We start from the raw sequence: 82,115 nt of genomic DNA, 5'->3' as shown, positions 1-82,115 counted from the left end.
AAATAGTGTAGTGTCCTATTTGCGTGTTCAAATATAATAATGGTATAGAAAAAGGAGTTGAAAGGCAAACTGCCTATCAACTCCAAATATCGTAGCACCTTAAAAGTCAGTTTAGCCATTGATTTGGTCGTTAACTTCATCTTCGAAGTTCTTCTTTTCAACTTCGATACCTTCGCCAACTTCGTAACGGACAAAGCTCTTCAGCTTGCCGCCCTTTGAAGCAACGTATTGGCTAACGGTTTGGTCAGAATCCATGACAAATTCTTGGTCAGCAAGACTAATCTCTGACAAGAATTTACGCAGACGGCCTTCGACCATCTTTTCAACGATCTTTTCAGGCTTGCCTTCGTTTAAGGCTTCCTTCTTCAAAACTTCGCGTTCGTGATCCAAACGAGCTGCAGGAATGTCATCACGAGAAACGAATTCTGGGTTAACGGCTGCAACGTGCATAGCAACGTTCTTGGCAACACTAGCATCGGCACCTTCAAGAACGACTAAAGAAGCAATTTGACCACCGTTATGAAGGTAAGCACCAAAGACTTCGTTATCATTCTTTTCAACAACTTGGAAACGACGAAGTGACGTGTGTTCTGAAGTGACTTGCGTCTGTTCGATAATCATTTCGTTGATGGTTTGACCAGCATCGTTCTTCAATGCTAAGGCAGCATCCATATCAGCTGGCTTGTTAGCAGCAATCAGATCAGTGATGGTCTTAACCAAGTTCTTGAACCGGTCGTTAGAAGCCACGAAATCAGTTTCAGAGTTAATTTCGGTAATGGCAGCCACGTTGCCGTTTTCAACGATGTCAGCTAAACCGTTAGCAGCCACGTTGCTGCTCTTCTTTTCAGCTTTAGCAATTCCCTTTTCACGCAGGAAATCAACTGCCTTATCTGTGTCGCCATCAGTAGCAACGAGAGCTTTCTTAGCGTCCATCATACCAACGCTAGTCTTGTCACGAAGTTCCTTAACCATTTTTGCAGTAATTTTTGCCATGTTATGGCCTCCTTAATGAATTAAAAATAAGTCGCATCACACCAACACAAAAGGCTGGCCTGAAAATAATCAGGCCTCGCGGGTCCACATTTTCAAGCCAGCCTAAGCACTGATGGTTTTTAACAAATGTTATAAACTATTTAGCAGCGTTTTCTGAAGCGTCTTTGCTGTCAGCAGCATCTTTGTCAGCATCTGCTTGAGCAGCTTCGTCTTCACCTTGACGGCCTTCGATAACGGCATCGGCCATCTTGCTTGTGATCAAGCGGACGGCACGAATAGCATCATCGTTAGAAGGAATGATGACGTCGATATCGTCTGGGTCGGTGTTAGTATCAACCATAGCAACGATTGGGATGTTCAGCTTTTGAGCTTCCTTAACGGCAATCTGTTCCTTACGAGGGTCAACAACAAACATGACGTCAGGGATCTTAGGCATATCTTCGATACCGCCTAAGAACCGTTCCAACTTGTCAGTTGACTTCTTCAGTAAAGAAACTTCCTTCTTTGGCAGACGATCAAAAGTACCATCGGTTGCCATCTTCTTAAGATCCTTCAAACGCTTGATACGAGTTTGAATGGTTTCCCAGTTAGTCAAAGTCCCACCTAACCAACGGTGGTTAACGTAGTATTGACCGGCACGGGTAGCTTCTTCTTCAATCGAATCTTGAGCTTGCTTCTTAGTACCAACGAAAAGTACGACCGCACCCTTAGATGCTTCATCCTTAACGAAGTTGTAGGCAACGTCGATCAACTTAACCGTCTTTTGTAAGTCAATAATGTAGATCCCGTTACGTTCAGTGAAGATGTAATTCTTCATTTTAGGGTTCCAGCGACGAGTTTGGTGACCAAAGTGGACACCTGCTTCAAGTAATTGTTTCATTGTAATAACAGCCATGAAATAGCCTCCATCAAAGTTTTTTTCCTCCCCTGAGGTCATCTATACTAAGAACTCTTACGAGCACTGCTTAGTATATTACTCAGAGTGTGAATTGTGGTAATCAGCCGAAAGTTAGTATACTCGTTTTATACGTTCATAGCAACCCTTAGCCACACTTTAAATAAAAAATATTTGAAATAAATGTTACATTCGTGTTACACTACACTTCGCAGAACTTCGAGGAGGAAACGACTATGCTTAAAGCCATCGTTTTTGATCTTGACGATACACTCTATGATCAACAACGACCGTTTCAGCAAGCACTACTTTCAGTCTGGAACGACCCAGCGGTTTCCGGTCACGTGCTGACCGACCTTTTTAAGGTCTTTAAGCACATGAATGATCGCGTCGCAAACTTAGAAACATTGACGATGAACCGTGTTTTCGACCGTCTAAATGACGTGTTATCACAGCATGAACTGCCAACTTTAGCCAACTCAGTTTGGCTGGCCTTTTGCGATCATTATCACGCAGAAGCCCAAAAAATTACTTTATTTTCAGATATTCAGGCGCAATTGCCACTTTTGAAAGATCACTATGAGTTGGGCGTGATCACTAACGGTGAAAGTGCCACTCAGTCCGAAAAGGTCGCCCATCTGGACTTGCAACGCTGGATCAAAAAGGAAAACGTTGTGATTTCAGACGAGGTTGGCTTACGCAAACCGGATCCGCGAATCTTCACCCACTTTAACCGGCTTATGAATTTACAAGCTAATGAAGTTGTTTACATCGGTGATAATTTTAAACGAGACATGGTTGGTGCAAAAAAAGCCGGCTGGCACGCTTTTTGGTTTAACCATCGGCATTTAGAGATGCCTAAATCAGAGTTTATTCCTGATCAAACGGTTGAATCACCCACTGAACTGGCTGAATTATTACAAGCCATGACCGTGACGAATTACTAGTCAGTAGATTAGCTGCGTTTGATGTGATAATCAAAATAGCTCACAAAATCTTAATTGATTTTGTGAGCTATTTTTTTGCTGACCCCACTTATTTTCGATAAACTGCGAACAACGATCCGATTGAGTCCAATAACATGATGATGGCCATCATCCACATGGCAGCCATATTATTCATACTGATCAGGAAACCAATTAAGATGATATTTAAAACTAGCAATAGCCACAAAAAGCCTTTAGACATCATACTCATCTCCTCTTCCCTCTTTCTACTGTTATATTATAGTATAAATTGTTTAGGCGTTCCTTAAAAATATTATATTTTACACAATTGCGGTATAATAGAGGCAAATATGAGAGGAGAATCGCAATGAGTAAAGAAATCTATCATAACTATTTTTTTGACGAACCTGCATTTAACACTCATGACGGGGGTTACGTACCGCTTGAAGTCGCTGATGCGCCTGAAAAGCCACTGGCAATCCCAGCTCTACTAAAACCCGATAAAGAAACGGATACCGATATCTGGTACACCGTGACGGCTCAAGCCGGTGAAACCCAGATTTTGCCGGGTCAAAAGACCAAGACTTGGGGCTACAATGCAACCATCCTGGGTCAGACAATTATCTATCCCGTTGGTAAACACATTCACGTTGCTTTGGAAAACCACCTGTCAGAATTAACCACTTTTCACTGGCACGGCCTGATTGTTTCTGGTCCGTACGTTGACGGTGGCTGCCACGCACCCGTCTATCCGGGTGAGACCAAGCACATTGATTTCACCTTGGATCAACCCGCTGCGACAACTTGGCTGCACGCTCATCCGTGCCCATCGACTGCTGAACAGGTCTGGCATGGTCTGGCAACCATGGTACTGGTCAAAGACGATCACATTAACAGTCTGCCTTTACCGCATAATTACGGTGTGGACGATATTCCACTGGTCCTTCAAGACCGTCGTTTCCACGAAAATAATCAACTGGATTACCATGCTGATTACGACCCAGATGGTGTTCAAGGTCCAACTGCCATGATCAACGGCACCGTCAACCCTGTTTTTGACGTAACCACACAAAAGATTCGGCTGCGGATTCTCGATGGTGCTAACCGTCGCGAATGGCGCCTGCATTTTTCCGACGACCTTAAGTTTGCCCAAATTGGCGGTGACTCAAGTCTCTTGCCTGAACCAGTCTACCTCGACCATTTGATGCTCACCTGCGCTGAACGGGCAGAGATCGTAGTTGATTTTGCCGGCTATCATGATGGTCAGACCGTCACGTTGTTCACCGATGATACCCCAATCGTGAAATTCAAGATTCATCAATTTGCACCTGACAACACCACTTTGCCAGATCACTTATTGACCATTAATAAACCAAAAGTTGATTCTAAAACGCCAATCCGTAAGATCGTGATGAGTGGCATGGACGAAAGCGTCATGATGGACAACAAGAAGTTTAGTATGCAGCGCATCGATGCCACTCAGCCCGTTGGTCAAGCCCAATACTGGGACATTACTAATTCCAACTCACCTGAATCCGGTATGGTCCACCCCTTCCACGTTCACGGGACTGAGTTCTTAGTTATTTCCCGGAACGGTCAGGCGCCGTATCCAAATGAACACGGATTCAAGGATACCGTTGGTGTCAATCCAGGTGAAACTGTTCGGATCCTCGTGCGTTTTGATCTGCCCGGTGTTTATATGTATCACTGCCACATCATTGAACATGAAGACGGCGGCATGATGGCGCAGATTCAAACCTACTATCCTGATAAACCAATGCCAAAATATAAGCTCATGGATATGGATACGTTAATGAATGCCTTTGCCAAAGAACGGGGAATCGATCCTAAAGACCTCTGGATGGCCGGTATGGATTCTTACCGTAAAATGGGCATGAAAATGTAGTTAACCACTGTCCCGCTAAAAATATATGCTTGTAGATAGCAAAAAGCTCTCGATTATTAAAAATCGAGGGCTTTTTACATTCTCAAATCAGTTAATTTTTGACCAATCAATTTCACGGTTATGGGTGTAATACTTGTGATCTTTATCCGTAATCTTGCGCAGAATATGGCACGGATTACCCACTGCAACAACGTTAGCTGGAACGTCTTTGGTCACGATGCTCCCTGCCCCGATCACGCTGTTGTCACCAATGGTGATACCAGGCAAGACGATGACGCCAGCGCCAAACCAGCAGTTACGGCCAATTTTAATGGGTAGATTATATTGATAAGCTTTTTTCCGCAGTTCCGGCAACACTGGATGGGCGGCGGAAGCTAAAGTCACGTTGGGTCCAAACATCGTGTAATCACCAACGTAAATATAAGTATCATCAACTGCTGTTAAATTATAGTTAGCATAAATATGGTCACCAAAATTAAGATGACTGCCACCCCAATTAGAATTTAACGGTGGTTCAATATAACAATCGTCACCGATCTTAGCAAACATTTTTTTGAGCAGTTGCTGCCGCTTTTCGTGTTCGCCAGGCCGTGTTCGGTTGTAGTCGTAGAGTAGTTCCTGAGCAGCTTCCTGCCGCTTTAGAATAGCCTCATCATCTGGTAAGTAAAGATTACCATTGTGCATATCTTCTGTCATGCTTATCCTCCTCATATTGTTATACTAATTATAACAAATTATAAAGCGGTTTCATTGGCTAATTTACGGGAAATAGTGAAAAATGGTGTTCTTCACTGTTATCTAGCCTAATCGGGCTCCAGAAAGGCAACAATCTGCACATAACAAGCTCCCACCAAAACCCAAGTTTGGGGTGCTCGCCACTGTTATCTAGCCTAATCGGGCTCCAAGAAAGGCAACGACCTGCACACAACAGGCGCTTACCCAAAGCCCAAGTTCGGGGTGCTCGCCACTGTTACCTAGCCTAATCGGGCTCCAGAAAGGCAACGACCTGCACACAACAAGCTCCACCCAAAACCCAAGTTCGGGGTTTTCGGTGGAGCTTGTTGTGCTACGGTCGTTAAACGCCTTTCTTGCGCACCTTAACCAATTGACCCTTCCATCTCAAAACTAATCAGACGGTTCAGTTCAACGGCATATTCCATTGGTAGCTGCTTCGTAAATGGTTCCACGAAGCCCATGATGATCATTTCAGTCGCCTTTGACTCCGAGATCCCTCTCGACATCAGATAGTACAGCTGTTCTTCTGAAATCTTTGACACCTTAGCTTCATGTTCCATCGCAACCTTACCATTATAGATTTCGTTATACGGAATCGTATTTGATGACGATTCATCATCCATAATAATCGTGTCACACTCAACGTGAGCCTTAGAACCATCCGACTTAGGCGTGAAACGCACCGTCCCACGGTAATCAGTTGAACCACCAGTCTTGGCAATTGATTTCGACACAATTGAGCTCGACGTATTCGGCGCATTATGGATCATCCGGGCACCTGAGTCTTGGTGAATCCCATTAGAAGCAACGGCAATCGACAGCATCGTCCCACGAGCACCTTCACCATCGAGATAAACGCTTGGGTACTTCATTGTCACCTTAGACCCCAGGTTACCATCGACCCATTCCATCGTGGCATTCTCTTGGGCACAGGCCCGCTTCGTTTCCAGACTGTAAACGTTGTTGGACCAGTTTTGAATGGTCGTGTAACGGCAGTAAGCGTCTTTAGCAACGTTAACTTCAACCACCGCGGCATGCAAACTATCTGAAGAATAGTTAGGCGCGGTACAGCCTTCAACGTAATCAATTTTAGCCCCTTCATCAACAATGATCAGAGTACGTTCAAATTGACCAGAATTTTCAGCATTCAATCGGAAGTAAGCCTGAATTGGGGTCTTAGTTTGAACACCCTTTGGAACGTAGATGAATGAACCGCCTGACCAAACAGCCCCGTTTAAAGCCGCGAATTTATTATCAGTTGGTTTGACTAACTTGCCAAACCACTTCTTAAACAGTTCTGGATATTCCCGCAATGCGGTATCCGTATCGGTGAAAATGATTCCCAGTTTGGCGAAATCGTTACGCATATTATGATAAACCACTTCGGACTCGTACTGAGCCGATGATCCAGCCAAGTATTTCCGTTCCGCTTCTGGTACACCTAACCGGTCGAAGGTCTTCTTTAAATCATCCGGCACATCTTTCCAGTCCCGGTATTTTTTATCGGTCATTTTTTGATAATACAGCATATTCTTTAAATCAAGTTCGCTCAAATCGGGACCATAATCTGGCATTGGTAATTTCTTGTAAGCCTCGTAAGACTTCAAGCGGTAATCCAGCATCCATTTTGGTTCCTTTTTTTCAGCAGAAATTTTACGAACCGTTTCCTCTGTCAGTCCACGGCCAGTTGAGTACGCTGGTTTAACATCATCGTGGAATCCATATTCATAATCTTGGTCTTTGGCAACAATGTCTGGGACATCTTCTGCAGTTTTTCCTTTTGCCATACGTTATTCCCCCTTATCAGAATCATCAGAATCGACACTACCATCCGGCTGCTTCAACAGTGCCCGTTGCAGTGCCCACCACGACAACGTGGCACACTTGATCCGTGCTGGGAACGTCATGACGTTGCTCAAAATAGCAGCGTCCTGCAGTTCATCTAAATCAGCTTGCGGGTGCTTCTTACCCATGACCATGTCTGAAAAAGTCTTGGCCATGTGCAGTGCCTGTTCTTTGGACTTGCCCATCACAGCGTCCGTCATCATGCTGGCACTGGATTGGCTGATCGTACAGCCGTCACCGGTAAACCCAATATCCTTGATCTTATCGTGGTCGTCCAGATCAATATCCAGATTGATCACATCGCCGCAGGTCGGGTTTTTTAACGTGATCTTATGCGTTGCGTCTGGTAACGCGTGCTTGTGATGCGGATGATCCGAATGATCCAAAATGACTTCGCGATATAAACTATTTAGTCTTTCTAGACCCATGATTGAAGAACTCCTTTGTCTCTTGAATTGCCACCAGCAAGCGATCAGCATCCGCTTGGGTGTTATATAGATAGAAACTTGCACGGGCAGTCGCCGTTAAACCTAAATACGTCATTAGCGGCTGTGCACAATGGTGACCCGCTCGAACGGCGACCCCTTCCATGTCTAAGGCCGTGGCCACATCATGCGGATGTAAATTTTCGAGGTTAAAGGCAATGACCCCAGTATGCTTAGCCGGATCTTGTGGTCCGTAAACTTGAACACCGTCAATCGCTTCCATTTTTGGTAAGAGGTAATTGACTAATTGCTGTTCGTGTTCATGTACGGCATCCATACCGATGCCAGTCAAATAATCAACGGCAGCGCCTAAGCCCACCGCACCGGCGATGTTTTGCGTTCCGGCTTCAAACTTATAGGGTAACTCGGCCCAAGTACTATCCTGTTCATGCACGAAACCAATCATTTCACCGCCGTACTGATAAGGTGGCATTGCTTCCAATAATTGACGCTTGCCGTATAAAATACCGATCCCGGTAGGCCCCATCATTTTATGCCCGGAAAACGCGTAGAAGTCAACGTCGAGATCTTGCACGTCAACGGCCATGTGGGGTACCGCCTGAGCACCGTCACCAACGAAGATGGCACCGTGCTGATGGGCCAATTTAGCCAGTTGCTTGATTGGATTGACCGTACCCATGACGTTTGAGGCATGCGCCACGGCCACGATCTTGGTTTTATCGGTAATCAGCTGAGCGGCTTCGTCCAAATCAAGTTCACCATCAGCCGTTAAATGAATGTACTTTAACGTGGCGCCCTTGCGATTAGCCAATTGCTGCCAGGGAATCAGATTACTGTGATGTTCCATAATGGAGATCACGATCTCATCGCCGGCCGAGATATTGGCTTCACCGTAAGTGCTGGCAACAAGGTTCAACCCGTCGGTACAGCCCTTCGTGAAGATCACTTCTTCAGGTTCCGGTGCGTTAATGAATTTTTGCACTTTGCGACGAGCGGCTTCATAATCAGCAGTTGCCCGTTCAGCTAAGGTATGCACACCCCGATGGACGTTGGCATTATCAGTTTGATAAAAATGGGTCAACGCTTTGATCACTTGATTAGGTCGTTGTGCAGTAGCGGCGTTATCGAGATACACCAACCGTTCATCGTTGACCTTTTGATTCAGAATTGGAAAATCATTCATTACTTTGTTTAAAGTGCTGTCCATCCTCGATCTTCCTTTCAATCACATCAATCATTTCTTGACGAACTTCCGGCAACGGAATCTCTTCTAGTACGGGGCCTAAGAATCCCCGAATAACTAATCGCTGAGCCAGTTCCTTATCGATCCCACGGCTCATCAAGTAGTACATCTGGTTTTCATCAACTTGCCCAACACTAGCAGCGTGACCGGCAATCACATCGTTTTCATCAATTAACAAGATTGGGTTAGCGTCACCGTGTGCCTGGTCTGACATCATCAAGACCCGGTTTTCTTGTTCCGCGTTGGCACCGGAAGCGCCATGAATAATGTTACCGATCCCGTTAAAGATCAGTTCGGATTTTTCCAGTAGGACCCCGCGTTGTGAGATGTTAGCGGTAGTATGTTTACCAATATTAACTACCCGATTATTGATCCCATTAGATTGCTTGCCAGTAGTAACGGCAATGACTTTCGATTCTGAATGGGACCCTTCACCGACTAGTTCACTGGTGATATCACCTAATGTATTTTGCTCATTAACGATACCAACAGCCCAGTCAAACCGCGCGTTTTCACTGAGGTGTGCCCGCCGATGCAGAAATGAATAAGTATTTTTACCTAATTCATCCACACTGGAGAAGTGCACGTGGCTGTCAGGCTGACTCATCACTTCAACCATGCAGTGCGCCGCGTTATCAACGTCACCCTTAGTGTTCAAATGCTGAATAAAAGAGAACTGACTGCCTTCATCGGCAATGATCAACACGTGCGAGACCATGGCCTGCTTTACCGTACTGTCTTGAATCAAATAAACTTCGATTGGCTGTTTGATTTCAACACCCTTAGGAACGTATAAAAACACTCCTGAATTTAAAAAGGCTTGCTGGTAAGCAGTTAATTTATTTTCGTTAAATTTAGTGACCTTAGTCATAAAATACTTCTGCGTTAATTCTGGATAATCCCTAAATGCACTGAAAATATCCGTTAAAATAACACCCTGTTTGGATAATTCAGTTGGGACATTCACCGCCACGGTCGTCTGGCCAACTTGAACAAACCGGATTTGACCTTTAGATCGCGGTAGATCATTAGCTAGTGAAGTATCTGACTTTCTAAAGTTCAGATCCGTGTTATCCATTAACGGCCAGCGGTGAAAGTCATAGCGTTTCACTTCTGGCAACGCAAGCTCTTGCATGGCATCAACCGCGTCGAGACGGCGTTGCACGAACCAGTCTGGCTCGCCGTGCGCGTCAGCAGCAGTTTTGACTGCAGTTTTTATTGCTTCATAATCCTGAACGGCACTTATCAAAACGATCCCTCCTTAACGGTTATCATCAACCAAATTAACGTGTAACCCTAATTCGTCACGTAGACCAGCATAACCTTCTTTTTCAAGTTTCTTGGCAAGGTCAGCATCACCGGATTTAACGATCTGGCCATCCATCATCACGTGGACAACATCTGGCACGATGTAGTTCAAAAGCCGTTGGTAGTGGGTAATGATCAATGAACCGAAGTCATCGCCACGCATTGAGTTAACACCCTTAGAAACCACTTGTAACGCATCAATATCCAAGCCGGAATCAATTTCATCCAGTAAGGCAAAAGATGGCTTGATCATTAATAATTGTAAAATCTCGTTACGTTTCTTTTCACCGCCAGAGAAGCCTTCGTTTAAGTAGCGTTCCGTCATTTCTTTACTCATATCGAGTAATTCCAAGTTTTTATCCAATTCCTTTAAGAAGGCCATGACTGAAATTTGATCATCTTCTGGTCGCCGGGCGTTAATCGCTGCCCGCAAAAATTCGGCGTTGGTTACACCCTTGATCTCAGCTGGATACTGCATCCCTAAGAACAAGCCCTTACGCGCCCGTTCATCGACTGGCATGCCTAAAATACTGTCACCGTTTAATAAGATGTCGCCCTGAGTAACGTGATAGGCGCTATTACCCATGATAGTCTGTGCCAGCGTTGATTTACCGGTTCCGTTCGGTCCCATAATGGCGTGAATTTCACCAGTTTTCATTGTCAGATTTACACCCTTCAAAATTTCTCGGGTCTGATCCTTCTCTTCTTTAACTTCAACGTGCAGATCCTTCACTTCAAGTGTCGCCATATCAATCATCCTCCACGAAATTATTATCGCCGGAATATTGCCTTGATCAATACTACAATTATTCCTATGCGAATATTGTTCATTACACTTATAAAGTATAGTTGTTTTCCCACCCGATTCAAACTGGTAAAGACCCTTAAATCAAAAAAGATACCTAAAAATTTCATATTATGTGCTACTATAGGGGAAAAGATATTCTTTTATGAATACGCTTACTTAAGTGATATTAGAATATTACTCGGTACACCTTGAAAGGGAGGTCGGTGATCATGAATCACTTCATGATTAAACAATTCAATGGTCTTGACGATGCCACCACGCAACGGCTGCATAGTCTAGGACTGCAGGTGGGCAGTGACGTTACCGCTGTTCGCTTCTACCCGTTTCATGGTCCGGTCATTATTCAAGTTGATCAGCAAAAGATCGGTATTCGCTACCGGGTATTTAAACAGCTCACGGGAGGTGACCTCTCTTGACGACCGTCGCCCTGCTTGGCAATCCCAATACTGGGAAAACCACTCTGTTCAATGAATTAACTGACAAATACGCCTACGTGGGTAATTGGACCGGCGTCACCGTGGAAAAAAAGGTTGGCCAGATTCGCCATTCCAATACCGAAGTGATCGATCTGCCCGGCGTTTATTCTTTGAGTCCCATTACTAAGGATGAATCAGTTGTCACTAATTATTTGCTGCGAGACTCACCTGACCTAATTTTAAACGTCACTAACGCCAGTCAGCTAAAACGTAATCTCTTACTTTCAGTTGAGGTGTTGGAATTGGGTGTTCCCGTTATTATCACCCTTAACATGATTGATGATTTAAAGCGCAGCGGACACTACTATGATTTAAAAACCTTATCAACTGAATTAGGCTGTCCTGTCCGAACGAGTAACGCACGAAATAAGGAGGGCCTACCGCAATTAAAAGCGGATTTAGTCCAAAATCAGGCTGATATTCAGCCCAATTCACCATTACAATTAAATTACCCGATCATGGTCAGCCAAGCGATCCGGCAAGCGGCTAAAGCATTAACCACCGATTATCAGATCGACGCTAAGTTTGCTCACTGGCTGGCAATTCAATACATTAATGATAATAAAGTCGTTCGCAAATATGCCGTGAAGAACCACTTAAAGCCGCTATTATCCCAGCAAGCTTACTATGACGCGCAAAAGTTTGCCGACCAGATCTTTGAAACGCGGCTTTCCTTTATTGAAACCACACTGGCCAATGCGACTGAACAGCTGCATTCCACTAAACACGTGGCCATGACGTCTAAGATCGATAAGGTCGTGACCAACCCAATCCTGGGTTTACCAATTTTTGTGGGCATCTTTTTCCTGATGTTTAAATTCTCGTTTGACTGGGTCGGTACCCCCTTATCGCACCAATTAGACAAGTTATTATCCGGACCAATTTCAACTTGGGCCAATCAGTTTTTGACTCAGGTCGGTGCCTTGCCGATGCTGCGATCCCTGATCGTCAACGGCTTAATCGCTGGTGTTGGTGGCGTTTTGACTTTCATTCCACAAATTTTCGCACTGTTCGCCTGTATTTCCATTCTGGAAGATTCCGGCTACATGGCCCGTGCTGCGCTGGTCACCGACCGCATTATGGAAATGATCGGCTTAAACGGCAAAGCCTTCATTCCATTGATCATCGGCTTTGGCTGCAACGTTACGGGGATCATGGCGGCCCGCACCATTGAACAGCCGAAAGAACGCCTCATTACCACGCTGATCACGCCGTTTATGAGCTGCTCGGCCCGGCTGCCCATCTATAGTTTATTCGTGGCCGCCCTCTTTCCGCGACATCAAGCCGTAATCGTGTTGTCGCTTTACTTTTTAGGTATCGTGGTCGCTTTGTTAATGGCCAAGTTTTACCACGTGATCTTCAGAGCCAAGGAAAATTCCGTTTTCATCGTGGAATTACCGCAATATCACATTCCAAAACTAAGCATTGTTTGGCACGGTACTTGGGACAAGGGTAAGGGCTTCATTAAAAAAGCCGGCACGATTATTTTCGCCGGTACCGTATTGATCTGGCTACTGTCAAACTTTAACGCTCACGGCTATGTTACCCAGATCGACCACAGTTTTGCGGCTAGTCTGGGGCAGATCCTGTTACCGATCTTTAGACCCATTGGGATTACCACTTGGCAGCCGATCAGTGCTTTGCTGACCGGTGTGCTGGCAAAAGAAGTTATCAGCTCCAGCATGATGGTGCTGTTCCACACCGCCAACCAAGGGGCGCTGATCGGCATGATCGGTGGCAGCTTTACCGCTCTATCAGCATATGCACTATTAGTTTTTGTTCTGCTATACATTCCCTGCTTCGCCACGATTGGGACGATCAAATCCGAAACTGGTTCGGCTAAGTGGGCTGCTTATTCCGTAGTTTCAAGTTTAGTTATCAGTTACGGACTTGCCTTTCTCATCTTTCAAATTGGTTCATTATTCACTTGAAAAGAGGTCATCATTCATGGGATTATTCATTAATATCATTATTATTGCTGCTATCATTGGTCTAGCCGGTTATCAAATTTACCGAGCCGTTAAGCGTTCCAAACAAGGTGAATGTGCTGCCTGCGACTATGACTGTGAAGCTAAAAAGCTGTTAAATAAATCAAAGAAACGGGCACTTTAAGTTAAGTTGCCTAAATCACCAAATTAAAAGGCCTGCCAAAGAATGGATTCTGAAATTCTTTGGCAGGCCTTATTTTTGTATCATGCAATAATCAATAGATCAGTCTAATTGCCATTCCCAATTACTGCACGTCATACTGTTTTAAATAAGCACTTAACGGCTGCAAGTTTTGTGCGTAATAGCGTTTTTTAAAAGTCGCGATCGTTTCAGCATCAAACTGATCCGGATCCAGCGTTAATTTTTCAACTGGAATCGGCCGTTCATTAGTCATTCGAATATCGATCAATACCGGTTTGCCGGACTGCGAAAGTTTTAGGGCTTGATCAAAGGCATCGGCAACCTCACTGATCTTAGTCACCGTGATACCAGTCATGCCTTGCGCTTCCGCAACCTTGGCAAAATCAGTCTGTGGCAGACTGATACCAAACCACTCCTGACCGTCATCTTCCTGCTCATCTTCAATGTAGCCTAACGCCAGATTAGTGAAAACAACGTTAATGATCGGTAAGCCATACGTAACTTCGGTAGCCAGATCCTGCATCACCATGGCTGCCGCCCCATCACCAACTAGGTTAAAGACTTGGCGCTGAGGGTAATTCAGCTGTGCAGCAATCGCACCTGGCAGACCGACACCCATCGTCGCAAATAGACCAGAAGTGATCCAGGGTTGCTGCCCGTTGACCTTTAACAGCCGAACCGCATTTTGCGTTACATCCCCAACGTCAATGGAAAAAATGGCGTCATCCGTGGCAATTCGGTTGATCTGCTTAAACGCCGGCTCGAACCGGAGATTGCCCTCCGCACGGTTCATCATTTCATCATTATATTGGTGCCAGTTGGCGACATTCATCACATTGGCTGCGTACCACGGCGAAACCGGTGCCTTCTCGCCAAGGTCTAACAAGCGTTGCAACGTTTGTTTCGCGTCAGCCAAAATAGCCACATCCGTATGGTGCCGTTTGCCCAAAATCTGTGGGTTCGTATCCACTTGAACAAACTTGATGTTCGGCTTGAACATCGCTTCAGCAAACGGATAGTTGGAACCAACAAATAACAAGAGATCCGTTTCCTTTAGCGCTTCATTTGCTGGTTTGGAAGCTACTCTCGCAGCTGAGCCCAATAAAGCCTCAAAGTTATAAGGAATGATCTCCTTTCCTAACGCGGTGGTGATAATGGGTACCTGAAACTTTTGCGCAAATGCCATCACTTCATCCGCAGCGCCAATGGTCCCTTGACCGACATAGATCAACGGTTTCTTCGCCTGTTTCAGTAACGCTAAAATCTGCTCAATTTGGTCATCGGCTGGCGGTGCCAACTGTGGCCGCGCAAAGTTCGCCGCGGAACTGTAGTAGCCAGCCGCTGGAATCGGCTTGTTCGCTAAATCGTTAGGAATCGTCACAAAGGCTGGTCCGTGTTGAGCAAACGCCCGCCGAATCGCTTCATCAATGACGTGGGGCAAACTTTCTGCCGTGGTCACCGTCCGCGCGTACACCCCTGGATCGTTGAACCAAGGGTCTTCATCAAACTCCTGGAAGAAGTCTTGGTTCATGAGTGCTTGGGGATTTTGACCGATCAAAAATAAGACGGGTACCTTATCCGCCATAGCATCATAGGCGCCCTGATATAAGTGGGTTGCCCCGGGTCCCGCTGAACCAAACGCCACCCCGATATGCCCCGTTAACTTCGTATCCGCCACAGCCGCCAAGGCCCCCACCTCTTCATGGCGAACGTGGATGTACTTAATGCGTTCCTGCTCCTGGTCTAAGGCGTACATCAAATTATTGATCGTACCACCGGGAATCCCATAGATATGATCAACGTGCCAGCTTTCCAACGTCTTGAGGGCTGCTATGCCCGAATTAATGGTCTCTGCCATCGTAATTTCCTCCTCCAAAAAAAGAATAGTAAGATTAATTTTGGCTTAATATTTTAAGCGTCATTATCATAGAACGACCCCAATTTAATAGCAATTAACTTGACTTGGTAAACTGAATTAGTCTGCAATAATCAAATAGGGGCTATAATTGAAGTACTAAAATTAACAGAATAAGGTGATCAGCATGACTAAAATCGACAAACGAACGTTAAAGACTAGGACTAAGATTGAAACCGCCATGGTCACACTGTGTCAAAACCAGGTCAGTTTTGCCGCAGTAACCGCCCCTAAAGTTGCCGCCACTGCTGGCATTTCCCGCCAAACGTTCTACCGCTACTATCTAACTCCTAAACAGGTGATCACCAACTTGATTGAACGGCATTTGAACGAGTTTTTAAAAACCTTTCGGCTGCAAAACCTCACCGCGCGAAAAATGGTCCTTCAATTAATGACGATCTGGCAGGGCCGCACGACCGTTTTAGAATTAGTCGAATGGTCGGATTCCCGTTATGAATTTATTCGTGCGCTAGCCCAGTTCAACCAGCAAATTGCCACCCAAAACCAGGTTAACTTGATCAACGAACAAACGGTCTGCAACGTTTACGCCGCCGCAACCTATATGCTGTTACGGGATTACGTTTTAAAAAACCGGTGGACCCAAGAACAGGCCACCGATTTACTACTGCATTTAACTAATAACATGGATCAAATCTTCTAACTTCTGCGACAATCTGTGACAATCGGTCCATAACTTCCTGCATTTAACAGCTAAACTAGGCTTATTCAATATAAGAGGTGCTTAAATATGAAATTAATTACAACTGAAGAACACATCAGTACTGATTTTGCCCACAAAGCAATCAACGATTACTTAAAGACTGTCCCTGCTGACCCCAAGGAAATGCAGAAATTTGGCAAATCATTTGCAGAAGGCTTGGTTGCCTATGCCGTAGATCCAGCAGTCATGAGTGACATTGACGACAAACGGCTCAAGTACATGGATGATAATGGCATTGATATGCAGATCCTGTCTTACGGTGATGCCAGCACCAACCCTGATATGCTGCCGTCAGATCAGTCAATTGCACTGAGCCAAAAGATCAACGATACGATTGCCAATGCGGTTAAACGTCACCCAGACCGTTACTTGGGCTTTGCCACCCTCCCCGTTTCTGATCCAAAAGCTGCCGCTAAGGAACTCCAGCGGGCCGTTGAAGAATTGGATTTAAAGGGCGCTTTGATCTTAGGCACTGCCAAAAATAACGAGTTCCTGGATGCACCTAAGTTCATGCCAATCTTTGAAATGGCTGCTAAATTAGATGTGCCGCTCTACATTCACCCTTCAATGCCGTCAAAGACCATCCGTGATAACTATTACAGTGGCATGAACCCCATCGGCTTTAACGCCATCATGTCCACACCAGGTTGGGGCTGGCACATGGAAGCTGGCCTGCACGTGACGCGTCTGATCTTGTCTGGCCTGTTCGATAAATTACCTAATTTGAAGTTGATCTCTGGCCACTGGGGCGAATTTGTCCCTTACTTCCTCGAACGGTTAGATGAAGCAACTACCCCAGTCATTGGCAATCCCTTAAAACACCCTGTATCTTACTACTACAAGAAAAACGTTTACGTTACCCCAAGCGGGATGTTTACGTGGCCTCAAATGCAATTGGTCCTCACTGAAATGGGTGCCGATCACGTCATCTGGGCACAAGATTATCCTTACGTCACGGGTAACGCTGCGAACTTCTTGAGTGATACGCCAATTAGTGAAACGGATAAGGAAAAGATTGCCCATGGCAACATTGAAAAGCTGCTCAAATTAAACAAGTAATGATTAAAGAAAGCCAGCTGCGAAATAATCCGCAACTGGCTTTTTAGAGTATGACACAAAAAACGACCCTCACAGGTCGTTTTTGTTAGTACTGATAATATTAGAATTTAACTTGGCTATCGTCAGAACCCTTTTCGATTAAGTTTACGTTGCTGTTCAAAGCATATTGAACCATGTTCTTAACAGCAGTTTCAGTGTAGAAAGCAACATGAGGTGTAACCAGAACGTTTTCACGCTTGATCAAGTTCTTCAAACGTTCGTCTGGAATAGCATCAAAGCTACCAAAATCGGTGTTGAAGATACCAACTTCGTCTTCGTAAACATCAAGGGCAGCACCGGCAACTTTACCTGAATCCAGGGCACGGATCAAAGCATCAGTATCAACTAAAACCCCACGAGCAGCATTGATGATGAAAACACCATCTTTCATCTTGCCAAAGGCTGCATCGTTAAGCATATGTTCGTTTTCCTTTGTAGCTGGTGAGTGGACTGTAATGACATCGGCTTTGGCGTAGAGTTCATCCAAAGTATCAACGTAAATACCGTCTTTTTCCAATTCAGGATTATGATAAACATCATAACCAATGATCTTAGCGCCGAAGCCGCGGCAAATATTAATCACTTTACGACCAATCCGACCAGTAGCAATCACACCAACAGTCATCTGATCTAATTCCTTAGCAATGGTTGGCGCCCAACGAAGATCACCATGAGCGATTTTACGGTCAAAAGTGTTCGTCTGGCGAAGCAAACGCATTAATTGGGTAACAGCCAATTCGGCGATTGCGCTTGGTGAATATGCGGGTACGTTAGTAACTTTGATGTCATTACGCTTGATAGCGTCTGCATCAACGTTATCAACACCAACGTTACGTAGTGAAAGTGACTTGATACCGAAGCTAGCCAATTTGTCCAAAACAGAAGCGGTGTATGGCTTTTGTTGGTAAACAACAGCACCATCATACCCCTTAGCTTGATCGACAGTTGAATCATCTAATAAAGCGGCAACGGCTTTAACTTCGATGCCCTTTTCCTTTGACCATTCTTTAAGATAAGGCATTTCATCGTCACGAATACCATATGCAATAATTTTCACAATTGTTTCCTCCATTCACTGATATAGCTTTATTTTATCATTTTTTAATCAGCTTGATAAGGACTTCAGCGAATTATGAAAGAAAAGGCAATTAATTGTTTCATTTTATAAATTGAATTGAAAATAAGTGCTAGCTTTCAAACGTGAACCCCATGGGCCAGCAAATAAGCCACTTTGGCAGCTCTCGGCTGATGTTTAAACGCGTATTCCGCTTTCAAGGCAGCTGATTTAGTTGCAAAGGTCTCAAAATAAATCAGTTTTAACGGATGGCGGCTCTTCACTCGCGTATACTTGGCACCCTTACCCGCCTGGTGGGCAGCTAACCGTGCGTAGACGTCGGTGGAGTAACCACCGTACAGACTGTTATCAGCACAGAGCAGCACGTAAAAATAATACTGATCAGGTTGTTTAGTCACCGTAAAGCATCTTCTTTACTGGTGCCGAATACTCGCCAGATTCATCATAAGTCATGAGTGATGGCAGGACCTTTAAGCCACTAGTACCCCCATCCTTAATGGCCTCAACTAGCATGATATTAGCGTCTTTACCTACTTTCGGGTAAACGAACTGCAGGCGTTTAACGGCTAACCGGTATTTTTGCATCATTGATATCAGCTCAGGTAACCGGTCCGGCCGGTGGACAAAGTAAGCTTTACCATTGGTTTTCAATAACCCGCTAGTAACTGAAATAACGGTTTCCAAGGTCGTAGCAATTTCATGGCGGGCAATGGCCAGGTACTGATTCGGATTCTTCTTGCTATCCGGCAAATCGGCAAAATACGGTGGATTGCAGACCACGGCATCGACCGAGTCCTTATGAATCTGGTCAAAGATCGTTGCGAGGTCTTGCTGGTACACCGTAATCTGCTGTTCAAGCTGATTTAGCGCCACTGAGCGGCGTGCCATGTCCGCTAACCGCGGCTGAATCTCCACCATAGCAATCTTACCCTTTACCCGCGGGGCCATAAATAAGCTCACAGCCCCGTTTCCTGCACACAGGTCCACTAAAGTGCTCGCTTGTTTCATTGGCGGTTTCGCAAAATTAGCCAAGAGAACCGCATCTAATGAAAAGGAAAAGACTTGCGGACTTTGAATAATTTGAATGTCTTCACTATAAAGCTGGTCAATACGTTCACCAGGCAGTAATTCTGGAGTTGTCAAATAATCACCCATTTCGTTGATGTTTCAGCTATTTATCCTTATAATAGCCATTATTGTAAGTTAAGCCACATCTGTGTATAAGTCGTTAGGTCAATGCCTTACTATCTTACTATTTTTTACGAACATATCAAGCCCCTAAAAGACAGTTAAATGCCGTTGTCATTGCCATCCAAGACTTTTAGCGCTAACTGGTTTATAATAAATTATTAGACAATCTGACATAGGAGAGGTTACATCATGTTTTATTCTTTTATTCGCGTGATCGTGCGCATCATCGTTTACATCATTAACGGTAAACCGCGGTTTGAACACACTGAAAGATTACCCAAAGGCAACTATATTCTGGTTGGCCCGCACCGGACCTGGTTTGATCCCATCTACTACGCACTGGCCGGCAGTCCGAAAAAATTTAGCTTTATGGCAAAAATCGAGTTATTTAAAAACCCGATCCTGCGTTGGATCTTAAATCATGCCAACGCGTTTCCAGTTGACCGGAAAAATCCCGGTCCATCAGCTATTAAGACTCCGGTACGGCTGTTAAAAAACAGCAATTTATCGCTGATCATGTTTCCTTCCGGTACTCGGCATTCCCAAGATTTAAAGGGTGGCGTGGCCGTGATCGCCAAGCTTTCTAAGGTACCCATCGTCCCCACCGTTTATCAAGGACCACTCACTTTCAAGCAGCTCTTCAGTCGCCAGAAAATCACCGTTTCATTTGGCGAACCCTTTAGCGTTGATCCGAAAATGAAATTAAACGCTGACGGCTTTAAAGTCATTGAAACTAAGATGCAGGCTGGCTTTGATCAGCTTGATCACGATATCGATCCGAATTTTCACTATGTGGATCCGAAGGCTAAGTCAAAAGCATAGACTATCAAAAAGCAATCCAACTTCAGCAGTTAATCGAAGTTGGATTGCTTTTTTGTTTAATCCAAATGAGCCGTATTCTGCAGCTGGATCATGTCGTAGTAGGCACCCCTTTTCGCCATTAATTCATCGTTAGTACCGCGCTCAATAATCTGTCCTTGATGCAGCACTAAGATCAAATCGGCGTTTTGAATGGTCGACAGCCGGTGAGCAATCGCAATCGTCGTTCGACCAGACTGTAACTTGGCCAAACTCTTTTGAATCTCTTCTTCGGTTTCCGTATCCACGTTAGCGGTCGCTTCATCTAAAATTAAGACTTTCGGATCAGTAACCACCGTTCGTGCAAACGAAATCAGCTGTTTTTGACCGCTGGAATAACCGTTACCACGCTCGATCACCCGGGAGTCATACCCTCGGGGCAAGGATTCAATCATGTCATCCGCGTTGACAAACTGCGCGGCTGCTCGCACCTGCCGATCAGAAATTGACTGGTTAAACATTCTGATATTGGACGCCACCGTACCGTAAAACAGGAATGGTTCCTGTAAAACGAGACCCATCTTAGCGCGCAATGTGGCGTAATCATACTCCCGAATATCGTGCCCATCGATCAATACCTGGCCAGACTGAAATTCGTAAAAGCGCATCAGTACGTTGATGATCGACGACTTGCCACTCCCTGTTTCACCAACTAACGCCACCGTTTGACCGGGGTTAGCAACGAATGAAATATCATCCAAAATCGGTTTTTCGCCATCATAGGAAAAGCTCACGTGTTTAAATTCAATCTTCCCCTGCGTAATGTCTCTGCCGGCAACTGGCTTTTGAGTTGGCACAGCGGTTTTATCCGCCATTAGCTTCATCACCCGCGAACCCGAAACGATCCCCTCTTGGAAATCACTCAGATTATCCATCATGCTGGTCATGGGGTTAAAAAGGTTATCCAAATAAGTGACAAACGCGTAAATCATCCCAGCTGGGACGATACCGTTCAGACCACGAACACCCAGTAAAGTCAGCACGAATACGACACCTAAAGCATAAAAGAGGTCGATCAGCGGACTGAGCAAGAGTGAGTTGATGCGGATCATGGCTTGCCGTGATTTAAAATAAGCACTGTTGACATCATCGAACTCATGGTTCATCCGTCGTTCCTGCCGAAACTGCTGAATAATGCTGATCCCAGTAATTGCTTCTGACAACCGTGAATTTAATTCACTAAGCCGTTCACGCATCCGCCGGTAAACTTTAGAACTGTAACGCTGGTAATACCAAATTGTGACGCCTAATAGTGGCAGCAGGATCAGTAACCAGACAGCCACCTTCGCGTTTAACAGAAACATCGCGATGACTGAAGAAATCACCGAAAATAGCGCCACAATGAGACTGCTAAACAGCTGCCAAAAGGTGCTAAACGACATGGTATCATTGGTTAGCCGCGATAGGATCGAGCCACTGGGGACCTGATCAAAAAAGCGCATCCCCAGATGGTGGAGTTTATCGAACAACTGCCGCCGCACACTTTCCAGCATATATTCGGCCCCCATGCTGTAGAGGTAAGCCTGACCAAATTGCATGAACGCCCGCACGACCATGGCAAAGAAATACAGGCCGGCAAACAGCCACATGACCTTGAGATCGGCACGGCCCACTTTGAGGTAGTTATCCATGTAATCCTTTAAAATCATAGGCAGCATAATGTTAACCACGCTAATTAGAGCGGCTAACACAATGGCAACAATAAAGTGGCGCCAGTAAGGCTTAGCGTAACCGATCAATCGTGCGACGATCCCCATTTGTTCTTTGATTGGGATACTCTTGGCCCAAGCAGATTGCTGTTTATTATTCTTCACCATTAGCCCCCCCCTTACTCGCATTTCCAGTTCTTGGCGCTCAAACATCTGGTGATACCAGCCGTCCTGTGCCATCAACTGATCATGATTACCGCGTTCAGTCACCGTACCATGATCCATCACAATAATTTCGTCCGCCTGCATGACTGAACTCAGGCGGTGCGCAGCGATAATGGTCGTTTTACCGGCCCGTTCGTCGTGCAGATTGGTTAAGATCTTACTTTCAGTTTCCGCGTCCACCGCTGATAAGGCATCGTCTAAGATCAGCAGTTCCGGTTTAATGAGCAGGGCTCTGGCAATTGCCAAACGCTGCCGCTGTCCTCCTGATAGTGAGACACCTTCTTCACCAACTAAGGTATCAAAGCCGTTTTCAAACTGGTCAATTTGGTCAGCGAAATCGGCCTCTTTGACCACCGCATCGATTTCAGCATCGGTCGCTTCCGGTTTAGCAAACGCAATATTGTCGCGTACCGATTCCGAAAATAAAAAGCTATCCTGTGGCACGTAACCCAGCGCTGGCAGATAACTATCTAACTGATAGTCCAAAATATCAGTGTCGCCATAGCTGATGTGACCCTGATACTGCTCAAATTGACGCAGCAAAAGTCGCATGATCGTGGTCTTCCCTGCACCGACCCGGCCCACGATACCCAGCGTTTTACCGGCTGAAATCGTGAATGACACCTTGCTTAGTGCCGTTTGCGGATCGTCTGGATAATTGAATTTGGCCACGTTAAAGGTGAGATCACCGGCTGGGCGCTCGCTTTTACCATTCGTTTGGTCAATCACTTGTGAGCGTTCATTGATCAGGTTCATGACCCGATCATAACTGGCATTCCCACGTTCCATGGTGTTAAACAGCATTCCTACCGCGAAAATTGGCCAGATCATCATGGAAAGATAGGTAATAAATGAAACCAAATTACCGATCGTGATCACGTGGCTGACAACTAAGGAGCCGCCCATGACGATCGTCGCCACGTAGGCTAACCCAATGATCAAAGTGGTAATGGGATCAAATAACGCATCGAGGCGATTGACCCGCCGATTGACTTTAATAGTCTGGTCAACCTGCTGATCAAAATCCGTGATGTCTTCTTGTTCCTGACCGAGGCTCTTGATCACCTTAACGCCACTGATACTTTCCTGGGCTTTATTATTCAGCCGTGAAAACGCTGCTTGGGAATCACGAAAGGCAATGTTGATCTTTTGTCCGAGATAAAATGCCATCACCGCTAACAGCGGAAACGGTAAGACTGCAATCAAGGTCAGCCGCCAGTTGATCAGCGTCATCATAGCAATCAACGTGGTTCCACCAGTGATAATGGAATCCGCGAATTGAAGGATACCGCCACCGGCCACCCGTTGAATCGCTTGCAGGTCGTTCGTGGCCCGGGCCATGAGATCACCGGTTCGGTATTTCTGATAAAAGCTTTGATCCATCGTCATATAATGGCCAAATAAACGCTGCCGCAACGTTTTTTCCAACTTCGCAGCTGCACCCCAAATCGCCGTTCGCCACATATAGCGTGACCCATACTGACCAATGGCAGCTGCTAACAAGATCAGCAGATCAATGGCTAACAGTCGTCCGGTCAACTGATGGCTATGAATTGAATCGACAATCACCCCGATCATCCGCGGGGGAATAATGGCTAATAAAGCTGTGATCAACAGCCCTAATAGACCGAACAGATAAGTCCTCCATTCAGCCTTAAAATACCAGCCCAGTTTTTTAAAGATACTCATAAGTGGTCGCCTCCTTCATTAATAGTCTTGAATAGTCTTGCATAAGTATTTTTTTACTGACAAAATTAAAAAAGACTCGGGATTCCCCAAGCCTTCATTCACGAATGCGATTTAACGCTTTTCTGATTGCTGCTGTTTCATGCTGTTCATCATCTGATGCAACTTCTTTTCGGATGGACGTTGGCCCATCTGCATCATCATTGTACGCATTTGATCTTCGCTGATCGGCGGATTTTCACGAATGTACTTCTCCATGTACCGACGAGCTCCGAAGAAACCAAGTGCCAGACCGGCTAATAAAGCAACGATCACAATTAGAATCCAAATTCCAGTGCTCAAGTGGCTGTGCCTCCTTTACAGTAACTTCCAATTAACCATATTACACAAGTTTGGGTTAATTTAAAAGGGCTTCTGCAGGAAAGGGTCAACCGATTTACCGTAACCCCTTCTTTTTTTGAATCTCCTGAACCTTTTTAGGTGTAACTTCCTTGCCAGACTTATCAAAGACCCGTAACATTTCAATATCGTTTTTAAAACCCGCACGAAACTTCTTCAAGTACTTTTGCCGAAGGTCTTTGCGTTCAACCTTTTCAAGCTCAGTTAAACCTTCTGACTTAGCTTTTTTGGCTAATTCATTAATACGGGCGATTAAATCTTTCATTTCAGTTTCTGCCATTATATTTCACTCCCTTGTACAAACACACTTTGATATAATACATCGAAACCCTTACTGGTTCAAGGAAGAAAGCTTATATCTGGTGAGAAAATTACCGCGTAAATACAATTCAGGAATTTCCATAATTCCAAATCCAGACCAAATGCGAACACTTGTTTGAAATAAAGGGCTAACTATGCTATTATAACGGTAATTCAAACCGAATGTTAGAGGTGAAACCATGACAAAATCTTCAGATTCAAAACAACTCGCAATTTTGCGATTTATTTATGAACAGACCCAGTCCCACGGTTATCCGCCGACCGTTCGTGAAATCGGTGAAAAAGTAGGTCTCAGTTCAACTTCCACTGTGCATGGCCACATTGCCAGGCTTTCTAAAAAAGGCCTTTTAATTAAGGATGCCACTAAGCCACGGGCACTGGAAGTCACTGATCAAGGCATCGAAGCGCTAGGCATCGTCACTAAGCCAACCAAGATCCCAGTCTTAGGCACTGTAGCGGCTGGCGAACCCATTTTAGCCGTCCAGGAAGCCACGGATTACTTCCCAGTGCCAGACAACTTAGAAGACGAAGCCAGTGAGCTCTTCATGCTGCAGATTCGTGGTGAAAGTATGATCAACGCCGGTATCTTGAATGGTGATAAGGTCATCGTCAAGAAACAGCATTCAGCCGAAAACGGTGAAATTGTGATTGCCATGACTGAAGAAAACGAAGCCACTTGCAAGCGGTTCTATAAGGAAGACCACTACTACCGCCTGCAGCCGGAAAACGATACGATGGCCCCCATTATCCTCAATCAAGTAACCATTTTGGGTAAGGTCGTCGGTCTCTATCGTGATGAAATTTTCTAAATCAAATGATGAATAATAATGAGGTTGATTCCCTAAACTAGGAGAATCAACCTCATTTTTTATCCCTATTCTAATCAGTTACCCCGGTCGACGTACTGCCGCTGATCATGCTTGATTCCGCTTAAAACAAACCGGGCGTCATCATGACTCAGGTCAAGCAAGACATCATGATCAGGCAGTTTTTGCGAGAAGACGCGTTCGTACTGCGCCATAGTCAATTGCTGGCGACTACCGAAGAAGTCCGTAAACCACTGCCGTGAAGCCTGAGTGTCAAATTGGTCGCCGATCGTGCCACTGAAGAACTCGCCCTCTGCACCAGACCCATAGCTGAACAAGCCGATGCGTTGCCCTGGCTTTAACGTGGCGTTGTCAAATAGTGAACGGAGGCTTAAGTACAGTGACCCGGTATACAGGTTCCCCACTTGGCGATTGTAAACACGACTGGCTTCAAAGTTAGCCATTAACTGTTTTTGCTGCGTCTCATCAGCTTCTGGTAAAATCGCCCGCAAGGCTTTGAGACCCATTTTAGTAAACGGTAAGTGAAAAGCAAAGGCGGTAAAATCTGCAATAGCGCGGCCCGTCTGCTGCTGATAATCCTGCCAAACGGCCTTAAAGAAGTCAATGTAGACGTTCTCTGAAAACCGGCCGTCCACCAGTGCCTCCGTTCGATAAAGGGGCCGCCAAAAATCCATAATGTCTTCAGACTTAAAGGCAGTCTCGTTATCTAGATTCAGTAACCGCGGTTCAGCACTAATGGTCATGGCAACTGCCCCGCCGCCTTGAGTCACTTCACCGGGAGTGTTTAACCCATAACGGGCAATATCCGCCCCAATGACTAGCACTTGCTTATCGGGATGCAGGCGCACGTAATCGTGAGCAAACTGCACCCCCGCCGTTGCGCCATAACAGGCCTGCTTGAGTTCAATGGTCCGAATATTGCCTGGCAAGTGCAACAGTCGCTGCAGATAAACCGCCGCTGACTTAGAATTATCAATACCAGATTCGGTGCCAAATAGCACCATGGCAATTTGGTCACGGTTAGTTGTATTCACAATTTTAACGGCTGCGTTGGCCGCCAAAGTCACCGCGTCTTGGGTGACCGGAATAACGGCCTGTTGAGACTGACCGATACCGATTCGATATTTATCCGGCTCCTGATTACGAGTATGTGCCAGATCAACCAGATCTAAATAAGTTTTCGGCGTGTAAAACGCCAGTTGATCGATTCCAATTTGCATAACTGTACCTCATTCATTTTAAAATTCATTGCCCTAAATAATGGTAATTATAATCCATACCGTCCCTGTATAGCTGATAAGAAGCTTCCGTTTCATCCGCGAAGATGAACGAAATGGCCGGCGTACCCCATGATGAATAGCCCCAAAAGACCGTATCATCGTAGTCATAGTGATCATTGGGCCGGCGGTAAAAACCGCGGGTGCGATCCCAGATGGTCCCGTGAGTGCGCACCCAGTCCTCCGCGATACCGGCTTTAACTTCATCCAGCCGTTCACTATTATCTAAGATCAGCTGCCGTAACCGTTCCCAGTCCAGCTGCCAATCATGCTGTTTCGGTCGGGGTTTATCAGCTCGATAGACGGTTGAAGCTTCAATCGTGTTCAATTCAATTGGTACTAAATCCTGAAAACGCATCATAACCCCCTCTTTAATTAAATTCCATTAATAGTTGCATCTGCTTTTGCTTTATTCACATACCATGCTATCATAGTAATAACCGCTGACCAAGCGGTGTTCTTCGAGTGCATTCATCTTTTACACTGAACCACAGGATTATTCGAAACAGATCATAATTTTATCTAAAATGAGGTGTTGAGATTGGTAAGTACTACTGTTAAAGTCATTTCATCAGAAGGATTAACAGGCGACGTTGTTAACCAGTTAACCAACGAATTAGCCAAATACGATTTTGATATTACACTGGCTTATAATGGGACCAAAACAACTGCTAACAGTTCGCTGGGCGTTATGAGCCTGGGTGTTCCCAGCGGCGCCAAAATTGACCTAAGTGTTGATGGCACCACGGAGCAGTTGAAGTCAGTTGTTTCGAGCCTAGTTGATCAGCAACTAGTAACCAGAATTTAATACTTGTCAATTAACCGACTACTATTATGGCAGTCGGTTAATTTGACGGTTATTAAACCGATCAGGATTACCTAGCAACTATAACAAAAATGATTGAGGGGAATCAATTTCATGCAATTATCTAAACAATTATTAACCACTCTCGCCGTTGCGGGAAGTGTTCTCTTGGTTGGCGGTCATTCCGCCCACGCGCTGAGCCCGAATAGTTCACAGCCGCGAACGGACATGGTCGACCTGTCTAGCTGGCAGTCCACTCTAGGATCCAGTGATTATCAAAAGCTTCACGATGCCGGTGTTAAAGCCGTTGCCATCAAAGCTTCTGAAGGAACTTCTTATACGAGTCCCGTCCTGCAGCAACAGGTACAAGCCGCGCAAAATGCTGGTTTGGCTGTTAACTACTACCACTTCGCCCACTTTACTTCAGTAGCGAGCGCACAAGCAGAAGCCCAGAACTTTATTAATGCCGTTCAATCAGTAACCAGCTCCAAGAACATGGTCCTGGTCGTTGATTTTGAAGCCAGTGAATTAGGCCGGCAATCAAAAGCAACTAACGATGCTGATCTAGCAGCGTTTGACAGTACTTTAAACGCCGCTGGCTACAATAAGACCGACTTATACACCATGGCCAGCTGGCTAGGTAGCCGGATCGATACCAATGCCAGCAACAAAGGCTGGATCGCCCAGTGGCCATCTAACCCAACCGGGACAGAATATCCGTCAGCTAACGCCTGGCAATGGGCCTCTGATTACCGCTTTAATGGCGAGTCACAGAATCTCGATGTTAGTCAGTTGAATAACGATTTCTACGTCAACGGTGACGCCAGCACTGCGGTTCACACGAGTCCTAGCAGTTCAACGCCGAAGACCACTCTGGTCAAGGTTCCAGCACCAGCACCGAAGTCATCAACAACGACGCCAACACCGACACCTTCGAGTTCATCATCTAGCTACTCGGCTGCCCGTTCAAATTCAGTGAAGCTTATCTGGCGCGCATCAATGAAACGCCACGCTTACTGGACCCTTTCCGGTGCCCGTTATTCTAAACATCTGGGAATTAAATACGCCAATATGAAGAACTTACCGCACACAACTTGGTACACTGACGGTCATGAAAAATTATACCGGAAGTCATCCCATAGCTACGCGATCTACTATCACGTCAGAAGCGGTAACGGTCAGCATTCCGGTTGGATCTGGCGTGGCTATCTGCACGCTGGTCTGAACCCTAACCGTTAATTAAACTAAATATTTAATGAAATGGCTGCTAAAACCAATGTTGGTTTTAACAGCCATTTTGCATTGGATTCACCAGCGTCATTGACGTCATTTAACATCAATAATGCTATACTGAAACTGTAAAAAAGGAGCGATTAATATGCCTGATAAACCTGAAAAACCCGCGACCACTTTTAAAAAGATCCGTCGTGGGATGCTTGGCAGCTGTCCACAATGTCACCACGAAATGACTATTTACTATGGAATGAACCATTGCCCCGCTTGTGGGTACTTATTTAAATCCAACTTTATCGTTAAATAATCCTCAAGGAGGGATGCGATATTGCAGAACTATATTGAATATTGGTCAAAATTAACGGTTTTCAACGCCACCGCAACTCGTAAGCAGTATTGGACTGCTTATATCATTAACGCTATCGTAATTTGGCTTTACGGCGTACTGACTCATCAATCACAGTACATGGTCAATGGTCATTACGAAATCGCCGCCAATACGAATTCGGTCATTTTTGGTCTGATTTTAGCCTTAGTATGGCTGGCTAACTTCACCATTCGTGCCCGTCGCCTGCACGACTCTAACCACAGTAATTGGTGGCTAGTCATTTCTGTCATTCCAGTGATCGGTACGATTTGGCTGTTTGTTTTATTATTAATGCCAACCGTCGACAATCAACGGTGGCCGTTAAACCAGTCGCAAATTCAGTAAGGACTGTTATCAAAAAAACATCAGCCATTTCTCCCCTATCCAGAGAGACTGACTGATGTTTTCTTGTGATTTATTCAACTTTTTCTTCAGCGTTAACTACTAATACTTGAACGTTGGCGCGACGAACCACGTACGCAGTGGTTGAACCGATCAGTAACCGGTCGAACGCATCCGCACCGGACTTACCCATGACGATCAGATCAAAGTCCTGCTTGTTAGCCGTTTCAGTGATCACACTCTTGGGCGGACCGGATTCAATCTTCGTTTTGGCGTCGATACCAGCTGCGTCGGTCAGGCTTTGGCCTGCTTTAAGGACGCTGATTGCACGCTTCCTTAAATCATCCTGAATATCCATCGGGATGTTACCGGCAGCTAAGGTCACCCGACTCTGATCAATAACGGCCATCAACGTAATCTTGGAACCAAAATAGCGACTAATCTTGATGGCAACTTTTAGTGCAGACTGCGAATTTTCACTACCATCAAGCGGCACTAAAATATGTGAAAACATGGTCATCACTCCTTTGGCGAGCTCAAAAATGAGCCGCATCGACAAAGTTAACTTCCAACTAATTCAATTATGAACGCTAATTTTGATCAAATCAATTAATATGCCCTGCTTGTTACAGCTTATACAAAGTGCGGCTGATCAGAGGTCGAAACACCGCCACTGAAAGTAACATTCTTATGGTGACTATAAACATGAACTGAGTAATTTCCTGGTTTAGCTTTAATCGCACGGGTTGTATGACCGTTGGTAAATGAAATTGTGCGAACGCTTTTACCATTCCGGAAAAGTTGGTAAGAATACTTGTGATGGCTGATGTTTTGATTTTTATCGTAAGCCGTAACGACTACGTGTAATTGATGAGTGGGTGTTAAAGCGACTCGCCGTGTTGATGCTGAAGTACGGTCTGCCTGCTTTAATGCGGAAGTTTTACGATTCAATGCAGCGCTTGCCTGATTTTGACCAAATAGTAATACGGTGACGATACAGGCCAAAACGACGAGTCCCATTGATAATTTAAACGGTTTATTCATGTTTGCCTCCTCCAAGTTCTAATAACTTGTTACAAGGATAAAGGAAGTGGATTAATACACGATAACGAGAATGTCACGTTTTTGTGACGAAATATTTCAAAAATTGAGTTAATTGAAATCTTTTGCTGGTAATTAGCAATAACTTAGGTTAATCTGGTAAAAGTGATTTTAAGTAAGGGAGTCGATATGATGAAATTAAAAAAAGCAACGTTAGCAGACTTAGATACGATTATTGATATTTTAAAGGACGGCAGTAACCAACTGGCAGAAAGTGGTGTTGATCAATGGCAAGGTGATTATCCTTCTCGTGACCAGATCACTTCTGACATCAACAACGGCTTTGCCTATCTGGCACAGTCCGATGACAACGAAACGGTCGGCGCCATTGCCGTCGTTACCCCACCTGACCCATCGTATGACACCATGAATGGCACTTGGCTAAACAACGGCGACGACTACATTGTGATTCACCGTGTGGCCATCCACTCACAGCACGCTGGTCACGGCTACGCTACTCGCCTGTTCAACGCAGTGATCGACCACGTTGTTTCTGATCATCCAGAAATTAAATCGATTCGGATCGATACTCATGCTGACAACAAGCCAATGCAGCATCTAATCGCTAAAATGGGCTTCACTAAAGTCGGCGAGATCAAAGGTGTTTACCACCCTGCCGATCTGAGCTACGTTTACGAAAAGCTGCCTCATGAAGACGCTGCTTCAAAACACCAAGCAAGTTAATTCTTGATATTAAAGCGATATTAGGTTCCATTTCTTTTGAAATGGAACTTTTTTTGTATGATCATGTTTAGCTGCAAAAGTTAACTCTACTTAATCTGTCTAAGCTAGTACCCGTTCTGAAACTAACTAATCGTGGAACTACTGTTATTAAGCATACTAATACTTTCTCACTGTGCAAAAAGGAATCAGATATTTTACTCAGGAAACAGTTTTTGAGTAAAATATCCGATCTCCTTTTTAATAAAACTGATTGCATTAACTTACTCAGCTTTTGATTTATTGTATGAAAACCGCACATTAATATCTTGTGGGTAATCACCAAACTTTCGACCAAATAAGTTAAGGCCACCCTGGTTACGGGCATTAGCCGTACTTAGTTTAAAATCAAGCACCTTTGCCGGCTGCTCTAAAACATCCGTTAAAGTGGTGGTGCTAGTCACGTTACCATTGATAGATGTTCCCTGCTCATTAATAGTGATTGTCATCTGATGGCCATATTCAGTACCTAGGTTCCACCATAAAGGCGTCAATAACCCTTTACGATCCCCATAGTCACCTAATAAAGTGGTCTGCCCCAACGAGTGGCCACTTAATTCAAAACTGATATCCGAAGGAAAATGCATCTTGTAACCAGGATATTCAGCACATAATTCTAGGGAAATCTCAATACTAGCTAACCGTTTAATTTCAATATCATAAAGTGGAATATGGTAGGCTAAATAACCAGTTGTAAACCAGATAAGTTCAATATCATCCTTCTTTTCGTAATAAAACGTCCCAGGATCATCTACGAAACCAATTATTTTATCAGCAGTTGTCAATCCACATGGTGACGTCACGTCAAAATCATAAAAAGCACCAATCGGTAATGACTTTGTGATGGAATCACGGATAAAACCATCCTTAAATGGATTAAAAATCAAGACCACGTCGTTTTTCTTTAACATACAAATTTTTAACTGGCCGTGAATTCCCTTCGCCATTTTTGATTCCACAATACCTACTTTTTCTAGAATTGAGATATGTTTCGTAATCATTGCTGAAGAAATGCCCAACCGATGACTGAGCTCTTGAATGGATAAATCATCCCTTTGCAGCAATTCAATGATACCGATTCGAGTTTTAGAAGATAATGCCTGAAAATAAGCTAACGAATCTGTGTTAACACTTCGATATTTTCTTTCTGGGTACATAATCAACAACATCCTTTTTTTCTAGCATCACACTGTATTAATTGAATTATAGCATAGCCCTACTTATCACTCATTGACTGAAAAATCAAATTAGTAAGCCACCTTGACATCAAAATAATCCATGTTACTATTTAGTTAATCAATTCATGAATTGAACAACTATAAAGTTAATTAAAGGAGTAAAGCATATGAATCGTCTTGATTATCCTAATCCACAAAAGATTAGAACGAACTGGTTTGATTTAAATGGTGAATGGGACTTTTTTTTAGATAAAAATGAAAGCGCTTCAAAAGAACCGCTGTCTCTTAAAACATTTGATCAAAAAATAACTGTTCCGTATAGTTATACCTTTGGCAAATCTGGATTAACTATTGACGACTACTATCCAGTTGTTTGGTACCATCGTAATTTTAAGCTGGATAAGCAAGCTGGTAAACGTTATTTGCTGCATTTTGAAGCCGTTGATTACCAATGTGATATTTGGTTAAATGATCGATTAGTCTTCCATCATGAAGGTGGCCATACGCCATTTGAAATTGACATCACCAAGTGGGTTAAGACTAACAACGATTTAACATTAAAGGTCGTTGACCATAATGATCCTACTCAACCCATTGGCAAACAATCTTGGCACGATGATAACTTTCTGTGTTGGTACACCAGAACAATTGGTATTTGGCAAAGCACTTGGCTAGAAGAAACGGGGACAACTTACCTCACTAACTTCATTTTAAAACCAGACACAGATAACGCATCATTGAATATCGATGCTTACGTCAATAACCACGATGTAGCTAAGCTCACCGCTACCATTAGTTATCAGGGTCGCGAAATCGTTGAAGGAAGCGCCAGTTTCAAAAATGGTCGGGCACGTATCTCTGTAGACGTCAGTGATGAACAAGCTGCCTTTCGCTTGCACTACTGGACGATTGGTGATCCGCAGCTTTATGATGTTGATCTCAAGGTCACTCATGATGATACCGTGAGCGATACCGTTTCCAGTTATTTTGGGATGCGCAACATTGAGGCTGCTAATCGAAAACTCTACTTAAACCGTGAAGAATTATATCTGAAATTGGTACTCAACCAAGGTTATTACCCGAACGCTGGTCTCACTGGAACAGTAGCCGACTTTAAGGGTGATATTGAAAAAATGCAGGCCATGGGCTTTAACGGCAACCGAATTCATGAAAAAGTTGAATCCAATAAAATGCTTTATCTCTGCGACAAAATGGGCTTTGTTTGCTCAGCCGAGTTGCCAAGCACTTTTGAATTCAGTCAAAAGTCTATGAACAGTATTGACACTGAGGTAAACGCATTTGTTCAAAAACATATCAATCATCCAGCGGTCTTGGCCTATGTCATCATGAACGAGTCTTGGGGTGTTAACGAGATTTCGAATAATCAAGACGAGCAAACCTATGTTAATGGTTTGTACTACCGCATTAAAGCCATGGACAATACCCGCTTGATCAGCAGTAATGACGGCTGGGAGCAGGTTAAAACCGATATCTGTACGGCACATGACTACGATACTGATACCGAAATCATTAAATCTCGTTATAACAGTTTGGAAGCGGTTACACAAGGCAGCCCTTCCCTTTCAAACGGCCGACGTTTGTTCTGCAAAGGTTATGAGAATCAGGAAGTTCCTTTTGTACTTAGTGAATTTGGTGGCATTGCTTATGAGGAACAACACCGCGCTGACTCTTGGGGCTACGGTGATCGCTTAGCCTCAAAGGAAGACGTTTTAAATACCATGTCGGGTCTCATCAAACAAGTGATGGCCATCGATTCTTGCAGTGGTTTCTGTTACACCCAAGTCAGTGATGTTGAACAAGAAGTTAATGGTCTGCTCGACCATAATCACAACTATAAATTTGATCCAAAAAAGATTCGTGCCATTGTCACATCAAATAGACAATACGGTTTACAGGTAAATTAAGGGGAGAGTTTGAGATGAAAGATAAAGTCAATTCAATCGCTGAAAAAGTCGCACCAAGTGAGTTTGTGGCTTACTTTCTATACGGCTTTGGTCAATGTTTTAGTTACGGTATTGTTGGTAGTTTTATTTTAATTTACTACACAGATGTCGTCGGGATCTCTTCCATTATTGCCAGTGCAATCTTCTTACTAGCACGTGTATGGGATGCGGTCTTCGATCCAATCGTCTCTGGTTTCATGGATAAAGGACGTAATACCCACGGTAAATTTAGAAAATATATGCGGATTGCTCCCATCTTTATTGTGGTTTCAACAATTGCGTGCTTCTTTACACCGACTGTTAGCATGACTGGGAAAATTGCCTATGCTGCCGCTTCATATATTTTATGGGGGACAACTTATGCCTTTTCTGATATTCCATTCTGGTCAATGTCAACTGTCATGACAAAAGACAGTCGTAAGCGGACTAACCTGGTCACCACTGCTAGTTTAGGTGTCTCTGCTGGTGGCGGGATGATTGCAATTATTCTGCCATTTATGCTGGCCTACTTTAAAAATAACGCGACTCCTGCAACCAGTTACCTCATCAGTATTACAATTTTAATGCTCATCGGTTTTGTATTTATGCAAATTGGCTACCGGTTTACCAAAGAACGGGTAAAGCCATCTGCATCTGCCGAAAAAGTTACGACCCACGATATTATTACAGCCGTCAAGACCAACAAGTATATGCTTAAACTACTGGTTACCATGCTACTGAAAATTTTCATGGAAATGGTCAATGTCATCATCATTTACTTCTTCACGTATGATATGTCCAATTCTAAGTTAATGAGTGTTTTCGGAGTTATCGGAACGCTCAGTGCAATCACTTATCTCCTGATTCCCTTCCTGACAAAGTACTTCAAGAAAATTAAAATCCTCAGATTCTTATTGGTTACTGATATCATTTTCCGGGTCATTTTCTTTGCTGTTGGTTACAAGAATGTCACCCTAGTCTTTATCCTATTAGCAATCACTCAATGTCTGTATGGCATGACGGGACCTATTTCATCCGCAATGCTGGCTGAAACCGTTGAATATACGGAAGTTAAAACTGGCAAACGTTGTGAAGCCATTGTCTTTGGCGGCCAAACCTTTGCCAGCAAATTAGCCATTGCCTTCGCTGGTGCAACCACCGGTTTGATCCTATCGTTTATCGGCTATCAACCAAACACTGCTCAATCCTCTGGCACCATGACTGGTCTATTTATTATTATTTCTATTTTGCCAGCTCTAGGTTCACTCCTTCGGTTATGGGTTCTGAAGGGTTACGATTATACCGAAGATGAATTTAAAAATTGTCGTAAAATTTTGGATAAACGTGCAACCAAGCTCGAAGCTGAAAGTGCTGGCACTAATACTTCATCCGTAACCCCTACTGGACTACAAACAGAGGCCACAAAAGCTACTGGTGATGCTTCATAAATTTGCTTTTAATATTCCTTAAAAACAAAATTTCAAGTTAACACAAACACAGGTTGATCAGATAAATTTGATTAACCTGTGTTTTTTATTGATCTTAATTTTTAGAATGTCGCTCCGTATGCCCATAAGGATGCGGTTCGCCCTTTATTTCATGAGCAACGTGTCCCAGCATGGCGTCCACCATTTCTAAAATGTGGGGATCATCCAGACAATAATAGACGTGGGTGCTCTTCTTATTCTTCGTCACCAGCTGGTAGCGGTATAAGATTGCCAGTTGATGGGACACCATGGGCTGTGGCAGATCAACTTGAGCCACAATACTGGACACATCCGCCTCGTTGTTTTCCAAAAAATAAAGGATCTTAATCCGGTTAATATTACTCAAAACTTTATAGATTTTAACGGCTTCTTCTAAAAGTGCATTGCTCACTTTCAAACCGATCACCTCAACTTTACTTCTATTCAGTACCTCTATTATGGTACAACTGTTAGAAGAAAGCTATGATGTGACTGATCAAGCCGCTGTCCCAGAACACCCACAGACCGATTAGAATATAGCAGACCTTCATCAATTTTTCGCCGTATTTTCCCATAATAGTGGTGATCACTGGTACATCCGCAATCAGCTTGATCACAAAGACCACCAAGATGGTCAATGCACCAATAAACACTAATGTCATCAAAAAATGAGTCAGGCTTTCCCCAACGAGGACTGGTAAGAAAATCGACAAGTTACAGCCGGCACAGACTGATAAGTACGTCAGCGTCACACTGAGAATCTGTGAGCGATGGTGCTTGTCACCATCTTCATCGTCATCATCATGGAACGCCAAGTAGATCGGCAGAAACCCTAATACTCCTAATAACCATTCTGGTAAAAACACCAGCAGCGCCTTACCCACAATATAACTTAAAATAAGTAAGATCATGTTCCCTAACAAGTAGCCAATCATCACTTTAACGACCTGATACTTTTTTAATAGGAAAATCAGCATGAAGAAGAAATCCAGGTTCACACTTAAAAACGTTAACGCTAATACCCAATAATTCAAAAATTGCTCCTCCTCTTTTACTGCAAATATATTATATGTCACATATAGCATATTAAAAAGGAATGATGACTTTTATTTCTAAAAGTTGTATTTTGACATCAAACGATAACATAAATGAAATAACAGCTATAAATACTGATACAGCCACTCTCAGCACGATACCATCAATTTAGTGCCCTTGCTATTACCCTTGAAAGCACGTATGTTAGAACTCGTTGAAAAAATTACTTTTACTCATCGCTTACGATTAGGAGTGCTAACTTTGAAAAAATGGACTAAATATCTGCTTCTCCTCATATTACCTTTAATGACTTTGGTGACTTTAGGTGGCACAGCCGCACACGCCAAAGCAACCGCTATTCCTGACATTTCCGAATGGCAAGGTAAATTGACCGATAAACAGGTGGCTAGCTTAAAATCTCAGGTCGCCTTTGTCATTAACCGGCGACAGTATGGTATTGGCCACGTTGACCGTTATGCATCACACAACACTGCCCTTTACACAAAGTATGGCATTCCGTTTGGTGAATATGATTTTGCCACTTTCAGCAGTCCGGCTCGGGCTAAAGCAGAAGCCAAGGCTTTCTACCAAAGAGCTAACCCTAACGCTCAGTTCTTTGTGCTGGACTACGAGGCACTGCACACCAGCAAGAGCCAATCAAACGCTGCCGTTGAAGCTTGGTATAACGAAATGAACCATTTAACTAATAAGAAACTCGTCTTTTATTCTTACCAATCATTTGCCACCAGCTACGCTAACCAAGCTCGTAAAAAGTTCGATGCGCAATGGATCGCTAACTACAGTAAGAAACCAACGATTCAAACTGACCTCTGGCAGTTTTCAAATCACAAGTATTTCCCAGCACTAAAAAAGCACGTTGATGCCAGCAGCATTCTCAATTCCAAGAAACCATTGGATTGGTGGATCGGCGGTACCTCAAACGCTAGCGTCAACAATTAAAATACACATTAAAAAAGTGATTTCACCAGTATTAACCTACTGATGAATCACTTTTTGTCTATCTGCTTAACTTTAACTTGATCAGGCCGCTTTTTAATCAGCCGGTTTAATGTAATAATCAGGGTCAATGAAATCACGGCATAGATGGCCGAACCTAAACTAAGATCCTTTAACCCCATCACATCAAACATCACGGAAGCCGTTGCCGAGCCCAAGGAGATCCCAAAATTAAAGAAAATGGAGCTTAACGAGGAGGCTAGTACCAGCGCTTGCGGATAATCATTTTCCGCAATCTCCAAAAGATAGACTTGTAAGGGCGCACTGAGCAACGTGACGATCATGGTTAAGATCAGGAGTGCACCAAAGCCCACTGCTTCATGATTCAGTGTCTCTGGCAGCAGCATTAAAATCACCAGATCCGCCACGTAGTATTTGGGCAATTGCGCTAGTCCGCCGTGTTTGGCTAAATGACCCGACCACCGATTCGAGACGATGCTCATCAGCCCAATAGCAAATAAAAGCACGTTCAAATTACTACGATGAAACCCCAACCCACTGGTTAATAACGGTCGCAGATAAGTGTAGTAACCGTACATGGTCGCAGCGGTAAAGAGCGCTAGCAAAATTCCAATCTGAACGCGACGATCACGAAACAAGGTTAACTGTTCAAAAACCGTTCCGGTGACTTGCCGGACGTGTCTTGGCAGTAACCAGACTAATAGACCATATGGCAAAAGCGTGAGTCCTGAAATCAGCAGAAAAGCTGCCCGCCATGTGGATTGGAAACTGATCATCGTACCAATGGGGACCCCAAAAACTGATGCAATACTGTAGCCGGCAAAGATCCAGGCTACCAGACCAGCCCGTTTTTCCTTGGCTGCTATTGCGGACGTCAGCGCCATCAGTAAGGAAATAATGGCACCAGCCACACTAGCGGCCAGCATCCGTGAAATCAGCATCCAGCCATAATTCGGTGCTAAGGCGCTTAAGGTATTACCGATCCACCAGATACCCATCAGCACCAGCAACGTTTTATACCGGCTATATTTGCTGGTGAGAATGGTAATAACGGGCGTACTCACCGCGTAGACAATCGCAAACACTGTGATCAGGGAACCGACTGCCGTTAGCGAAACGTTCAACTGATGCGCAATTTCCGATAATATCCCCACTACCATGAACTCATTGCAGCCTAATAGAAAGGTCACCATCGTAAAGACGATGGCCCGCAACTGATTCTTCTTCATCGTCAATTCCCCCGTCTCTTCCATTTCACACCATCACCAGCAGCCTAAACCCCATTTAGACGTCAATCTAGTTAATGGCAGTATAACTCAACCCCTATTTTTTTACTCAAATAAGCTTCCGAACTGGGATGGCTTAAACCAGTCATTTGCATTTCCAACAGGTTTTCACCATACTGTCGCCGACATTGCCACTGCTTGGGCGATTCAAAAACACACAACGCCAATTATCGGCGTCACTAAACAGCACTATATTGCGGGCACGAAGCGCGCTATTTCACTGACGCTAACTGACGATGAAATGCACGCCCTTGAATCGTTAGCTGATCAAGCACACGTTGATACTCGTGCCAGTTGGGAACAAAACGTGAAGAAGTAATTTGATTGATTCCATTAAAAGTAAAGCGGCCGACTAACACCGAAACATCGGCATTAGTCGGCCGCTTCATTTAATCAGGCACTAAGTAAATAGTGAATTTCCGTTTGAATCTGACCATACAGTTGATCACTTAGTTGCTGCTTATTGCTGATCAACAGCGCATCATTAATCGCTTTTTGAAAAATGGAAACGATAATTTGCCCCAATACGTCACAAGTCTCCGTTTTCAAGTTTGAACTCACTGGACAGTTGCTCAGGGCAACACCTAAATTCTCACTGAGCTGCTGCCACGCCTGAGTAACTAGGCTTGCTTCTTGAGCCGTCAGTAATAACCGCTCCCTGACAGTAATTACAAATAATTGATAAATCGCCTGATTCTGAAAAATAACTTCAATTTGCTTAAAAGTTGTCATTAATGCTGTTTCCAGTTCAGCCGGTGTTGAACTCTGGCTGAAATCAACTTCAAGGTTACCTAATCTTTCAAGACCATTTCGCTTTAAGATACAGCCTAAAATTTCCCGTTTGCCCTTAGGAAAATAATAATACAGTAATCCTTTAGCAGCACCGCCCACCCCTTGAATGATCTCTCTGGTAGTGGTGCCAGTATACCCTTGAGTCGCAAATAATGTCTTAGAAACAGTGATAAATTGACTTTTTGAAAATGTATTTTCCTTAGTCATCTAATCAGTTTCCTTCTTGATAAACTAATAATCTTCATGCTCGCTAGTCTGCATCGAATATCAATTCAGATACATGACCAGCGATTAAAATACGTGAAAACATAAGTCTCTCTTAGTCTCATGCCTTTAACTTTAGTTTACTTTCAAAACGTTGTTACCATGGTACAAATCATAGACCGTTCAAATAAGAATGTCCGCCCAGTCAGGATAAGGCAAACCACCTTTGTAATAAAGCACGATCCGCTCATGATTCACGCGTCCGTGTTCGAATGGCTTGGACCAGATCCCTCTGACTCACGATGCCAAGTTTAGCTGCCATGACTTGCAATCACATCGCAATCAAACTTGACATTAAGATGACAGACATCAATAAGTAATGGAAAGCTCAACAATGGTTAAAACTGATCAATCACCTGACACGTGTACTCAACCATTATTGGTCCACCAGATTCAGCATCGTCCCCTCTTTAAAACAGTAATATCAATTTCTGCCGATAACTTACCCCCATCAGCAGATTACAGCGAATGGTACTACTTGTTCGTTTTACCATTCCTCAAAGTATAAACCGACCTCCTTAATTTTTTAGTACTTAATTATTATACATTAATATTTTAATTATTAAAATAGTTTTTAAGTATACATAACTTTTTATTCGCAAAATCAAAACAAAAAGTCCACGGGAATTGATTTGCTCGTGGACTTAGTCAATCATTCAATTAAACAATGATCAGCGATTTGATTGCTTCTCGCTTAGCCATTGCCTGATAGGCAGCATTGATATCATCTAGCTTAAACGCCTTCGTAAAGACTTTACCCGGATGAATATCACCATCTAATACCGCCTTCAATAAGACCTGCTTGTCATACGTGGTTACTGAAGCTGGACCGCCAGCAATGATATCGGTAGCTCCAAATTCACGCGCTAATTTTTGGCGATCCTCATGGCGACTCATGGCGATAATGCGCTTAGCCCCACGCATCTTAGCTGCAATCACACCGCACAGACCAACCGCACCGTCACCCACAACGACCACCGTGTCACCAGTCGTCACGTTGGCAACGCGAGTGGCATGGTAACCAGTTGCCATCACATCAGCCAGGCTTAATAGGGAATTCAACATTTTATCACTATAATCAGCTGGCTGACCCGGTACCTTAACTAACGCCCAGTCAGCGTGCTGAAACCGAACGTATTCCGATTGAACGGCCGAACTAAAGTTATCGTCATGGCTCTGGCAATCACCATCAAAGCCGGCTAAACAGGCCGCACAGTGGCCGCAGCCGTGAGTAAACGGTGCAATCACAAAATCACCCGGCTTAACCGTAGTAATGGCACTGCCGACTGAATCCACGATACCAATCGCTTCATGCCCAGAATTAGCTGAATAGTCATCCTTATCTTCTAATCCGCGATAAGCCCATAGATCAGAACCGCAGACACAGGTTCTAACGACTTTAATAATCGCGTCATCGTCGGCTTGAATTGTCGGCTTAGCCACCTCTTCAATAGCGACTTGACCAGCCTTTTCAAAGATTGTTGTTTTCATAAAAATTGCCCCTTTCAAAACATACTTGGTTCATATAGCGAACCATTGAAAATACAAATTCAGTATAGCAGTTAGAGTATAGACGAAGTCAAGGCACTATTTGCCCCTAAATTTCTAAGCTGAAAAAGTGGTAAAATAATCCTGAAAATTGAAAGGAAGCTGAGATCTTGACAATCAAAAATAAAGTCGTTGTGATTACTGGTGCCTCTAGTGGCATTGGCCGAGCCACCGCCGAAAAATTAGCGCAATCCGGTGCTAAAGTAGTCATTGGTGCGCGTCGTGTCGAACGCTTAAAGAAAATTGCAAATGAATTTCCTGCAGGCCATGTTTTGTTTCAGGAAACAGACGTCACTGACCGCGAAAGTGTTAATAGCCTCATTAAATTAGCAACCGATAATTTCCAACGTGTTGATGTTTTATATAACAACGCCGGTTTAATGCCGATTTCAAAAATGGCCGACCTCAAGGTAGATAAATGGGATCGGATGATCGACGTTAACATTAAGGGTGTGCTGTATGGCATTGCAGCGGTCCTGCCCGTAATGATCAAACAGCAGAGCGGCCAAATCATCACAACCGATTCAGTGGCTGGCCACGTCGTCCATCCCGGAACAGCCGTCTATGCTGGTACTAAATATGCCATTCAAGCAATCATGGATGGTCTGCGTCAAGAACAAGTCGCTAACCACATCAAAACAACTATGATTTCACCTGGAGTTGTCAATACTGAACTATTTAGCACCATTAGCGATCCTAAGCAACGTGCTCAAACCGAAAAGTCAGAAAAGGAAACCGGTCTAAACGCTGCAGATATCGCCAATGCGGTGGCTTACGCCATTGACCAACCCGCAAATGTTGCCGTTAATGAAGTATTGCTGCGCCCATCTACGCAGATCATTTAACCTTTTTCAGCCAATAAAAGAGCGATGAACACCTCCGTTATGGAAGAGGCTGTTCATCGCTCTTTTGTGATGCCGGGTGTAGTGGACCGACATCTGTAGTTGTAGTTGAGAAATGTAGCTCGAAAGAAAGTACAATTAAGAGTTTACTAAAATTGGTTTGTATAATCAACCCTTTTTGTAAATTTTTTTAGAGAAAAACTAATTTTTTAAATATAAAAAGGGATTGTTAGTGTTACTGTGATACGATGAACATAATTTTTATGGATTAACTATGGTATCTTTTAAAATAATTACTGACTTTGTGAAGAGATTGTTCTTAAGTGATTTATCTATACCATTTTTAAGCATAGTTGAAATATATTATAAATTCGACTATGTTTAAAAGCTATTTAAATTTAAAGTAAGATCTTCACAACTGATATTACTCGCCTTTTCTCTTATTGGTTTGTTTCCTCATTCGGTAATGTCTCTCGCTCCCCTAGCGTTGACTACTGTGCAAATTTAATCGCATACCTATTCCCTTCATTCAATTAATCTTTAATTTAAATATTAACTAACGCTTGGTGCTAGTTGATTTTTTTAAGAGTAGCTACTAACAGGCATTGTTCGATTCTCGTTTGAAAACCATCTAATGAATGTGCTCGATTGCTTTCAAGACTAAAGCTATCTCCCCATTGAGAAAATACAGTTTCAATATACCTGCGATCACGCATTAATAATTGATTGTTAACGCCATTGTGAAGCATGTTACGGCGCTTGGGCGTCCAAAAATCAATACCGTCGTCGGCCAGTCCAGATTTTAGTTTTCGGCTCAGATAACCCACGTCCGCTAGAATATACGAGCATGGATACTGGTCTACCAATGTTTTCACCATCTTAATGTCGTGGACTGAAGTTGGGGTAATCGTATAGGCAACTGGAATGCCTTGATCGGTCACCTCAAAACTGCCCTTGAAGCCGCAATACCATTGCTTTTTCGTCGCATTAAATCCGATATTGGCGATTGGTTTGAAGCGCTTAGCTCGATAATTGCGTATGGGATGGCACACCGGCATTGGAAAACTGTCAATAATGGTATACCTTGGCTTAGACATTACCGTTTTGACTAAGCCATTACGTATCGATTGGAGTATCTGACCAGCACGCACACTAAGTCGGCAAAATCTTGAGCGCTCAGGAAGACTGGAGAATCCTAGGTTTAAAAGTTGTCGGTAGAATCGACGTTGGACAGTAATGCCCAATTCAACCTGCCAACAAAGTAAGGCCAATAAGTTAACATCGCTTAATTTGGCTAGTTTATAATTCTTTCTGAATCGTATTGATGCAGGTACAAATCGCTGGTATAACGGCGATAATAGCCTTATCCATTTAGCTAGTGGTGATTGAATTCGAACGACTGATTGCTTATACTGTAATTGGTCCAACATGGCATTCACTTCTTAGTTAGTAGAGTAACTATAGTGTAGCCTTGTCGGGCTATTTTTGTTCAAATTTAATCAACTAGCACCAAGCGTATTAACTAATATACGAATTAGCGCTATATTTAAAAATACAGGGAGGCAACATCTATGAAAAAAACTATTTTAGTCACAGCTGCTTTAAGTTTTGGCCTATTAGGGGGGCTAGTCTCAACAAACACATCGGCCAGTGCAGCAACAACTCACAAAGGACTACCACATTCATTAATTAATACAAAATGGCACGCAAAAACGGTTTACACCGCTAGAGGTCGTGAAACATCCAAGCTTCATTTCCATAAAACAACTATTAGCGGTGAATGGGCCGGTGGAGTTGATCCATTTGGTGTTTCTAAAGTAAGATACAAATATACCGGCCATCATACTTATAAACTCTATGCACGCGAGTATGGCAACGCTCCTATTAATGGTTACGCTTGGCGTGGAAAGGTTAAAATTTATAATTCACATAAAATTTACTTTAAAGATTACTCGACAACGTGGAAATACACTAATACTATTTATCAACGTTAATCAGCAGTAGCGAAATATAATAAATATGGAGGCAACACCTATGAAGAAATCTATCTTAGTAACACTAACACTATCTGCAGGATTAATTGCTAGCATTGGCGTTACATCCACGACTGCCAGTGCAGCAACTTGGCACAGTGGAACACCCAGTTTTTTAGTTGGGCATAAATATCGTAGTAGCATTCATCATGGATACCAGGGAATACCAACTTATCAGCATCTAACGGCTACAAAACACAGCATTGATTATGTTTATTCACAGTCAGACGGCTATGGTGGCACTCACACTGGTTATCAGTACAATGGTAAAACGTATACGGTACGTTATCGTGCAATAGACTGGTCAGGTAACCACAAGTATCATAGTTATAAAATTACACGATTGTCTTCTAAACATATAAAAGTTAATGGTCAAAAAATGGTTAAATTCAGCAAGTATCCCACTTGGCATGGTAAGGCAGTTAGGTAATTCTTTAAGTACTCTATTGAGTGTTTTTATTATGTCTTTAAACCCAGTTCGCTGATTTCATTAAAATGAATCAAACCAACATGGGTACCTTAAAAATAGTCAGGCGATCATAAATTATTGCTGTTATAGCAACTCTAACAGTCCCTTGGAGAATGTTTAAAGCGTAACTGTTTTGGCTTTTATAATCTAACTAATTTTTTAATTACATTTTGCTAATTTAGAAATAGACAATACCGCTACAAAGTCGTGGTTGTGCCCGTGAACCTCACCGATATGAATTGATGCTGAACCAAAATAAAAAGCCCTCTAAATCAACATTTAGAAGGCTTCTTATTGTTTATCTTATAGTATCTATAAGGAGAGTACAGGATTTGAACCTGCGCGCCGGCTATAAACCGGTTCGCCGGATTTCGAGTCCGGTGCATTACCACTCTGCCAACTCTCCATAACAACAACACACTAAATAATTATAAACAAAACTAGCCAAACTTGCAACCATTCTCAGTCAATATTTAGTATGCTGATCAGTTTTTCTAGAATTCCATCAAACTAAAGATGTCATAACCATTAATTTTATCGCGGCCGTGAAGGTCTTTGAGTTCAATGATAAATGCAGTACCAACAACGATACCGCCTAAATCTTCGACTAATTTGATTGTTGCGCCAATCGTACCACCAGTCGCCAATAAATCATCAGTTACAAGTACCCGTTGGCCAGGCTTAACAGCATCCTTATGCATATAGAGCGCAGACTTCCCGTATTCCAGGTCATAGGTTGCCTTAACCGTTTCTCGTGGCAACTTACCTTCCTTACGTGCAGGTGCAAAACCAATGCCTAATTCATAGGCAACTGGACAACCCACAATAAAGCCCCGGGCTTCGGGACCCACGATCATGTCTACATTTTTACTACGAGCGTAATCAACTAACTGATCCGTGGCGTAACGGTAAGCTTTACCATCCGACATCAAAGGTGAGATATCACGAAACATCACACCAGGCTCGGGATAATCCGGTACCGTAGCAACGTACTTCTTTAAATCCATCGTCATTTTAATGAGCAACTCCTTTAATCTTGTGTAATTAGCGAGGTCAACAAAGACTGCAAGTCAGCCGTTTCGCTATACAATAGTTGTTTTTCAGTTTCAATCTGCTGCTGTCGTTTTTGGTAACTTGGTGCGTCAGTGATCTGACGATGAGCCGGCTTTTTCACTTCATTTAACTTGCCATTGGTAATGGTCACAAATTCCAACTCACGAAAGATCTGCAACATCAGAACTAATTGAGTAGGTACGATCTGTAAATATTTAGCCAGCTCATTCAGTCGATGAGTGACATCCACATCATGATGCGTTTGAACGAACCTAAACAGTTTAGCATATTGTGCGCGATCTGGCATCCCCAAAAGGTAATGAGATTCCTTTAAATAAAAATAACTTACGATTTGGTCGGCTTTAACCGCTTTTAACGCTGTCTTTAAATCACTGATTTGAGCCGGACAGTCCACCAAATACATCGTGGGTGTCTGAACCTCACCTAATCGTTTAGCATCCGCCAGCAGCCAAGAATTAGCAGTTGCTGGAATCTGTGACTGCAACTGCTCATAAATTTTCTGGTTAAAAAAGACATAGGTGGCATTTGTATCTTGAAACATTTCCGCACGCAATTTTTGGGTCCGCTGATCACTGATCACCAGTCCATCGACAGCTAAATCTTTCACCATCACCTGCATGGAAATCCGCCCCTGCCAGACATTAACATTGATCTGGCCGACGATCTTAACCTGTTGCGGTGCGCTTTGAAGCACTGGTGCCAGCTCACCGGCACCAAAATCAATTGCATTTAACTGTTGATTTTGATCAGTCAATTGAAACTTCAAGTGTTTCCCGTCAGCGCCAATAGCTTTCACATTTTGAACCGCTGACGGCTTGAATAGAAACATTGGTACTGGATTATCAGTCCCAAATGGTGCTAATCTGCGTAACTGCTGATAAAGGTCTTTAGTAACCTCACTCACTGGCATCTCAGACGCCACCGTTAACTGTGATTTAGGCTGATCGGCTAAGTTTTGATCAGCAGCTGCCTGGTCAAACCCCGTTTGCAGTTGTGTGAGCTGATTCGCTTTTGCCGTCATCCCTACCGCAGCCGCGTGCCCACCAAAGTTAACTAACAGGTCACGCTGACCGTCAAAAGCTTCAAACAGGTTAAAACCCTCAACACTACGGCCGGACCCTTTAGCGGTACCGTTTTCCGTATTGACGTTGAGAACTACGGCTGGTTTACCAGTCGCTTCAACGACCTTACTGGCCACGATACCCAGAACCCCTTCGTGCCAGCCCTGACCCGTGATCAGCATGGTGGGATGGTCACGGTGATCGGCGTCTTGGGCTTGTGCCAAGGCAACTTCACTGATATCAGCAACTAGCTTTTGCCGATACTTATTTTGCTTCTCTGTCAGATCAGCCAATTTTTCAGCCCGGTCTTCGTCCAGGGTGGTCAGTAATTCAACGGCTGGTGCCGCATCGTCTAACCGACCTAACGCGTTTAGCCGGGGCGCGATACCAAACCCAATCGACTGTTCATCGAGTCGTTCTGGTACAATGCCCGCTTCTTTGATCAACGCCACTAATCCCAAACGGTCAGTTTGTGACAGCAGCTGTAAGCCAGCGGTCACTAACACACGGTTTTCGTCAACTAGTGGTACAAGGTCAGCCACTGTCCCAATCGCTGCCAGATCCAGCATTTCTTGCGGAACTTCATCTAACAGTGCCGTTGCCACTTTAAAGGCCACCCCAGCACCGGACAGTCCGCCAAAGGGATACTGGCCCTCAGGATGACGCGGGTGAATGATAGCGTAAGCGTCCGGTAATTTACCCGGCAGTTCATGATGATCAGTCACCACTACATCACAGCCTAATTCATTGGCACGGGCAATGGCATCGTTACCCGCCACCCCATTATCCACCGTCACGATCAGCTGCGTACCGCCCTCGATTAAACGCTCAAAAGCAGCCACGTTGGGCCCATAACCATCAACAAACCGGTTAGGGATAAAGTAGTCCACGTTAGCCCCGATTTGATCCAAGGTTTCATAAAGAATCGAGGTACTGGTCACACCATCCGCGTCGTAGTCACCATAGATTGTAATGTGATCACCGTTAGCAACGGCATTTTGAATCCGCTCAACACCCTTTTGCATGTCGTGCATACTCATTGGATCGTGCAGCTGCGATAAATCGGGCTGTAAAAATTGTTCCGCTTTTTCCTTGGTATCGTATCCGCGGTTGAGTAAGATCTGAGCTACCATTGGTTGAATCGACAATGTATCTGCCAATTTAGTAGCCTCGTCACTTGGTTGATCGACGTTTTTTACTTGCCAATCATAATGTGGTTCAATCACGCTTATCACCCTTTACTTCTGGTTGACTTGATTTGGATTTACCAGTTTTTGCTGCATCCGTCTTGGAATTAGTTTCAGCAGACCGCGTTTCATCTAACCGGGTCTCTAAGGTCTGAATGCGGCTAGTCTGTTGTTTGATGGTTTTTTTATTTTGGTAATTTGAAATAGTCGCAAACAAGAACATTAAAATAGCTCCCAGAAAAATGGCTACTAATAGCACTAGGACTAATGGCCACGAAACGGTCGCGAAGCCAAAATGAATCGGTATTGATTCAGTATTCATCACTGCAAAAACGGCAATTAGGATCACGATTAGAATCGCAATGATCACTTTTCCTTGACGTTTCATTAAACAGCCCCCTATTCCCGTTCTTTATCAAACGGTACATCAATCACATCAAAGTCTTTGACGACCTTCGTGTTACTAAAGACTTTCTGAGCTTGCTTTTCTAAATCATGAGCCAGTTTTCCGTTGTAACGAGCCGAAATATGATTCAGTAATAACTTACCCACGTGGGCGGTCTTAGCAATGTTAGCTGCCTGCACGTTAGTTGAATGATAATAACTGTGTGCCATGGCTGCTTCATCCTTCGCAAAGGTACTTTCATGGACTAAGACATCGGCGTTTTCCGCCAGTTTATAGCTATTAGCCGTCTTGCGCGTATCGCCTAAAATAGCCACGATCCGCCCCCTTTGGGCATGGCCAATATAATCTTGGCCATTGATTACTCTGCCATCAGGTAAAGTCACTGTTTTACCAGCTTTAAGCTGCCCGTAAATTGGCCCAGACGGCACCTGATCGGCCTGCAGTTTATCCACCATCAATTCACCTGGATGATCATGTTCCACCACCCGGTAACCAAAGGCTTCGATCTTGTGATCTAAATGCTCGGCGTACACCGTGAATTTATCATCTTCAAAGATCTTACCGCCACCAGTTAATTCCACAAATTCAATGAAATAGGATAATTTCGTTTCGGAAACCTTTAAACTGGTCAACACAAAGTTCCGAATCCCTTTAGGCCCATAAATCGTCAACTTATCATTACCGCCCTGAAACGAGCGACTGCTAAGTAAGCCTGGCAGCCCAAAAATATGGTCGCCATGCAAGTGGGTAATAAAGATTTTATCAATTTTACGTGGTTTGATCGTGGTTCTTAAAATCTGGTGCTGGGTGCCTTCACCGGCATCAAACAGCCAGATAGAATTGCGTTCTTCCAGTAACCGTAATGCCAGGCTGCTAACGTTACGAAACTTTCCTGGGGAACCGGCACCGGTACCTAAAAATTCAATTTGCATATCTGTCGTCCTTTTCTATCTATCTTGCACCGCACATTTACCCGGTGTCATCTGGTCCTTTTAAAATGAATCTCAACCCTACAATTGTATCAGATTCAACGCAGGATTGTTTGATTATTTGGCTGAAATAATGACGATTATCCTTAAGGAAACTAAAATAACTCGGTTCAATGATTGTTCCCTCAGATAATGTATAATAACCCTTAGAGGAAGTGAAATAATTGCGCTTAGGAGAACTTATCACATTAGTCCACTTGCTGGATCCCAGCTTAAAATTGGGGCTTGATACGAACCCGATAAAACCGATCAGCGGCCTGTCAGCTGTTGGTGATCAGCTCCTATTGCACACCGTTACCCAGACGCCTTTAACCGTTGAAAGCTTGCGACAGCATTCAATCCACTTTGACCAGAACTTAACCGTATTTAGGTCTCATGGTGACCGTCTATATGGTTTTCGCCAATCAGGGCACTGGCTGTTATTTAAATAATGGAGGGATTTAATATGTCAGATAAACATTTCATGCTAACTGTCATTTTGGCAGCTGGTCTCATCTTAACTGGCTGCGGGAGCCAGGCAAAAACCAACCAGCATACACAATCCAGTTCAGCGTCTTCATCTAGTCAATCAACTAAAACGCCTGAACGGTCTGCGTCTGATCAAGCAACCATGAAGCCTTATAAAGTGCCAAGCTCGGAAAAAGACAATCAAAATTATCAAAAATCAGGACTGCTTTCCATTCCGGGACAATTTGCCTATGATCAAGCTGGCACCAAACTTACTTTGGCACAAAACAAACATCAAAACCAGCAAACAGCTAGCCGGGGCATCGCATATCACATCATTACTACCAAGCGATTCAACAATAATGCCAAAACCAAACGGGCCATCCAAATGGCACAGCAGGCCTTCAATGTGGGTCAGCTGCCTAACCCCTATCAAACTTTACAGATTAAGTTCACCGTTAACAACAGCTCTGAAAATGCCGTTAAAATCGATGGGGTCCAAAAGATTAGTTTAAATGGTTCAAAGCCGATTACTTCAACTGGCATCAGTGATCCCAGTGCCGGACAGGTCATTCATAAAAACCAGACCCGCACATTTTCGGCCATGATCCTAGTTGGTCCCACCAGCTTTAAAGTCAACCGACTGAGCATTCAATTCTCAGGCAGCTTCAATCAATCGGGCCAGCAAGTGTCAAAAACACCTGCCGCCATTCAGATCGTGCTTTAACTTTTATAACCACTAAAACACCGTATGCTGACGTTAAACGTTCGCACACGGTGTTTTTTTATTTTTCTAGTGGTGAATTAGGAGCCGTTAGTTGCTGAATTAATAAGCGGGTAAAGTTCTGGTTTCCAGTTGGATTAGGGTGCACATTATCCGAGTAGAACCAGCTTTGATGATCCTTACTCAAGCCGTGCCAATCGACCATTTCAACGTTGGGATAACGTTTAGCCGCTTTAGCGATCGTGGCGTTCACAGAGGCTTCCCAGTTACGGGTCGGCACATGGGTGTTGACCCAGAAGATGTGGCGCTTAGGACCAACCATCTGAATCACCTTGTCAATTTGACTATCAGTCATTGGACTGTTAGTCCCTAAATTGATTACTACCGTATTGGCCAAGGCCCCTTGCGACTTCAGCGATTCGATCTCTTTAGGTGCCTGCCAGATCTGTCGGCCAACACCAGCTGAAACGTAAGTGTTCGGGATCACCTGACGAATATCCTTAGAGACATCCACCATGACAGAATCGCCAATGGCCGTTACCGAAAGGTCCTTCACCTGAACGTATTGACGCTTGGAGAGGCCATACGTCTTCATCAATTCCTTTTGATGGGCTGATAATTTGACTTTCTTCCAGGCTTCTTCACGCTGTTTTTCCGCAGCCGCTTTTTTATTCGCTTCTCGCTGCTTCTTTAAAGCTTCTCGATTAGAAGAAGCATCCTGCTTTTGATTATGTTTGATGTTCGTCTGGAGCGCTGAGTCATTAGCTTCCGAATGGGCCGGACTGGTAGCTGCACCAAACAGTGCAACGCCGGTAACCAAGGCCGCTGGAATAATGACGTACTTACGCCAGCCAAACTTTCTCGGGTTTTGGAAAAATTCCTTGATCAGACTTGGCAGTTGACTATAAGTGTAATGCCGCGTTGGGTTCTCCAAATAACGGTAAGAGAGATCACTCACGATCAATATCAGGATGGCTTCTACTAAAGCGTTCAGCACAGGGTGAGCAGCGATGTTAGTTACTTTGGCTTCATAGAAAATCATAATGGGAAATTGATACAGGTAGATTCCATAGCTGCGTTTACCGACCCAATCAAAGATCCGGTTAGTAAATAGCTGGTTCATAAACCCGGCTGGATGCGCCACGGTTGCGACCAAAATAGCTGATAGCAGCGTAAACAGGAACATTCCACCATGATAAGTGAAGCTTGACTGACCAGACATGGTAAAGAACATGATGATTAGGAGTGCAAAGCTAATGAGCCCAGCACCGTTCAATAACCACTTTGCTCGGCTGTTCAGCTCCGACCTTAACTTAGTCGCAGGCCAAACAAAGGCTAGCGCGACACCCAGTAAAATCGCAAACATCCGAGTATCAGTCCCGTAATAAACCCGGTTAGTCATCGCAGTACCGGTATAGAGGTAACTCATCCAGACTGCTGAGGCAACTGCTAACGCCGAAATCAGGTAAAAAATCGATTTCCGTTCTTTAAAAATAAACAGCAAAACCACTAAAACCAGTGGCCAAATTAAGTAAAACTGCCCTTCGATCGATAGTGACCAAAGGTGTGTGAATGGTGACTCTCCGTTAAACCGGTCAAAGTAAGATTGACCATGACCGATTTCCCACCAGTTGTACACGTAAAGTAAATTAGTGCTGATGATGGCTTTTAAACTGGCAAACAGTGAACGCTGAAATAAAGTAATGTACGCTGCCGTCGTCAAGACCATCGTCACTAATGCTGGATACAGTCGCTTCATTCGGCGGATATAAAACCCGATAATGTCGATCCGCGAATTCTGTTCGTATTCCTGTAAGAGCAAGTCAGTGATTAAATATCCCGAAACCACAAAGAATATGGGGACACCTAGATAGCCCCCCTGCAAACTATAGGGCAATAGATGATAGACGATCACACCAATTACCGCAACAGTTCGGATTCCGTCAAATCCAGAAATATAACGGCTATGCTTAAGCCGTCTGCTCCCTGCGTGTTGCATCAATTCTCCCTCGTTTCCTCTTATCTCTTATTATGCCAATAATACTATTCTACAAATTCAAAGGTAAAGTCATCGATCTGAACTAAATCACCGTTATGAGCACCCTTTTCTCGTAACGCATCATCGACGCCCATACCCCGCATTTGCCGTGCAAAGCGCAACGTACTTTCCTCATGATCCATGTTCGTCATCTGGAACAACCGCTCTAATTTAGCACCGGTTAGAACCCATGTGCCGTCTTCATCGCGATTAATTGCAAAGTCGTCAGCCTGCGCTGCTTGATCCTCAGGATTGAGCATCTGTTCAAGGTCATCAACACCCTTAACTGGGAAGGCTGGGGTCTGATCAAGAATTTCAACCGTCTTTCGAATCAGCGGTGTTAACCCGTCATGAGTCACACTGGAAATGGCCATCACAATTGGTGGCGTATCAAGCGTAGTATCCTTTGCCAGCTTCTGTTTCAAAGTTGCCAAATTTTCAGCTGAGTCCGGCAGATCCATCTTCGTTGCCACAACGATTTGCGGTCGTTTCAGTAAGTCTGGATCATACTTCTTCAATTCCGCGTTGATCTTCAGAAAATCATCGTAGGGATCACGTCCTTCAAATCCACTGACATCGATCAAATGCAGCAGTACCCGGGTCCGTTCGATATGCTTCAAAAATTCGATTCCAAGACCGACGCCACTAGCTGCCCCTTCGATTAAGCCGGGCAGATCAGCCACTGCGAAATCACGGCCGTCACTTAACTTAACCATCCCAAGATTAGGGGTGATCGTTGTAAAATGATATTCACCAATCTTGGGTCTGGCACTAGTAATAGCTGCCAGTAACGTGGATTTTCCAACCGATGGAAACCCAATCAACCCAACATCAGCTAATAGCTTCAATTCCAAACGAACGCGGCGCTCTTCTCCAGGGGCGCCGTTTTCAGCTAATTCTGGTGCGGGATTCTTCGGTGTGGCGAAGTGGACGTTGCCACGGCCGCCACGACCACCTTGCGCAATCACGACTTGATCATCCGTGTGCACGAGGTCCGCAATCACCGTATTGGTCTCATCGTCAATGACGGTGGTCCCTAAAGGAACTAAAATAACGCGATCCTCAGCACTGCGACCCGTCATCCCTTTAATGCCGCCGTTTTGACCATGGTCAGCCTTGAATTTTTGATTAAACCGAAAGTCCATCAGTGTTCGCAGGCCCGAGTTAACTTTAAAGATAACACTGCCGCCGCGACCACCGTCGCCACCGGCTGGCCCACCATTTGGTTCATACTTCTCTCGCCGGAAGGCAACCATTCCGTTACCACCATTTCCGGCTTTAACATTTATTGTTACGTGATCTACAAACATAGCATTTCTCCATTATTCCATTTCATTCGAACATTCCTAACCTTGTTATTATCCAATGAATACCGCCAAATTACCACCGTTTATTGCATTTTTTTAAGTTTATTATCAACTGGTTAAAGTCGTGTTGGCTAAGGTCAGGTGAATCGTATCGGCAACCGACTTCGAAATCCCTAGTTCATGCAGTTCTTCGGGAGTTGCAGCCGCAATTTTCTTCATTGAACCAAACTTCCGCAGTAACTTATTTCTGGTCTTTGGTCCTACCCCTTCAATATCATCCAAGCGTGAACTCAGCGAGTTTTTCGCGTGAACTTTGCGATGAAAGGTAATGGCAAACCGGTGAACTTCGTCTTGAATCCGCTGCAGGAGATAAAAGCCCTGTGATTTAGGATCCAGGTGAAGCGGCGTATCCTGCACTTCAGACAGGAGATCAGCCGTTTTATGCTTATCGTTTTTCACCATGGCAGCCACCGGAATATTCAGTCCTAATTCATTGATTAAAACGTCTTTGACGGCGTCTAGCTGAATCGTGCCGCCATCCATTAAGATTAGATCCGGCATGGCAGCGTGTTCCTTCAGCAGACGCGTGTAGCGCCGGCGAATGACCTCGCGGGTACTAGCCGCTTCATCCGCATGATCCACGGTTCGCAGCTTATATTTCCGATATAGGTTCTTATTCGGCTGCCCGTCAACAAACACGACCATCGCTGAAACCAGATCAGCACCTTGAATGTGCGAGTGGTCAAACGCTTCGATCTTATGTCCCGGCGCAATTCCTAGCGCATCAGTGATCTCTTTCATGGCACCAGTGGTCTTCTTTTCATCTAGTTCCAGTAACCGAAACTTTTCTTCCAAGACTAACCGTGCGTTTTTGCCAGCCATCTCCAATAAGGCCCGTTTTTCACCCCGCTGCGGCGTTCTTACCGGCATCGGCAGCATCTCTTCGAGGATCTCTTTAGGCAAGCTTTCCGGCACTAGAATCTCCTTTGGAAAGATACTGTTCTTACGGTGATAGAACTGAATGATAAAACTGGTCATTTCCTCGATCTCATCGTTAACGATGGGGAACAACCGCTTTTCGCGTTTCATTAACCGTGCTTGGCGAATAAAGAAGACCTGAACCGATAACCAGCCCTTGTCCAGGTAGAAATTAAAGATATCCCGCGGTGTTTGATCATTAGAAATGATCTTCTGTTTTTCCACCGTCACTTCAATGTAGTGCATTTGATCACGAATCTCAGCAGCCCGCTCAAATTCAAGGTTATCAGACGCCTTTTTCATCCGGGCATTTAAGTGCCGCTTTACCGTGGCAACGTTACCGTTCAGAAAGGATTTAATGCGTTCGATCTGCTGATCATACTCTTCCTTGGGAACTTCTTTAAAGCAAGCTCCCAGGCATTGCCCCATGTGATAATACAGACAAGGCCGGTTCTGGAACCCGTTGCAGCGTCGCAAAGGATACACTTTCTGCAAAAAATGCAGGGTCTCTTCAGCGGCGTAAACGTTGGGATATGGGCCAAAGTAGTACGCGCCATCCTTACGAATCGAACTGACGATCAGCATGGTGGGATCGCGTTCATTCGTGATTTTAATGTAGGGATAGCCCGTCCCCTGCTTTAGCTTAATATTATAGTGTGGCTGATGTTTTTGAATCATGGTGATTTCAAGCAAAAAGGCTTCCTTGTCAGTCGAAGTCACAATGGTTTCAAAATCAGCAATTTCAGAGACTAAACGGGCGGTCTTTCCTTCATGACTACTTTTAAAGTAGGACCGCACCCGGTTTTTTAAGTTTTTCGCTTTGCCAACGTAAATGATGTGCCCATTGATGTTTTTCATCATGTAAATTCCCGGCATATCGGGTAAAAGCGCTAATTTATGTTCAAGATATTCGGTGGCCAAATCAACGACCTTCTTTCACTTCATGATCTAGATTCACCGTGGCGTCATACTGCCCCAGTTTCGACGTTTCATTATAACGCCGAATACATGTTTGGGGCAAGCTAGATGCCCACGTCAAATCACCGCACAAAAACACCCTGATTCGACAATCAAACCAGGGTGTTTTTGTTTTATTGAACAGTCTATACATTACCAATAATCTTACTGATAAAGTCTTTGGTACGTGGGTTCTTCGGATGATCGAACATCTCGTTGGGCGTGTTCTTCTCCAGAATATAGCCATCCGCCATGAACCAGACATCGTTGGCAACTTCTTTGGCAAAGCCCATTTCATGAGTGACAACGACCATGGTCATGCCATCTTCGGCTAATTCCTTCATAACGGCCAGTACTTCACCAACCATTTCAGGATCCAACGCACTGGTAGGTTCATCAAACAGCAGCATTTCCGGATCCATCGCTAAGGCTCTGGCAATGGCCACCCGTTGTGCCTGACCACCAGATAGGCTGTCGGGATAAACGTTTGCTTTTTCGTCCAGACCGACTCGTTTAAGCAGACCCAACGCTTTTTCTTCAGCGTCTTTATCAGACATCTTTTTAACCCGGATCGGTGCTAACTTAAGGTTTTCCAGCACCGTCAAATTAGGAAACAAGTTAAAGCTTTGGAAAACCATACCCATCCGTTCACGTAAAGTCGTTAATTCTTCCTCAGAGAACTTCTGCGTATCTTTTCCTTCAAACAACACCTGACCTGACGTTGGTTTTTCCAACATGTTCAGGCAACGTAGAAACGTACTTTTACCTGAACCTGAAGGACCAATCACACAGATCACTTGACCAGGCATAACCGTACCGTCGATTTCTTTTAGGACTTCGGTATCACCATAGTTCTTTTTTAACTTTTTAACTTCAACTAATGGTTTATTTGGCATGCTTCATTCTCCCCTCAAAGTAGTTCAGAACTCTTGTTAAGATAAACGTCATCACGAAGTAAATGATCATGGCAACGAACACTGGCATAACCCCACGATACGTGTCGGCACGCACAATGTTTAATTGGTAGATCAGATCAGTGACACCGATGATGGAAACAATTGAACTTTCCTTGACCAGTGAGACAAATTCGTTACCAAGTGCTGGCCAAATGTTCTTTAACGCTTGAGGTAACACAACAAACCGCATGGTATCAGTCTTAGCTAACCCCAGACTAGCAGAGGCTTCCGTTTGACCTTTATCAACTGAATTAATCCCACCACGAATAATTTCCTCAACGTAAGCACCACTGTTCAGTGAAACGGCAATGATACCTGATAATAACGCTGGCAGGTTAACCACGATCCCAATCCCAAAGTAAACGAACATGACTTGAACCATCAATGGTGTCCCACGAACGAATTCAACGTAGGCAATTGAAATAGCATGGAAGATCTTGCTCTTACTGAACCGCATCAAGGCTAAAATGGTTCCTAGCAAAACCCCAAAGATAACTGAAATTGCTGAGATCAGCAGTGTGTATTCAATCCCTTTAGCGAAGTAGGTCCAGTAATGGAACATTGAGGTATTATGCGTGTTAACTTTCATGTACTTACCGGCTTGTGCCAAGTATTGGTTAGGCAAGCCTTTAGCTTTGATCTTAGTAATACTCTTGTTGATAGCAGCAACTAAGGTACCAGAACCCTTTTTGAGCGCCATAGCTGAACCAGTGTCGTTCTTGTTCAAACTGTAACCAGACTTGATCATCTTTAAATCAGGATCATTCTTCACATAAGCTTCAGCCGATGGGGTTTCAATACCCAGTGCATCGATTTTATGCGTCTTTAAAGCTAATACCAAATCGGTGTTCTTATCCATCCCTTTGACCTGAGCACCGGGAATCTTAGACTTAGCTAAATTATATTGTAACGTCCCTGTTTGAGCACCAATAATTTTATGTGCCAGTGATGCCTTGCTGGTATACTTACCGGCATCCGTCTTGTTGATCAGAAATGATTGACCACCATTATAGTAGATCTCTGAGAAATCAACACTTTGACGCCGTTCAGGAGTTGGGTTGATCCCACTCATGGCAACGTCGGCTTTCCCAGTTTCAACGGCAACCAGCACGTTACTAAATGACATGGACTTAACAACTAGCTTAACGCCCAAGTCCTTAGCAACTTGCTTCATAATATCAACATCCATCCCAACAACTTCGGATTTACCGTTCTTGCTGACCTGGAATTCATAAGGCGGGTAATCTGGTGAAGTCGCCATAACGATTTTGCCCCGAGCCTTAACCCTCTGCAGTGAATTATCCGCTGCATATGCAGTGGTAGTGGTAATGGAATGTGATGGCTGAATTGTAAATAAGAATAATAATGACAAACACAATGTCATAACGGTGAGTAATACGTTTCTCCCCTTGACTTTCATTCGCGGTAACTCCCTCTCTAATTAAGTAACTTCTACATTACACCAAAATCATTCTTTATGCAATAAAAAACGGGAAAAAGTATCATTTATACAAGATTAGTTGCTTTTTTGATTGGTATACACTCTTAAATACATTATGCATTTGAGATACATAAAAGAGAGCCTGTTCACTCCTTCATTGCCTAATCGGGCTCGGTCAGGCAGGGAGTTGCATGTAAGGGGCAGTAAGGCATGCCGCAAACCCACCGGCACACCTCACTCCACTCCCTAAACGCCTGTCCTCGCACCTTGCACCTTGCTTGCTTCCCACCCCCACTCATGATAAACTAAGCGCAGTAAAGGAGTTGACTACATCATGGGATTAAAAGTAAAGCGTCAAGATAACCTCGACGCCATGTTTGGCAAGTTTGCCGAAATGGATCTGAAGGATGAAAAACGTGATAAGTTTTTAAAACACGATGAACAAAAAGACGCCACTAAAAAGGCTAAGGCTTTAATTAAAGAACATCGCAACTATCATAAATAACCACAAAAACGACACCCCCGCGGGTACCGTTTTTTTATGCATCAATTTCTTTTTTCGCCTGTTCAATTTGTTTGCGGACCTGATCAAAACCAGTACCGCCTTCAGAATGACGGCGTTCAACCGCTACTTCTGATTTCAAATCGTGGTAAACATCTTTTTCAATTAACGGTGAAGCCTTTTTGAGATCACTCAATGACATATCCTGTAAATTCTGATGGGTCTGAATTCCCTTCAAAACTAACTGTCCCACAATGCCGTGCGCTTCTCTAAAGGGAACACCCTTCGTTGCCAGATAATCAGCTAACTCAGTCGCGTTTGAAAAATCATTTTCCGTGGCTGCCTTCATGTTATCAGTCTTAACCGTCACCGTGGACAGCATCCCATTGAAGACCTTGAGGGCTGGCAATAACGTCTTAACGGTATCAAAGACACCCTCTTTGTCTTCTTGCAGGTCCTTGTTATAGGCTAGCGGTAATGATTTCATAGTGGCTAACAAACCCATCAGATGGCCATAGACCCGGCCACTCTTGCCCCGAATCAACTCTGCCATGTCGGGATTCTTCTTCTGTGGCATGATCGAACTACCAGTCGTATATGCATCTGATAATTCCAAGTACTGAAATTCATGGCTGACCCACATACTGAGCTCTTCACAGAATCGCGACAGGTGCATCATTAGAATCGAGCTGTTACTAAGAAATTCCAGTGCGAAGTCACGGTCGGAAACTGCGTCCAGTGAATTCGCATAAACTTTACTAAAGCCCAGTGTTTTCGCCGTCATTTGCCGATCGATTGGAAAGGTGGTTCCGGCTAAGGCTGCTGCGCCCAGCGGTGAGATATCAGTGTGCACTTCATTAAACGCAAATCGTTCCTTGTCACGCTTAAACATTTGGTAATAAGCCATTAAGTAATGGCCATAGGAAATGGGCTGAGCGTGCTGTAAATGGGTGTAGCCCGGCATAATGGTTTCAACGTTTTTTTCAGCCAAGCTCACCAAGGTTTTTTGAACCGTGGTAATTTCATCGATCACTTTGGGTAACCGTTTCTTTAAATAAAGGTGGAAGTCTGTAGCCACTTGATCGTTACGTGATCGCGCAGTATGCAGCTTACCCGCTACGGGGCCGATGCGATCCGTTAAAATCGCCTCAATATTCATATGAATATCTTCGTTTTCAACGGTAAACTTGAGCTTACCGGCTTCCAGATCGGTCTGAATGCCTTCCAATCCCGCAATGATCTGATCACAGTCATCAGAAGGCATGATGCCGGTTTTTTGAAGCATTTTAACGTGAGCCAAAGAACCTTCAATATCTTCTTCAGCCATGAGCTGATCAAAGGAAATGGACGCTCCAAATTCATCGACCCATTCAGCCGCCTGTTCTTGGAACCGGCCACCCCAGAGTTTTTTGGTTGCCATTACTTGGTTGCCCCCTCCGTTTGATCCTGCTTTTCTTCTGACTTGACCGCAACCTTGACCTTCGACTTGTTGTTTTGTGTCACGGCATTCACAAAGGCGGATTGCTGGTTTCTCATCTTGACCTGTGAATAAACGGTCGTTGGCAGGCCCCATAACTTGATGAAGCCCTTCGCAGCTTCTTGGTCGAATGAATCAGCAGAGGTATACGTTGCCAAATTCTTATCATACAGTGAGCTTTCTGACTTCCGGCCTAACGTAATCACGTTGCCCTTAAAGAGTTCCAGCTTGATTACGCCGGTAACAACTTCTTGAGTTTTCTTCAAGAAGGCCAGTAAAGCATCCATCAATGGTGAGAACCAAAGCGCGTTATAGATCATTTCCGTTAACTGTTTTTCAATTACTGGCTTGAAGTGGGCCAGATCCCGTTCAAAGGTGAGATCTTCCAGCTGTTTATGAGCCTTCATCAAAACGGTGGCAGCGGGTGCTTCGTAGACTTCCCGCGACTTGATTCCGACTAACCGGTTTTCAATGTGGTCGATCCGGCCGACCCCGTTTTCGCCAGCAATCTTGTTTAACTTTTGAATGAGATCCGCCAGCTGCATTGACTTCCCGTTGATCTTGGTTGGTACCCCTTTAACAAAGGTAATCTCAAGGTCCGTTGGGGTATCCGGTGTTTTATCGATGGGATTCGTTAACGCATAAGCATCTTCTGGTGCGCTGACCCAAGGATCTTCGAGAACCCCGGCTTCGTTAGCCCGGCCCCAGATGTTGGCATCGATGGAATATGGTGAGTCTAAATCAATTGGAATCGGAATGTTGTGCTTCTTAGCGTAATCAATTTCTTCTTCCCGTGACCAGTGCCAGTCCCGAACTGGACTCAAAACTTCCAGTGCTGGGTTCAAGGCGTGAATGGCAACTTCAAACCGTACTTGGTCGTTACCTTTTCCAGTACAGCCATGGGCAACGGCTTGCGCATTTTCTTCCTGAGCAACTTCAACTAGCTTCTTACTGATCAGCGGCCGAGACAGGGCTGAGATCAATGGATATTCGCCTTCATAATACGTGTGGCCTTGTAAAGCAACCATCGCGTAATCCTCTGCGAATTCTTCCAGAGCATCGATCACATAAACTTTAACCGCACCGACGTTCAGTGCCTTTTGCTTGATAAAATCCAAGTCTTTACCTTCACCAACGTTAATGCAGCAGGCAATCACGTCATAGCCCTTATCCTTTAACCAAGGAATCGCTACTGAAGTGTCAAGTCCGCCAGAATATGCTAATACAACTTTTCTATTTTTTGTCATGTTTTTACGCCCTCTCAATTCAACTTTTTTACTTAATGGTACGAGATTAACACCTGTATTCAGTAAATGCAAGTGTTTTTTGTTTTTTATACATAAAAAGTGCCATTATTACAACTTATATACATATTTTTAAATAATTTATGGTTTCAGAATCCTGCTCGTAATGCTATTAGACTGGCTTAACCAACCAAAAAAGCCCGCCGATTAATCAACGAATTGACTAATCGACGAGCTTTTGGATTTAAAAATAAACCATTAATGATTGTTTGGTAAATTAGGGTAACGCTTATTCAAGCGGTCAATATTGCCACTGGCTACATCTTCAAAGGGAATATCAGCCCACTCAGCAACCTGAGACAAATACCACAGGACATCGCCCATTTCCTTGGATAATTTTTGCTTGTCCAGCTTCTCTCCTTGAAACGTATACTGTTTAACTAAATCTACGACCTGCCCAGTTTCGCTAGAAAGGCCTAGAGCACAGTTAGTTAAAACCTGTTCACTGCCAAATAGCGTTCGGTTAGCAGCTTTTTGATAGTCGTTAAATTCCATTATGATTTACCCCCAAATGCATGTTGTTCGATCCACTGCCAGACTTCCTGCTTGCCAGCTTTAGTTTGCGCCGAAAATGGCAACAGATCATCTTGTGACTGGATCTGCAACGTTTTTTTCACCAGACTAAGCTGCTTATTCCACTTAGCACCCGGAATCTTATCCATTTTAGTCGCAACGATCAACGTTGGAATATCATAATAGCTCAACCAAGTATACATCGTCTGATCATCCGCTGTTGGCGCATGGCGGCCATCCACTAACGAGACCACGCCCTTTAGTGTCTCTCTAGCAATCAGGTAAGTCTCAATCATTTGGCCCCATTTTTCGCGCTCTGACCTCGACACTTTAGCGTAGCCGTATCCAGGCACGTCCACAAAGTACAGTGCATCTTCCACGTGGTAAAAGTTCAACGTCTGCGTCTTTCCCGGCTGACTCGATGTTCTGGCATAACTATTTCGGTTGATCAACACGTTCGTCAAAGATGACTTACCGACGTTTGAGCGACCAACTAACGCAATTTCTGGCTGACCAGTCTTGGGATATTGTTTGGGATCAACTGCACTCATCACCAGTTCAACATTGTGTACTTCCATTATAGCCTCCGTTTACTTGACCAAAATAAAAGCCGCATGCTCCATAACGCGGAACATACGGCATGAAATGTCATTCGACATTAGTTGCGGACCACAAGCTCGTTATGACGCTTTTTGATCCTTTAAAATTAACTCAGGTTCTTGATGATCCTTCACGGTATCACCCGTAACGATGACTTTGGCAACATCATTACGACTTGGCAATTCAAACATAATATCGCGCATCACGTCTTCAATGATTGACCGCAGACCACGAGCACCGGTATTGCGTTTCAAGGCCAACTTCGCCATTTCACGTAAGGCGCTATCGTTAAAATCAAGCTCAGCACCGTCAAGTGAGATCAACCGCTGATACTGTTTAACTAAAGCATTCTTTGGCTCCGTTAAAATGCGAACTAGGTCATCTTCAGATAACTTCTCCAGCGCGGTTAGAATTGGTAACCGACCGATGAATTCAGGAATTAAACCAAATTCCAGCATATCTTCAGGTGCCACGCGCTGCATTAGACTCTCCGATGTATCAATTGGTTGATGGACTGAATCCGTACCGAAGCCGATGGTCTTATCACCAAGACGGTTTTTAACGATCGTTTCAATGCCATCAAACGCGCCACCCACAATAAAGAGAATATTCGTGGTATCGATCTGAATAAACTCTTGTTGCGGATGTTTACGGCCACCCTGCGGCGGAACGTTAGCAATGGTACCTTCCAGGATCTTTAACAGTGCCTGCTGGACACCTTCACCGGAAACATCACGGGTAATCGACACATTTTCAGCCTTTTTAGCAATCTTATCAATTTCATCAATATAGATGATACCCTTCTCAGCTTTCTCAACGTCATAATCGGCGTTTTGCAATAGCTTCAAAAGGATGTTTTCAACGTCTTCACCAACGTACCCGGCTTCAGTCAAGGTCGTGGCATCAGCAATTGCAAACGGTACGTTTAAAATTTTAGCCAGTGTCTGTGCCAGATAAGTTTTACCTGAACCAGTCGGCCCAATCATCGTAATATTACTCTTTTGCAATTCAGGACCATCATTTTTGTTAGTGGCCATTTCGTTCACACGTTTGTAGTGATTATAAACGGCAACTGAAAGCGTCTTTTTAGCTTCAGTTTGACCAATAACGTACTGGTTCAAAGAATCAACGATTTGTTGTGGTGTCGGCACATCAAAAACAGTTTCTGAGCTTTCTTCACTAAATTCTTCATCGATGATTTCTTTGCATAAATCGATACATTCATTGCAGATATAAACCCCAGGACCAGCAACAATTTTTTTAACTTGATCCTGTGACTTACCACAAAAAGAACAATTTACGGGGCCAGTTGTATCAGTATTTTCAAACAATTAAGAGTCACCCCTCTTTAATTTCTACAGTTATATTTTCTTTAACGCACCTGCTACTATACCATACAAAGCCGGGACTGGGAAAGGAAAAGCTCATGTGAAATAACCGTTAATTAGCGACTATTATCCCTGACAATCTATTCTGATTTCCACCAGTGACTTTGCAAATGCGGCTATAAACACAAACAAAGGCCCCTACAAGAATCAAATATTCTCGCTTCAGGGCCTTTGTTAGCAATGTTGATGTTGAAAACTACTTTTCGTCTTTTTCGTTTTCTTCGTCTTTTTTAGACTTGTCTTGCTTAGCTGAGTCGGTAATCATATCAACTGCCTTCTTGATGGCAATATCATGCTTCAACATGTCATCTGAAAGGGCTGAACGAACAGCGCTTTCTTCCATGCCATATTGACCGGCAAGATCCTTAACTTCAGCCTTCAAATCATCTTCAGAAGGTTCGATCTTTTCGGCTTCAACAACGGCTTCCAGAACTAAGTTGGTCTTTACACGGCGTTCTGCATCTGCAGCAAATTGCTTGTGTAAATCATCTTCGCTAGTGCCAGTTAACTTGAAGTAAGTCTTAGGGTCGATACCTTGTTGTTGCATATTAGCTAAGTATTGATCCATCTGACGGTGAATATCCTCTTCCTTCATTGCTTCGGGAACTTCTTGGATTTCAGAGTTGTCGACAGCTTCACCAATGGCTTCGTCTTCGATAGCATTGTGGGCAGCTGTAACTTTCTTTTCCTTCAATTCATCCTTGATCTTAGCCTTTAATTCATCTAAGCTGTCAACTTCTTCGTCAACATCCTTAGCAAATTCATCGTCAAGATCAGGTAATTGCTTCGACTTAACTTCATGAATAGTCGTCTTGAAAGTGGCTTCCTTGCCTTGTAAGTTCTCAGCTTGGTAGTCGTCTGGGAAGGTGACCTTAACGTCAACATCTTCGCCAGCCTTGTGACCAACTAATTGGTCTTCGAAACCGGGGATGAATGAGTTAGAACCTAATTCGAGTGAATAGTTATCAGCTTTACCACCATCAAATGGCTTGCCGTCAACGGAACCATCAAAGTCGATTACAACCGTATCGCCCTTAGCAGCTGGTTCGTCTTCTTTCAAAACCAATTCAGCTTGTGATTGACGACGAGATTCTAGTTCAGCATCAATGTCTTTTTGGTAGACACGGGTGTTTTGCTTTGTCACGCTCAAGTCTTTGTAGTCGCCAAGCTTAACTTCTGGCTTAACTGTAACGACCGCTTTTAAGACCCATGGCTTGCCCTTTTCCATTGAATCAACACTAACTTGTGGTTGATCAACTGGTTCGATACCTGCTTCTTTAGTTGCTGCCTCATATGCATCAGGCAAAACAATGTTCAAAGCATCTTGATAAAGTGCTTCTTCGCCATACATCTTGTTAAAGATCTGACGTGGAACCTTTCCTTTACGGAAGCCAGGAACAGCTAAGTTCTTCTTGGTCTTTGCGAAGGCTTGGTCTAAGCCCTTCTTAATTTGGTCGGCACCAATTTCAAAGGTTAATTCGCCTTTGTTGGTGTCCTTTTTTTCCCATTTTGCAGCCATTATATTCCCTCCGAAATTAAATATATCTTCGAATACGATCATACTCAAATTGCGTACAGCTTTTAGTTTAACGTAAGGAAGCCTAAATGTAAACATTAGACTGCACTGCAACGTCTAGAAGCCGTTCTTTTTCGCATGAATCGATTCAGTTACACGACGACTCTGAGTATGCTCACGTCGTCCATCATTCAAATAAAACGTTCAAATAAAAAAGTCCGAAAAGATAACCTTCTCGGACTTTTTATGTTCATTTAGGTAGGTATTAGTCCATGATATCTGAAACAACACCGGCACCAACAGTGTGGCCACCTTCACGAACAGTAAACTTAGTACCCTTTTCAATGGCAGCTGGAGCGATCAAGTCAACTTCGAAAGTGACGTTATCGCCAGGCATAACCATTTCTACGCCATCAGGCAATTCGATAACACCAGTGATATCAGTGGTGTGGAAGTAGAATTGTGGACGGTAGTTTGAGAAGAATGGCGTATGACGGCCACCTTCTTCTTTAGAAAGGATATAAACTTCACCCTTGAACTTACTGTGGGTTTGGATCGAACCTGGCTTTGCAAGTACTTGGCCACGAACAACTTGTTCACGGTTAATACCACGAAGCAAGACACCAACGTTATCGCCGGCTTCACCGAATGGGAGAGTCTTACGGAACATTTCCAAACCAGTAACAGTACTCTTAAGAACTTCTTCCTTAAGACCAACGATTTCAACTTCTTCGCCGACCTTGATAGTACCACGATCGATACGACCAGAAGCAACAGTACCACGACCAGTAATAGTGAAGACATCTTCAACAGGCATTAAGAAAGGCTTATCGTTATCACGAACTGGAGTTGGGATGTATTCATCAACAACGTCCATTAAGTGTAAGATAACCTTTTGTTGTTCTTCATCGCCTTGAAGTGCTTTCAGAGCTGAACCGCGGATAACAGGAATATCGTCACCAGGGTAATCGTATTCTGAAAGTAATTCACGGACTTCCATTTCAACTAAGTCGATCAATTCATCATCGTCAACTAAGTCGATCTTGTTTAAGAAGACCACAATGTATTCAACACCCACTTGGCGAGCCAAAAGGATATGTTCACGAGTTTGTGGCATTGGACCATCAGTTGCGGCAACAACTAAGATAGCACCATCCATTTGAGCGGCACCAGTGATCATGTTCTTGATGTAATCAGCATGTCCTGGGGCATCAATATGAGCATAGTGACGCTTCTCAGTTTCGTATTCAACATGGGCAGTGTTGATCGTGATACCACGTTCACGTTCCTCAGGTGCCTTGTCAATATCAGCATAATCTTCTTCTTTAGCTAAACCTTTTTGAGCTAAAACCTTGGTGATAGCTGCAGTCAAGGTCGTCTTCCCATGGTCAATATGGCCAATAGTACCAATGTTTACATGGGGCTTAGTTCGTTCGTATGTTTCTTTTGCCATTAATGAAACCTCCTGTATTTTTCACAAAGATAGTGCCAACAAACGAGTTGTTGGCAACCCTTTGCAGTAAATTATACTACTTCTTCTCGAAAAGGTAAATCGAGAATCCCTCAAGAAGAATCCTTAAATATTATATAGATTAGGCTATCGTTTGTAAACAATAAACTCCAAATTCGCTAGAACTTTTTTAAGCACCCGTCATCTCTGACATGATTTGAGACAGTTTTCGCTGCCACCATTCCACACTATAGGGCGTCGGTAAAGCTGCTGATTGCACCTGATCACCTTGAATCAATCGTTCCACCCAGGCTTGCGGGTCTGGAATGGCACGGTCAATAAACGGATATAGCAGGGTAACTTGCAAGCCCAGTTCATTTTGGAATAATTGTTGGGTAACCGGATCATAATCCCCAATCGCCTTTTGCAGTATACCTTCCAGTATACCAACTTTTTCAAACTCTGCCAGTGATTTTAACTCACTGCCCACAATCTCGTAGTTTTTATTGTCCAGCCAGCGAAATGTCATGCGGTCTGATAGTTTGAGCTTTTGGACCATCTCCAACAAACTGACGCGGATGATTGGCTTAACAAATGGATCGACCAGTAACGCTTTGGTTGCCGTTACCCACTCTTTTAAAGGCAGCTGTTTACCGGCTTCAAAGGTTCGTCGCTGCTGCGTTAACGTTAAGGCACTCAACTGATAGAAGGTCTGATAATCCTTCTTAAAATCCGGCTGCAGCCGGGCAGTCGCTTCAGCTTGCTGAATCAGTCCGCTAACTTCTTGGGGCAGCTGCGTGACCGTAGCGGTTAAAATATGGGCCATCAGCAACTGCCGGTTAGCCAGCAGCACCTGTACCATTAAGATCACGTGCTCACTATCCATTAAATAACTGTTTAGATTATCCATCATGATCGTATAGGCTAGTTTGTTTTGATGATCTTCAAACAGACTTTTGACCAGCAAATGATTGATTTTAGCACTGGGCGCTGTTTGGTACTCCTGTTCATAGTACTGGGCTGCCTGTCCCCACTGCTGCTGCTTAAACGCGTCGTTTGCCCGCTGTAAGTTTCGATCCATTCTAGTAGCCACCCCCAATAAATGAAAATCCCGTACGTCTTTGATTCAACATACGAGATTTAGAGTTTTACTTTTCAGCTTGATCGTCAGTTTTTTTATCAGTCTGATGATCATTTGGCGTTGCTTGGTTCTTGCCCGTTATCTGCTTCTTTGGTGTTTCTTGGCTTTTTGGTGCTTCCTGGTTTTTTTGAGCAGCCTGTTTCTTGTGCTTACTCTTCGGCTTATGCCGACGCGGGTCAACTTCCATGATGACCGGTAAGATCACTGGATGACGACGGGTCTGATCAAACAGATAATGATTGAGCTTTTCTCGTACATCCTGTTTCAGATGCGTCCAGTCAAACTCCTTATTATCAAGGTTGGTCTGAACCGCCTTTTTAATAATTTCAGCACTTTCATGCATCAAGTTTTTATTGGCTTTAACGTACACGAAACCACGTGAAGTAATCTTGGGTTCACCAATGATCTGCTTCTTTTTATGGTCAATGGTAATGACCGCTACGAAGATACCGTCTTCAGAAAGCACCTTACGATCACGCAGCACAATGTTGCCAATATCACCGACACCGATACCGTCGATCATCGTATTGCCGACTTCAACACTGCCGCTTAGAACCATGTCCTTGCCATCGTAGACCAATTGATCACCCTTGGCGGTCATGAAGATCCGGTCTTTAGGCATACCCACTTCTTCAGCGGCGCGCTGATGAGCTGACATCAACCGGTATTCGCCTTGAATTGGCAATAGGTAACGTGGGTGCAAGATGTTGATCATCAGTTGCAGATCGTGCTTGCTGGCGTGACCTGACGAGTTAAGATCATCCGAGATCGCCTTAACCTCGCCACCGGCCCGATAGATCATATCCCGGGTCTTAGCAACCGTGGTTTCCATGGCGTGGGAAGGAGTAGTGGTAATAAAGACGAGGTCGCCCTCTTCTATATTAAGACCCTTTTCCTGTTTATTGGCCATCCGCTGCAGGGCTTTAATCGGCTCACCCATTTTACCGGTTTGAATGATCACAACTTGCTCTGCTGGTAACTTGGCGAGTTGCTCTTCCGTAACCAGCAGATCATCTTGTGGCAGTACCAGCTTGTTCAAACGCATTGCTGTATCGACAATTTTTTCGATGTCGCGACCAGTCAAATAAACTTTTCGACCGGTCTTCGCGGCTGCGTCAAAAACTTGTTGGAGCCGTGAAATGTTGGAGCCGACACTGGCCACTACGATTCGGCTCTTAGCATAGTTAAACGTCTCGATCACGTTTTCCGCAATATCACGTTCACTCGCCGTTTCATTAGGGTTCTCAGCGTTGGCTGAATCACTTAATAATGCCAAAACACCGTTAGTCCCAATCTGAGCTAACCGGGCATAATCGGTTTGGTAGCCTGGTGCAGCCGTCTGATCAAACTTAAAGTCACCCGTATAAACCACGCTACCAGCACTGGTATTTAACACAATGCCCATTGATTCTGGAATTGAGTGCGTCGTTTTAAAGAAGGAAACCGTTACGTCACCAAAATCGATCTCAGTCCGCGCGTCCACCACGTGAAAATCATCAAAGTCCTTCACGTTAGGATCCGACTGACAGCTGATCTTAGCTAATTCGATCGTCATTTCAGAGCCAAATACCGGTACCTTGAATTCATTCAGAAAATAAGGTAATGCACCAATGGCATCCGCATGCCCGTGAGTGAGAAAGACCCCCACGATGCGATCCTTATTTTCCCGTAAATAACTGAAATCGGGAATCACGATATCGATTCCCAGTAATTCGTTTTCCGGGTACTTCAACCCGCAATCTAAAACGTAGATACTATCATTAACATCTACAATATACATGTTTTTGCCATTTTCGCGGACACCGCCCAACGGCATGATCTTTACTTTTGCTTTGTCCATAATTCACCTCAAAATATACTGTTCTTACCTCACAAATCACCAGCTGATAAGATTCAGCTGCCAACTATGAATCCTTACTTTTTTCCTAAACTCTAAAAATTTAGGCACGACTACAAACTGTTTACAGTTTATCACACTTAATTCAACTATGTAACAACCCAAACTGGGCCCGGTAAAAAATTCTTGCTGAAGATAACAAAAAAAGCCCTCCATACCGGAGAGCTTCCAAATTATCAAAATTAACGACGTAGACCCAATGACTTGATCAGATCACGGTAACGGGTAATGTCAGTGTTACGTAAGTAAGCTAACAAGTTACGACGGTGACCGATCTTCTTCATCAAACCACGTTGTGAATGATAGTCTTTTTTATGAGACTTCATGTGATCGTTCAATTCGTTGATGTCTGCTGTTAAAACAGCGATTTGAACTTCTGCTGAACCAGTGTCGCCATCGTGACGAGCATACTGCTTCATAATTTCGGTCTTCTTTGCTTGTGTAATTGCCATGGATAATTCCCACCTTTAATATTATTTGTCCTCCCGTTACTGAGTAGCCGTGAGTGAGATCGCAGTCCACTAAGTAAGGGAAATTTAAGAACCTTTGCTATTATATCTGTTATCGTTCATAATAACAAGGACTTTATATTTAACCGCTTATCAAGTACTTTTACTTTACAATTAGTGGAGAACTGTTGCAATCACTAATTTTATTCTGTATAATGGCATTCGTTGAATAATAACAGAGCCGTCTGGCTTATGAGTGTGGAGGTGAATTCATTGCCAATTATCAAATCTGCGATTGAACGTGCAAAAACGAACGTTAAAGCTAACGAACGTAATTCTGCACAGCTTAGCAGTATGCGAACAACCGTTAAGAAGTTTGAAAAAGCTGTTACCGATCATGACGACAACGCCGCTGAGTTATACAAAGCTGCATCTAGTGCCGTTGACCGTGCTGCTTCAAAAGGTTTAATCAAAACCAACAAAGCTTCCCGCGATAAGTCACGTATGGCTGCTCGTTTAGCTAAAGCAAACGCCTAACTTAAATTAACTCTTAAAAGACCAGTTCGAAAACGAACTGGTCTTTTTTTGTGTCTTTAGGCAACTTCATTTAAATATTTCAGCATAAACAGTTCAAACAGCAGTTCTGGATCTTGGCTGGTTGATTTCAATGACCGTTCAATTTGAATCAATCCCAGATAAGCTTGCCGCAGATGGGCTAACTCCAAGTGACGGACACTTTGCATCGCTAACTTTACTCGGTATGGATGGACTTTCAGGGATGACGCAATGCTCCCCTGGCTATAACCGTTATGCATTAAAATTTTAGTTTGAATCAGCAGTCTAAACTGACTGACCAGCACCGCGTTGATTCGCAGCGGTTCTTCCTTGGTTAAAATTAATTGCCGATACAGGTTTAAAGCCGCTTCAATTCGCTTACCCATCACGTCATTGACCAGATCAAAAACGTTTTGGTCCAGTGACTTTGAAACCAACTCAGCAACCACCGTTTTATTGATCTGTTTAGATTCTGCCGAAGCTAATTTTAACTTTGGCAGCTCATTCATGATCAAAGAGAAATCCGTCCCCGTTCGCTGAAGCAGTAAATTCAATGCTTCCGGGTCGATTCCAAACTGTGCCTGCTTTAAGTTTTGCTGAACCAGTGAGCGGATTTGGCGCTCGCCCACCGCTTCTAAGCTAATCACCTCGGCCGCCTTTTTTATGGTCTTAACCACTTTTTTACGACTATCTAATTTACCAGTTGTGGCAAAGAAAACTACGATAGACGTTGGCTCCGGGTGATCTAAATACTTGATCAAACCGTCAATGTCATGGTCAATCTTACTGCCACGGTGATTTTCGGTGGTTAAAAAATACGCGCGGTCAATAAACACCAGTCGTTTTTCACCAAAGAACGGTGCTGACATGGCATCATTTAAGGCCTGCGCAAGCGGCGTGGTTTCCATATCGTAGCTGGCATAGTTCATGGTTTGCTCAGCCTCTGGAATCACGTTTAAAAACGCGGCCTTGAGCTGCTGAATCAAGTAAGGCTGATCGCCGGTAATCAAATAAACCGGCTTAGCATTACCCTTTTTTAGTTGCGTTAAAGTTGCTTCATAAGTCACGATAAATTCTCCTTTAAAAAGGTCTGCCAACGACCGCCACCGTTAGTATACCGGTAACAAATCATCCCGTTCGTCTGGGTGTTAAACACCGGTATCTGATTTTCTGCCAGTATTGCTAAAGTCTCCTGATTAGGATGGCCATAACGATTATTTCGGCCAGCAGAAATGATGCCAATTTTAGGTTGCAGCTGTTTGACCACTTCCGGATCAGTGGCCGTCTTGCTGCCGTGATGTCCTAATTTTAACACGTCTACTTGCAATGCCGGGTAGCGGTTTAAGATTTCCCGTTCGCCTGCGCGATCTAGATCACCCGTAAATAACCAGCGTAAACCAGCAACCTGCCCCGCTAACACCATTGAGTCTTCGTTAGTCCCGAGGCCCGGTTTGAACGGATGAACCACCGTCAAAGGCGTATCGCTAATTTTTTGACCCGCTTGCACCGGAATCAGTTGGGTGTTTTTAATGTAAGGCCGAATTCGCTGCATGAACTGCGGATTTTGATTCATCCCCAGCGGAATGTATAGCCGTTTAACGTGCATTCCCTTCAACACATCACCAACGTCGCCGACATGATCGGCGTCCTGATGCGACAGGCAGAGGTTATCAATGTGGGCAATCCCCTGACTTTTTAAATAGTTGATGCTAATGCGTTGCGCCCGTGAGCGCCCACTGATTTTTTGGCCGCCAAAGTTCACGCGGCCACCAGTGTCGATCATGGTGATCTGCCGATTATACGGTGAACGAACTAAAAAGCTATCCCCCTGGCCAATATCGAAAAATGTCACTTCGCCAGTAGCTGGTAAATGAATGATTAAAAAGCTGGCCAGATAAACGGTTCCTAAGATAACTGGCAACCATTTCTTGAATTTCTGGGTCATGAGAGCCAATGTCAAAATCGTCAAAACGCCCACTACCCACGCAGCTGGTTTGCCAAACACGATCATCCCCGGCAAGCTATCCAACCAGTTCAAACCGCCAGTAAAGCCCTTTAACAGCCATTCTGTGAAGTCAGTCAGCCAAGGTAGCCAGTGACCGCCAATGCCGGCCACTAAAACGAGGGGGAAAATGCAAACACTAAAGAGCGGTAAAATCAGCAAATTAACAAACATCGCCAGCACGTGCCACTGATAAACGTGATAGAGGATCAGCGGTAGACTCAACAGATTTAACATCACCGTGGTTTTCAGCACACCAAACTGCTTGGTGAATAACAGACCAAACGCTAAACCATAGCTTAATTGACCACCTAAATGCATCAGTAACGCTGGCTGAACAATCAGCCCCAGCAATAAGCTCAGCCCCCAGACGGTTAAACCCGTTAAGCGCCAGCCACACAAGTGAGCCACTAAACCTAAGACTACCACTGCAACAGCACGCAGCAGTCCGACTTGCGCACCGGCTAAAATGTAATAGGTCGGCAGCAACAACAGTAACAGCACTGCAATGGGCGTCTGCGTGAACCCTAATCGGCGCAGACACCAGCTGACTGCAGCAACGATCCAGACAATGTGAAACCCAGAAATACTGAACAGGTGGATCAGACCAAGATCGGTCACCGCGGTCAATGACTCATAAAAGTCCGTTGCCCGCCACCCTAAAAACAGGCCCTGAACGTATAGTTGCAGCGTACTGGGTAACGTTTTAGTCGCTTGAACTAATCGTGCTCGCAGCGCATGGCACGCGTTGACCCACCAAGTGAACGGATCAGTTGCCCGCAACGTCGTAATTGGCGTCAATCGGTCAATTTTAATGGTGTTATAAATGCCCTGATGACTTTGATACTGCCGAAAATCAAACTCATTATCATTAGTTGCTGGCTGGAACCGGCTAATATCGCCGTGAACCAACATTTTAGTGGTTTGCTTAATCTGTAAGCTTTGCAGCAGCGCTTGATCATCAGCAAAGTATTGCCCCTGAATCGTTTGGCCAGCGCTAGTTTTGCCACTTAACTGAACGCGGCCGTTTTCCACCCGCAGTTCATCCGGCTGCACCGTTAACTGCAGGGATGCCCCCGTCTGATCAGGCATTGTTCGTGTCTGCGCCAGTTGCTGCGTGCGCCAAAATAAGCCACTAAAAATGATCAGCACAAGTGCTGACCACATTAAGACTGTTCGATCACGTAAACAAATCAGCCGTACCAACCAAAGCGCCGTTAAGATCACTGATAGCCAGGTTAAGCCAAAAAAGCAACCGCTTAAACAGCCCGCTAAAATGGCTAACCAAATGACGTTATGATTGATGATCTTGTAAATAAGCGTCCACTGACGCCCGTTCGATTGCTTCGGAATCAAGGGTCACTTGATGCAGATCGACCTGCTTTAACTTGATCAACGACATCGCGTACGGATCATTGTGATAGTTGTGCAGGTACGAAATTTTCCGAATACCAGCCTGCAGCAGCATCTTAGTACACTGCAGACAAGGAAAATCGGTCACGTAGATTTCGGCGCCATCCGTGGCTTCACCGAACTTCGCACACTGTAAAATGGCATTCATTTCCGCATGAATCGTCCGTAAACAGTGGCCGTCAACGAGGTAACAGCCCTCATCGGTACAGTGAACGTCACCGGATACGGAGCCGTTATAGCCACCCGCAATGATCCGGCGATCACGCACGATCGTGGCACCCACTGAGAGTCGGTTACAAGTACTTCGGCTGGCCAGCAAGACCGATTGCATCATAAAATATTGATCCCAAGGAATTCTTTTATTCGCCAAAAGCTCTGCCTCCATCATCTAATTGTCTGGTTTAGTATACCAAATTTCATTCGAACATGATAATTTTAGACCACGATTTGCGGTCGCAGCCGTTCTAACGTCTTGTCGCCAAAGCCATTAACGTTTTTCAGGTCATCCGCCGATTTAAAACCACCGTGTTCTTGCCGATAAGCAAGAATCTTTTCGGCCTTCTTCTCACCCACACCGTCCAATTGCTGTAATTCGGTCGCATCCGCCGTATTCAGATTCACTTGAGGTGCCTGACTTTCGGTACCGGCACCACCACCCGTAGCTGGCGTTCCAGCCGCTGAAGCCGGCACCTTTTCACCGTGCTTCGGAATATAAACGACCTGCGAATCGGTCAGTTTCTGAGCGAGATTAACCTGCTTTTCATCCGCGCTACTCGTAAATCCGCCGGCTAACTGAACCGCATCAATGACCCGCATAGTAGACTCCACCTTTTTCATGCCAGGCTGTTTAACGGCGCCTTTGACATCCACGTACATCGTGGTCGTCACGCTGGTCTGACTGGTCGTGCCAGCAGAACTGGTTGACGCCAGCGACTCCGATCCAGAGATCAAGGCCGATGACGCCAATTCGGGCTGGGTACTGGCTGCCGGTCGACTACCTAGCAGTAAAATACCCACCGCAATAATGGTCGTTAAACTCAGCCCGATAATGATCCAAGTTTGCCGACTACTGTTTTCCAATAGTTCTCTTAACCTATCCACTTCTTCTGCTTCCCCCTCTCTGTAACACTAACTACGGAAGGATAGCTAAAAACGTTCCGAGAAATCAGTCTGACTTCTCGAAACGTTTTTTGTAGTGCGTATCTTAGTGGTGCGTATTCAAGTAACGAACAGCTTGGTTAAAGTTAGAAACCGGCACGACTTTCATGTGCGGTGCCACTTTTTGAGCCGTTCTTTTAGCTAATTGATAATTCGTCACGTGGCCGGGTTCCAGCTGCAAAACGGCCTTAGTCGGCTTTAGGTACGGCGCAAAGAAAATGGTTGCGCCAGCCTTATGAGCCGCCACGATCTTTTTATCGATCCCACCAATTTCACCCACTGTGCCATCCGGATTGATGGTCCCAGTACCGGCAATGTTTTGACCATGACGAATGTTCTTGTTAGTTAATTGACCATAGATCTGCAGACTAAACATCAGCCCGCCAGATGGCCCGCCAATCTGTCCCGGATTGACCTTGACGTTTGGCTGAGTTTTAATCTTCACATTATCAGTCAAAAGAATGCCAATACCAGTTCGACCATTGGACAGTTTGATCAGGGGTGCAGTGGTTGTTTTCAGCTTACCATTGTGCTGATACTGAACCCGCAGTCGCTCCCCAACTGACTTTTTAGCAATAAATTTTTGAAAGCCAAAGGCGTTTTCAAAGTGGTGACCATCAACTTTAGTAATGGTATCGCCCACTTTAAGGTGTTTGAACCGAGAATTCTTCTGCACGTCCATGACGTAGATGCCTAAATAATTTTTCGTCACTTTTTTGTGCGCTGCTTTAACCGCCACCGCTTTGGCTTCGTTAATGGCACTTTGCATATAAAAATCCTGCATTTTTACGTATGTATCATTGTTTTGCCCGCCCGTAACGCTTTGTTCGCTTTCAATTGAACTGTACGGTGTCACCTTAGCCAGCAAGTACGTCACTGGCCGGGCTTGCGCCAGCTTAACTGACGTGATCATGAACTTACCGGCACGTTTATCGGGATGGCCCTTAATGCTGACAAATGATTTCAAATTGTCAGCGGAACCCGGCGATTCAATGTACTGCGGCATTGGCCAAAAAAAGCCAATCAGGATCAAAATCGCTAAGACGATACTGATGCCATACTGAAGAACCTTATTACGCGTTTGTTTTTTCATATTATTATTCGAACCTTTGCTTTTGATTTAAAGCTTCGGCAACCGCCGGCGGAACTAATTTGGAAACGTCCCCGTTAAAGTGCAGGACCTCTTTTAGAATCGAGGACGAGATGAACGAATACTTGGGATCAGTCATCAAAAAGACGGATTCAATGGAGTGATCCAAATAGCGATTAATGTTAGCAATATCCGACTCAAAGGCAAGATCCCTTGAATCACGCAGACCACGAACAATCACCGTAGCACCGACTTCCTTAACAAATTGCACCGTTAAGCCGTCTTCTGCCTGCACCGTGACGTTGGGTAAATGGGACACGCTTTTTTGAATCAGGGCAACCCGTTCTTCAGGTGTAAACAGCATATTTTTGCTGATATTGATACCCACGGTCACAATGAGCTGGTCAAATAAGCGACTGGCCCGTTCAATAATGTTTAAATGTCCAAGGGTAAGCGGGTCAAAACTGCCCGGATAGACTGCTTTTGTCATTCACTGACGCCTCCCTGATAGCGATAAATCGTCACCTTAGTAATTCCATACGACTTTTCAACGATCCGTGTGCAGGCCCCAATTTCGGCCGGTAAGACAGCCTCTTGATTGGTCTCACACAGGATTCGACATTCTGGATTTAAAAACTGATTGGTTATCAATTCTTGAATTTCTTTGACGATCTTTTGTTCCCGATACGGCGGATCAAAGTAAATCAGATCAAAACTTTGATGCTGAGCCTGCAGCTGTTTGAGCGCAATTTCCGCATCCCGTTTGATCACCGTGAACTTGTCGGGTTCCTTGGTCACCGCGATATTTTGATTGATGGTTTTAATGGCCGCTCCTTGGCGATCGATCAATACCGCGTGGTCGATGCCCCGCGACACCCCTTCGATGCTCAGACCGCCCGAACCCGCAAACAAGTCCAGACTCCTCCCACCATCGAAGTACGGTCCCAGAATATTAAACATGGCTTCCTTCACCTTATCGGTCGTGGGCCGCGTCTTCATTCCAGGGACCGCTCTCAAATGTCGGCCACCATACTCTCCTGCAACAACGCGCATTATTCTTCATCCTCTTCAAAGTTAATTTGATCTTCCTTGGCATCCGGCTTGCCGGATAACCCCAGCAGATCCATCAGTTCATTTCGAGGAGACTCAATGATCCGTTTAACAAAGTGCAGCTGCTTTAAACGGCCAATCGTCTCTTTAGCATCTTCCTCATTGACATAGATAATGGCATAGCGCATCCGTTTTGAAACGTATTCCAAATGACCATACCGCTTCAGCTGTCGCACTTGACGCAAACTGGCCACGTATACGACCAGATTCGTCCGTGATTGAATATCCATTATGCTAACCCCCGCCTTCTGCGTTCATCCGCGCTAATATTTAACACAATTCCTAAAGAAAGTGTCAGTGAAAACATACTTGACCCGCCATAACTGATAAAGGGAAAAGTTACCCCGGTGATTGGCAGCCAGCCGATCACCCCACCGACATTGATAAAAGCCTGAACGGCAAAGTAAGTCGCCACGCCATAGCAGACTAAGGTATTGAACGAATCAGCGGATCGAATACCGATCCGGATGATTCGCCAAACGATGATTCCCAGCAGCAGCATAATGATGACCACCCCGATCAGCCCAAGCTCTTCGCCGGTAATCGCCATGATAAAGTCGGTGTTGGGTTCCGGCAAATAACCGCGCTTTTGAATCGAATTGCCCAGTCCAACGCCAAACACCCCGCCGTTACTCAAGGCATAGTATGAATTGACCAGTTGCTGACCAGACCCATTGGCATGGCCAAAGGGATCAATAAAGGCCACTAACCGCGCTAATTTATAAGACTTGACCGTTCCTGATTCTGACAGCATCAAAGCAATCGGGAAAACCACCAGCCCGATAATTGCGGTCACACCACCCAAGATCCTATAGCTGGTTTTAAACGAATACCCGCTGCTCAGACACATAATGAAAATGATGGTGGCAATGATCACGGCACTCCCCATGTCCGGCTGAATAAAGACCAGCCCGACCATGATCGCACACATAAGCACTGGAACTCGTACACCACGCCACCAGTGGCCACCAACGACATCGTCATTCCAGTCTGGCACGCTCAAGGCTCTCGCCATTAATAAAATCAGTACCACTTTGACCAGTTCAGCAGGTTGAATACTAAAGGAACCCACCCTAAACCAGCCAGCCGCACCATTAACCGTTTGACCCACGGCTAGCAACCCAATCAATGCAAAAAATAAGAGACCATAAGCGATCATAGTCAGATAGCCGTCAGACCAAACATGACGCGGAACCATGAACACAACCAGCACAATACAAAAGCCTAGTATCACAAACAGCAGTTGCTTAAACAAATAGCTGATTGGTGTTGAACCCATTTGAACGGCAACGTTAGAGCTGGCTGAATAGACCATTACGACCCCGATCGCACATAAAATCAGATACGGCACAATGAGCCAATAGTCTAAATCTTTTAATTTTCTGAAGCTAAAATTTCTCTTGATTGCTGCCTTAAATCTCTGCCATCTTCGCATTTGAAAATCCCCAAACTACTCCGCTAATTTTCTTAAATAAACTTTCTTAATTATAGCATATCGCCCAGATTTGATGTAAATCCGTAGAAAACCTTTAGAATTTAGCCGGGTAATTATCTGAAAATAAGGTTGCAAAAAGCGCACTTCAAAATTGAAGTGCGCTTTTCACTAGCTAGCTTTAAAAGCCGTTAGTCATTATCGTGTTTCTTACGTTTTGCTAAACCAAATAGACTCAAGATACTCATCATACCAAGTCCTAAGGCTGACCAAACGCTGGTGCTTTGTTCACTAGTCTGTGGCAGCTTGGTGGTTGCCTTACCAGTAGCGGTACCATCAGAAGCAGCCGTGCCATTACCAGTCTGCTGATCAGCTAATGATGATGTCGTTACGTTAGTCTGGGCGGATGAGGCTTGACCTGCGCTGGTCTGAGCGGAAGTCATCTGGCTCATTTGACCGGTAGCATCTGCCCGACCGTTTCCAACACTACCGGTTGCCATACCACCGCTTGACTGGTTCGTGGTTGAGCTGCCATCCGTCTTTGGTTTCGCTTCTGGCTGATTTGGCGTCCGGTTCTTACCCGTTGCCGTACCAGTTGAAGTTGTTGGCGTGGTGCCTTTATTGCCTGGCTGGCTTGGTGTTACTGGAGAACCGGGTATCGGTTCGCCAGCTTCTGGCTGGTTTGGTGTTACTGGAGAATTAGGCGTCGGACCGCCATCGTTTGGGTGACTTAGGATAGGATCGCCACCACCTGGATGTATTACTGGGTTAGCCGTGTAGTAAACCGTCTCCTCGGCGTTACCACCACTCTTACCAGTTACGGGTGCTGGATACTGACCGTCAACAGTAGCTGTATCAAATGTGTAACCAGAAACAAGTGGTGAGTTCACTTTATCGTAACCACCCTGAGGTGTTGCAACGCTAACGCCAGTGACTTTATCCGTTTCAATATTCCAAGTCAATGGCTGCACTACGGATGCATATACTGGCGTCGTTGTTCCTTGGATAAAGTAGTTAATCGTCCGTGTCGTTATGGTTTGAGTATGACTAATTTCATGTGTAACGTACACATTATAATTCTGAATCACTTTATCCTGATTGTCATTATTATCAGTATTATCGTAGAACCCACTAGCTGCACCGGTATCCTGACCGACTTTCACGTAATTCATTGGTGGGAGAATGCCATTGGTATAAACGCCGTCCGTAGTCCCATTCAACGTCTGCTCCGCCGATGTCACTTCAGTGCCATCTGTTGCAGTCCAGCCCGATGTCTTATCTGTACCTGTCAAATCAATATAGTGAATTTGAACTGTTTGAGCATCAGGATTGTAGGTTACAGTTACCGTTCCCGCTGCATCAGTTCCCTTTAATGTAGCTGTATCAAATCCGGTAACTTTAGTCTTGGTTGGTGTATAGCCACTGAGAGCCGATGAATCAATTTCACTAAGACCTTCACCAGTCCCAGTCGTTGGTGTCCAAGCACCATAACTGATAATCTTACCAGTAACTGCATCAACGGTTCCTGTCCGCGTGTAATCTTGATGCTGAGTAACGGTATCAAATGCTTGATCGCCCTTACGGTGATCAACAGTATCATTGCCGTAAACGTAGTTGATGGTCCGGGTGATTGTTGCTTTCAAATTAGTATCAGTCGGATCACTAGTTGGAGTAATCGTCTTCGTGGCGTGCTTGACGTAAACGTTATAATTCTGAATTGCTTTATCCTTATTGTCCTTATTATTATCAGTATTATCGTAGAACCCACTAACTGCACCGGTATCCTGACCGACTTTCACGTAATTCATTGGTAGAACGATGCCCTTGGTATAAACGCCGTCCGTAGTCCCATTCAACGTCTGCTCCGCCGATGTCACTTCAGTGCCATCTGTTGCAGTCCAGCCCGATGTCTTATCTGTACCTGTCAAATCAATATAGTGAATCTGAACTGTTTGAGCATCAGGATTGTAGGTTACAGTTACCGTTCCCGCTGCATCAGTTCCCTTCAATGTAGCTGTATCAAATCCGGTAACTTTAGTCTTGGTTGGTGTATAGCCACTGAGAGCCGATGAATCAATTTCACTAAGACCTTCACCAGTCCCAGTCGTTGGTGTCCAAGCACCATAACTGATAATCTTACCAGTAACTGCATCAACGGTTCCTGTCCGCGTGTAGCT

The 82,115-nt window shown here is 44.3% G+C and carries 81 protein-coding genes, 1 tRNA gene and 3 pseudogenes; 25 read left to right on the top strand and 60 right to left on the bottom strand.

Annotated features, from left to right (window positions below):
• Positions 1-111: 111 nt before the first annotated feature.
• Positions 112-993 carry a translation elongation factor Ts gene (tsf, locus tag FFM73_RS03595; RefSeq protein WP_137630415.1) on the bottom strand — a complete coding sequence of 294 codons (882 nt, stop codon included), beginning with the start codon at positions 991-993 and terminating at the stop codon, positions 112-114.
• 136 nt (positions 994-1,129) lie between these two features.
• Entirely contained in the window at positions 1,130-1,888 is a 759-nt protein-coding gene (gene rpsB / locus FFM73_RS03590) for a 30S ribosomal protein S2 (protein WP_137630414.1), read from the bottom strand.
• A 236-nt stretch (positions 1,889-2,124) separates the two neighbouring features.
• Between rpsB and FFM73_RS03585 the strand changes: the two genes are divergently transcribed.
• Positions 2,125-2,835 carry an HAD family hydrolase gene (locus tag FFM73_RS03585; protein WP_137630413.1) on the top strand — a complete coding sequence of 237 codons (711 nt, stop codon included), beginning with the start codon at positions 2,125-2,127 and terminating at the stop codon, positions 2,833-2,835.
• Between the two features lie 88 nt (positions 2,836-2,923).
• Here FFM73_RS03585 and FFM73_RS12725 read toward each other — a convergent pair whose 3' ends face one another.
• Positions 2,924-3,085 (bottom strand): hypothetical protein, encoded by a 162-nt coding sequence (locus tag FFM73_RS12725; RefSeq protein ID WP_206750969.1) that lies wholly within the window; start codon positions 3,083-3,085, stop codon positions 2,924-2,926.
• Positions 3,086-3,202: 117 nt separating this feature from the next.
• On the opposite strand from FFM73_RS12725, the gene FFM73_RS03580 reads away from it, so the two are divergent.
• Entirely contained in the window at positions 3,203-4,741 is a 1,539-nt protein-coding gene (locus FFM73_RS03580; protein ID WP_137630412.1) for a multicopper oxidase family protein, read from the top strand.
• An 87-nt stretch (positions 4,742-4,828) separates the two neighbouring features.
• Here FFM73_RS03580 and FFM73_RS03575 read toward each other — a convergent pair whose 3' ends face one another.
• The 6 genes from FFM73_RS03575 to sufC all read right to left on the bottom strand — a co-directional run bounded on the left by FFM73_RS03575 (position 4,829) and on the right by sufC (position 11,066).
• Positions 4,829-5,437, bottom strand: a complete 609-nt coding sequence (locus FFM73_RS03575; protein ID WP_198418926.1) for a sugar O-acetyltransferase — start codon at positions 5,435-5,437, stop codon at positions 4,829-4,831.
• A gap of 401 nt (positions 5,438-5,838) precedes the next feature.
• The gene (gene sufB, locus FFM73_RS03570) at positions 5,839-7,263 is read right to left on the bottom strand and encodes a Fe-S cluster assembly protein SufB (RefSeq protein WP_137630410.1); all 1,425 of its coding nucleotides are present in this window, start codon (positions 7,261-7,263) and stop codon (positions 5,839-5,841) included.
• Positions 7,264-7,266: 3 nt separating this feature from the next.
• Entirely contained in the window at positions 7,267-7,749 is a 483-nt protein-coding gene (sufU, locus tag FFM73_RS03565) for a Fe-S cluster assembly sulfur transfer protein SufU (RefSeq protein WP_137630409.1), read from the bottom strand.
• Entirely contained in the window at positions 7,727-8,974 is a 1,248-nt protein-coding gene (locus FFM73_RS03560) for a cysteine desulfurase (protein WP_137630408.1), read from the bottom strand. The genes sufU and FFM73_RS03560 overlap by 23 nt, the downstream gene beginning before the upstream one ends.
• Positions 8,943-10,256 (bottom strand): Fe-S cluster assembly protein SufD, encoded by a 1,314-nt coding sequence (gene sufD, locus FFM73_RS03555; RefSeq protein WP_137630420.1) that lies wholly within the window; start codon positions 10,254-10,256, stop codon positions 8,943-8,945. Before sufD ends, FFM73_RS03560 begins: the two co-directional genes overlap by 32 nt.
• A 15-nt stretch (positions 10,257-10,271) precedes the next feature.
• Positions 10,272-11,066 carry a Fe-S cluster assembly ATPase SufC gene (gene sufC, locus FFM73_RS03550; RefSeq protein WP_054655474.1) on the bottom strand — a complete coding sequence of 265 codons (795 nt, stop codon included), beginning with the start codon at positions 11,064-11,066 and terminating at the stop codon, positions 10,272-10,274.
• 269 nt (positions 11,067-11,335) lie between these two features.
• Between sufC and FFM73_RS03545 the strand changes: the two genes are divergently transcribed.
• Genes FFM73_RS03545 through FFM73_RS03535 form a run of 3 tightly spaced genes read left to right on the top strand, consistent with a single transcriptional unit; the run spans position 11,336 to position 13,714 of the window.
• The gene (locus FFM73_RS03545) at positions 11,336-11,542 is read left to right on the top strand and encodes a FeoA family protein (protein ID WP_137630407.1); all 207 of its coding nucleotides are present in this window, start codon (positions 11,336-11,338) and stop codon (positions 11,540-11,542) included.
• On the top strand, positions 11,539-13,533 hold the full coding sequence (feoB, locus tag FFM73_RS03540; protein WP_137630406.1) for a ferrous iron transport protein B: 1,995 nt from the start codon (positions 11,539-11,541) through the stop codon (positions 13,531-13,533). The genes FFM73_RS03545 and feoB overlap by 4 nt, the downstream gene beginning before the upstream one ends.
• A 16-nt stretch (positions 13,534-13,549) precedes the next feature.
• A complete protein-coding gene (locus tag FFM73_RS03535) occupies positions 13,550-13,714 on the top strand; it encodes a FeoB-associated Cys-rich membrane protein (RefSeq protein ID WP_089136933.1) in 165 nt (54 codons plus the stop codon).
• A gap of 121 nt (positions 13,715-13,835) precedes the next feature.
• Here FFM73_RS03535 and spxB read toward each other — a convergent pair whose 3' ends face one another.
• Complete coding sequence (spxB, locus tag FFM73_RS03530; RefSeq protein WP_171001186.1) at positions 13,836-15,590, bottom strand: pyruvate oxidase; 1,755 nt, start codon at positions 15,588-15,590, stop codon at positions 13,836-13,838.
• Positions 15,591-15,774: 184 nt separating this feature from the next.
• On the opposite strand from spxB, the gene FFM73_RS03525 reads away from it, so the two are divergent.
• A complete protein-coding gene (locus tag FFM73_RS03525; RefSeq protein WP_137630404.1) occupies positions 15,775-16,308 on the top strand; it encodes a TetR/AcrR family transcriptional regulator in 534 nt (177 codons plus the stop codon).
• 87 nt (positions 16,309-16,395) lie between these two features.
• Complete coding sequence (locus FFM73_RS03520; RefSeq protein ID WP_137630403.1) at positions 16,396-17,427, top strand: amidohydrolase family protein; 1,032 nt, start codon at positions 16,396-16,398, stop codon at positions 17,425-17,427.
• Positions 17,428-17,527: 100 nt separating this feature from the next.
• On the opposite strand, the gene FFM73_RS03515 is transcribed toward FFM73_RS03520, so the two are convergent.
• From FFM73_RS03515 to FFM73_RS03505, 3 genes are all read right to left on the bottom strand, one after another.
• Positions 17,528-18,523, bottom strand: coding sequence for a D-2-hydroxyacid dehydrogenase (locus FFM73_RS03515; RefSeq protein WP_137630402.1), 996 nt, complete (start codon positions 18,521-18,523; stop codon positions 17,528-17,530).
• Positions 18,524-18,660: 137 nt separating this feature from the next.
• Complete coding sequence (locus tag FFM73_RS03510) at positions 18,661-18,939, bottom strand: GIY-YIG nuclease family protein (protein ID WP_137630401.1); 279 nt, start codon at positions 18,937-18,939, stop codon at positions 18,661-18,663.
• Entirely contained in the window at positions 18,932-19,684 is a 753-nt protein-coding gene (locus FFM73_RS03505; RefSeq protein ID WP_235874441.1) for a tRNA1(Val) (adenine(37)-N6)-methyltransferase, read from the bottom strand. Before FFM73_RS03505 ends, FFM73_RS03510 begins: the two co-directional genes overlap by 8 nt.
• A 237-nt stretch (positions 19,685-19,921) precedes the next feature.
• Between FFM73_RS03505 and FFM73_RS03500 the strand changes: the two genes are divergently transcribed.
• Positions 19,922-20,554, top strand: coding sequence for a lysophospholipid acyltransferase family protein (locus FFM73_RS03500; RefSeq protein WP_137630399.1), 633 nt, complete (start codon positions 19,922-19,924; stop codon positions 20,552-20,554).
• 56 nt (positions 20,555-20,610) lie between these two features.
• Here FFM73_RS03500 and FFM73_RS13115 read toward each other — a convergent pair whose 3' ends face one another.
• From FFM73_RS13115 to FFM73_RS03485, 4 genes and pseudogenes are all read right to left on the bottom strand, one after another.
• Complete coding sequence (locus tag FFM73_RS13115) at positions 20,611-22,407, bottom strand: ABC transporter ATP-binding protein (protein ID WP_306418819.1); 1,797 nt, start codon at positions 22,405-22,407, stop codon at positions 20,611-20,613.
• A gap of 303 nt (positions 22,408-22,710) precedes the next feature.
• Positions 22,711-24,042, bottom strand: a pseudogene (locus FFM73_RS13110) (ABC transporter ATP-binding protein); the annotation flags it as partial.
• A 222-nt stretch (positions 24,043-24,264) separates the two neighbouring features.
• Positions 24,265-24,492: a YneF family protein gene (locus tag FFM73_RS03490; protein WP_137630397.1), complete on the bottom strand. Its 228-nt coding sequence runs from the start codon at positions 24,490-24,492 to the stop codon at positions 24,265-24,267.
• A 94-nt stretch (positions 24,493-24,586) separates the two neighbouring features.
• Positions 24,587-24,829: a DUF896 domain-containing protein gene (locus tag FFM73_RS03485; protein ID WP_089136924.1), complete on the bottom strand. Its 243-nt coding sequence runs from the start codon at positions 24,827-24,829 to the stop codon at positions 24,587-24,589.
• Between the two features lie 220 nt (positions 24,830-25,049).
• Between FFM73_RS03485 and lexA the strand changes: the two genes are divergently transcribed.
• The gene (gene lexA / locus FFM73_RS03480) at positions 25,050-25,679 is read left to right on the top strand and encodes a transcriptional repressor LexA (RefSeq protein WP_137630396.1); all 630 of its coding nucleotides are present in this window, start codon (positions 25,050-25,052) and stop codon (positions 25,677-25,679) included.
• Between the two features lie 74 nt (positions 25,680-25,753).
• Here the strand turns inward: lexA and FFM73_RS03475 are convergent, their stop codons facing one another.
• Both FFM73_RS03475 and FFM73_RS03470 read right to left on the bottom strand, forming a co-directional pair.
• The gene (locus FFM73_RS03475) at positions 25,754-26,917 is read right to left on the bottom strand and encodes a hydroxymethylglutaryl-CoA synthase (RefSeq protein WP_137630395.1); all 1,164 of its coding nucleotides are present in this window, start codon (positions 26,915-26,917) and stop codon (positions 25,754-25,756) included.
• Between the two features lie 25 nt (positions 26,918-26,942).
• Positions 26,943-27,335, bottom strand: a complete 393-nt coding sequence (locus FFM73_RS03470; RefSeq protein ID WP_235874440.1) for a hypothetical protein — start codon at positions 27,333-27,335, stop codon at positions 26,943-26,945.
• A 180-nt stretch (positions 27,336-27,515) separates the two neighbouring features.
• On the opposite strand from FFM73_RS03470, the gene FFM73_RS03465 reads away from it, so the two are divergent.
• From FFM73_RS03465 to FFM73_RS03450, 3 genes are all read left to right on the top strand, one after another.
• Positions 27,516-27,782, top strand: a complete 267-nt coding sequence (locus tag FFM73_RS03465; protein WP_171001185.1) for an HPr family phosphocarrier protein — start codon at positions 27,516-27,518, stop codon at positions 27,780-27,782.
• Positions 27,783-27,893: 111 nt separating this feature from the next.
• A complete protein-coding gene (locus FFM73_RS03460) occupies positions 27,894-29,018 on the top strand; it encodes a GH25 family lysozyme (protein WP_137630393.1) in 1,125 nt (374 codons plus the stop codon).
• A 322-nt stretch (positions 29,019-29,340) separates the two neighbouring features.
• A complete protein-coding gene (locus FFM73_RS03450) occupies positions 29,341-29,724 on the top strand; it encodes a DUF805 domain-containing protein (protein WP_235874439.1) in 384 nt (127 codons plus the stop codon).
• A 70-nt stretch (positions 29,725-29,794) separates the two neighbouring features.
• Here FFM73_RS03450 and FFM73_RS03445 read toward each other — a convergent pair whose 3' ends face one another.
• Both FFM73_RS03445 and FFM73_RS03440 read right to left on the bottom strand, forming a co-directional pair.
• Positions 29,795-30,235, bottom strand: a complete 441-nt coding sequence (locus FFM73_RS03445; protein ID WP_171001184.1) for a universal stress protein — start codon at positions 30,233-30,235, stop codon at positions 29,795-29,797.
• Positions 30,236-30,354: 119 nt separating this feature from the next.
• Complete coding sequence (locus FFM73_RS03440) at positions 30,355-30,765, bottom strand: hypothetical protein (protein WP_137630389.1); 411 nt, start codon at positions 30,763-30,765, stop codon at positions 30,355-30,357.
• Positions 30,766-30,954: 189 nt separating this feature from the next.
• On the opposite strand from FFM73_RS03440, the gene FFM73_RS03435 reads away from it, so the two are divergent.
• Positions 30,955-31,506, top strand: a complete 552-nt coding sequence (locus FFM73_RS03435) for a GNAT family N-acetyltransferase (RefSeq protein WP_137630388.1) — start codon at positions 30,955-30,957, stop codon at positions 31,504-31,506.
• Positions 31,507-31,766: 260 nt separating this feature from the next.
• Here the strand turns inward: FFM73_RS03435 and FFM73_RS03430 are convergent, their stop codons facing one another.
• On the bottom strand, positions 31,767-32,699 hold the full coding sequence (locus tag FFM73_RS03430) for an ArsR/SmtB family transcription factor (protein ID WP_171001183.1): 933 nt from the start codon (positions 32,697-32,699) through the stop codon (positions 31,767-31,769).
• 188 nt (positions 32,700-32,887) lie between these two features.
• Between FFM73_RS03430 and FFM73_RS03425 the strand changes: the two genes are divergently transcribed.
• Both FFM73_RS03425 and FFM73_RS03420 read left to right on the top strand, forming a co-directional pair.
• Positions 32,888-34,645 (top strand): glycoside hydrolase family 2 protein, encoded by a 1,758-nt coding sequence (locus FFM73_RS03425; protein ID WP_137630386.1) that lies wholly within the window; start codon positions 32,888-32,890, stop codon positions 34,643-34,645.
• 14 nt (positions 34,646-34,659) lie between these two features.
• On the top strand, positions 34,660-36,111 hold the full coding sequence (locus FFM73_RS03420) for an MFS transporter (protein ID WP_137630385.1): 1,452 nt from the start codon (positions 34,660-34,662) through the stop codon (positions 36,109-36,111).
• Positions 36,112-36,205: 94 nt separating this feature from the next.
• Here the strand turns inward: FFM73_RS03420 and FFM73_RS03415 are convergent, their stop codons facing one another.
• Complete coding sequence (locus FFM73_RS03415; protein ID WP_137630384.1) at positions 36,206-36,547, bottom strand: ArsR/SmtB family transcription factor; 342 nt, start codon at positions 36,545-36,547, stop codon at positions 36,206-36,208.
• A gap of 52 nt (positions 36,548-36,599) precedes the next feature.
• Entirely contained in the window at positions 36,600-37,163 is a 564-nt protein-coding gene (locus tag FFM73_RS03410) for a cadmium resistance transporter (protein ID WP_137630383.1), read from the bottom strand.
• A gap of 262 nt (positions 37,164-37,425) precedes the next feature.
• On the opposite strand from FFM73_RS03410, the gene FFM73_RS03405 reads away from it, so the two are divergent.
• The gene (locus FFM73_RS03405; RefSeq protein ID WP_235874438.1) at positions 37,426-38,124 is read left to right on the top strand and encodes a GH25 family lysozyme; all 699 of its coding nucleotides are present in this window, start codon (positions 37,426-37,428) and stop codon (positions 38,122-38,124) included.
• Between the two features lie 47 nt (positions 38,125-38,171).
• Here the strand turns inward: FFM73_RS03405 and FFM73_RS03400 are convergent, their stop codons facing one another.
• Entirely contained in the window at positions 38,172-39,371 is a 1,200-nt protein-coding gene (locus FFM73_RS03400; protein WP_137630381.1) for an MFS transporter, read from the bottom strand.
• On the opposite strand from FFM73_RS03400, the pseudogene FFM73_RS13170 reads away from it, so the two are divergent.
• Positions 39,370-39,633, top strand: a pseudogene (locus FFM73_RS13170) (hypothetical protein); the annotation flags it as partial. The gene FFM73_RS03400 and the pseudogene FFM73_RS13170 overlap by 2 nt on opposite strands.
• A gap of 7 nt (positions 39,634-39,640) precedes the next feature.
• Here FFM73_RS13170 and FFM73_RS12970 read toward each other — a convergent pair.
• From FFM73_RS12970 to FFM73_RS03380, 4 genes and pseudogenes are all read right to left on the bottom strand, one after another.
• Positions 39,641-39,817, bottom strand: a complete 177-nt coding sequence (locus tag FFM73_RS12970) for a hypothetical protein (protein WP_235874437.1) — start codon at positions 39,815-39,817, stop codon at positions 39,641-39,643.
• A 4-nt stretch (positions 39,818-39,821) separates the two neighbouring features.
• Positions 39,822-40,427: a TetR/AcrR family transcriptional regulator gene (locus tag FFM73_RS03390; protein WP_137630380.1), complete on the bottom strand. Its 606-nt coding sequence runs from the start codon at positions 40,425-40,427 to the stop codon at positions 39,822-39,824.
• A gap of 247 nt (positions 40,428-40,674) precedes the next feature.
• Positions 40,675-40,809 (bottom strand): annotated as a pseudogene (locus tag FFM73_RS03385) (divalent metal cation transporter); the annotation flags it as partial.
• 335 nt (positions 40,810-41,144) lie between these two features.
• Positions 41,145-41,975: an alcohol dehydrogenase catalytic domain-containing protein gene (locus FFM73_RS03380; protein ID WP_137630379.1), complete on the bottom strand. Its 831-nt coding sequence runs from the start codon at positions 41,973-41,975 to the stop codon at positions 41,145-41,147.
• A 167-nt stretch (positions 41,976-42,142) separates the two neighbouring features.
• Between FFM73_RS03380 and FFM73_RS03375 the strand changes: the two genes are divergently transcribed.
• On the top strand, positions 42,143-42,877 hold the full coding sequence (locus FFM73_RS03375) for an SDR family oxidoreductase (RefSeq protein ID WP_137630378.1): 735 nt from the start codon (positions 42,143-42,145) through the stop codon (positions 42,875-42,877).
• A 566-nt stretch (positions 42,878-43,443) separates the two neighbouring features.
• Here the strand turns inward: FFM73_RS03375 and FFM73_RS03370 are convergent.
• Positions 43,444-44,304 (bottom strand): IS982 family transposase, encoded by an 861-nt coding sequence (locus FFM73_RS03370; protein ID WP_137630377.1) that lies wholly within the window; start codon positions 44,302-44,304, stop codon positions 43,444-43,446.
• Between the two features lie 141 nt (positions 44,305-44,445).
• Here FFM73_RS03370 and FFM73_RS03365 point away from each other — a divergent pair, with 141 nt between their 5' ends.
• Both FFM73_RS03365 and FFM73_RS03360 read left to right on the top strand, forming a co-directional pair.
• Positions 44,446-44,868: a hypothetical protein gene (locus FFM73_RS03365; RefSeq protein ID WP_137630376.1), complete on the top strand. Its 423-nt coding sequence runs from the start codon at positions 44,446-44,448 to the stop codon at positions 44,866-44,868.
• 40 nt (positions 44,869-44,908) lie between these two features.
• Positions 44,909-45,337 (top strand): hypothetical protein, encoded by a 429-nt coding sequence (locus FFM73_RS03360; RefSeq protein ID WP_137630375.1) that lies wholly within the window; start codon positions 44,909-44,911, stop codon positions 45,335-45,337.
• A gap of 356 nt (positions 45,338-45,693) precedes the next feature.
• Here FFM73_RS03360 and FFM73_RS03355 read toward each other — a convergent pair.
• From FFM73_RS03355 to rnz, 5 genes are all read right to left on the bottom strand, one after another.
• Positions 45,694-45,782: transfer RNA gene (locus FFM73_RS03355), tRNA-Ser, on the bottom strand.
• 88 nt (positions 45,783-45,870) lie between these two features.
• Positions 45,871-46,389 (bottom strand): adenine phosphoribosyltransferase, encoded by a 519-nt coding sequence (locus tag FFM73_RS03350; RefSeq protein WP_089137061.1) that lies wholly within the window; start codon positions 46,387-46,389, stop codon positions 45,871-45,873.
• A 17-nt stretch (positions 46,390-46,406) separates the two neighbouring features.
• Positions 46,407-48,737: a single-stranded-DNA-specific exonuclease RecJ gene (gene recJ, locus FFM73_RS03345; RefSeq protein ID WP_137630374.1), complete on the bottom strand. Its 2,331-nt coding sequence runs from the start codon at positions 48,735-48,737 to the stop codon at positions 46,407-46,409.
• Positions 48,730-49,086 (bottom strand): LapA family protein, encoded by a 357-nt coding sequence (locus FFM73_RS03340; protein WP_137630373.1) that lies wholly within the window; start codon positions 49,084-49,086, stop codon positions 48,730-48,732. Before FFM73_RS03340 ends, recJ begins: the two co-directional genes overlap by 8 nt.
• Before the next feature lie 11 nt (positions 49,087-49,097).
• Positions 49,098-50,036, bottom strand: coding sequence for a ribonuclease Z (gene rnz / locus FFM73_RS03335; RefSeq protein ID WP_137630372.1), 939 nt, complete (start codon positions 50,034-50,036; stop codon positions 49,098-49,100).
• A gap of 221 nt (positions 50,037-50,257) precedes the next feature.
• Between rnz and FFM73_RS03330 the strand changes: the two genes are divergently transcribed.
• Together FFM73_RS03330 and FFM73_RS03325 are read left to right on the top strand one after the other, a co-directional pair.
• A complete protein-coding gene (locus tag FFM73_RS03330; RefSeq protein ID WP_137630371.1) occupies positions 50,258-50,524 on the top strand; it encodes a hypothetical protein in 267 nt (88 codons plus the stop codon).
• 14 nt (positions 50,525-50,538) lie between these two features.
• Positions 50,539-51,267 carry a hypothetical protein gene (locus tag FFM73_RS03325; RefSeq protein ID WP_137630370.1) on the top strand — a complete coding sequence of 243 codons (729 nt, stop codon included), beginning with the start codon at positions 50,539-50,541 and terminating at the stop codon, positions 51,265-51,267.
• Between the two features lie 58 nt (positions 51,268-51,325).
• Here FFM73_RS03325 and FFM73_RS03320 read toward each other — a convergent pair whose 3' ends face one another.
• The 5 genes from FFM73_RS03320 to FFM73_RS03300 all read right to left on the bottom strand — a co-directional run bounded on the left by FFM73_RS03320 (position 51,326) and on the right by FFM73_RS03300 (position 58,884).
• On the bottom strand, positions 51,326-53,263 hold the full coding sequence (locus FFM73_RS03320; RefSeq protein ID WP_137630369.1) for an acyltransferase family protein: 1,938 nt from the start codon (positions 53,261-53,263) through the stop codon (positions 51,326-51,328).
• A gap of 44 nt (positions 53,264-53,307) precedes the next feature.
• On the bottom strand, positions 53,308-54,612 hold the full coding sequence (gene obgE, locus FFM73_RS03315; RefSeq protein WP_137630368.1) for a GTPase ObgE: 1,305 nt from the start codon (positions 54,610-54,612) through the stop codon (positions 53,308-53,310).
• Positions 54,613-54,717: 105 nt separating this feature from the next.
• Entirely contained in the window at positions 54,718-56,508 is a 1,791-nt protein-coding gene (gene uvrC / locus FFM73_RS03310; RefSeq protein ID WP_137630367.1) for an excinuclease ABC subunit UvrC, read from the bottom strand.
• Between the two features lie 182 nt (positions 56,509-56,690).
• Positions 56,691-57,440 carry an amino acid ABC transporter ATP-binding protein gene (locus tag FFM73_RS03305; RefSeq protein ID WP_137630366.1) on the bottom strand — a complete coding sequence of 250 codons (750 nt, stop codon included), beginning with the start codon at positions 57,438-57,440 and terminating at the stop codon, positions 56,691-56,693.
• Positions 57,430-58,884, bottom strand: a complete 1,455-nt coding sequence (locus FFM73_RS03300) for an ABC transporter substrate-binding protein/permease (RefSeq protein ID WP_235874443.1) — start codon at positions 58,882-58,884, stop codon at positions 57,430-57,432. Before FFM73_RS03300 ends, FFM73_RS03305 begins: the two co-directional genes overlap by 11 nt.
• A 391-nt stretch (positions 58,885-59,275) precedes the next feature.
• On the opposite strand from FFM73_RS03300, the gene FFM73_RS12720 reads away from it, so the two are divergent.
• Positions 59,276-59,446 carry an SPJ_0845 family protein gene (locus tag FFM73_RS12720; RefSeq protein ID WP_170173524.1) on the top strand — a complete coding sequence of 57 codons (171 nt, stop codon included), beginning with the start codon at positions 59,276-59,278 and terminating at the stop codon, positions 59,444-59,446.
• 34 nt (positions 59,447-59,480) lie between these two features.
• On the opposite strand, the gene argH is transcribed toward FFM73_RS12720, so the two are convergent.
• From argH to rpsO, 10 genes are all read right to left on the bottom strand, one after another.
• The gene (gene argH, locus FFM73_RS03295; RefSeq protein ID WP_137630364.1) at positions 59,481-60,863 is read right to left on the bottom strand and encodes an argininosuccinate lyase; all 1,383 of its coding nucleotides are present in this window, start codon (positions 60,861-60,863) and stop codon (positions 59,481-59,483) included.
• Entirely contained in the window at positions 60,863-62,167 is a 1,305-nt protein-coding gene (locus tag FFM73_RS03290) for an argininosuccinate synthase (protein WP_137630363.1), read from the bottom strand. The genes argH and FFM73_RS03290 overlap by 1 nt, the downstream gene beginning before the upstream one ends.
• Positions 62,168-62,422: 255 nt before the next feature.
• Positions 62,423-62,719 (bottom strand): nucleoside triphosphate pyrophosphohydrolase family protein, encoded by a 297-nt coding sequence (locus FFM73_RS03285; protein ID WP_137630362.1) that lies wholly within the window; start codon positions 62,717-62,719, stop codon positions 62,423-62,425.
• The gene (gene yihA / locus FFM73_RS03280; protein ID WP_137630361.1) at positions 62,719-63,315 is read right to left on the bottom strand and encodes a ribosome biogenesis GTP-binding protein YihA/YsxC; all 597 of its coding nucleotides are present in this window, start codon (positions 63,313-63,315) and stop codon (positions 62,719-62,721) included. The genes FFM73_RS03285 and yihA overlap by 1 nt, the downstream gene beginning before the upstream one ends.
• 102 nt (positions 63,316-63,417) lie before the next feature.
• Positions 63,418-64,668: an ATP-dependent Clp protease ATP-binding subunit ClpX gene (clpX, locus tag FFM73_RS03275; RefSeq protein ID WP_137630360.1), complete on the bottom strand. Its 1,251-nt coding sequence runs from the start codon at positions 64,666-64,668 to the stop codon at positions 63,418-63,420.
• A 253-nt stretch (positions 64,669-64,921) separates the two neighbouring features.
• Positions 64,922-66,244, bottom strand: coding sequence for a trigger factor (gene tig, locus FFM73_RS03270; protein ID WP_137630359.1), 1,323 nt, complete (start codon positions 66,242-66,244; stop codon positions 64,922-64,924).
• A gap of 262 nt (positions 66,245-66,506) precedes the next feature.
• Positions 66,507-67,694 carry an elongation factor Tu gene (gene tuf, locus FFM73_RS03265; protein ID WP_137630358.1) on the bottom strand — a complete coding sequence of 396 codons (1,188 nt, stop codon included), beginning with the start codon at positions 67,692-67,694 and terminating at the stop codon, positions 66,507-66,509.
• A 187-nt stretch (positions 67,695-67,881) separates the two neighbouring features.
• A complete protein-coding gene (locus FFM73_RS03260; RefSeq protein WP_137630357.1) occupies positions 67,882-68,772 on the bottom strand; it encodes a hypothetical protein in 891 nt (296 codons plus the stop codon).
• Between the two features lie 67 nt (positions 68,773-68,839).
• Entirely contained in the window at positions 68,840-70,672 is a 1,833-nt protein-coding gene (locus FFM73_RS03255) for a ribonuclease J (RefSeq protein WP_137630356.1), read from the bottom strand.
• Positions 70,673-70,911: 239 nt separating this feature from the next.
• Positions 70,912-71,181: a 30S ribosomal protein S15 gene (gene rpsO, locus FFM73_RS03250; RefSeq protein ID WP_137630355.1), complete on the bottom strand. Its 270-nt coding sequence runs from the start codon at positions 71,179-71,181 to the stop codon at positions 70,912-70,914.
• A 270-nt stretch (positions 71,182-71,451) separates the two neighbouring features.
• Here rpsO and rpsT point away from each other — a divergent pair, with 270 nt between their 5' ends.
• Entirely contained in the window at positions 71,452-71,715 is a 264-nt protein-coding gene (gene rpsT / locus FFM73_RS03245; protein WP_054654644.1) for a 30S ribosomal protein S20, read from the top strand.
• A gap of 56 nt (positions 71,716-71,771) precedes the next feature.
• Here the strand turns inward: rpsT and holA are convergent, their stop codons facing one another.
• The gene (holA, locus tag FFM73_RS03240) at positions 71,772-72,800 is read right to left on the bottom strand and encodes a DNA polymerase III subunit delta (protein ID WP_373278631.1); all 1,029 of its coding nucleotides are present in this window, start codon (positions 72,798-72,800) and stop codon (positions 71,772-71,774) included.
• Positions 72,797-74,941: a DNA internalization-related competence protein ComEC/Rec2 gene (locus FFM73_RS03235; protein ID WP_235874442.1), complete on the bottom strand. Its 2,145-nt coding sequence runs from the start codon at positions 74,939-74,941 to the stop codon at positions 72,797-72,799. The genes holA and FFM73_RS03235 overlap by 4 nt, the downstream gene beginning before the upstream one ends.
• Between FFM73_RS03235 and FFM73_RS12715 the strand changes: the two genes are divergently transcribed.
• Positions 74,877-75,035, top strand: a complete 159-nt coding sequence (locus tag FFM73_RS12715; protein ID WP_171001181.1) for a hypothetical protein — start codon at positions 74,877-74,879, stop codon at positions 75,033-75,035. The genes FFM73_RS03235 and FFM73_RS12715 overlap by 65 nt on opposite strands.
• On the opposite strand, the gene FFM73_RS03230 is transcribed toward FFM73_RS12715, so the two are convergent.
• The 8 genes from FFM73_RS03230 to FFM73_RS03195 form a co-directional block, all read right to left on the bottom strand.
• Positions 75,030-75,533 (bottom strand): ComE operon protein 2, encoded by a 504-nt coding sequence (locus FFM73_RS03230; protein WP_171001187.1) that lies wholly within the window; start codon positions 75,531-75,533, stop codon positions 75,030-75,032. The two genes, FFM73_RS12715 and FFM73_RS03230, sit on opposite strands and share 6 nt — an antisense overlap.
• A 50-nt stretch (positions 75,534-75,583) precedes the next feature.
• On the bottom strand, positions 75,584-76,249 hold the full coding sequence (locus FFM73_RS03225) for a helix-hairpin-helix domain-containing protein (RefSeq protein ID WP_137630352.1): 666 nt from the start codon (positions 76,247-76,249) through the stop codon (positions 75,584-75,586).
• 103 nt (positions 76,250-76,352) lie between these two features.
• On the bottom strand, positions 76,353-77,399 hold the full coding sequence (locus FFM73_RS03220; RefSeq protein WP_137630351.1) for a SepM family pheromone-processing serine protease: 1,047 nt from the start codon (positions 77,397-77,399) through the stop codon (positions 76,353-76,355).
• Between the two features lie 4 nt (positions 77,400-77,403).
• A complete protein-coding gene (gene coaD / locus FFM73_RS03215) occupies positions 77,404-77,886 on the bottom strand; it encodes a pantetheine-phosphate adenylyltransferase (protein ID WP_137630350.1) in 483 nt (160 codons plus the stop codon).
• Complete coding sequence (gene rsmD / locus FFM73_RS03210) at positions 77,883-78,449, bottom strand: 16S rRNA (guanine(966)-N(2))-methyltransferase RsmD (RefSeq protein WP_137630349.1); 567 nt, start codon at positions 78,447-78,449, stop codon at positions 77,883-77,885. Before rsmD ends, coaD begins: the two co-directional genes overlap by 4 nt.
• Positions 78,449-78,736: a YlbG family protein gene (locus FFM73_RS03205; protein ID WP_137630348.1), complete on the bottom strand. Its 288-nt coding sequence runs from the start codon at positions 78,734-78,736 to the stop codon at positions 78,449-78,451. The genes rsmD and FFM73_RS03205 overlap by 1 nt, the downstream gene beginning before the upstream one ends.
• A complete protein-coding gene (locus FFM73_RS03200) occupies positions 78,736-79,941 on the bottom strand; it encodes an FtsW/RodA/SpoVE family cell cycle protein (protein WP_137630347.1) in 1,206 nt (401 codons plus the stop codon). Before FFM73_RS03200 ends, FFM73_RS03205 begins: the two co-directional genes overlap by 1 nt.
• 188 nt (positions 79,942-80,129) lie before the next feature.
• Positions 80,130-82,115: mucin-binding protein (locus FFM73_RS03195; RefSeq protein WP_171001180.1), on the bottom strand; the 1,986-nt coding region annotated here is incomplete at its 5' end.

This window comes from Secundilactobacillus hailunensis, from assembly GCF_005405185.1.
Lineage (GTDB): Bacteria > Bacillota > Bacilli > Lactobacillales > Lactobacillaceae > Secundilactobacillus > Secundilactobacillus hailunensis.
The sequence above is the reverse complement of the archived record's forward strand: the minus strand, read 5'-3'. Positions and strand labels throughout refer to the sequence as shown.

Excerpts from the sequence above, each read along its gene's own strand:
- FFM73_RS03575 (WP_198418926.1), bottom strand. The coding sequence starts at position 5,437 with ATGACAGAAGATATGCACAATGGTAATCTTTACTTACCAGATGATGAG.
- FFM73_RS03470 (WP_235874440.1), bottom strand. The coding sequence starts at position 27,335 with ATGATGCGTTTTCAGGATTTAGTACCAATTGAATTGAACACGATTGAA.
- FFM73_RS03535 (WP_089136933.1), top strand. The coding sequence starts at position 13,550 with ATGGGATTATTCATTAATATCATTATTATTGCTGCTATCATTGGTCTA.
- FFM73_RS03260 (WP_137630357.1), bottom strand. The coding sequence starts at position 68,772 with ATGGATCGAAACTTACAGCGGGCAAACGACGCGTTTAAGCAGCAGCAG.
- FFM73_RS03380 (WP_137630379.1), bottom strand. The coding sequence starts at position 41,975 with ATGAAAACAACAATCTTTGAAAAGGCTGGTCAAGTCGCTATTGAAGAG.
- FFM73_RS03255 (WP_137630356.1), bottom strand. The coding sequence starts at position 70,672 with ATGGACAAAGCAAAAGTAAAGATCATGCCGTTGGGCGGTGTCCGCGAA.
- FFM73_RS12715 (WP_171001181.1), top strand. The coding sequence starts at position 74,877 with ATGATCAGCACAAGTGCTGACCACATTAAGACTGTTCGATCACGTAAA.
- obgE (WP_137630368.1), bottom strand. The coding sequence starts at position 54,612 with ATGTTTGTAGATCACGTAACAATAAATGTTAAAGCCGGAAATGGTGGT.
- FFM73_RS12725 (WP_206750969.1), bottom strand. The coding sequence starts at position 3,085 with ATGAGTATGATGTCTAAAGGCTTTTTGTGGCTATTGCTAGTTTTAAAT.
- lexA (WP_137630396.1), top strand. The coding sequence starts at position 25,050 with ATGACAAAATCTTCAGATTCAAAACAACTCGCAATTTTGCGATTTATT.
- FFM73_RS03360 (WP_137630375.1), top strand. The coding sequence starts at position 44,909 with ATGAAGAAATCTATCTTAGTAACACTAACACTATCTGCAGGATTAATT.
- FFM73_RS03440 (WP_137630389.1), bottom strand. The coding sequence starts at position 30,765 with ATGAATAAACCGTTTAAATTATCAATGGGACTCGTCGTTTTGGCCTGT.
- argH (WP_137630364.1), bottom strand. The coding sequence starts at position 60,863 with ATGGCAACCAAAAAACTCTGGGGTGGCCGGTTCCAAGAACAGGCGGCT.
- FFM73_RS03585 (WP_137630413.1), top strand. The coding sequence starts at position 2,125 with ATGCTTAAAGCCATCGTTTTTGATCTTGACGATACACTCTATGATCAA.
- FFM73_RS03445 (WP_171001184.1), bottom strand. The coding sequence starts at position 30,235 with ATGTTTTCACATATTTTAGTGCCGCTTGATGGTAGTGAAAATTCGCAG.
- sufC (WP_054655474.1), bottom strand. The coding sequence starts at position 11,066 with ATGGCGACACTTGAAGTGAAGGATCTGCACGTTGAAGTTAAAGAAGAG.
- FFM73_RS03390 (WP_137630380.1), bottom strand. The coding sequence starts at position 40,427 with ATGACTAAGGAAAATACATTTTCAAAAAGTCAATTTATCACTGTTTCT.
- FFM73_RS12970 (WP_235874437.1), bottom strand. The coding sequence starts at position 39,817 with ATGAAGCGGCCGACTAATGCCGATGTTTCGGTGTTAGTCGGCCGCTTT.
- FFM73_RS03285 (WP_137630362.1), bottom strand. The coding sequence starts at position 62,719 with ATGGAATTTAACGACTATCAAAAAGCTGCTAACCGAACGCTATTTGGC.
- tig (WP_137630359.1), bottom strand. The coding sequence starts at position 66,244 with ATGGCTGCAAAATGGGAAAAAAAGGACACCAACAAAGGCGAATTAACC.
- FFM73_RS03485 (WP_089136924.1), bottom strand. The coding sequence starts at position 24,829 with ATGGCAGAAACTGAAATGAAAGATTTAATCGCCCGTATTAATGAATTA.
- FFM73_RS03340 (WP_137630373.1), bottom strand. The coding sequence starts at position 49,086 with ATGAAACGTCAAGGAAAAGTGATCATTGCGATTCTAATCGTGATCCTA.
- FFM73_RS03290 (WP_137630363.1), bottom strand. The coding sequence starts at position 62,167 with ATGACAAAAAATAGAAAAGTTGTATTAGCATATTCTGGCGGACTTGAC.
- rnz (WP_137630372.1), bottom strand. The coding sequence starts at position 50,036 with ATGCAAATTGAATTTTTAGGTACCGGTGCCGGTTCCCCAGGAAAGTTT.
- FFM73_RS03435 (WP_137630388.1), top strand. The coding sequence starts at position 30,955 with ATGAAATTAAAAAAAGCAACGTTAGCAGACTTAGATACGATTATTGAT.
- rpsO (WP_137630355.1), bottom strand. The coding sequence starts at position 71,181 with ATGGCAATTACACAAGCAAAGAAGACCGAAATTATGAAGCAGTATGCT.
- FFM73_RS03230 (WP_171001187.1), bottom strand. The coding sequence starts at position 75,533 with ATGGAGGCAGAGCTTTTGGCGAATAAAAGAATTCCTTGGGATCAATAT.
- FFM73_RS03325 (WP_137630370.1), top strand. The coding sequence starts at position 50,539 with ATGTCAGATAAACATTTCATGCTAACTGTCATTTTGGCAGCTGGTCTC.
- FFM73_RS03520 (WP_137630403.1), top strand. The coding sequence starts at position 16,396 with ATGAAATTAATTACAACTGAAGAACACATCAGTACTGATTTTGCCCAC.
- tuf (WP_137630358.1), bottom strand. The coding sequence starts at position 67,694 with ATGGCAAAAGAAACATACGAACGAACTAAGCCCCATGTAAACATTGGT.
- FFM73_RS03305 (WP_137630366.1), bottom strand. The coding sequence starts at position 57,440 with ATGCCAAATAAACCATTAGTTGAAGTTAAAAAGTTAAAAAAGAACTAT.
- FFM73_RS03365 (WP_137630376.1), top strand. The coding sequence starts at position 44,446 with ATGAAAAAAACTATTTTAGTCACAGCTGCTTTAAGTTTTGGCCTATTA.
- FFM73_RS03220 (WP_137630351.1), bottom strand. The coding sequence starts at position 77,399 with ATGAAAAAACAAACGCGTAATAAGGTTCTTCAGTATGGCATCAGTATC.
- FFM73_RS03580 (WP_137630412.1), top strand. The coding sequence starts at position 3,203 with ATGAGTAAAGAAATCTATCATAACTATTTTTTTGACGAACCTGCATTT.
- FFM73_RS03320 (WP_137630369.1), bottom strand. The coding sequence starts at position 53,263 with ATGCAACACGCAGGGAGCAGACGGCTTAAGCATAGCCGTTATATTTCT.
- FFM73_RS03430 (WP_171001183.1), bottom strand. The coding sequence starts at position 32,699 with ATGTACCCAGAAAGAAAATATCGAAGTGTTAACACAGATTCGTTAGCT.
- tsf (WP_137630415.1), bottom strand. The coding sequence starts at position 993 with ATGGCAAAAATTACTGCAAAAATGGTTAAGGAACTTCGTGACAAGACT.
- FFM73_RS03300 (WP_235874443.1), bottom strand. The coding sequence starts at position 58,884 with ATGACATTGTGTTTGTCATTATTATTCTTATTTACAATTCAGCCATCA.
- FFM73_RS13115 (WP_306418819.1), bottom strand. The coding sequence starts at position 22,407 with ATGGTGAAGAATAATAAACAGCAATCTGCTTGGGCCAAGAGTATCCCA.
- FFM73_RS03475 (WP_137630395.1), bottom strand. The coding sequence starts at position 26,917 with ATGCAAATTGGAATCGATCAACTGGCGTTTTACACGCCGAAAACTTAT.
- FFM73_RS03525 (WP_137630404.1), top strand. The coding sequence starts at position 15,775 with ATGACTAAAATCGACAAACGAACGTTAAAGACTAGGACTAAGATTGAA.
- FFM73_RS03370 (WP_137630377.1), bottom strand. The coding sequence starts at position 44,304 with ATGTTGGACCAATTACAGTATAAGCAATCAGTCGTTCGAATTCAATCA.
- coaD (WP_137630350.1), bottom strand. The coding sequence starts at position 77,886 with ATGACAAAAGCAGTCTATCCGGGCAGTTTTGACCCGCTTACCCTTGGA.
- sufB (WP_137630410.1), bottom strand. The coding sequence starts at position 7,263 with ATGGCAAAAGGAAAAACTGCAGAAGATGTCCCAGACATTGTTGCCAAA.
- FFM73_RS03500 (WP_137630399.1), top strand. The coding sequence starts at position 19,922 with ATGTTTTATTCTTTTATTCGCGTGATCGTGCGCATCATCGTTTACATC.
- spxB (WP_171001186.1), bottom strand. The coding sequence starts at position 15,590 with ATGGCAGAGACCATTAATTCGGGCATAGCAGCCCTCAAGACGTTGGAA.
- FFM73_RS12720 (WP_170173524.1), top strand. The coding sequence starts at position 59,276 with ATGGGATTAAAAGTAAAGCGTCAAGATAACCTCGACGCCATGTTTGGC.
- FFM73_RS03420 (WP_137630385.1), top strand. The coding sequence starts at position 34,660 with ATGAAAGATAAAGTCAATTCAATCGCTGAAAAAGTCGCACCAAGTGAG.
- FFM73_RS03200 (WP_137630347.1), bottom strand. The coding sequence starts at position 79,941 with ATGCGAAGATGGCAGAGATTTAAGGCAGCAATCAAGAGAAATTTTAGC.
- rpsB (WP_137630414.1), bottom strand. The coding sequence starts at position 1,888 with ATGGCTGTTATTACAATGAAACAATTACTTGAAGCAGGTGTCCACTTT.
- FFM73_RS03205 (WP_137630348.1), bottom strand. The coding sequence starts at position 78,736 with ATGGATATTCAATCACGGACGAATCTGGTCGTATACGTGGCCAGTTTG.
- FFM73_RS03560 (WP_137630408.1), bottom strand. The coding sequence starts at position 8,974 with ATGGACAGCACTTTAAACAAAGTAATGAATGATTTTCCAATTCTGAAT.
- sufU (WP_137630409.1), bottom strand. The coding sequence starts at position 7,749 with ATGGGTCTAGAAAGACTAAATAGTTTATATCGCGAAGTCATTTTGGAT.
- FFM73_RS03350 (WP_089137061.1), bottom strand. The coding sequence starts at position 46,389 with ATGACGATGGATTTAAAGAAGTACGTTGCTACGGTACCGGATTATCCC.
- FFM73_RS03545 (WP_137630407.1), top strand. The coding sequence starts at position 11,336 with ATGAATCACTTCATGATTAAACAATTCAATGGTCTTGACGATGCCACC.
- FFM73_RS03425 (WP_137630386.1), top strand. The coding sequence starts at position 32,888 with ATGAATCGTCTTGATTATCCTAATCCACAAAAGATTAGAACGAACTGG.
- rsmD (WP_137630349.1), bottom strand. The coding sequence starts at position 78,449 with ATGCGCGTTGTTGCAGGAGAGTATGGTGGCCGACATTTGAGAGCGGTC.
- yihA (WP_137630361.1), bottom strand. The coding sequence starts at position 63,315 with ATGGAAGTACACAATGTTGAACTGGTGATGAGTGCAGTTGATCCCAAA.
- FFM73_RS03460 (WP_137630393.1), top strand. The coding sequence starts at position 27,894 with ATGCAATTATCTAAACAATTATTAACCACTCTCGCCGTTGCGGGAAGT.
- FFM73_RS03400 (WP_137630381.1), bottom strand. The coding sequence starts at position 39,371 with ATGAAGAAGAATCAGTTGCGGGCCATCGTCTTTACGATGGTGACCTTT.